Genomic DNA, 113,767 nt, shown 5'->3' with positions numbered 1-113,767 from the left:
GTGCTGGGCAGCATGTTGGTGGTGCCCCAGTTCAGCGGCGGGGTGAGCCCGACGTCGATCTGCTCGCCGCCGTCCAGCAGCGCGGTCACGGTCTTGGTGGTGAGCGGCTTCCCGGCGGCGGACAGCCGCTCGGACACCTGGCGGAAGACCTCGTAGGCGACCCAGGTGGTCTGCACCCCGGGGTCGGAGACGTCGACGTCCCGGCCGCCGGCGGAGTCACCGCGCACCACCGAGCGCAGCGCGTCCCAGATCTTGGCGGACTCCGGCGGGTACCAGCTGGTGACGTAGGCGCCGGCCAGCGGGCCGCTGTCGCCGCCGGTGGAGTCGACCACCGACTGCTGGACGCTGCCGATCACCGAGGCGATCCGGGTGTTCTTCGGGCCCAGCCGGCGGTAGGAGTCCAGCAGGTTGCCGGTCGGCTGGGCGCCGAGGGCGGAGGTGACGCAGTTCGCCGGCTCGTCCTTGCCGATCGCCTTGCGGGCGACCGGCGTGTAGTCGCTGGACTGCTCCGGCGCCTTGACGTCCAGCAGCTTGATCCCGGCCGGCTTGAGCGCGTTGGCCAGGTAGCCGAGCAGGGTGTCTCCGGCCGGGGTGTCCGGCCGGACCAGTGCGACGGCCTTGCAGCCGGCCTCCACCAGCTGCCGGCCGCTGCCGCCGATCAGGGCCGGCAGGCCACCGCCCACCGGGTAGGACAGCGGGCTGCTGAACTCGGGCTGGGAGAGCCCGTACCCGCCGATCAGCGGAATGCCGGCGCGCTCCAGGACGGGCATGAAGTTGTCCCCGTACTGGCTGTAGGAGCCGAGCACGGCGACCGCCTTGGCGTCCACCGCCTGCTGCGCGCAGGCCGTGGCACCGCCCGCGGTGTTGTGCTCGTTGCAGGTCAGGACGCGGATCGGGCGGCCGTTGAGACCGCCCTTGGCGTTGAGGTCCCGGCCGATGGCCTCGGCGAGGGCGGTCATGCCGGGCCGGTCGGCGGAGCCGGTGCCGGACGGGGCCCAGGTCATCACGGTCAGCTCGCCACCGCCGGTGGCGGCGTCGGCCGGTCCGCCGCACGCGGAGGCCGAGAAGAGGGTTGGGAGCAGCGCCACGGTGATGGCTGCTGCGGCGATCGGGCGGCGGCTGCGCCGTGCCGCGATCGGCTTCTGAGCCTGGGACGAGGCCCTTCGGCTGGTCATCGGTCTTCCCTCCCGGGGCGCTCCACAGCGCACCGGCACCAGCCAAGCCCGGGCGAAGCAAGCCGAGAGGGCCGAAAAGCGAACGGGTGGCAAACGACACCCGAACTCCGGGCAGGGACGCGTGTAGATCAGGAGGAGGAGCACGAACCGTCCGAGGAACGTACGATCGTTCTCCATGTCCGCCAGCACAGATTCTTCGTATCGGTCTTCCCGAAACCCTTCTCGTCCGGGCCACCGCTCCAGCACGATGGGCGGCATGCCGCTCAACGACCTGCCCTGGTGGCGCTGGCGAGCCCGACTGCGCTCGGCGTTGCACATGCTGTCCGACCCCGGGTTCCAGCAGGAGACCTGGCTCTCCGGCCGGGAGGGCTTCGGTGATGTGACCGACGCCGTCTACCGGCTGGTCGAGGACACCTGGCTGGACCGCTGGTCCGCCGAGAAGTACGTCGGCACGATCTTCCGGGACTCGGCCGAGGCCGCGGTGGTGGACGTCGCGGTGCTGCGGGTGGTCCGGATCCTGCACCAGGTCGGCGCGGACGCCCCGGCCTCCGCGTACCTGGGCCACCACGGCTGGCCTGAGGCGGTCCGGGCGGCCCGCGAGGCCCACGTCAAGCTGGCGGTCAACGACGGCGAGGACCCGGACGCCCCGCCGCGCTCGCTGGACGTGCTGCGCATCCTGACCTCCTCCTGACCTCCGCCCGATCCGCGCCGGGCCCGCCCGGCGCTGCTGCGTGCTGCCGCGCTCCGGTTCCCGGGCTCCCGCCGGTAGGGCCGGGCCGTCCCGCAGTACGGGCACCGGAACGGCCGCTGTCCAGGATGTGACACGCTGGACCACTCACCAACAGCACGACCTCAGGACGGATATCCCCACCGTGGAACAGCAGACGGCCAGCGCCCAGTACGTCCTCACGCTGTCCTGCCCCGACAAGCAGGGCATCGTCCACGCGGTCTCCAGCTACCTCTTCATGACCGGCTGCAACATCATCGACAGCCAGCAGTTCGGGGACGGGGACAGCGGACTGTTCTTCATGCGGGTGCACTTCTCCGCTCCGGAGCCGGTGACCGTGGACAAGCTGCGGGCCAGCTTCGCCGCGATCGGTGCCTCGTTCGGGATGGAGTGGCAGATCCACCCGTCCGAGGAGCGGATGCGGATCGTCCTGATGGTCAGCAAGTTCGGGCACTGCCTGAACGACCTGCTGTTCCGCACCCGGATCGGCGCGCTGCCGGTGGAGATCGCCGCGGTGGTCTCCAACCACACCGACTTCCGCGGCCTCACCGAGGGCTACGGCATTCCGTTCCACCACATCCCGGTCACCCGGGACAACAAGGCCGAGGCCGAGCAGCAGCTGCTGGACCTGGTGGCCAAGGAGAACGTCGAACTGGTCGTGCTGGCCCGCTACATGCAGGTGCTCTCGGACGGGCTCTGCACCGCGCTGTCCGGCAAGGTGATCAACATCCACCACTCCTTCCTGCCGAGCTTCAAGGGCGCCAAGCCCTACCACCAGGCCCACGCCCGGGGTGTGAAGCTGATCGGCGCAACCGCGCACTACGTCACCGCCGACCTCGACGAGGGCCCGATCATCGAGCAGGAGGTGGCCCGGGTGACCCACGACATCACCCCGGACCAGCTGGTCGCGCTCGGCCGGGACGTCGAGTGCCAGGCGCTGGCCCGCGCGGTGAAGTGGCACAGCGAGCACCGGGTGCTGCTCAACGGCACCCGTACGGTGGTCTTCGCCTAGCTCCGGTCGGCTCCGCCCCGGTCGGCTCCGCCCCGGTCGGTTCGCTCCGGTGGGTTCGCTCCGGCGGTTACGGGCGGGACAGCAGTGGTGCCGCCCGGAGCACCTCGCGGATCGCGACCCGGTCGCCGTGCTCGCCGACCGGCACCCGGTCGGGGTCGCGGTGCGCGGCCGCCAACTGGCAGAACTCCAGCCCGTCCAGGACCATCGAGGCCACCGGCTCGCCGGGCGGGCCGCACTCGGGACCGTCCAGCGGTATCAGCCACTCGCCGGCGGCCGGTCCGTCGATCACCAGCCGCACCTGCCGGCCGGGCCGGACCCGGCCGTCGGGCGACCCGCCCGAGGGAGCCCCGGCGAGCTCGGGCCGGGTGGCGCGCAAGCCCGCCAGCGCCGCCGGGAGCATCCGCACGGCCAGGTCGACCATCTGCCGCAGGTGCTGCGGCGCCGGCGGCGCGTACGGATAGGCGACCGCGCGGGCCACGTCCTCGCCGTGGACGTAGCACTCGAAGGCCCGGTCGACGAAGGCGTCGCGCAGCGGCACGGTGACGGGGCCGAAGTCCACCGGCGTATTGCCCTGCGGGGCCAACGCGGCGGTGCGGACCAGCTCGTGGCAGTGCCGCCGCCACCGGGCCCGGACCCGCTGCGGCGGCTGCCCGGCCTGCTCGGCGGTCAACCGGGCGGTGCGCTCGGTGATCCCGGCCCACGTCGGGCCGCTCTGCCGGGGCACCCGGGGGAACGCCGGAGCGGACTCCTGCGGCGGTACCCGGCGGTCGGCCGTCGGCGCGCCGACGCCCGGGACGGGGTCGGGCAGGCCGAGGGCGAGCGCCACGTAGCCGTCCACGGCGGCGAGGTGGCAGAGCACCTCGGCCGGGCGCAGGTACTCGGTGCCGCCGTGCCACGGGAGTTCGGCGACCTCCTGCCACTCCTCCGGGCCGAGGTCGCGCAGCAGCGCGTCGAGCTTGGCGGTCTCCGCGCTGTAGGGCACGCCCCAGGCGGGGACGGGCAGTTCGGCCGGGCGCCGGGCGAGGCACCAGTCGAGCACCTGCTGGCGCAGCGAGCCGGGCTGGTCGAGCGGTTCGTCTGCGGAGAGCCAACCGGCCGCGTCCCGCAGCCGGGCGGCCTCCTCGGCACAGGCCGGGCAGCCGCGCAGGTGCTGCTCCAGCTCGGCGGCCTCGGGGCGCGGACAGGCGCCCAGGGCCCAGGCGCCGAGCAGCGAGCGCAGGGCCTCGTGCTGCTCCTCGGTGATCGTCACGTGCCCCCGCCCCCGTTCCCGTGGCGCTGTCCGCCGTGCTGCTGTCCTTCGTGGAGCCGCCCGTCGTGGTGCGGGGCGTGCGGGGCGTCCTGCCGCGCTCCGCCGTCGCACCCGTCGTGCGGGCGGCGGTCGGGGCGGCCCGCCTGCCGCTTGTGGGCGTGCTCCTCGGCGAGTTCGGTGGCCAGCAGCTCCAGGCCGAGCCGCATCCGCTGCTTGGCGGTCTGCTCGCTGATCCCGAGCCGGCGGGCCGTCTCCTGGTAGGTGCGGCCGTCGTAGTACGACACCGCGATCGTCTCACGCAGGCTCTGCGGCAGGGACTCGACCACGTACTGGACGCGGGCGGCGGTGGCCACGGCCCGGATCTCCTCCTCGGCGGGCCCGGCGAGCACGCCCGCGCCGCCGCCGTCCGCGCGCTCGGTGCCGGGCGGGGCCTCGGCGGCGCGCCGGACCCGCAGGCGGTCGACCGCGCGGCTGTGCGTCAGGGCGCCGACCCAGGAGCGGAGCGAGCCCTGGGCGGGGTCGAACGCCTCGGGGTGCTCCCAGACGTGGGCGAATATCTCGCGGGTGAGCTGGGTGGCGGCGGCCTGGTCGGCGAGTATCCGCCCGGCCAGCCCGTGCACCATCGGCGCTAGCTGGTCGTACAGTTCGCCCAGGGCCGTCTCCTCGCCCCGGGCGAGGCGCCGCTGGAGCTGCTCGTCCCAGCGCGGGGCGCTGCCGGGGGTGGCCATCGGTAACCACCCTCCTGCCGTGGGGTTCGCTGCCGTACCCAACGGTATCCTGCGGCCTTCCGGGAGCGGGCGGATTCGGTGCGGAATGGAACGCGCAGTTTCGGATCGTCACATCGAGCGATCTGCCGACGATCCCGCTGTTCGAAGGCCGTTGGACATATGTCGCACGGGTGGTTCGCGAGTGGCGGGTGCTGCGTCCGAGGTGTCCGGCGGTAGGTTCGCCACTGCATGGCCGGCCGGTCGGCCCGGGCCGGACGATCGCCGGTGCGAGGCTCGCGAGAGTGAACGGGACAGTATGCACTGCCCTGTCCCCCGATCGCTGGAATATGCCCGAAGCGCTTGCTGCGGTCCGCCCGTCGAACCATCCTGAGGCGTATTCGTGTCGCAGCCGGAGCGCGACGGACGAGATGGCGCGGGCACGACGTACCGGGTGTGACGTACGGCGACCCGGCTGCGGCGGCCCGGCGGTGCCGGGACCAGCCGGCTGGACGATCCGGCCCGATCGAGACGATGGCCGAACTGCGAGTGCGGGTGGTGGAGCGGTGCAGGTTCTTCAGGTACAGCTTGCGGTGCAGGCGGACCCCGCCGAGGTCGGTAGGGCCCGCCGCTGGGTGCGCTCCCGGCTGCTCAACCACGGTGTGGATCCGGACGCGCCGATCGCCGAGACGGTCGTTCTGGTGGTCTCCGAGCTGGTGACCAACGCCGTGGTGCACACCGGCTGTCCGGCCGTCCTGAGGCTGTGCTTCCCGGTCGACGGCTCCCCGGTGCGTGACGGCTCCCTGGTTGGTGACGGCTCCCCGGTGCACGGCGGCCCGGCGGACGGTACGGGCTGCGGTGCCCTGCGCGAGGCGGCCGGTCTCGGCCCGCTCCGGGTCGAGGTCGCGGACGCCAGCCAGGCCGCCCCGGCCCCCCGGCACGCGGGCCCGGACGCCGAGGCCACCAACGGGCGCGGTCTGGAGCTGGTCGAGCTGCTCTGCGACCGCTGGGGCTGGTATCCGGACGGTTCGGGCAAGCGGGTCTGGTGCGAGATCGGCGCCGACGCCCGGCCGGTGGACCCGCTGACCGCCGTGGACTGGGCCGCACTGGCCCAGTGACGACCCGGCGATCATCGGGCCGAAACCTGACGCAACCATTCCGAATTTCGGACAACCCATTGACGTGACGTATCCGACTGATCACTCTTGGGAGCAGCTCTCCGTTGCGAGGGGACGCCGAGGGAACACCCGAACGCCACTGCGGTGCTGCTGTCCAGGGGGATCGTGTCAGCAGGGGGGCCGTGGTACGCCGATCGCGCGGTGGCTCCTTGGCGAGTGCGGTGAGCTGTGCGCGGGTTCAGGGCCCGTGCTTCACGATTGGATGGCGGCGGGCCGTGCCGTGCTCGGGGTGCGTGCGGCCTGCCGCCGTCCAATTCGTCCACCGCGAGGGGCCGGTTTCGGTCACTCGCCGGCTGAGCCGCCCACCGGCCCGACCGCCCGTCGGCGTGGCCGCTCCGCCGACCGGAAGGTGCGCCGGTACGCGCTCGGCGCGACGTCCAGGCGCCCGCGCAGCCGCAGCCGGAGCGAGGCCGCCGTGCCGAAGCCGGACTCCCGGGCGACCTGGTCGATCGTCATGTCCGTGCTCTCCAGCAACTGGCGGGCGCGCTCGGCGCGCTGCACCGTCAGCCACTGGCCCGGGCTGCTGCCCGTTTCCTCGCGGAACCGTCGGGTGAAGGTCCGCACGCTCATGCCCGCCCGGTCGGCGAGTCGACGCAGCGGGAGCGGTTGGTCCAGGTGTTCCAGGGCCCAGGCGCGGACGGCGGCGGCGCCGGGACCGGCGTCGAGGGCCGGGTGGGGGAGTTCCACGTACTGCTTCTGGCCGCCCTCGCGCCAGGGCGGCACCAGGCAGGTGCGGGCCACCGCGTTGGCCACCGCGCTGCCGTGGTCGCGGCGCACGATGTGCAGGCAGAGGTCGATGCCGGCCGCCACCCCGCCCGAGGTGAGCACGGTGCCGTCGTCGGTGAACAGGACGTCCGGATCGAGCCGGACCTTCGGGTACAGGGCGGCGAAGCGCTCGGTGTAGCGCCAGTGGGTGGTGGCCGGTCGGCCGTCCAGCAGCCCGGCGCCCGCCAGGACGAAGGAGCCGGTGCAGATCGACACCAGTCGGGCGCCGGGCCGGATCCGGGCCAGTGCGGCGGTCAGGGCGGGGGTGAGAACGGCGTCGACCTGTTTCGGGCCCGGGTCCGTGGAGGCCGGGATCACCACGGTGTCGGCCCATTCCAGGAGTTCGGGCCCGTGGTCGACGGCGATCCGGAAGTCCGTGCTGGTGGGGACAGGCCGGCCGTCCACGGTGCAGGTGGCCACCCGGTAGTACGGGACGCCGTCGGGATCCTTGGCCGACTCGAAGATCCGTGCGGGGATGCCCAGTTCGAAGGCGATCACCCCGTCGAGTGCCAGTACCGCGACCTTGTGCACCATCGTGCCCGCCCCTCCGCTCCCTACCGGTGCCGTCCGGCCCGTCGCCCGGCCCCGCTTCTCCGGTCGCCGATCAGCGTACGCCGGGCCGCTGGCCCGATCCTTGTGAAAGCTGGCAGTCAGGCCACTCGTGGTGGCTCGCGCCGTTCGGGAGACTCGGCCGGGTGAACGAACGCAACGCCCCCACACCGGGCCCCGTCCCCACACCGGGCCCCACCGCCACACTGGGCCCCACCCCCGCGCCGGGCTCCGCCCCGGTCGGTCTCCCGAGGCCGGGCAGGGCCGGTCGACCCCGGCCGCACTACGCCTGGGTGGTCGCCGGCGTCTCGTTGCTGGTGCTGCTCGGATCCGCCGGATTCCGCTCCGCGCCCAGCCTGATGATGGACGCGCTGCACAACGAGTTCGGCTGGTCGATGGGGACGATCTCCAGCGCCACCTCGGTCAACCTCGCCCTCTACGGCCTCACCGCGCCCTTCGCCGCCGCCCTGATGGACCGTTTCGGCGTCCGGCTGGTGGTGGTCTGCGCCCTGCTGACCATCTCGGTCGGCGCCGGCCTCACCATGCTGATGCGCGAGCCCTGGCAACTGGTGCTCTGCTGGGGGGTGTTGGTGGGCCTCGGCAGCGGCTCGATGGCCGGGGCCTTCGCCACCACCGTCACCGGCCGCTGGTTCCGCGCCCGTCAGGGTCTGGTCACCGGCGTGCTCACGGCAGCCGGCGCGGCCGGCAACCTGATCTTCCTGCCGGTCGGCGCCTGGCTGGTCGAGCAGCACGGCTGGCGCTCGGCGGTCGTCGTCGTCTCGCTGGCGGCCAGCGCCGTCGCCGTCCCGGTGCTGCTGCTGATGCGCGAGCGGCCCGCCGATCTCGGCCTGCTCCCGTACGGCGCGACCGAGGCTCCGCCCGCGCCGGTCACCGACGACCGGGCGCTGGTCCGCTCGCTGAGGGTGCTCCGCGAGGCGTCCCGCAGCCGCGCCTTCTGGCTGCTCGCGGCCTCCTTCGCGATCTGCGGCGCGACCACCAACGGTCTGGTCGGCACCCACTTCATCCCCGCCGCCCATGACCACGGGCTGCCCGTGACCACGGCGGCGAGCCTGCTGGCGCTGATCGGGATCTTCGACGTGGTCGGCACGATCGCCAGCGGCTGGTTCACCGACCGCTTCGACTCCCGGACGCTGCTGGTCGCCTACTACGCGCTGCGCGGGCTCTCGCTGCTGCTGCTGCCGCAGCTGTTCGCCGGCTCGCTGGAGCCGCCGATCCTGGCCTTCGTGATCTTCTACGGCCTGGACTGGGTGGCCACCGTGCCGCCGACCGTCGCGCTCTGCCGCCGGCACTTCGGCGACGACGCGCCGATCGTCTTCGGCTGGGTGCTGGCCTGCCACCAGATCGGAGCGGCCGCGGTGGCCGGGCTGGCCGGTCTCGCCCGGGACGCGCTCGGCACCTACGACCTCGCCTGGTACGCGGCCGGCGGGCTCTGCGCGGTCGCCGTCCTGCTCTGCCTGGCGTTGCGGGGGACGGCGCCGGTCCGGCCGGCCGCAGCACTCCCGCAATGAGCCTGTCGTGACCGGCGGCTAGGCTCGGCAGCCATGACGCTTGCCTTCACTCTCGATCCCGGGTCCGACCCCGACCTGCGCTCCGACATCGTCCGGCTCTGGACCGACGTCACCAACGCCGGCGGCGCGGTCGGCTTCGTGGCACCGGTGACGGAGGACGAGGTCTGGAAGACCGCGGACGCACAGTTCGGCGGCCTCGCGCCGGCCGGGCCGGACCGGCTGCTGATCGCCCACGAGCGCGAGAGTGGCCGGCTCGCCGCCCTGCTGTTCCTCGAATCCATGCGGTTCGGCCCGATGGACCACTGGCGGATGCTCAAGCGCGTCATGGTCCACCCCGACTTCCAGGGGCGCGGCTACGGCGCCGACCTGATGGCCGAGGCCGAGCGGGTCGCCCGGGCCTGGGGGCTGGAGGGGCTGCGACTGACCCTGCGCGGCGGCCTCGGCCTGGAGGCCTTCTACGGCCGCTGCGGCTACACCGAGGTCGGCCGGGTCCCGGCCGCGATCCGGGTGGCTCCCGGGGACGACCGCGACGACGTCACGATGTGGCTCGACCTGCGCTGACGACCAGCGCTGACGGCACGGGCTGACGACCAGCGCGGACGGCACGAGCTGACGGTACGGGCTGACGGCATGGCGGCGCGGGTTTCCGGCGCGGGTTCCCGGCGCGGGGGCGGGCGGGGACGGGCGACCCGTTCCCCGCGCGGTCCGTCGGGCATGCTTCACTGGGAGACCGGCCCAGACCCCGCGCAGAGAAGGATGTGTCCTCCGTGAGCAGCAATGTGAGCAACAAGTCCCACGCCACGCTCCGTTACACCTCCATGCGGGTCAGCATCTTCCTCGGCTGCCTGCTGGTCGCCCTGCTGCTGGGCCACTTCCAGGTCATCCCGGTCAAGGGGCAGTCCGGCGCGATCTTCCTGTTCCTGGTGGCCGCGGTGGTCTCGGCGCCGCTGAGCTACGTCCTGCTGAGCCGGCAGCGCGACGAGATGTCGGCCCAGATCTCCGGCAAGGTCGACGGGATCCGCAGCCGGACGGCCGAGCGGATCGCCAGCCAGAACGCCGAGGAGGACGCGGCCGACGACGCCGCGCGCGCCACCGCCCTGCAGGGCTGATCCGCGCCGCCGCCGTGCCCGCCCCCGATCCCGATCCGCCGGCCGAACCGCTGCCCGAGCCCGTGTCACCGCGGGGCGAGCACGTCAGCGGCACCTGGCCGCCCCCGGTCCGCAAGCCCACCGGGCGGGACGTGGCACGGCTCGCCGGGGTCTCGCAGGCCACCGTCTCGCTGGTGTTCTCCGGCTCCGAGGCCGGCCGCCGGGTCTCGGAGGCCACCCGTGCACGCGTCCGGGAGGCGGCCCGCAGCCTCGGCTACCGCCCACAGGCGGCCGGCCGGCAACTGCGCCTCGGTCGCAGCGGAATGATCCTGCTGGCCGTGCCGAACATCCTCGGCCCGTTCTTCGGCCGGGTGCTGGAGGGCGTCCACGAGGAGGCCGGCCGGCACGGCCTGGCCGTCGTGGTCAGCTCCGGCTGGGGGAGTGCCACCCTCGCCGACGCGGCCACCACCAGCCGGTTCGACGGCCTGCTGATCTGCTCCCCGGACGACAGTCAGCTCGGTGCACTGCCTGCCGACACCCCCGCCGTCTTCCTGGACGCCGACCCCGGCAGCGACCGGGCCCGCCCGACCGTCGAGCTGGACGTGGCCGGCGGCATGCGCGCCGCCGTCGAGCACCTGGCCGGGCTGGGCCACCGGCGGATCGGCCGGTTGCGCTCCACCCACTCCGCCTACACCTTCCGGGTCCGCCAGGCCGCGTTCGAGCAGGCCGCCGCAGCGTTCGGCCTGGAGGTGGTCGAGCTGGGCGTCAGCCTCAACGAGGGCCAGCCCGCCGCCCGCAGCGCCGCCCGCCGGCTGTTGGAGCGCCCCGACCGCCCGCACGCGGTGATCTGTGACGACGACGTGGTGGCCTCCGGGGTCTACCAGGCGGCCGCCGAACTGGGGCTGCGGGTGCCCGCGGACCTCTCGGTGGTCGGGATCGACAACATCCCGGTGGCCGAGTTGCTCACCCCGCCGCTCACGACCGTCGACCTCCCCGGCGAGGACCTGGGCCGCGCCGGGGTCGCGGCCCTCGCCGACCTGCTCCGCGGCGAGCCGGTCGTGCCGGTGGCGCCGCTGGCGACCTCGCTGGTGCTGCGCTCCTCGACCGCGGCCGGCACCTGAGCCGACGCTCCTCCGACATCGCCGTCGACGCCGACACCTCCTCCGACACCTGAGCCGATACCGCTGTCGACGCCTTGACCACCGGGAAGGGCCGTTCGGACTAGTTCGAACAGGTGAAATCCGGTCAGTACGTCTCCCGCTGCAGCAACAGGCGGATAAACGGACGATGAGATTTCGCCATGCGGACGCTCTGATCCAGATCTCCACGCCTGCCACGCCTGCCACGCCTGCCACGCCTGGCCGCCGCCCTCGGGCTGCTAGGCGGCACCCTGCTCACCGGCACCCTGGGCGCCCCGCCCGCCGAGGCCGCCGTCACCTTCACCAAGTCGGTCGACAAGGCCACCCCGGTACCGGGCGAGAACGTCACCTACACCCTGCGCCACACCTGCTCGGTGTCCGACTGCACCAACGGCCTGATCACCGAACTCGCCGCACCCGACGCACCCGACGCATCCGACCCCGAGCCACGGCGGCGAGCTGCCCGGCACCGGTGGCGGCGTCGGCGCCCTCGCGGGCATGCTCGGTGCGGCCGTCCTCGGCGCCGGCCTGCTGCTCGCCCTGATCGCCTGGGGAGGCCGCGGCCGCCACAGCTGATCGATGCCCGGGACGCCCTGACGGGTGACCTCGGTGAAGAAGTGACTGCGCCCGTCGGCCAGACCACCCGGTCCGACGGGCGCAGTCACGTCCTGGGGTGGGCTCAGCCCACCGGTACCGGCTGTGCCACCGGGGCCGCCGGCAGGGGCTGGAACCAGCGGCGGGCGCCGAAGAGCAGCAGCCCGCCCAGGGCGATCCCGCCGGCCGCGCAGAGCGCCACCGGGCGCAGCGAGCCCTCCGCGAGGTTGCCGGAGACGGCGTAGCCGAGCGAGTTGCCGGTCGCGAACAGCGTCACCAGCCAGGCGAACGCCTCGGTCACCGTGCCGACCGGTGCCAACTCGGCGACCAGCACGAACGCGGCCGCCAGCAGCGGCGCCAGCCCGAGCCCGGAGAGGAAGGCCAGCGCGGCCATCGGGTACGGGCCGGGCAACAGCACCAGCGGGAGGTAGGAGACGGCCATCCCGAGCGCCATTACCCAGGTGCGGGTCGCCGTGCTGCTGCGCCACCGCACCGCCCCGTACCCGAGCGCGCCGAGCAGTCCGCCCAGCGCGGCCAGCGCCAGCAGCGTTCCCGCGCCGCCCGGCAGGCCGCCCTCGTGCGCCTCCGCGTAGGCGATGAACAGGACGTTCTGGGCGCCGACCGCCCAGCCGGCGCCGGCCAGGCCGATCAGCAGCAGCACCAGGCCCGGGGAGCGGAGCGGGCCGAGCAGGCCGGCCGAGTGCGCGCGCGGCGGTGCCTGCCAGGCCCGGGCCGGTCCGGCGGTGGCCACCACCAGTGCCCCGGCCAGCCCCAGTCCGGCCGCCACCCAGAGCGCCGCGACCGGACTGAACACGCCCGCGATCCCGGCCACCGCGAGCGGGCCGGCCACGTAGAGGATCTGCTGCGAGGCGGAGTCGAAGGCGTACGCGGTGTCGAGCTGCTTCTCCTCGACGACATCCGGCCACAGTGAGCGCAGGCAGGGTTCGAGCGGCGGCATGGCCAGCCCGGCGATCGCGGCGCCGACCGGCGCGGCCAGCGCCGATCCCGGCGCGAGCGCCAGCAGCGCGTACCCGCCGCCCGCGACCACGGCGGAGGCGAGCAGGACCCGCGGCTGCCCGGTGCGGTCCACGATCCGGCCCAGCACCGGCCCGCCCACGGCGGCCGAGATCGCGTAGGCGGCGGTGGCCAGCCCGATCCGGCTGTACGGGGTGCCGGCCTCGCGCAGGGCCAGCGCGATCACCAGGGCGGTCATCCCGGCGGGCAGGCGGCCGAGCAGGGTGCCGAGGAGCAGGCGGCTGACGTGCGGGGCACGGAGCAGGGCGAGATAGCCCATGGACGGGTCTCCGGTTCTGGGCAGGGATGGGCGGGGGCTGCGTCCAAGTTATACGTATAACCGCCAAACGGTCAATCGGTTCGGGGGTGCGATCTGATGGCGCGTCAGCCTGGTTCGTGTCCGGATTTACCCTTGCGCGGTCCACATCTCAAACAAGTACTTTGAACATCTCAAACCTTTACTGCTAACGTATCGGCCATGACCACCTCAGGAGCAGCGCGGATGAACGGCTCGGGCTCGACGCCCACGGCCGCCCGCGCGTGCTGCCTGACGGGTGCCGTGGACAGCCCGCGCCGTTGTCGTGCCATGAGCTGTATCCAGGCGGCACGCCCCTGACGGGGCCGAGTCCTCCCCGTCCGGCCCACGCGCCGTGCCGCCTTCCTCGCCTCACCTCACCGTCAGCAACGCCCTCCCCGGAGCCGCACCGTCATGTCCACAGCGCCTGAGGCGACCTCGTCGCCGTCCCTGCTCGCCAGAGTCCGGAAGACCCCGTTCTGGGTCCAGATCGTCGCCGGCCTCGTGCTCGGTGTCGGCCTCGGCTACCTGGCCCGCGCGGCCGACATCTCCTGGCTGGCCACCACCTTGGAGACCATCGGCAAGATCTTCGTCCAGCTGCTGAAGCTGGCCGTCCCGCCGCTGGTCTTCACCGCGATCGTGGTGTCGGTCGCCAACCTGCGCAACGTCACCAACGCGGCCCGGCTGGCCGCCCGGACGCTGCTCTGGTTCCTGATCACCTCGCTGATCGCCGTCGCGATCGGCCTGGGCCTGGGCCTGCTGACCAACCCGGGCGAGGGCACCGACCTCAAGACCGAGGGCCTCAAGGCGCCGAAGTCCACCGGTAGCTGGATCGACTTCCTGACCGGCATCTTCCCGACCAACATCGTCACCGCGTTCACCGAGGTCGAGGTCCTGCAGATCGTCTTCCTGGCGGTCGTGACCGGTGCGGCGATCATCAAGCTGGGCAGCAGGGCCGAGCCCGTCCTCAAGCTCAGCGAGTCCGTCCTGGAACTCGTCCAGACCGCCCTCTGGTGGGTCATCCGGCTCTCCCCGCTCGGCACCCTCGGCCTGATCGGAAAGTCCGTCGCCAAGTACGGCTGGGACCTGCTGAAGCCCTTCGCCACGCTGACCATCGACGTCTACGTCGGCTGCGCGCTGGTGCTGTTCGTGGTCTACTCCCTGCTGCTGAAGTTCGTCGGCGGGCTCAACCCGCTGAACTTCTTCAAGGGCGCCTGGCCCGCCATCCAGCTGGCCTTCGTCTCCCGCTCCTCGGTCGGCACCCTGCCGGTCACCCGCCGCGTCACCGAGCGCCTCGGCGTCCCGAGCGAGTACGCCTCGTTCGCCGTACCCTTCGGCGCGACCACCAAGATGGACGGCTGCGCCGCGATCTACCCGTCGCTGGCCGCGATCTTCGTCGCCCAGGTCTACGGCATCGACCTCGGCATCAAGGACTACCTGCTGATCGCCTTCGTCTCGGTCATCGGCTCGGCCGCCACCGCGGGCCTCACCGGCGCGATCGTGATGCTGACCCTGACCCTCTCCACCCTGGGTCTGCCCCTGGAGGGTGTCGGCCTCCTCCTCGCGATCGACCCGATCCTCGACATGGTCCGCACCGCGACCAACGTCGCCGGTCAGGCCGTCGTGCCGATCCTGGTGGCGGCCCGCGAGAAGACCCTCGACCTGGTCGCCTACAACAACCCGCACGGTGACCTGTACGAGGACGCCCCCGCGGTCACCGTCCCGGCGCAGGCCACCGCGAAGGCCACCGCCGCGGCCTGACACACCGCTGCCTGACGACCGCGGACGACGGGCCCTCTCCCCACCTCGGGGAGAGGGCCCGTTTCCGTCGTTACGTCGTTACGTCGTTCCGGCGGCTCGGTGGATCGGTGGCTCGACGGATCGCGGTTGCTCGCGGCGGGTTCGTCGGCTGGACTGCTCGACGGGTTCGGGGTCGGGCATGCTGGTCGGGGAAGGGAGCCCCCTGCACTGCCCGAACTGCGGGGGCGAACTCGGCTCTATGAGCGGCTCGTTGCGTCGCCGGCCGGAGGTGATCTGGTTGCGCTGCCTCGCCTGACTGGACAGGCCGCCGCCGGAACATCGCGGACCCGGAGTTGCGGACACTCCATCGCCCCCAGGGGCGCGACGCGCTCTGCTCGTGGTGCGGGGACGACAACCACGTGTACGAGGACGCCGCCGAGTCGACCCACGGGAACGGGAAGCCGGGGCGGCTGGTCACCGACTTCCGTCTCGACTGCGGCCGGGCGGGCACCTGGTTCCGGGAGGACGGGGAAGCCGGCACGGCGTAGGAGCAGGGGTGGGCGAGTGCGTCCAAGGGCCAGGCCCCGTCGGGCCGGTGATCAGTACTTCGGTGCGTGCGGCGCTCGCGGGACTCTCCTCGCCGGCCCGGACCGGGGGCGAGCTGCCGACCGCGCCCTGAGCAGGCCGGAGGTGGCGGAAAGGCAGGGGGCCCGACAGATGGCCGGGCCCCCTTGGGTGTTGCTCTTGTGCTCATGATGACGGCCGCGAGGGTCGTCTGCGGACCCGAGGGGTCCCGAGCGATCAGGTCATCAGAGGATGATCAGATAGCGGTAACGTTCTCCGCCTGCGGGCCCTTCGGACCCTGGGTGACGTCGAAGCTGACCGCCTGGTTCTCCTCCAGCGAGCGGAAACCGTTCGCGTTGATGGCGGAGTAGTGGACGAAGACGTCGGGGCCGCCGCCCTCCTGGGCGATGAAGCCGAAGCCCTTCTCAGCGTTGAACCACTTGACGGTTCCCTGAGCCATGCCGTTCTCCTTGCGAGGGACGTATTGGGGGCCACACCGTGTGGCACCCGGTCCGCTGCGCTGATCGCCCTGCCTCCGGACGGGTCCGGAGTTTTTCGATAGTGCTGAAAAACTACAAAAAGCCTGCGGTTACATGCTCCGCAGGCTTCAAGTACTGCAAGGGGAATCAAACTGCAACTGAGGGCAACGCTAGCATGCGGCCGCTGTGACGACCAGAGGTGACTTACGGGCCGGACAGGGCGTGTCGCAAGGCCGGTGCGAGGCTTCCGGAACGGCGGGCATACCCTGCGGGGAGGCGCACGAACAGCAAGGGAGCGGCGCAGTGGCGGTACCGGATGCGGAAACGCAGGAACCCCAGGAGAACCCCCCGGTCAGGCCGCGGGTCGGGCATATTCAGTTCCTGAACTGCGTACCCCTCTACTGGGGACTGGCCAGGACGGGCAATCTCCTCGATCTGGACCTCACCAAGGACACTCCGGAGAAGCTCAGCGACCAGTTGGTCGGCGGCTCCCTGGACATCGGCCCGATCACCTGCGTCGAGTACCTGCGGCACGCGGACGAACTGCTGGTGCTGCCCGACATCGCGGTCGGCAGCGACGGCCCGGTGATGTCCTGCGTGATCGTCAGCAAGGTCCCGCTGGCCGAACTGGACGGACGCCGGGTCGCCCTCGGCTCCACCAGCCGGACGTCGGTGCGCTTGGCCCGGCTGCTGCTGGAGGAGCGCGAGGGCGTGCGGCCCGAGTACTTCAGCTGCCCGCCCGACCTGGACGCGATGCTCGCCGAGGCCGACGCCGCCGTGCTGATCGGCGACCCGGCCCTGCGGGCCTACCTGGGGCAGGCGGCCGCGCAGGGTCTGGCCGTGCACGACCTCGGAGCGATGTGGAAGGAGTGGACCGGGCTGCCGTTCGTCTTCGCCGTCTGGGCCGCCCGCCGCGACTTCGCCGAGCGCAGCCCCGAGCTGACCGCGGCGGTGCACCGGGCCTTCCTGGAGTCCCGTGACCTCTCGCTGGTGGAGGCCCGTGCGGTCGCCGAGCACGCGGCCCGCTGGGAGCAGTTCGACGCCGAGGTGCTGGAGCGCTACTTCAGCGAGGCGCTGGACTTCTCGCTCGGTGAGCGGCAGCTGGCAGGCATGGCCGAGTTCGCCGGCCGGGTCGCCCACGACAGCGGCTTCGCCCCGGACGTGATGGTCCGGCTGCTGGAGCCGGCGCCGGCGGTGGTCTGACCGCGGGTCTGTTCGACCACTCGTACGAAGAGGTGGCGGGGCTCGGGAAGGGACGGGCGGCACCCGGCGGGAGGGCCGCCGCTTGTCCCCTCCGGTACGGGTCGCGCTTGCCCCCCTCCCGCCCCGCGCGGCCCGGTAGCGTCAGCACGCGAGATCCGTGGCACCGGCGCCGCCCGAAGGCGGCGACGGCCGGGCGGCTGAGGGGAGCGTGCGGGATGCAGGCACTGGGGGCGGACGACCCGCGCCAGGTGGGCGGGTACCGGTTGCTGCGGCGGCTCGGCTCGGGAGGGATGGGCCGGGTCTACCTCGGCCGGACGGCCGGTGGCCGCACGGTGGCCGTCAAGCTGGTCCGCGGCGAGCTCGCGGAGGACGCCGAGTTCCGGGCGCGGTTCCGGCAGGAGGTCGAGGCCGCCCGCCGGGTCGGCGGAGCCTGGACGGCGCCCGTGCTGGACGCGGACACCGAGGGCGAGCACCCCTGGGTGGCCACCGGCTACGTCGCCGGCCCCGCGCTCGGCACCGCCGTCCGCGACTTCGGGCCGCTGCCCGAGCCGGCCGTCCGGACCCTCGGCGTCGGGCTCGCCGAGGCACTGGCCCATGTGCACGGCCTCGGGCTGGTGCACCGCGACGTCAAGCCGTCCAACGTCCTGCTGACGTTGGACGGGCCACGCCTGATCGACTTCGGCATCGCCCGCGCGCTGGACGCGACCAGCGGCTTCACCCGGTCCGGCTACGTGGTCGGCTCACCCGGCTTCATGTCGCCGGAGCAGGCGAACGGGCAGCCGGCCGGTCCGCCGAGCGACGTCTTCTCACTCGGCGCGGTGCTCGCCTTCGCGGCCACCGGGGTGCAGCCCTTCGGTGAGGGGGTGAGCGTGGCGGTGCTGCTCTACCGGGTGCTGCACGAGGAGCCGGACCTCTCCGGGCTCGCCGGGTCGCTGCGTCCGGTCGTGCTGGACTGCCTGGCCAAGGACCCGGCCGCCCGCCCGACCCCGTGGCAGCTCCGGGACCGGTTGGACGCGGACGGGGCGGGCACCGTCCGGCTGGGGCGTGGCGGTTGGCTGCCGCCCGCGCTGGCCTCGGGGGTCGGCCGCAGCGCCGTCGAACTGCTCGACCTGGAGGGCGAGGTGGACGCGGGGGGAGCCGGCGTCCCGCAGGGCCCTGCTTCGGGTGCGGGTGCTTCAGGTGCGGGTGCTTCGGAAGCGGGCGGTTGGGCGGCGGGTGCTTCGGGGGGCCGGGTGCCCACCGATCGTGTGCCGGTTGAGCGGGTGCCGCGGGACCGGACGCCGACCGAGGCGGGGGAGCGGGTGGCGGCGCGCCGGGCCCGGACCGGGGTGATGGTCGCGGTGACGGTCGCCCTGCTGCTCTCGGCCGGCGGCTACGGCCTCTACCGGGGGTTCCGGGGCGAGGCGACCCCGGAGTACACGCCCACCGCCGGGACGACCGTCTCCTCCTCGTTCAGCTGGTCGGTCACCACGTCCTCCACCACGTCCTCCACCACCACGTCCTCGTCCACCGCGCCGACCGCCAGCCCGGTGCCCCCACCGGGCACCGCCTCGGGACCGAGCGTCGTACCGGCCGGCTTCCTCGGCACCTGGCGCGGCGAGATGACCACCGACAAGGGGCTGCCCGCCGGTACCACCACACTGGTGATCGGCCCGGCCGCGATCGGACAGGAGAACACCACCAGCCGCAACGCCGTCACCGGGCTGATCTCCGTCAGCTGCGAGGGCGCCTGGACGCTGGACTCGGCCTCGGAGGGGAAGCTGGTGTTCACCTCCCGGCTGGTCCGCTCCTCGCTGCCGGGGGCGTGCAGCAGCGGCTCCAACGAGGAGACGCTCACTCTGCAGAAGGACGGCACCATCCGGTTCAGCTCCGCCGATCCGGCGGCCGGCAACCCGACCGGCACGATGCGGAAACCGGCCTGACGGCAGAGTGCGAAAGCGCTGGCGTAGGCTGGTTCGGCCGTACCAGGAAGCACTGAATCACGCAGCAGTACCCGAGAGAGAGAAGGCCGCCAGGTGTCCGAGCTCGCAGCGACCACCCTCGATGCGCCCAGCACCGACCTGCAGGCCGTGCTCGACCGGGCGGCCGGCGGGGGCCGGATCAGCCCGGAAGAGGCCCTGGAGCTGTACCGCTCGGCGCCGCTGCACGCGCTCGGCTCGGCGGCCGACGCGGTGCGCCGCCGCCGCTACGCCGGTACCGAGCACATCGCGACGTACATCATCGAGCGGAACATCAACTACACCAACGTCTGTGTGACGGCGTGCAAGTTCTGCGCGTTCTACGTGCCGCCGAAGAGCGACAAGGGCTGGTCCCGCGACCTCGACGAGATCCTGCGCCGCTGCGCGGAGACGGTCGAGCTGGGTGGCACCCAGATCATGTTCCAGGGCGGGCACCACCCGGACTACGGCGTGGAGTACTACGAGCGCGCCTTCTCGGCGATCAAGGCGGAGTTCCCGCAGCTGGTGATCCACTCGCTGGGCGCCTCCGAGGTCGACCACATGGCCCGTATTTCGGGAGTGTCGATCGAGGAGGCCATCACCCGGATCCACAAGGCGGGCCTGGACTCCTTCGCGGGCGCCGGCGCCGAGTTGCTGCCGGCGCGGCCGCGCAAGGCGATCGCCCCGCTCAAGGAGTCCGGCGAGCGCTGGCTGGAGATCATGGAGGCGGCACACGGCCTGGGCGTGGAGTCCACCTCCACCATGCTGATGGGCACCGGCGAGACCAACGCCGAGCGGATCGAGCACCTGCGGATGATCCGCGAGGTGCAGGACCGCACCGGCGGGTTCCGCGCCTTCATCCCGTACACGTACCAGCCGCAGAACAACCACCTCAAGGGCTCGACCCAGGCGACCGTCTTCGAGTACCTGCGGATGATCGCGATCGCCCGCCTCTTCCTCGACAACGTCGCCCACATCCAGGGCTCCTGGCTGACCACCGGCAAGGAGGCCGGCCAGTTGTCGCTGCACTACGGCGCGGACGACCTCGGCTCGGTCATGCTGGAGGAGAACGTGGTCTCGGCGGCCGGCGCCAAGCACCGGTCCAACCTGACCGAGCTGATCCACCTGATCCGGGCCGCCGACCGCGTCCCGGCGCAGCGCTCGACCACCTACGAGCACCTGCGGGTGCTGGACGACCCGGCCAACGACCCGGTCGACCCGCGGGTCGCCTCCCACATCGCCTCCACGGCGATCGCGGGCGGCACCGCGCACCCCGAGCTGAAGATCCTCGACAACGGCTGACGCGGGCGCCGCAGCGGCTGCCGGTGCTCCTCCACCGCTGCTTGACCGCGCCGGTTGCTCGTTCGCTGCTGTTCGGCCGCTCCTGCCTGGGTCGTCAGCCGCCGGGGCGACCGGACGACCCTGCCGTTCCCACCTGATCGGTGCCGACCCCGCCCTGGTGACCTCGCCATGCTGACGCTGCACCGGGCCGCCCTCGTGCTGCCCGACCCGGCCGACCCCACCGCCCCGTCCATCGCCGACGGGGCGGTGCTGGTGCAGGGCGAGCTGATCGCCGCCCTCGGCCCGTACGGGGAGCTGACCGCCGGCCACCCCCGGGCCCGGCTGCGGGACTGGGGCGATGCCCTGCTCACCCCCGGCCTGCGCAACCCGTACGGGCAGTGGCTGCTGGAGTACGCGTACCACCCGGACCCGCGCGAGGAGCTCGGGGACGCGCCGGTTCCCGGGGGCCTGGTGGGTCCTTCGGACCTGACGGACCTGACGGGGTCGGGGGGTCCGGTGGGCCCGGTGGGTCCGGTTGACGAGGCGCGTTGCGGTGCGAGTGCCCGGCGCGGGCTGCAACGGATGCTCGGCTTCGGGGTGACGGCGGTGGCCGGCCCGTTCGAGCGGGCGGCGGTGCGTACGGCGATGGCCCGGTCGGGGCTGACCGCGCTGCCCGGTTCGGACGGGCTCCCCGGCGTGGAGGGGCCGTTGGACCCGCTCGCCGTGCTGCCGCTCGCGGCGGCGGCGTGGGGGCGGCTGGCCGTCGGTGGGCGGGCCGACTTCGCCGTGTTCCGGCCCGGCGGTGCGCTCGGGTCCCGGACTCGGGCTGCCGGGGGCGAAGGGGCCTGGTTCGGCGTGGCGCCTGAGGCGGATGGCGTGGGGTCCGACGTGGGGGCCGGGACGGGTCCGCGGCCGGGGGGCTGTCTGGCGACCGTGCTGGCCGGGCGGTTGGTGTACCGCCGACGCTGAGCCCCGCCTACTCACGGGTAGCCTGACTCCCGTATGAAGCACGGGAGTTCCTTCGTGTGCCGCCGAACTGCACTGTTTGCCATATTGTCTGATTCACCCTTCGTCGTGACCTGAGGGCCCACCAGCGGATACGATCCCGGTCAGCTCAGTCCGTACCCTCACCACACCACCCGTCCCCACGGGTGGCGGGGCCCCGTCCCAGGCCCCGAAGGCTAGCCAGGACAGGAACCATGCGATCCGCGACCGTCCCCCCGCCGCGCTCCCCGCGGTTGGGCCGTGGTTGGTACCTCACCGCCGTGCTCAGCGCCGTGCTGGCCGTCGGCATGTGCCTGCTCGGTTGGCGTCAGGCCGAGCAGGCCGACCGGATCGGCGCGCACCCCGTGAGAGTGGACGGCGTCGTCACCCAGATGCCTACCGGCGGCGGCTCCTACAGCACCGTCAGCTACCGGGCCGCCGGTCAGCAGCACACGGCTGCGGCGCTGCCGCTGGCGGACGGCGCCAAGGTCGGTGACGCGGTCTGCCTGGAGCACGCCGCCGACGATCCCGGCGCGGTCCGGATCTGTGGTGCCACCTACCCGCAGCCGGTCGGCGTCGGGCTGGCACGGTTCAGCGTGCCGGTGGCCGTGCTGCTCTTCCTGATCTGCGTGCTGCGGATCCGCCGGCACCGTCGGGCTATCGCCGTTCGCGGCGGCAACGGGCGGTTCGCCACCACCGTCGCCCTGGCGACCGGCGCGCTGGCCGAAGGGATGCCCGCGATAACGCAGGGCAAGCGCTCGCGCCGGAAGCGGCGTTCGGGCGGGCGGCGCGGCCTGCACTGAGGTCGCGCGCCGCCCTGCGCGCCCCGACCCGGGCAGCCGCGATCGTGGACGTCGGAAGAGTGCCGGAGGGCCTGCGGAGAACCCGCGCCGGGCGGGCGGCGTGCCCCCTTGCCGAACCGGTCGGTGCCAGGGTGAACAATGGGGGCGTGACCCGAGCCTCTCTGGACAAGCAGCCGCACGAAGTCGCCGCCATGTTCGACGACGTCGCGGCCAAGTACGACCGCACCAACGACGTGCTCTCCCTCGGCCAGGCCCGCGCCTGGCGCCGGGCGGTGGCCGAGGCGGTGGCCGCCGGACCGGGCGACGTCGTGCTCGACCTCGGGGCCGGCACCGGTACCTCCTCGCTGCCCTTCGCCGAGGCGGGCGCCACGGTCGTCCCGTGCGACTTCTCGGTCGGCATGCTCGCGGAGGGCAAGCGCCGCCACCCCGAGCTGCCGCTCACCGCCGGGGACGCGACCAGGCTGCCGTTCGCCGACAACACCTTCGACTCGGTGACGATCTCCTTCGCGCTGCGCAACGTGCAGGACACCGACGCCGGACTGAGCGAGATGTTCCGCGTCACCAAGCCCGGCGGCAAGCTGGTGATCTGCGAGTTCTCGACGCCGACCTGGACGCCGTTCCGCACGGTCTACACCGAGTACCTGATGCGTGCGCTGCCGCCGGTAGCCACCGCCGTCAGCAGCAACCCGGATGCCTACGTCTACCTCGCCGAGTCCATCCGTGAGTGGCCGGACCAGCCCGCGCTGGCCGCCAAGCTGCAGGAGGCCGGCTGGTCCAAGGTCGCCTGGCGCAACCTCACCGGCGGGATCGTCGCCCTGCACCGGGCCTACAAGGTCTCGTAGCGCGTCGGTGGCCCGCGCGAGGACGGGGAGTGGGCCCAGGGCCGAAGTCGGCCCGGGGAGAGGGACCAGGGCCGAAGTCGGGCCGGGGAGTGGGGCCGACGCCGGGGATGGAACCGGGTCCGAGGCCGGGGCCCGCACCTGGATTCGGGGGTGCGTCGCAGGAGCCGCCCTCGGATTCGGGCCCGGGGGCGGCAACTAGACTGCCGGGGACAACGCCTCCGTCCCCCAGCCGTAGCTCCAGGAGAGTGCCCACCGTGTCCGAGACCGCAGCCGACCTGACGAAGCCGGACAGCCCCGTGGAGAGCACCGCGGACGTCATCGTGGTCGGTGCGGGCCCGGCCGGCGCCACCACCGCGTACTACCTCGCCCAGGCCGGCCTGGACGTACTGCTGTTGGAGAAGACCTCGTTCCCCCGCGAGAAGGTGTGCGGCGACGGCCTGACGCCCCGTGCCACCAAGCAGCTGGTCGACATGGGGATCGACGTGTCGCTCGAGAACGGCTGGCTGCACAACAAGGGCCTGCGGATCATCGGCGGAGGCGTCCGGCTGGAGCTGGACTGGCCGGAGCTGTCCGCGTTCCCCGACTACGGACTGGTCCGCAAGCGCGCTGACTTCGACGAGCTGCTCGCCCGTCAGGCGGAGAAGGCCGGCGCCCGGCTGTACGAGCGGTGCAACGTCAGCGGCCCGGTGCTGGACGACCGGACCGGGCGGATCGTCGGTGTCACCGCCCGGCTCGGTGACGAGAAGCGCGCGGTGACCTTCCGCGCCCCGCTGGTCGTCGCGGCCGACGGCAACTCCACCCGCCTTTCGCTGGCCATGGGCCTGCACCGCCGCGAGGACCGTCCGATGGGTGTCGCCTACCGGACGTACTTCACCTCCCCGCGCCATGACGACGACTACCTGGAGTCCTGGCTGGAGCTGTGGGACACCCGCGCCGGGGACCGCAAGCTGCTGCCCGGCTACGGCTGGATCTTCGGCATGGGCGACGGCACCTCCAACGTCGGTCTCGGCATCCTCAACTCCTCGCCCGCCTTCGGCGAGCTGGACTGGCGCGACGTGCTCAAGGCCTGGTGCGCCAGCATGCCGGCCGAGTGGGGCTACACCCCCGAGAACATGACCGACCCGATCCGCGGCGCCGCCCTGCCGATGGCCTTCAACCGGCAGCCGCACTACACCCGCGGCCTGCTGCTCGTCGGCGACGCCGGCGGCATGGTCAACCCGTTCAACGGTGAGGGCATCGCCTATGCGATGGAATCCGGCCAGATCGCCGCAGGCGTCATCGTCCAGGCCAACGCCCGGGTGACGGACGCCGGTCGCGAGCGGGCCCTCCAGGCCTACCCGCGCATTCTCAAGGACGTCTACGGGGGCTACTACACCCTCGGCCGCGCCTTCGTGAAGCTCATCGGCAACCCCAAGGTGATGCAGCTCGCCACCCAGCGCGGCCTGACCCACCCGATGCTGATGAAGTTCGTCCTCAAGATGCTCGCCAACCTGACGGACCCGCAGGGCGGCGATGCCATGGACCGCATCATCAACGGTCTGGCCCGCGTCGCCCCGAACGCCTGACGACAGCTCCCCGGCCCGGCGCCGCTCCTGCTTCCGGCGGGAGGGCCCGGGCCGTCCCGCGGGCCGTTACTGCTCCCGGCCGTTACTGCTCCGGGCGGTTACTGCTCCCGGCGGCTGGCGGTGGAGCGCTGCTCGACGTAGGCGAGGCGCTCGGCGAAGACCCGGCCGGCGTCCGGAGTGAGCGTGCGCAGGGCGACCAGGGCTGTGAAGACGACGTCGCAAAGCTCGTGCTGGACGTCCTCCCAGGTGTGGGTGACACCCTTGCGGGGGTTCTGGCCGGTGACGCCGACCACTGCGGCGCCCACCTCGCCCACCTCCTCCGAGAGTTTGAGAATGCGGAGCAGACGCTCCTCCTGCGGGGAGAGCACGCTCTCCCGGTCCAGCCAGGCGACCAACTGGTCGACGCTCTCCCAGATCCTGCTGTCCATCGGCGCTGCTCCCGTACGGCTTCGGTGACGTCGACCACCGTACGGGAGCGGGGCACGGGGCTCAGCGGGAGCTGATCTTCACGTTCCGGATGTTCACGGGGAGGGTCGGGAAGCCGTCGCCAGGGTTGTTCTGGTCGTCCTCGCCACCGGCGGCGATCTTCTGCAGGACGTCCAGCCCGGAGGTGACCCGGCCGAACGGGGTGTAGGCGGGCGACAGCTTGGTGTCCTTCCAGACGAAGAAGAACTGGCTGCCGTTGGTGTTCGGCCCGGCGTTGGCCATGGCCACGGTCCCGGCGGGGTAGGTGGCGCCGGAGAGGTTCTCGTCAGGGAATGAGTAGCCCGGGCCGCCGCTGCCGGTGCCGGTCGGGTCGCCGCACTGCAGGACGAAGATCCGCTGAGTGGTGAGCCGGTGGCAGTGGCTCCGGTCGAAGTAGTCGTGCTCAGCGAGGAAGCGGAACGAGAACGTGGTGCAGGGCGCCTCGGCGGTCAGGGCCTGGAAGGTGATCGCGCCCTGGCTGGTCTTCAAGGTCGCGCTGTACGGCTTGGCCGCCTTCTTGGAGTTGAAGACCGGGATGCCCTTGAAGTTGTCGGCGGGCACCGCCGGGGTGTACGTGCAGGTGGAGTCAGTGGGCGCGGCGGGTCCGGCCGACGCGGTCTCCGCGGCAGCGGTGCCGGTGGTCGCGGCTAGCAGGAGGACGCTGGCGGCGGCGGGCAACGCCCAGTGCTTGCGGTTCATGTGACGGGCCTTCCGGGGGATGGTGGACGGCTGGATTGTCATGGCGACATCATCCACGTCCGGGTAGAGATCCGGTAGACGCCGGGGGCGAGAGGTGGGCGGTGTGCGGCAGTGGCGGGTGTCGTGCGGGGGTTCGAGCCCTGTGGCTCGGGTCCAGGCCGTGGCGGGTGACGGGCATCGGCGGTGTGGTTGGGCGTTCAGTCTTCGGCAGGTGTGATGAACAGGCCGGCACGGGCGGCCAGGGCGGCGGCGTCGGCGGCCTGCTCGGCGGTACGGGCGTCCAGGGGTTCGCCGGTGACGAAGAGGCGGTAGTAGAGCGGGGCCGTCGCCGCCCGGACCACCTCGGCGCCGTCCGTTCCTTCGGGCAGCTCACCCCGTTCGACGGCCCGTGCGGCCACCGTGGCGGCCTGGCGGTGGCGCGCCGTAAAGAAGACCCGCAGGGCGGTGGCGCCGATGTCGGAGCGTTGGGCGGCGGCGATCAGTGCGGTCGGGGTCGGGCCCAGTTCGGGGTCGGTGAAGACGGCGTACACCTCGCGGGTGATCTCACGCAGGTCGGCGGCGAGGTCGCCGGTGTCGGGGAGCGGCCAGGGCTGATCGGCGGAGGCGGTGAGCGCGTCCGCGACCAGCCCGTTCACCCCGCCCCAGCGGCGGTACAGGGTGGCCTTGTGGACGCCCGAGCGGGCCGCGACCGCCTCGACGGTCAGTCCCTCGTAGGCCTTCTCGGTCACCTCGGCGAGCGTCGCGGCCACCACGTCCGCACGCACCCGGGCGCTGCGTCCACCGGGGCGGGGTGTGGGCGTTCGAGACTCGCTCACGGTCGACTCCATTCGCCTCGGCGTGCGGCAGTCGCAGCACCATGCCAACCCCGATGTTAATGCGACACAAGTCGCCTTTTGGCACCCGGGTGAGGTGGCCGAAGCTGAAAGCCGTTGATCGCGGGCGGTTCGGTGCGCGAGGATTGCGGGCCTTGGTGCAGGCCCTTCGAGAAGGCCTGCGATGCTCCGAGATCCGTCCGATGTCGTACGGGATTCTCCTCGTCGGTTCCGTTCGCTTCGGAGAGGTCCTGCCCATGCGCACGTCGTCGTCCTTCCTTCGTGATGTACCGGTGCTGTTGGTGGCAGTGGTGTGGGGGTCGAGCTTTCTCGCGGTCCAGCAGGTCGCCGAGCCGGAGACGGTAGTGGCGATGCTGGTGCTGCGGTTCGGTCTGGTGCTGCCGCTACTGGGGGTGCTCGCATGGCGGGCACTGCGGGGGCTGAGCAGGGCCGAGTGGCTGGGCGGGGCCCTGCTGGGGTTGGTGCTCGGTGGGGTCTTTCTGCTGGAGACGTACGGTGCGGTGCACACCTCCGCGACCAATGCCGGCCTGATCATCAGCCTCACGATGGTGTTCACTCCGCTCGCTGAGAGCGCGCTCACCCGAACCCCGCTGCCACGGGCGTTTCTTGCGGCGGCCGGTCTGGCGGTGGTGGGTGTCGCTCTGCTCACCGGCGGCGGGCTGAAGGCGCCGACGGTTGGCGATCTGTTGGTGCTCGGTGCCGCCGTGGTGCGGACCGTGCACGTGCTCGCCATGGCCCGCGTCCGGGCGATTGAGGAGACCGACACGCTGGCCCTCACCTGGGTCCAACTCGCGACCGCCACGGTGGTGTTCGCCGTCGTCGCGCCGATCGCCGGGCCGCTGCCGTGGACGGTCGCGGCCTCGTACGGGCCCACCGAGTGGGCTTGGTTGTTGCATCTGACACTGCTCTGCACGCTGTTCGCCTTCTTCGTTCAGATGTGGGCCGTCCGCGCCACCTCGCCGTCCCGGGTCAGCCTGCTGCTCGGCACCGAGCCGCTCTGGGCCGCCGTCTTCGGGATCACCCTCGCCGGCAACCACTTGGGTCCGCTCGCCCTTCTCGGAGGTGCTCTCGTCCTGCTCGCCACCGAATGGGGGCGCCGCAGCGCCGTCGGGAAGGGACGGGACGAACAGCTGGCGGCGGAGCTGGACGTGGAGGTGGAGGTGGAGGCGGCTCCGGCCTGACCGTGCGCGGCCGTCATCGGCGCCCCAGGGTGCGGCGGGCGTAGGCAACGGTGACGACGGCGACCAGCGGACCCCAGGCGACCAACGGGAGGTAGCAGAGGGTCATGATCAGACCTGCGGTGCCGTGGGGGGCTTCCGGGCTGCTCATCGCGGATGCCCAGCCGCCGAACAGGGAAGACATGCCGACCCAGGTGAGAGCAGCGGATCCGAGGGCGGCCGGGACGATCGCGGCGATCGGATGGACGGTGCGGCCGCCGATCAGGGGGACCCAGCGGGGCACCACCTCGCCCCAGGGGCGGACCAGGCCGAGGGTGAGGAAGGCCACCGCTTCGGCCAGACCGCTCAGCAGTACGACGTAGACGGTGCCCCAGCCCGGGATGTAGCGGTCGGTCGTCGCGGCGAGCTCGCCACTGAAGCCGACCGGAACTCCCAGCCCGAGGGCGACCCGCCAGAGACCGGACGGCACGGTGGTCCAGACGGTGGCCCTGGCGGCAAGGTCGGCCCAGCGGGGTACGCCGGGTACGGCGCCGCGTCGGCCGCGGGCTGTTCCGGCGGCCGGCGTGGCGGCCGCGGGGGCACCGAGGCCGGTGGGGTGCGTGGGCACTGCGGCGGTGGCGGTCGCGGTGTCGGTCATGACGGTGAACTCCCTTCGCGGTCGGCCCCGGTGGCCGATCCGATGGGTCAAGCCTGGCGGCCGGACGGAGGCGGCAACAGATGCCGATCGGGCTGTTCCGGCTGCTCAGAAGGCATGCGGAATGTGCCGATCGGCACAGGCGGCAAGCGTCGGCGGTCCATAAGCTGATCGTCGAGAGGAGGCGATGATGAGTCAGATCCTGGCGGTGGTGGTTCCCGTCGCTGTGCTGCTCGGCTGGGCGGCGCGGAACAGGTGCGGGGTTGCCGTCGTGGCCGGTGCGGCCGGGGCGGGTTCGGTAGGGGTCACGGTGGGCGTCTGGGGCGCCGGCCGCTGGGCCGAGTCGGACCGGTGGTGCGGGCTGGTCGGCTTGCTCGAACTCGCCTCGCTGCTCGTCCTGTTGGTATCGACGCTGCGGGCCGAGGGCGGACGACGGTCCGCGCTGGTGACCTGGACGATCGCAGGTGCCGTGGCACTCCAGCCGTCCCGATTTCTGGGGATCGTCGGGCCCGAAGACGCGTTGACGCTCTTCGGCTTCGGTTCGGTGTTCTCGGTGCCCGCAGTGCTGATGGGGTTGTACCTGCGCGGGCTGGACGACACCCGCCGCCGCTCGGTGGCTGTCGCACGTCGCACTCAGCGGCTCGAACTGGCTCATGATCTGCACGACTTCGTCGCGCACGACGTCAGCGGCATGGTCGCTCAGGCGCAGGCGGGTATGGTGCTGGCCGCCTCGGATCCGGCCAGAGCGGTGGCCCTGTTCGAGCGGATAGAGCGGGCCGGGCAGCAGGCGCTGGCCTCGCTCGACCGGACCGTCCACCTGCTGCGCAGTGAGGAGACGGAGATGCCGGAGCGTGGTCCGCAGCCGGGCCTGGCCGAGCTCGAAGAGCTGACCGATCGGTTCGCGGAGTCCGGTGGCGTCACCGTGCGGTTGGATGCCTCTGTCGACCAGCCCGGGGTGCCCAGGGAGGTGGCGGCAACGGCATACCGGGTCGTGGTGGAGGCGTTGACCAACGTGCGCCGGCACGCGCCCGCCGCGTCCGTCGTCGACGTCCGGGTGCGGCGCGAGGGGCGATGGCTGAAGGTCGCGGTCCAGGACGACGGTGGTGCTCCGCAGCAGTCCGGTACGCGCTTCGGCGAGGCCTTCCGCGGGGGCAGTGGACTTGCCGGGCTGGCAGCCCGGGTGGAGGCGCTGGGCGGAGCGCTCGCCTCGGGGCGGGAAGGCTCCGACGGCTGGCTGGTCACCGCGACGATGCCGTTGGAGGGGCGATGAGTATCCGGGTTCTTCTCGCGGACGACGACGAGGCGATCCGCAGTGCGTATCGGATCATTCTGGACGCCCAGCCCGACATCGAGGTGGTGGGTGAGGCCGAGGACGGCGAGGCGGCGGTGGAGCAGGCCGACCGGTTGCGGCCGGACGTGATCCTTGCGGACATCAGGATGCCGAGGCTGGACGGACTGGAGCTGACCCAGCGGTTGGGCGAGAAGTACCGGGTCGTCGTGGTGACGACCTTCGACCTTGACGAGTACGTGCACGCGGCGATCCGCGCCGGGGCGGCCGGCTTCTTGCTGAAGCGGTCCGGACCGGCCCTGCTCGCCGAGGCGGTGCGGGCAGCGGTCGCTGGGGACGCGTTGATCAGCCCACAGGTCACCGTGCGTCTCCTACGTCAGCTGTCGCAGCAGGATCACGGGCCGTATCAGGCGCAGCCAGTGCGACAGGCGGCGCGTCGGGCGCAGTGGTCACAGCGGTCACAGGAGCAGGGGAGGAAGGACGGAGCAGCGAACCAGGAGGCGCAGGGCAGCAGGGAGCGCCCCGGCCCGGCGTTCGTCGAGGAACTCACCGCCAGGGAAAAGGAGATCGCCCAGCTTGTCGCCGGCGGATCGACCAATGCGGAGATCGGATCGCAGCTGTTCATCACCGCCGGGACGGTGAAGAACCACCTGGCCACGATCCAGCGCAAGATCGGCGCCCGCAACCGCGTCGGTGTCGCGGCCTGGGTGTGGGAGAGCGGTTACTGAACCACGCGGTCCCGGGGTGAGCGCCTGATCCGGGTGGCACCAGGCCGGGCCGCCCCCCAACCGGTGGCCCCAACCGGCGGCCCAGCCACCCCGGCCCAGCGGCCCCCACCAACAACAGCCGCCCCAGCCAGACCGGGTGCTCGCTCCACCGCCTCCACCGCGACCCACGGCGGGCCCCGAACCCACCTCCGAGCACAGCCCGCGAAGGCGGCCGCGGAGGCGGCCCGGATCGGAGCCCCGAGGGCGCCCCTGAGCCGCTCCCCGAAACCGCCCCTCGAAGCCCAACAGGGCCAGCGTGTGGCGCGCCGCGAGAACGGACGCTCGCGCGCTTGTGAACGAAGGGTCAAGCGGACGTTCGGAGGGCCGCCACCCCTGCGGGTGAGGCGCTATAACACGTCAACATGACGCTCGGAAATTTGCCCTGAGCGGCCCATGGTTGATATAGGAGCGACGCCCTGACCTGCCGCTTCGCAGATGAATGCGACTTATTGTGACCATTTGACTGCTTTGCGTTGACAGCTCCGGGCATGTTCACTTCCATCACCATTCCGGGGGTGGCGTAGATCACAAAGATCGCTGTGAACTGCGTGTCGCAGATCACAAGCCGACGGGCATAGGATGCGCTCGTTCCAGGCTTTGTGAACTGCCTCACATGGGGTGGATCTCGGGAACTGGAACGCGGGTCCACCACAGCGTGACCCGTCGGTTCCGATCTGCAGTCAAGGACGACTGGACGGAGGGAGCGGGGGCTATGAATGCCTACGCGCCGATCCTCGTACTCGGTGCCATCGCGGCGGCGTTCGCGGTCGGCTCCGTCGTGATGGCCTCACTGACCGGCCCCAAGCGCTACAACCGGGCCAAGTTGGAGGCGTACGAGTGCGGCATCGAGCCGACCCCGCAGCCCGTGGGCGGCGGTCGGTTCCCGATCAAGTACTACCTGACGGCGATGCTCTTCATCGTCTTCGACATCGAGATCGTCTTCCTTTATCCGTGGGCGGTGAGCTTCGACGCCCTGGGGATCTTCGGGCTGGTCGAGATGCTCCTGTTCATCGCCACCGTCTTCGTTGCGTACGCCTACGTCTGGCGCCGCGGCGGCCTGGAGTGGGACTGAGTGCGGGGCGGCCGCTGACTTTGTGAACGGGCGGACAAGCCCGGACGGGTGCAGAGGCCCGAACCAGCGCACGGACCAGAGGACTTGAGCGCACCGAGGGTATTGAGAGGGATCTGATGGGAATCGAGGAGAAGCTGCCGAGCGGCTTTCTGCTCACGAGTGTGGAGACGGCCGCGGGCTGGGTGCGCAAGGCGTCGCTCTTCCCGGCCACCTTCGGACTCGCCTGCTGCGCGATCGAGATGATGACCACCGGGGCTGGCCGCTACGACCTGGCCCGGTTCGGGATGGAGGTCTTCCGGGGCTCCCCCCGGCAGGCCGATCTGATGATCGTGGCAGGTCGGGTGAGCCAGAAGATGGCGCCGGTCCTGCGCCAGGTGTACGACCAGATGGCGAACCCGAAGTGGGTCATCTCGATGGGGGTCTGCGCCTCCTCGGGCGGGATGTTCAACAACTACGCCATCGTGCAGGGCGTCGACCACATCGTCCCGGTGGACATCTACCTTCCCGGGTGTCCGCCCCGCCCGGAGATGCTGATGGACGCCATCCTGAAGCTGCACGACAAGATCCAGCACGAGCCGCTGGGCGCGAACCGGCGCCGGGCCGAGGAGTTGGGCGAGGCACTGGCCCTGCAGGCCACCCCGGTGAGTGAGATGCGGGGGCAGCTGCGATGAACGACCAGGTACCCGAGACCCGCCGCGACCAGGAGCAGCCACGCCGGGAGATCCCCGTGGAGGTGGTCGGCCGGCGCCAGGGCATGTTCGGCGCCCAGGGTAGTGGCGACACCTCCGGCTTCGGCGGGCTCGACGCCCCGATCGCCCTGCCGTCTGCCACCGAACGCCCGTACGGCGGCTGGTTCGACGAGGTCGCGGACGAGTTGGAGGGCGCGCTGGAGGAGCAGGGCCTGGAACCGGTGGACGTGATCGAGAAGACCGTCGTCGACCGCGCCGAGCTCACCTTCCACATCGCCCGTGAACACCTGCTCAAGACCGTGCGCATCCTGCGTGACGACCCCGCGCTCCGCTTCGAGCTCTGTCTCGGTGTGAGCGGAGTGCACTACCCGGGCGACCAGGGCCGTGAGCTGCACGCGGTCTACCACCTGCGCTCGATCACCCACGGTCGGCTGATCAGGGTGGAGGTCACCGCGCCGGACGCCGACCCGCGCATCCCGTCGGTGGTCAGCGTCTACCCGACCAACGACTGGCACGAGCGCGAGACCTACGACTTCTTCGGTCTGGTCTTCGAGGGCCACCCAGCCCTCACCCGGATCATGATGCCGGACGACTGGCTGGGCCACCCGCAGCGCAAGGACTACCCGCTCGGCGGCATCCCCGTCGAGTACAAGGGCGCTCAGATCCCGGCACCCGACCAGCGGAGGTCGTACAGCTGATGAGTACTCAGTACTACGAAGAGGCGGCGGCCGGCGAGGCCGCAGCGGCCGGAGCCCGGGAGACCACCGAGGGCCGCGTCTTCACCGTCACCGGGGGCGACTGGGGCGAGGTGGTCGAAGCCGTCGGCCGGGCCGACGACGAGCGCATCATCGTCAACATGGGGCCCCAGCACCCGTCCACCCACGGTGTGCTGCGGTTGATCCTGGAGATCGACGGCGAGACGGTGAAGCAGGCCCGCTGCGGGATCGGCTACCTCCACACCGGCATCGAGAAGAACATGGAGTTCCGCAGCTGGGTCCAGGGGACCACCTTCGTGACCCGGATGGATTACCTGACTCCGCTGTTCAACGAGACCGCCTACTGCCTCGCGGTCGAGAAGCTGCTCGGCATCACCGACGACATCCCCGACCGGGCCAACGTCATCCGCGTCATGATGATGGAGCTCAACCGGGTCTCCTCGCACCTGGTCTGCCTGGCCACCGGTGGCATGGAGATCGGCGGAATCACGCTGATGACCTACGGGTTCCGTGACCGTGAGACGGTCCTGGACGTCTTCGAGCTGGTCACCGGCCTGCGGATGAACCACGCGTACGTCCGCCCCGGCGGCCTGGCCCAGGACCTCCCGCCCGGTGCGGTCGACCAGATCCACGAGGCGGTGAAGACCCTCCGCTCCCGGATGCACGAGTACGACAAACTCGCCACCGGCAACCCGGTGTTCAAGGCGCGCCTGGTCGATGTCGGCTTCCTCGACCTGCCCGGCTGCCTGGCCCTCGGGGCCACCGGTCCGGTCCTGCGCTCCACCGGCCTGCCGCACGACCTGCGGAAGACCGATCCGTACTGCGGCTACGAGGACTACGACTTCGAGGTCGCGATCGCCGACAGTGCCGACTCCTACGGTCGCTTCCTGATCCGCTTGGAGGAGATGAAGCAGTCGCTGCGGATCGTCGAGCAGTGCCTGGAGCGGCTCCGCCCCGGCCCGGTCATGGTGGCCGACAAGAAGATCGCCTGGCCCGCCCAACTGGCCGTCGGCCCGGACGGCATGGGTAACTCGCTCGACCACATCCGCAAGATCATGGGTACCTCGATGGAGGCCCTGATCCACCACTTCAAGCTGGTCACCGAGGGTTTCCGGGTCCCGGTCGGCCAGGCGTACGCGGCGGTCGAGTCGCCCAAGGGCGAGCTGGGCGTGCACGTGGTCAGCGACGGCGGGACGCGCCCGTACCGGGTTCACTTCCGGGATCCGTCGTTCACCAATCTGCAGTCGATGGCGGCGATGTGCGAGGGCGGCCAGGTCGCCGACGTGATCGTCGCGGTGGCCGGGCTCGACCCGGTGATGGGAGGCGTGGACCGGTGACAGACGTCCAGTTGGGGATGCCGGCGCTGCCGGCCAAGCCGTACCCCGAGGAGGTGCACGCCCGTCTGGTCGACGACGCGAAGGAGCTGATCGGGCGCTATCCGGTGGCCCGCTCCGCGCTGCTTCCGCTGCTGCACCTGGTGCAGGCGGAGGAGGGCTTCGTCAGCCCGACCGGCATCCGGTTCTGCGCCGAGCAGTTGGACCTCACCACCGCCGAGGTCACCGCCGTCGCCACCTTCTACACCATGTACCGGCGGCGGCCGGCCGGGAAGTACCACGTCGGAGTCTGCACCAACACCCTCTGCGCCGTGCTCGGGGGCGACCAGATCTTCGACGAGCTCCAGCAGCACCTCGGGATCAAGAACAACGAGACCACCGAGGACGGCGAGATCTCGATCGAGCACATCGAGTGCAACGCCGCCTGCGACTACGCCCCCGTCGTGATGGTCAACTGGGAGTTCTTCGACGACCAGACCCCGGAGAGCGCCAGGCGGCTGGTCGACGACCTGCGGGCGGGCCGGGAGGTCCACCCCACCCGCGGCGCCCGGCTCTGCAGCTTCAAGGAGTCCGCCCGCATCCTGGCCGGCTTCCCCGACGAGCGCCCCGGCGCCGTCGACGAGTCCGGTGCCGGCGGCGCACCCTCGCTGGCAGGCCTGCGGCTGGCCAAGGGCGAGGCCCTGCCCGGCACCGGTGGCACCCGGGTCGTCTCGCCCCGTCACGAAGGGACCGAAGCGTGATGACCTCCGCCGAGCCGGCCGAGAAGCTGCTCACCCCCGTGCTCTCCGCCTCCTGGGACGACAACCGCCCCTGGACGCTGGCCACCTACCGCCGCCACGCCGGCTACGAGGGCTTGAAGGCGGCCCTCGCGATGCCCCCGGACGACGTGATCGCGCTGGTCAAGGACTCCGGTCTGCGCGGCCGTGGCGGAGCCGGCTTCCCCACCGGGATGAAGTGGCAGTTCATCCCGCAGAACGACGGCAAGCCGCACTACCTGGTGGTGAACGCGGACGAGTCCGAGCCGGGCACCTGCAAGGACATCCCGCTGCTGTTCGCCAACCCGCACGCGCTGATCGAGGGCATGATCATCGCCTCCTACGCGATCCGCTGCGACCACGCGTTCATCTACCTGCGGGGCGAGGTCGTCCCGGTGCTGCGCCGCCTCCAGGCCGCCGTCGCCGAGGCCTACCGGGCCGGGCTGCTCGGCAAGAACATCCTGGACTCCGGCACCGATCTCGACATCACCGTGCACGCCGGCGCCGGCGCCTACATCTGCGGTGAGGAGACCGCCCTGCTGGACTCGCTGGAGGGGCGCCGCGGCCAGCCCCGGCTGCGCCCGCCGTTCCCGGCGATCGCCGGCCTCTACGCCTGCCCCACGGTGGTCAACAACGTCGAGTCGATCGCCTCGGTGCCGCCGATCCTGGCCCGTGGCAAGGAGTGGTTCAAGGGCCTGGGCACGGAGAAGTCCCCCGGCTTCACGCTCTACTCGCTCTCCGGTCACGTCACCAACCCCGGCCAGTACGAGGCCCCGCTCGGTGTCACGCTGCGCCAGTTGCTGGACATCAGCGGTGGTGTCCGGGCCGGGCACCGGCTCAAGTTCTGGACGCCGGGCGGTTCCTCCACCCCGATGTTCACCGACGAGCACCTCGACGTCCCGCTCGACTACGAGGGCGTCGGCGCGGCCGGTTCGATGCTCGGCACCAAGGCTCTGCAGATCTTCGACGAGACCACCTGCGTGGTCCGGGCCGTCACCCGCTGGACGGAGTTCTACGCCCACGAGTCCTGCGGCAAGTGCACGCCCTGCCGCGAGGGGACGTACTGGCTCGTCCAGTTGCTCAAGCGGATCGAGGCCGGCGAGGGAGTCGACGGCGACCTGGAGAAGCTGCTCGACATCGCCGACAACATCAACGGCAAGTCCTTCTGCGCCCTGGGTGACGGCGCGGCCAGCCCGATCGTCTCCTCGCTCCAGCACTTCCGGGCCGAATACGAGCAGCACCTTGCCGAGCGCCGCTGCCCGTTCGACCCGGCCGCCTCCACCGTCTGGGCCGACGGCCCCCGCCCCGGCCACCAGTCCGCCACCGAAAGGGAGGTGCACGCGTGACGATCACAGAACCAGCCACCTCCAAGGCCGCGGTCGACCTGGTCACGCTCACCATCGACGGCGTCGAAGTGCAGGTCCCCAAGGGGACGTTGGTGATCCGGGCCGCCGAGCAGATCGGCACCCAGATCCCGCGCTTCTGCGACCACCCGCTGCTCGACCCGGCCGGCGCCTGCCGGCAGTGCATCGTCGAGATCGAGGGCCAGCGCAAGCCCGTCGCCTCGTGCACGATCCCGGTCGCCGAGGGCATGGTGGTCCGGACGCAGGTCAGCTCGCCGGTCGCCGAGAAGGCCCAGCGCGGCGTGATGGAACTGCTGCTGATCAACCACCCGCTGGACTGTCCGGTCTGCGACAAGGGCGGCGAGTGCCCGCTGCAGAACCAGGCGATGTCCACCGGGGACACCGACTCCCGCTTCGAGGGGATGAAGCGGACCTACGAGAAGCCGGTGCCGATCAGCACCCAGGTGCTGCTGGACCGCGAGCGCTGCGTGCTCTGCGCCCGCTGCACCCGCTTCTCGCAGCAGATCGCCGGGGACCCGTTCATCGACCTGGTCGAGCGCGGCGCCCTCCAGCAGGTCGGCACCGGCCAGGGCGACGACTTCGAGTCGTACTTCTCCGGCAACACCATCCAGATCTGCCCGGTCGGCGCGCTCACCTCGGCGGCTTATCGTTTCCGCTCCCGCCCGTTCGACCTGGTCTCCTCGCCGAGCGTCTGCGAGCACTGCTCCTCCGGCTGCGCGCAGCGCACCGACCACCGGCGCGGCAAGGTGCTGCGTCGCCTCGCGGGTGAGGACCCGGCGGTCAACGAGGAGTGGAACTGCGACAAGGGCCGGTTCGCCTTCCGCTACGCGCAGCAGCGCGACCGGCTCGCCACCCCGCTGGTCCGCGACTCCGCGACGGGTGAACTCGTCGCCGCCTCCTGGCCGGAGGCGCTGGCCCGGGCCGCCGAGGGGCTGCGCGGCGCCCGCGCCGGCGTGCTCACCGGCGGCCGCGTCACCGTCGAGGACGCCTACGCCTACGCCAAGTTCGCCCGGGTGGTGTTCGGCACCAACGACGTGGACTTCCGGGCCCGCCCGCACAGCGGCGAGGAGGCGGACTTCCTGGCCGCCGCCGTCGCCGGCCGCGGCACCGATCTGGACGGCGTCGGCGTCGACTACGAGGCACTGGAGGGCGCCCCGGCCGTGCTGCTCGCGGGCTTCGAGCCCGAGGAGGAGTCGCCGATCGTCTTCCTGCGGCTGCGCAAGGCCACCCGGGCGAGCGGCCTCAAGGTGTTCTCGATCGCCGCCTACGGCTCCCGGGGCCTGGCCAAGTTGCGCGGTGCACTGCTGCCCGCGGCCCCCGGTACCGAGGTCGAATGGCTCTCCGCCCTCGCCGCCGACGAGCCGCTGAACGACGATGCCGGCCGCGCCGCCGAACTGCTCCGCACACCCGGTGCCGTCATCCTGGCCGGTGAGCGGCTGGCCGCCGCTCCCGGTGCGCTGACCGCCGCGCTGCGGCTCGCGCACGCCACCGGTGCCCGGCTCGCCTGGATCCCGCGCCGGGCCGGCGAGCGCGGCGCCGTCGAGGCGGGCGCGCTGCCCGGGCTGTTGCCCGGCGGCCGTCCGGTCACCGCCCCGGCCGCCCGGGCCGAGGCCGCCGCTGCCTGGGGAGTGGCCGAACTCCCGGCCCGGCTCGGCCGGGACACCGACCAGATCCTCGCGGCCGCCGCCCACGGCGACCTGGACGCGCTGCTGGTCGGCGGCGTCGACCCGGACGACCTGCCGGATCCGGCGCTCGCCGAGGAGGCACTGTCCGCCGTGCCGTTCGTGGTGTCGCTGGAGCTGCGCCCGTCCGCCGTCACCGCGCGGGCCGACGTGGTGCTGCCGGTCGCCGCGGTGGCCGAGAAGGCCGGGACCTTCCTGGACTGGGAGGGCCGGGTGCGGATGTTCGAGCCCGCGCTCAAGCCCGACCAGCAGATGAGCCGGCACCTGTACCCGGACGTCCGGGTGCTGAACATGCTGGCGGCCGCGCTCGGTCACCGGCTCGGCCTGCCCGACGTCCGGGCCGCCCGGCTGGAGCTGGACCGGTTCGAGCCGTGGACCGGCGACCACCCGGCCGCACCCGCCGCGCACCCCGCGCTCCTGCCCAGGCCGGCCACCGGCCAGGCGGTGCTCGCAGGGTGGCGCCAGCTACTGGACAACGGCTCGCTCCAGCAGGGCGATCCGCACCTGGCCGGCACCCGGCACCCGGCTGTCGCCAGGATCTCACCGGCCACCGCCGAGGAGATCGGGGCCACCGCGGTGCCTGCCGCGACCGCCTCCGGGGCTCCCGCCGCAGCGCTCGTCCCGGCCCTGCGGCTGACCGGCCCGGCCGGGTCGCTCACCCTGCCGCTGGAGATCACCAAGGACATCCCGGACCGGACGGTCTGGATCCCGCTCAACTCCACCCCGGGCGGCGCCTACCGCACCCTGGGCACCACCGTGGGCCACCTGGTGACGATCGCCGCCGACACCGTCGCCGTCGACACGACCGCCGCCGGGACCGGCGCGGAGCGCGCCGCCGGAGAAGGCACCGTCGCAGCCGCCGCAGTCGCCCCGGCCGCCGCCCCGACCGCCGAAGGGGAGGACCGATGAACCTCGCCGCATACGAGACCCTGGGTTTCTTCGGCCGCGACCCCTGGTGGCTGGTCCTGCTCAAGGCCGTCTTCTGCTTCGTGTTCCTGGTCGGCACCGTGCTGATCTCGATCGTCTGGGAGCGCAAGGTGGTGGCCTGGATGCAGCTGCGCATCGGGCCCAACCGGAACGGCCCGTGGGGCATGCTGCAGTCCCTCGCGGACGGCGTGAAGCTGGCGCTCAAGGAAGACCTGGTGGTCAAGGGCGCCGACAAGGTGGTCTACATCCTGGCCCCGATCGTCTGTGCCATCCCCGCTTTCATGGCCTTCGCGGTGATCCCCTTCGGCCCGGCCGGCGACGAGGTGTCGATCTTCGGCACCCGGACCCCGTTGCAGCTGACGGACTTCCCGGTGGCGCTGCTGTACATCCTGGCCACCGCCTCGGTCGGGATCTACGGCATCGTGCTGGCCGGCTGGTCGTCAGGTTCGACCTATCCGCTGCTCGGCGGGTTGCGCTCCTCGGCGCAGATGATCAGCTACGAGATCGCGATGGGCCTGTCCTTCGCGGCGGTGTTCATCTACTCGGGCTCGATGTCCACCTCGGAGATCGTCGCCTCGCAGCAGCCGACCTGGTTCGCGGTGCTGCTGCCGGTCTCCTTCATCGTCTACATCATCGCCATGGTCGGCGAGACCAACCGGGCGCCGTTCGACCTCCCGGAGGCCGAGGGCGAGCTGGTCGGCGGCTTCAACACCGAGTACTCCTCGCTGAAGTTCGCGATGTTCATGCTGGCCGAGTACGTCAACATGGTCACCGTCTCGGCCGTCGCCTCCACGCTCTTCCTGGGCGGCTGGCGGGCCCCCTGGCCGGTCTCCACCTTCTGGGAGGGGGCCAACCACGGCTGGTGGCCGATGCTCTGGATCACGCTGAAGATCCAGTTGCTGATCTTCTTCTTCATCTGGCTGCGCGGCACCCTGCCCCGGCTGCGCTACGACCAGTTCATGAAGCTCGGCTGGAAGGTCCTGATCCCGGTCTCGCTGGTCTGGCTGGTCATGGTGGCCAGCGTCCGGGCCCTGCGGAACGAGGGCTACGACTTCGGCGAGGTGGTGCTGTACATCGGTGCGCCGGCCGGCGCGATCCTGCTGCTGGCCCTGCTGCGGGACGCCCTGAAGCGCAAGCCCGAACCGGCCGGGCCGGAAGCCGAAGGCGCGCCACCCGGCGATGAGTTCGACCCGATGGCCGGCGGCTACCCGGTACCTCCGCTGCCCGGTCAGCAGCTCCCGCCGGTCCCGCGCCGGCCCAGCCGCGCCCCGAAGCAACTCCAGGACGCCCTCAACGGGGCCGACCATTCCGAAGGGAGCTGACCGAGATGTCGTCCGACCAGAACGACAGGACCGACAAGCCGTCCGTGCTCGGGCCGGCCGCCGGCTTCGGCGTGACCTTCAAGGCCATGTTCAAGAAGCGGATCACCGAGCAGTACCCGGAGCTGAAGAAGCCCACGGCTCCGCGCTTCCACGGCCGCCACCAGCTGAACCGGCACCCGGACGGACTGGAGAAGTGCGTCGGCTGCGAGCTCTGCGCCTGGGCCTGCCCGGCCGATGCGATCTACGTGGAGGGCGCCGACAACCAGGAGGAGGAGCGTTACTCGCCGGGTGAGCGGTACGGGGCGGTCTACCAGATCAACTACGCGCGCTGCATCCTCTGCGGCCTCTGCGTCGAAGCCTGCCCGACCCGCGCGCTCACCATGACCAACGAGTACGAACTCGCGGACTCCTCGCGCAAGGACCTCATCTTCACCAAGGACCAGCTGCTGGTCGGCCTCTCCGAAGGCATGGTCGACACGCCGCACTCGATCTTCCCGGGCGCCGACGAGGGCGCCTACTACCGGGGCGAGATCACTGCGGCGGCGCCCGGGACGGTCCAGCAGGAGCGCACCGATCGGGAGAAGGAGGCCCAGCAGTGACCGCCCTGAACCTCGCCGAGCACGGCTCGGCGCTCGCCGCCACCGGGACGACCTCGACCGGCGAGGCCGTTCAGTTCTGGGTGCTCGCGGTGATCGCCGTCGGCGGAGCGCTCGGCATGCTGCTGATGCGGAAGGCCGTGCACAGCGCGCTCTGCCTCGCCGCGACCATGCTCGCCCTGGCGGTCTGTTACATGGCCCAGGGCGCGGTCTTCCTGGGCGTGGTGCAGATCGTCGTCTACACCGGCGCCATCATGATGCTGTTCCTGTTCGTGGTGATGCTGGTCGGCGTCACCAGTGCGGACTCGCTGAAGGAGCAGCTGAAGGGCCAGCGGTTCGCCGCCGTCCTCTGCGGGATCGGTTTCGGCGTGCTGCTGATCGCCGGCATCGCGAACGCCAGGCTGGACACCTTCACCGGCCTCGCCGAGGCCAACGCCGAGGGCAACGTCCAGGGCCTGGCCCGGCTGATCTTCACCAAGTACGTCTGGGCCTTCGAGGTCACCGGCGCGCTGCTGATCACCGCCGCGATCGGCGCCATGGTGCTGACCCACCGTGAGCACGTGAAGGCGCCGAAGACGCAGCGGGAGCTCGCCGCCCAGCGGGTCAAGGACAACATCCAGCTGCCGCCGCTGCCCGCGCCCGGGGTCTACGCCCGGCACAACGCGGTCGACATCCCGGCCCTGCTGCCGGACGGCACCATCGCCGAGGACTCGGTGATGGAGACCCTGCGCGAGCGCGGCCAGATCCGCGACGTCAGCCAGGAGATGCTGCGGCGGATGGCTGAGCTGGAAGCCTCCACCGCCGACTGGCTGGGCCGTCCGCCGTCCGCGCGCCCGCCGGTCGCCGGCCCGCGCAAGGCGCTGGAGCCGGTGCCGAACGACCGGCCGGCACCGGCCGGCCACGACGAGGAGGGCGCGGAGTGAATCCGGTCAACTACCTCTATCTCTCCGCACTGTTGTTCACCATCGGCGCCTCCGGCGTGCTGATCCGGCGGAACGCGATCGTGCTGTTCATGTGCGTGGAGCTGATGCTCAACGCCTCGAACCTGGCACTCGTCACGTTCTCCCGGCTGCACGGCAATCTGGACGGCCAGATCATCGCGTTCTTCACCATGGTGGTCGCGGCGGCCGAGGTCGTGGTCGGCCTCGCCATCATCGTGTCCATCTTCCGGACCAGGCACTCGGCTTCGGTCGATGACAGCAACCTGATGAAGCTGTAGGCGGAGGGCCTTCGGTGAACTCTCTCATTCCGCTGCTCGTGGCGGCTCCGCTGGCCGGTGCCGTCCTGCTGCTCCTCGGTGGCCGCCGCTTCGACCGGTTCGGCCACTGGCTGGCCACCGGGCTGGCCGCGCTCTCGTTCGGCTTCGGGCTCACGCTGTTCTCGGACCTGCTGGGCCGCGAGGCCGACGAGCGCTCGATCACCGAGCACCTGTACAGCTGGATCCCGGTGAACGGGTTCCAGGCCGACATCTCTTTCCAACTCGACCAGCTGTCGATCACCTTCGTCCTGCTGATCACCGGCGTGGGCACGCTGATCCACCTCTACTCGGTGGGCTACATGGCGCACGACGAGCGTCGGCGCCGCTTCTTCGCGTACCTGAACCTCTTCCTGGCGGCCATGCTGCTGCTGGTGCTCGCCGACAACTACCTGCTGCTGTACGTCGGCTGGGAGGGCGTGGGCCTCGCCTCGTACCTGCTGATCGGCTTCTGGCAGCACAAGCCGAGCGCCGCGACGGCCGCCAAGAAGGCGTTCATCGTCAACCGGGTCGGCGACATGGGCCTCTCCATCGCCATCATGCTGATGTTCGTGGAGTTCGGCTCCTTCGCCTTCGGGCCGATCCTCGGCGACGAGGGGACGGTCGGCGCGGCCGGTCAGGCCAGTGAGGGCAAGCTGACCGCCATCGGCCTGATGCTGCTGCTGGCGGCCTGCGGCAAGTCCGCCCAGGTGCCGCTGCAGTCCTGGCTCGGGGACGCCATGGAGGGCCCGACCCCGGTCTCGGCCCTGATCCACGCGGCCACCATGGTGACCGCCGGCGTCTACCTGATCACCCGCTCCGGGGCCATCTTCAACCTCGCGCCGGACGCCCAGACCGCCGTGGTGGTGGTCGGCGCGGTCACCCTGCTGTTCGGGGCGATCGTCGGTTGCGCCAAGGACGACATCAAGAAGGCGCTGGCCGGCTCCACCATGTCGCAGATCGGCTACATGATCCTGGCGGCGGGCCTCGGTCCGATCGGCTACGCCTTCGCGATCATGCACCTGGTGACCCACGGCTTCTTCAAGGCCGGGCTCTTCCTCGGCGCCGGTTCGGTCATGCACGGCATGAACGACGAGGTGAACATGCGTCACTACGGCGGCCTGCGCAAGTACATGCCGATCACGTTCGTCACCTTCGGCCTCGGCTACCTGGCCATCATCGGGTTCCCCGGCCTGTCCGGCTTCTTCTCCAAGGACAAGATCATCGAAGCGGCCTTCGCCAAGGGCGGCACGGAGGGCTGGATCCTCGGCCTCTGCACCCTGGTCGGCGCCGCGATCACCGCGTTCTACATGACCCGGGTGATGATCCTGACCTTCTTCGGCGAGAAGCGCTGGCAGCCGGACGCGGACGGCAACGACCCGCACCCGCACGAGTCGCCGAGCACCATGACCATTCCGATGATCATGCTCGCCTTCGGCTCGGTCTTCGCCGGTGGGCTCTTCGTCCTGAACAACTCCTTCGTCACCTGGCTGGAGCCGGTCACCGGTCACTCGGAGGGGAACTCGCCGCTCAGCCCGCTGGTGGTCACCCTGCTCACCATGGTCTGCATGCTGGCCGGCGTCGCGCTCTCGTACCTGATGTACGGCCGCTCCGCCGTCCCCGTGGTGCCGCCGGTCGGCTCCCCGCTCACCCGGGCCGCCCGCCGGGACCTCCTCCAGGACGACTTCAACCACGCCGTCCTGGTCCGCCCCGGCTCGGCGCTCACCGCGGCGCTGGTCTACTTCGACAGCCGCGGCCTGGACGGCTTCGTCAACGGTCTGGCCGCCACCATCGGCGGGATCTCCAGCCGGCTGCGGCGGATCCAGAACGGCTACGTCCGCTCGTACGCGCTCTCCATGTTCGGCGGCACGCTGGTGCTGGTCGCCACGACTCTCCTGATGAGGTCCGTCTGATGGATAGGGATTACACAGACCGTCGGGGAGGCGCGGCATGAGTGCCCTGCTGACCGCCACCTGCGCCGTCCCGGCGGCCGGCGCGGTGCTCACCGCCGCGCTGCCCGCCGGGACGACCGGGCCCCGGCGGCGGACCACCAAGGTCGTCGCCCTGGGCGTCTCGGCCGTCACCCTGGCCCTGGCGGCCACCGCGGTCGCCCGGTTCGATCCTGACGGCGCCCGCTACCAGCTGACCGAGTCCTACAGCTGGATCCGCTCCTTCGGCATCACCTTCTCGCTCGGCGTGGACGGCATCGGAGCCGTGCTGGCCCTGCTCACCGCCGTCCTCGTGCCGATCGTGATGCTGGCCTCATGGCAGGATGCCGATCCGCCCTCCTTGCCCGCCATCGGGCAGGAGGGGCCCAACTCCTTGCCCGCCATCGGGCCGGAGGGGCCCATCTCCTTGCCCGCCCGCGGGGAGGAGGCGCCCACCTCCGCGCCCGCCGACGGGCGGGGCGGGGCCGCCGCACCGGGCGGGACGTTCGAGAACAGGCGTCGCACCCAGGGCTTCTTCGCCCTGATCCTGGCGGTGGAGGCGATGGTGATCGTCTCCTTCTACGCCACCGACGTCTTCCTCTTCTACGTGTTCTTCGAAGCCATGCTGATCCCGATGTACTTCCTCATCGGCGGCTTCGGCGACAAGGCGGGCGGCCCCGAGTCGGCCCGTCAGCGGTCCTACGCCGCGGTGAAGTTCCTGCTCTACAACCTGCTCGGCGGTCTGGTCATGCTGGCCGCCGTGATCGGGCTGTACGTGATCGCGCAGGACCAGGGGTTCGGCACCTTCGACCTCCGGACGCTGACCACCGCCATCGCCGACGGTCAGCTGGTGCTCAGCGGTACCGCCGAGAAGGCGCTGTTCCTCGGCTTCTTCTTCGCCTTCGCCGTGAAGGCGCCGCTCTGGCCGCTGCACACCTGGCTGCCCAACGCGATGGGCGAGTCCACCGCCGGAACGGCCGTGCTGATCACCGCGGTGGTCGACAAGGTCGGCACCTTCGCGATGCTCCGCTTCTGTCTCGGGCTCTTTCCGGACGCCTCGAAGACCTTCGCCCCGGCGATCATGGTGCTCTCGGTGATCGGGATCATCTACGGCGCGCTGCTGGCCATCGGTCAGAAGGACATCAAGCGACTGGTCGCGTACGCCTCCATCTCGCACTTCGGCTTCATCATCATGGGCATCTTCGCGCTGACCAGCCAGGGTCAGAGCGGGGCCACCCTCTACATGGTCAACCACGGCATCTCCACCGCCGCGTGGATGCTGGTGGCCGGCTTCCTGATCTCCCGCCGCGGCTCGCGCCTGATCGCCGACTACGGCGGGGTGCAGAAGGTCGCCCCGGTCCTCGCCGGGACGTTCCTGATCGGTGGCCTGGCCACGCTGTCGTTGCCCGGTTTGGCGCCCTTCGTCAGCGAGTTCCTGGTGCTGGTCGGCACGTTCACCCGGTACCCGGCGATCGGCATCGTCGCCACCTTCGGCATCGTGCTCGCCGCGCTCTACGCGCTGCTGCTCTACCAGCGCACCATGACCGGCCCGGTCAAGGCCGAGGTGCGGGACATGCCCGACCTCAAGGCGCGCGAACTCGCCGTCGTCGCACCGTTGGTGGCCCTGACCATCCTGCTCGGTGTCTACCCGAAGCCGCTCACCGACATCGTCAACCCGTCGGTGGACGCGACACTCTCGCAGGTCCATGAGACCGACCCGGCGCCGGCCCACCCGGTCGCCGCCACCTCAGGAGGTGAGCACAAGTGAGCACCACCGGTTGGCTCGCCGCCGCCGGCGGCAACACGTCGAGCATCCCGGCGCCGCACGTCGAGTACGGCCAGCTCTCCCCGATGCTGGTGGTGTTCGGCGCCGCCGTGACCGGCATTCTGCTGGAGGCCTTCCTGCCCCGCCGTCACCGGCACTGGGCGCAGGTCTCGGTGGCCCTGCTCGGCCTGGTCGGCGCGTTCACCGCCGTGGTGGTGCTCGCCGCCCAGGGGTACGGCTCCACCAAGGTCGACCTGCTCGCCATGGGTTCGGTCGCGCTCGACGGCCCCGCGCTGTTCCTGCAGGGCGTGATCCTGCTGGCCTCCGTGGTCGCCGTGCTCACCTACGCGGAGCGGAAGCTGGAGCCCAAGGCGGGGGGAGAGCCGGCCGACGCGTTCGCCGCGCAGGCTGCCGCCACGCCCGGCGGTGAGCAGGAGCGTGCCGCGATCCGGGCCGGCTTCGCCACCAGCGAGGTCTTCCCGCTCACCATGTTCGCGGTCGGCGGCATGCTGCTCTTCCCTGCCGCCAACGACCTGCTGACCATGTTCGTGGCGTTGGAGGTCTTCTCCCTCCCGCTCTACCTGCTCTGTGCGCTGGCCCGGCGACGCCGGCTGCTCTCCCAGGAGGCGGCGGTCAAGTACTTCCTGCTCGGCGCCTTCGCCTCGGCGTTCTTCCTGTTCGGCACCGCGCTGCTGTACGGGTACGCGGGCAGTGTCCGGCTCGGCGAGATCTCGGACGTCATCTCCGGCAAGGCCCTGGCCACCCCGGCGCTGCTCTCCACCACCCAGAACGACGCCCTGCTCCTGGTGGGTCTGGCGCTCCTCGGGGTCGGTCTGCTATTCAAGGTCGGCGCGGTGCCCTTCCACTCCTGGACCCCGGACGTCTACCAGGGCGCCCCGACCCCGGTCACCGGGTTCATGGCGGCGGCGACCAAGGTGGCCGCCTTCGGCGCCATGCTGCGGCTGTTCTACGTGGCCTTCCCCGGTCTGCGGATGGACTGGCGGCCGGTGATGTGGGGCGTGGCGATCCTGACCATGGTGGTCGGCGCGATCCTGGCCGTCACCCAGCAGGACGTGAAGCGGCTCCTCGCCTACTCCTCCATCGCGCACGCCGGGTTCATCCTCACCGGCGTGATCGCCACTAGCAAGCAGGGGCTCGGCTCCGTGCTGTTCTACCTGCTGGCCTACTCCTTCGTGACGCTCGGCGCCTTCGCCGTGGTCACCCTGGTGCGCGACTCCAAGGGCGAGGCCACCCACCTGTCCAGCTGGGCGGGGCTGGGCCGGAGGTCCCCGCTGGTCGCGGCGGTCTTCGCGCTCTTCCTGCTGGCATTCGCCGGCATCCCGCTCACTTCGGGCTTCACCGGGAAGTTCGCGGTCTTCCAGGCCGCGGCGGCCGGCGGTGCGACCCCGCTGGTGATCGTGGGTGTGCTCAGCTCGGCGGTGGCCGCGTTCTTCTACATCAGGGTCATCGTGCTGATGTTCTTCTCGGACCCCCAGCCCGGCGGCCCGACCGTGGCCATCCCGAGCGCCTTCACGGCCACCGCGATCGGTATCGGCGTCGTGGTCACCATCGGCCTCGGGGTGCTGCCGCAGTACTTCCTGGACCTGGCGTCGAAGGCCTCGCTCTTCGTGCGCTGAGTTCCGCCGTCCGGGCGCGGCCCGGTCGCGCGGGCTCCGCTTCACCGCTTTGCCGCTTCACCGCTGTATCGACTCACCGCCGTACTGCTCCGGCATTCGCTCCACCGTCCGGGCATGGCTCCACCGCTCCACCGTCCGGGCCGCGCGCTTTCGTCCGCGCGGCCCGGACGTGTCGTCTCCGGATCGCTCCCACCAGCGAGTCCGGCCCGATCATGACAGGATCCGCACGCCCGTGCAGTGATCCACTCGCGACCGGATACCCTGCCTGTATGGCCAGCGGCGGCACTCAGGGACCAGGCCGCTAGATCGACCAGGGACAGAGGAGTGGTCTTCGTGACCGTCGTGGGACCCTTTGGGCTCAGCGTGCAGGACCGCGATCTGACCCGCGATGTCCAGTCCGGGATGGACGCGGTGGAGATCGCGCTCACCGAGGCCGTGAAGAGTGACGTCCCGTTCATCACCGTGACCGCCAGCCACCTGATGGAGGCCGGTGGCAAGCGCTTCCGTCCCCTGCTGGTGATGCTCGCCGCGCAGTTCGGTGACACCAACGCGCCGGGCGTGGTCCCGGCTGCCGTGGTGGTCGAGCTGACCCACCTCGCGACGCTCTATCACGACGACGTCATGGACGATGCCCCCGTGCGCCGCGGCGCCCCCAGTGCCAACTCGCGCTGGGACAACTCGGTCGCCATCCTCACCGGCGACTTCCTCTTCTCGCGTGCCTCCCAGGTGCTCGCCGACCTCGGCCCGGAGGCCGTCCGGCTGCAGGCCGACGCGTTCGAGCGGCTGGTCACCGGCCAGATCCTGGAGACCGCCGGCCCCGGCCCGGAGGACGACCCGCTCCGCCACTACCTCGACGTGCTGGCCGGCAAGACCGGCTCTCTGATCGCCGTCTCCTGCCGGATCGGCGCCCTCATGGCCGGCGCCGAGCCGTGGGTGACCGACATCCTCAGCGCCTTCGGCGAGCGGATCGGCATCGCCTTCCAGCTGGCCGACGACGTGCTCGACATCGCCAGCGACGGCCACGAGTCGGGCAAGACCCCCGGTACCGACCTGCGCGAGGGCGTGCCCACCCTGCCCACCCTGCTGCTCCGGCAGATGCCGGTGGACGAGTCCGACCCGGCCGACCTGCGGCTGCGCGAGCTGCTCGACAGCGACCTGAGCGACGACGAGCCGCATGCCGAGGCGCTGCGCCTGCTGCGCCGCCACCCGGCGCTGGAGCACGCCCGCCGGGAGACCCTGCGGCATGCCGAGGAGGCCCGCGCGCTGCTCGACCCGCTGCCGGACGGCGCGGCCAAGGCGGCCCTTCAGGGCCTGTGCGACGCGGTGGCCATCCGCACCATGTGACCGGCCCGCACGGGAGTGCCGTCAGGGAGCGCCGCCCGGCGGTGTTCCGATGGCGAGCCGACCGGTGGAGCGGGTTGGTGGAGCGGACCGGTGGCCGTGCGGTTGCCCTGCGGTGACTGGACGACGGCCGGGTGACGGCGGTCCGGAGCCCGTCGCGGTTCCGCAGCCGACGGCCGGGGGGACTTGCCGCCCGGCGGTCCGGGGCGTCCGCGGATAGGGAAGACTGACACTCGTCGCATCACCCGTCAGTACCGCCCACAGCGCCGCCAACCCGGAAGGCCACCATGCTTCGCGTCGTCATCGCCGAGGACTCCGTCCTGCTTCGGGAGGGTCTGACCAGGCTGCTGACCGATCGCGGTCTGGAGGTCGTGGCGGCTGTCGGCGACGGCGAGGCCTTGCTGAAGGCCGTCCACGACCTGGCGGCCGCCGGCTCCCTGCCCGATGTGGTCGTCGCCGACGTGCGGATGCCTCCGACCCACACCGACGAGGGCGTCCGCGCCTGCGTCACGCTGCGCGGCCTCTACCCCGCGGTCGGTGTCCTGGTGCTGTCGCAGTACGTGGAGGAGCGCTACGCGTCCGAGCTGCTGGCAGGCTCCACTCGGGGCGTGGGGTACCTGCTGAAGGACCGGGTCGCCGAGGTCCGTGAGTTCGTCGACGCCGTGGTCCGGGTCGCGGAGGGCGGCACCGCGCTGGATCCCGAGGTCGTCCAGCAGCTGCTCAGCCGCAGCCGCAAGAGTGACGTACTGGCCGGACTGACCCCCCGCGAGCGGGAGGTGCTGGGGCTGATGGCGGAGGGCCGGACCAACGCCGCGGTGGCCAAGCAGCTGGTGGTCTCGGACGGCGCGGTGGAGAAGCACGTCAGCAACATCTTCCTCAAGCTGGGCCTGGCCCAGAGCCCTGAGGACCACCGCCGGGTGCTCGCGGTGCTCACCTACCTGAACTCGTGAACCCGTAGCGGGTCGAGGCCGGGCCCGGCACAGGTCGACGCCGGACCCGCCGCGGGCCGGCGGCAGGCGTACGCGGGGTGCGCGCACCCTGCCGTGCGCCCGAACGGGCCTGTTCCCGCCCGGCGCGGCCCGGTCACGCACCGTCGCGCTCTGGCATCCGATGGTGATTTTCCGCCGCATCGGGTAGTTCCGTCCAAGGCAACCCTTACCCGCATAGGATGCGAGTGGTGCACCAGGCGGACGGGGCACACGGCTCACGCCCGCGGCTGGTGCCCACGAGGAGGTCCGCGGCAGTGACCAGTCAGGTCGATCAGTCAGAAGCGGTGGACGGCCCGGACGGCGACGGGGGTCGTTCCGAGCCCGGCGGGGGTCGCTCCGGCCCCGCCGTGCCGGCCGGTCCGCAGCCCAGGCGTGCCAAGCCGATCCGCAGATTGGACCGGGTGATCATCCGATTTGCCGGAGATTCCGGCGATGGTATGCAGCTCACCGGTGACCGCTTCACCTCGGAGACGGCGTCCTTCGGCAACGACCTCTCCACTCTGCCCAACTTCCCGGCCGAGATCCGTGCCCCCGCCGGAACGCTCCCGGGTGTCTCGTCCTTCCAGCTCCACTTCGCCGACCACGACATCCTCACCCCCGGTGACGCGCCGAACGTCCTGGTGGCGATGAACCCGGCCGCTCTGAAGGCCAATGTGCCGGACCTGCCGCGCGGCGCGGAGATCATCGTCAATACCGACGAGTTCACCAAGCGCGCGCTGGCCAAGGTCGGCTACCCGGCCGACCCGCTGGCCGACGGCTCACTGGAGGCCTACCACCTGCACAAGGTGCCGCTGACCACGCTGACCCTGGAAGCGCTCAAGGACAGCGGGCTGGCCCGCAAGGACGCCGAGCGCGCCAAGAACATGTTCGCGCTGGGCCTGCTGTCCTGGATGTACCACCGGCCCACCCACGGCACCGAGTCCTTCCTGCGCAGCAAGTTCGCCAAGAAGCCACTGATCGCCGAGGCCAACATCAACGCCTTCCGGGCGGGCTGGAACTTCGGCGAGACCACCGAGTCCTTCGCGGTCTCCTACGAGGTGCCGCCGGCCAAGCTGCCGCCCGGCCGCTACCGCAACATCTCCGGCAACCTGGCGCTGTCGTACGGCCTGATCGCCGCCGCCGAGCGCTCCGGGCTGCCGCTCTACCTCGGCTCCTACCCGATCACCCCCGCCTCGGACATCCTGCACGAGCTGAGCAAGCACAAGAACTTCCACGTGCGCACCTTCCAGGCGGAGGACGAGATCGCCGGGATCGGCGCGGCGCTCGGCGCCGCCTTCGGCGGTGCGCTCGGCGTGACCACGACCTCCGGTCCGGGCGTGGCGCTGAAGAGCGAGACCATCGGCCTGGCCGTCTCGCTCGAACTGCCGCTGCTGGTGGTCGACATCCAGCGCGGCGGCCCGTCCACCGGTCTGCCGACCAAGACCGAGCAGGCGGACCTCTTGCAGGCGATGTTCGGCCGCAACGGCGAGGCGCCGGTGCCGATCGTCGCCCCGGCGACCCCGGCCGAGTGCTTCGACGCGGCCCTGGAGGCGGCCCGGATCGCGGTTACCTACCGAACCCCGGTGTTCCTGCTGTCGGACGGCTACCTGGCGAACGGCTCCGAGCCCTGGCGGATCCCCGAGGTCGGCGAACTGCCCGAGATCACAACGGACTTCGCGACCGGCCCGAACCGCGAGGACGGGGCGTTCTGGCCCTACCAGCGCGACCCGCAGACGCTGGCCCGCCCCTGGGCGGTTCCGGGCACACCGGGTCTGGAGCACCGCGTCGGAGGGATCGAGAAGCAGGATGGCACGGGGAACATCTCCTACGACCCGGCCAACCACGACTTCATGGTCCGCACCCGCCAGGCGAAGGTGGACGGCATCGCCGTCCCCGCGCTGGAGGTCGACGACCCGGACGGTGTGGCGCGCGTCCTGGTGCTCGGCTGGGGTTCGACGTACGGGCCGATCACCGCGGCCGTGCGCCGGCTCCGTGCCGACGGCGGGCACATCGCCCAGGCGCACCTGCGGAATGTGAATCCCTTCCCGGCCAACCTGGGCGCGGTGCTCAAGAGTTACGACAAGGTGATCGTGCCCGAGATGAACCTCGGGCAGCTGGCGCTGCTGCTGCGCGCCAAGTATCTGGTGGATGCGCAGTCCTACAACCAGGTGCGTGGACTGCCTTTCAAGGCGGCCCAGTTGGCGGACGTGCTGTGGGCGGCGATCGGCAGCCTGGACGAGTCGGCGGGCGGTCCGGCGAGTGGTTCGGCGGACGAGGAGGACAACCGATGAGTGAGCAGTTCCCCTCCCTGAAGCTGGTGCCCAAGGCCGACGCGCCGCAGAGCGCCAAGGAGTTCAAGACCGACCAGGAGGTGCGCTGGTGTCCCGGGTGCGGGGACTACGCGATCCTGGCGGCCGTGCAGTCCTTCATGCCGGAGCTGGGGATCAAGCGGGAGAACACCGTCTTCGTCTCCGGTATCGGATGTTCCTCGCGTTTCCCGTACTACATGAATACCTATGGCGTGCACTCGATCCACGGTCGCGCACCGGCCATCGCCACCGGGTTGGCCTCCTCCCGGCAGGACCTGAGCGTCTGGGTCGTGACGGGTGACGGCGACGCCCTGTCGATCGGTGGCAACCACCTGATCCACGCGCTGCGGCGGAACGTCAATCTGAAGATCCTGCTGTTCAACAATCGGATCTACGGTCTCACCAAGGGCCAGTACTCGCCGACCAGCGAGGTGGGCAAGATCACCAAGTCCACGCCGATGGGCTCGTTGGATGCGCCGTTCAACCCGCTCTCGCTGGCCATCGGAGCGGAGGCCTCGTTCGTCGCCAGGACCATCGACTCCGACCGTCAGCACCTCCAGTCCGTGCTGCGGGCGGCGGCGGAGCACGAGGGCACGGCGCTGGTGGAGATCTACCAGAACTGCAACATCTTCAATGACGGAGCCTTCGAGATCCTGAAGGAGGCGGGCACCCGCGACGAGGCCCTGATCCGGCTGGAGCACGGGCAGCCGATCCGCTTCGGTGCCGACCGTTCGCAGGGCGTCTTCCGCGCCGCCGACGGCGAGTTGTACGTCGACGGTGTCACCGTCGACAACGAGGCCTCGGTGGTCGTCCACGATGCCCATGCCGCCGGCCCTGCGGCAGCGTTCGCGCTCTCGCGGATCGCCGACGCCGACACGCTTCACCACACCCCGATCGGCGTGCTGCGCAGTGTCCGACGTCCGGTGTACGACGAGCTGATGGCAACTCAACTGGCGGCGGCGACGGCGCAGCACGGCCCGGGGGATCTCGGCGCACTGCTGGCGGGCAGTGACACCTGGACCGTGGACTGACCCGGCCCAACGGCAGGAGCGACGGCGCCCCCGGCCGAGCCGGGGGCGCCGTTTCGTCGTCACTGCTCGTTCCCGCCCGTTGGTGCTCTGTCGCTTCCCGCGTGCTGCCTGTCGCCGCCTGCAGCTCTGCTACTGCTGGGCCCACTCGACCAGCTGGACGACCACCCCGTTCGGGTCGGTGACCTGGAAGAGCGTCTCGCCCCAGGGCTCCTCGCGCAGTGGCATGGTGATCGTGACGCCCTCGCTCCGGAGTCGCGCCTCCTCGCCGGCCACGTCGGTGACGACGAAGGCCAGGATCAGCCCGGCGGCGCGCTGGTCCCGGACGTCCTCGGGCAGCACCTCGATGCCGCGCCGCAGGTAGATGACATTCATCCCGGCGTCTTCGCGGCCGAGTGAGACGAAGCCGTCGGCCGCCATCTGCTCGACGAATCCGAAGTGCTTCCGCAGGAAGTCGGCGGAGGCGGTGACGTCCTCGACGGTGAGCGAAACAGCGGAACCGGTGATCTGCATCAGGGAGTGCCCTCTCGTCGACTCTTATTCCGTACGCAGTACACTGTACAACGTACAGAGTATTGTGCCAGGGCTGTTTCCGGTCATGTCGATGGCTGGAAGCCGTCGAGTGGCGTTGAGGCTGCGGGCTGCGGAGCCCGTGGGGCCGTGGGACCGCGCGGCCGCGAGCCTGCCGAGCGCTCCGGCCGGACGTCGGGAGGTCTCAGTCGAGTCCGGGCAGGGGGTCCTGGTCGACCTCGTGGCGGGGGACGTGCTCGGCGGGGTCGCGGCACTCCGGGCCGAGTCGGAGGATGCGGGACTCGGGGTCGTGGAGCGGCCGGTGACAGCGGCGGCAGGTGACCCGGGGGCGGACCGCCTCCGCTGCGGCGGTGCCGGGGAGGGGTTCGGGGGCGGTGCTGGTCATGGGGCAGAGGGTAGTCGGGCGGGTGGCGTGAAAGGATCGACCCATGCCCAGCGACCGCACCAGCGCAGGAGATCCGGCGCGTACCCTCGCCCTGCTCTGGGGGCTGACGGCGGAGGAGAAGCCGGGCCGGCGCGGGCCCAGGCAGGCGCGGTCCACGGCCGAGATCGCCGCGGCGGCGATCTCGCTCGCGGACGCCGAGGGTGTGGACGCCGTGACGATGCGGCGGGTCGCCCAGGAGCTCGGGCTCTCGCCGATGGCGCTCTACACCTACGTCCCCGGCAAGGCCGAGTTGCTCGACCTGATGCTGGACACCGTCTACGCGACGATGCCGCGCAGTGTCCCCGTCGACGAGGGCTGGCGGGCCAGGGTCGCCGCGGTCGCCGACGACAATCGCGCGCTCTACGGCGCCCACCCGTGGGTGGCGAGCGTCTCAACCAGCCGTCCGCCGTTGGGGCCGGGGCTGATGGCCAAGTACGAATATGAGTTGCGCGCCCTGGAGGGCACCGGCCTGCCGGATGTGGAGCTGGACGCCGCGCTGACCCATCTGCTGGGCTTCGTCCAGACCTGCGCCCGGATGGGTGCCGACGGGCGCGCCGCGCAGCAGGACAGTGCGATGACCGACGAGCAGTGGTGGTCTGCCAATGCGGACCTGCTGGCCCGGGTTTTCGACGCCGAGCGGTACCCGGTCGCCGCCCGGGTCGGTGCGGCGGCCGGCGAGGTGCACGGCGGCGCGTACAGCGCGGATCACGCGTACGCCTTCGGTCTGGCCAGGGTGCTGGACGGGTTCGCGGCGCTGATCGGGGAGAACGCGCGCTGACAGGGCGGCGAATCTGTAGACCGGTCGATCTGTTTTGGGAGCCCTAAGTAGACCGGTCTGCACATTTGACCGCCCTGGGGACGGCTCTGCAGGTCGGCCGGTCTCTGTAGACCGGTCGGCATATACCGACCGACCGACATATGTAGACCGACCGACATAAAAAGCGACGATCGCCCGGCCTCCCCGTTCAGTGCGTGCGAGCGTCGTATCCGGCGCGGGCCGACAGGACGGCGGGGACGCGGGCCTCGGACCAGTGCGCGAGGGCCGCCACCAACTCGGCGGCCTCCCGGCCGAGCGGGGTGAGGCTGTAGTCGACCCGGGGCGGGATCACCGGGTAGGCCTCGCGCAGGACGAAGCCATCGCGCTCCAGGGTCTGCAGGGTCTGCGCGAGCATCTTCTCGCTCACCCCCGAGACCCGGCGGCGCAGCTCGCTGAAGCGGTAGCCGCGTTCGTTGAGCGCCGCCAGAACGAGGACCCCCCAGCGGCTGGTGACGTGCTCCAGTACGCCGCGGGAGGGGCACATGCGGTCGTAGACGTCCGGCGGGGGCAGTTCACCGAGGGGCGCGGCCGGAGGGAGCGTGGGCGCGGTGGCTTCGCCATTGGTCATTACCTGCATGTCAGTACCCTACTTTGAAGTGCGTACTTTCGATAGGTTAGTGCCATCCCTAGGGTGAGTGTCGAAGCGAAGTTCGACGGGCAACGGCCCGATCCGACCCAGGGAGCAACAACATGTACGTCGTCACCGGTGCCACTGGACAGCTCGGCCGGCTGGTCGTCGAGGGTCTCTTGGCCAAGGTCCCCGCCGGAGAGGTCGCGGTCGCCGTGCGCTCTGCCGAGAAGGCCGCCGACCTCGCCGCCCGCGGCGTGACCGTCCATGTGGTCGACTACGACCGGCCGGAGAGCCTGGCCGGTGCTTTCGCGGCCGGTGACCGGGTGCTGCTGATCTCGGGCAGCGAGGTCGGCCGCCGGATCCCGCAGCACACCGCGGCGATCGAGGCGGCGCGCGCCGCCGGGGTCGCGCTGCTCGCGTACACCAGTGCGCCCGGTGCGGCCACCTTCCGGCTGGCGGACGAGCACAAGGCCACCGAGGCGGCGATCCGCGAGTCCGGCCTGCCCTTCTCCTTCCTCCGCAACGGCTGGTACACCGAGAACTACCTGGGAGACGCGGCCGGCACGGTGGCGCGCGGCGTAGTGGTCGGCAGCGCCGGGCAGGGCCGGGTGGCCAGTGCCCCGCGCCGGGACTACGCCGACGCGGCGGTCGCGGTGCTGGTGGGCGACGGGGATGGGGACGGGCACGAGTCCACGGTGTACGAGCTCAGCGGCGACGTCGCGTGGAGCCTGCCGGAGCTGGCCGCCGAGCTGGCGCAGGCCTCGGGCAAGCCCGTCGAGCACCGCGAGGTGACCCCGGCCGAGCACCGCGCGGTCCTGGTCGGCGCCGGTCTGCCGGAAGCTTTCGCCGAGGTCCTGGTGGACGTTGACGCCGGCATCGCGCGCGGCGAGCTGGCCGGTACCCCGGGCGACCTGGCCGGGCTGATCGGCCGTCCGACCGTCCCGCTGGCGGAGAGCGTGCGTACGGCGCTCGGCGCCTGAAACCCCGGGGCGCTCGGGGAGAGCCCGTCGGGGGCCTGTCGGGAGAACCCGTCCGGGGGCTCTGTCGGGAGAGTCAGCCGGGGTCGCTACAGGGACACCCGTCGGGGCCGCTGCAGGGGCGCCCGTCGTGAGCGTCCGTGGAAAGGGCTACCGGAGTGACTGCCCGATCGGCCGGCCATCTCATGTCATGAGCAAAAACCTCATACGGAGATGACAGCCCGCCCCCGCGCCCGCTACCGTCGGCTCGACATACGTGCGCGCGGAGGGCAGGTCGTCCATGGCAGAGACAGCTCAGCAGGAGGCTGGCCGGGGCCTTTGGTACGGACTGGCCGCCTACGGGATATGGGGGCTCTTCCCACTGTTCTGGCCGCTGCTGGAGCCTGGCGCCGCCGACGACATCCTGGCCAACCGGATGGTCTGGTCGCTGGTCGCGGTCGTACTGCTGCTGCTCGCACAGCGGCACTGGAACTGGATACGCCCGCTGCTGCGCCAGCCCCGTCGGCTTGCCATGCTGGGCGGGGCCGCCGTCGTGATCTCGGTCAACTGGGGCGTCTACATCTGGGCGGTCAACGCCGGCCACGTCGTCGAGACCAGCCTCGGCTACTTCATCAACCCGCTGGTCACCATCGCCTTCGGGGTGCTGGTGCTCAAGGAGCGGCTCCGGGTGGCTCAGTGGGCGGCTGTCGGCATCGGCGCCCTCGCGGTGGCGGTGCTGGCCGTCGGCTACGGGCGGCTGCCCTGGATCGCGCTGACCCTGGCGTTCTCCTTCGCCACCTACGGGCTGCTCAAGAAGAAGGTCGGGCTGAGCGGGCTGGAGAGCCTGGCCGCCGAGAGCGCCTTCATGTTCCCGTTCGCCCTGGGCTACCTGGTCTACCTGGAGGTCTCCGGTCGCGGCACCTTCGGGCACACCGTGGCCGGTTCGTATGGCTGGGGCCACTCGGGGCTGCTGATGCTCAGCGGGGTGATCACCGCGGTCCCGCTGCTCTGCTTCGGTGCGGCGGCCGTGCGGGTGCCGCTCAGCGTGCTCGGAATGCTGCAGTACCTGGCGCCGGTGTTCCAGTTCCTGATCGGTGTCGCGGTCTTCCACGAGTCCATGCCGCCCGCCCGCTGGGCCGGCTTCTCCCTGGTCTGGGCCGCGCTGGCGGTACTGAGCTGGGACGCGCTGCGCCGGGTGCACGCCGACCGGGTGACGCGGGCGGCCGCGCCGGCCCGGAGAGGCGCCGGCACCCCGGGCTCCGACACCCCCGGAGCCGAGCCCACCCCGGCACCGGCGGCCACCCGCTGACCCGGGCAGCCGGGCAGCCGGGCAGCCGGCCACCCGCTGACCCGGACAGCCGGACAGCCGGACAGCCGGACAGCCGGACAGCCGGGCCGCCGGGCCGCCCGGGACGAGCCCGGGCGCTGCCCCCATCCGCGGGCCCGGGCCCGCTACGCGGTGATGTCCCGGCTGGTGAAGCGGGACCACGCGGCCGCGCCGAAGACGGCGACGTACGCGGCCTGCAACCCGAGGTTGTCCAGGACGCCGTCCCAGTACATCGGTTCGCGCAGCAAGTCCCCGAAGGTCAGCCAGTGATGGGTGAAGAGGAACGGCTGGATCGCGTGCAGCTGGGGGAAGCTGTCGAGGATCTGGACGGTGATCACCAGGCCGACGGTGGCGGCCATCGCCGCGATGCCACTGCCCGTGAGCGTCGAGATGAAGAGTCCGATCGCGACCAGCCCGGCCAGCGAGGCGGCCACCACCATCGCGACCAGTACCGCCCGTAGCAGTGCCGGTCCGAGGCCGATCGTCTCCCCGGAGATCAGCGTGACCTCGCCGAGTGGGAACAGCGCGGCGCCGGTGGCGAGTGCCGCCAGTGCGACCGTCGCGGTCGCCGCCAGGCAGAACGCCAGACCGGCCGTGAACTTGGCGGCCAGCAGCCTGGTCCGCCCGGCGGGCGCGACCAGCAGATAGCGCAGGGTGCCGCCGGCCGCTTCACCGGCCACCGAGTCGCCGGCGACCACACCGACCGTCATCGGCAGGAAGATCGGCAGGGCCACGGCGAGTGCGGTGAAGACCAGGAAGAGGCCGTTCTGCGTCACCTGCGCGATGAAAGCGGGGCCCTCGCCGCCGCGCGGACCGTCGGTCTCGATCCGGACCACCACGCCGATCAGGACCGGCAGCACCGCCAGGATCCCCAGCAGCACCATCGTCCGCACCCGGCGGAAGGTCAGCAGCAGCTCGCTGCGGAACAGTGCCAGGAACCCGGCGGCCGTCTGCGGCCGCCGTCCGCCCGCCCGAGCCGCCGTCGCCCCCGAGGCGCGCAGCTCGCCCACCGCAACCGGCTCGCCGACCGCACCCACCGCGCCGACTGCACCCACCGTACCCACCGCGCCCAGCTCGCTCGGCGCGCCCGCTGTCTTCAGCATCTCCGGTGCGCCCGGAGCCTCAGCCCGCGACATCGAAGCCCTCCCCGGTCAGCGCCACGAAGGCGTCCTCCAACGTGCCCCGCTCCACTCCGAAGCCGCGCACCCGTACTCCGGCCGTGACCAGTGCCGCACAGAGCTCCGGCAGGCTGTCGTCGGCCAGCGCACCCAGCTCGCCGTCCACCCGGTCCTCGCCCACCAGCGGGTCGCGGACCCCGTGCGCCGTCAGTACCTCGGAGGCCCGGGTCACGTCGGGGGTGCGGACCACCAGTCGGCCCTGGGCCCGGGCGGCCAGTTCGGCGACGGTGCCCTGCACCACCAGCCGGCCGCGCGACATCACCGCGGCGTGCGTGCAGACCTGCTCGATCTCGTCCAGCAGGTGAGAGGAGAGGAAGACCGTCGTGCCCTCGGCCGCGACCTCCCGGATCAGTGCCCGGATCTCCCGCATGCCCTGCGGGTCGAGGCCGTTGGTGGGCTCGTCCAGGACCAGCAGCTCGCGCGGCTGGAGCAGGGCCGAGGCCAGGCCGAGTCGCTGCTTCATGCCCAGCGAGTACGCGCGGGCCTTCTTTCCGGCTGCGGCGGTCAGGCCCACCCGGTCCAGAGCTTCGGTGACCCGCTGTCGACGGGTGCGCGGGTCGGCGGTCGGATCGGCCGCGTCGAACCGGGCCAGGTTGTCCCGGCCGGAGAGGAAGCCGTACAGCGCCGGGCCCTCGATCAGTGCGCCGACCCGTGGCAGCACCGTGGCGACGGACTGCGGCATCGACGCGCCGAGCACGGTGGCCACGCCCGCGGTGGGCGCGATCAGGCCCATCAGCATCCGGATGGTGGTGGTCTTGCCGGAGCCGTTGGGCCCGAGGAAGCCGAAGACCGAGCCCCGTGGGACGGCCAGGTCCAGTCCGTCCACGGCGAGTTGACCGCCGCGGAAGCGCTTGGTCAGGCCCTGAGTCCTGATCACGTCATCGGTCGAGACCACGCCCGAGAGGCCGGTGCGACCGGCGAGACCGGCGAGACCGGAGACACCGAGGGCACCGACCGCAGGAGCAGCGGGAACAACAGGAACAGCGGGAACGGGAGGAACGGCAGGAACGGCCGTGGAGGCCGGGTGCGCCGCGGCGCCCCGGCCCCCGGCCGGCTCCGTAACGTCCCCCGTCACGGGAGCCCGGGTCACTTACTTCACCCCGGCCGCACTCTGCAGCACCGGCAGCGTCACCGCGCCCGCGAAGACCCGTCCGTCATCGGTGACCAGCACGTTCAGCACCTTGGAGCTGATCAGCGAGCCACCCGCGACCGGCTTGCCGAGCGCCTTCGCCAGCGCCAGCGGGCTCTGCAGCGCGGCCGGGCCGCCCTTGCCGTGCCGGCCCCGCCCGCCGTCGCCCGGTACCGCGGGGCCGTCGGTGGGCAGCTTGGCGCTCAGCACCGCCGTCCATCCCTCGCCGATCACGTTCAGACCCTCGACGGAGCCCGCCGCGTCCTTCGCGACCTGCTCCGACGGGGCCGCCGCCGGGCCGCCCTCGGCCTTGCGCTCCGTCACCTTGGCGCCCTTGGGCACCGCGAAGTCGAAGGTCTTGGCGGCCGGCTTCGCGAACGACACCTCGGTGAAGTGGACGTCCAGCACGGTGCCCCCGTCGGCGCCCTTGACCACGACCGCGAGCGGCACGCCGTTGTCGGCGGCCACCGCGATCCGCACCTCCCCGATGGTCGAGCCGGACTGGGTGGGCCTCACGCTGAGCCGGTACGCCTTCTGCCCGGCCACGTTCGCCGTGCCGTCCACGGTGACGGCCGTGGTGCCCGCGCCCGCCGCCAGGAACTGTCGTGCGGCCTCCTGCGGGGTGGTCGGCACTCCGGTCAGCGGGGCCTTGCCGGGGTGGCCCTGGGGCCGGGCGCCCTGCGGGCCGGTCAGGTGGAGCGCCTCGTTGGTGGAGCTGTCCCAAGCCCAGGCCTGGTCGCCGTTGTGGATCAGCTCGTACCCGGCCAGGTTCTCGATCAGGCCGATCCGCTGGCGGTCCGGGCCGTCCACGGCGACCCGCAGGGTGTGCTCGCCGTCGAGCAGCCCGGCCAGCTTGGCCTCCGGCGCGGCGGCGGACGACGTACCGGACTCGGAGCCCGCGCCGCCCGGACCCGAACCAGAGCCCGATGCCGAGCCCGAGCCGACCGCGCCGCCGATCCCGCCACCGGCCGCGAGCAGCTGGCTCGGCACCCCGAGGTCGGCGGAGACCGAGACGGTGCCGGACAGCGTCTGCGCCTGCGAGCCGAGCGCCTTCGCCACGAGCTGCTCCGCCGTCAGCGTCGGAAGGTCGGGCGGGGAGTCGTCGGCGAGCGCCGGCACCAGGCCCACTCCCGCGGCGATCACCGCCGCGACCGCCACCGGTACCGCTACCCGTACCGCGGTGCGCCGCCCCGAGCGGTGGGGCACCCCACTGTCCCGGTGTCGTTCAGTCGTCGTGTCGTCCGTCATAGCGTCCAACCCCTCCGTAACCGTGACCGACTGCCTGTCTGTTCCATTACAAGGCCCGGAGGCGCCCGGGTCATCGCTCTGGAGGGCCAGATCGGGGTCGCCCTACCGGCGCAGGCGACCCTGATACGGCCTCAGGGTCGCCTCCTCCGGACGTACCGGAACTGGCGTAGGGTCGCGCCATGGACGCAACCTTCCCCCCGACTGCGAACGCGATGCGGCGCGCTCTGCGCCGTGCCCGGGACGGCGTCGCGCTGGACGCGACCGAGGCAGCGGTGCTGCTCCAGGCCAGAGGCGCGGACCTGTCGGACCTCTGTGCGAGTGCCGCCCGGGTGCGCGACGCCGGCCTCGCGGCGGCGGGGCGGCCGGGCGTCATCACGTACTCCCGGAGCGTCTTCATCCCGCTCACCCGGCTCTGCCGCGACAAGTGCCACTACTGCACCTTCGCGACCGTCCCCGGCAAGCTGCGCCGGGCCGCGCAGGGCACCGCGGCGGCGCTCCCCGGGCGGAGCCACGGGATGTTCATGTCGCCGGACGAGGTGCTGGAGGTGGCCCGGCGCGGTGCCGAACTGGGCTGCAAGGAAGCCCTGATCACGCTCGGGGACAAGCCCGAGGACCGCTGGCCCGAGGCCCGCGAGTGGCTGGACGCGCACGGCTACGACGACACCATCGCCTACGTCAGGGCGATGTCCATCCGCATCCTGGAGGAGACCGGCCTGCTGCCGCACCTCAACCCCGGGGTGCTGAGCTGGACGGACTTCCAGCGGCTCAAGCCGGTCTCGGCCTCCATGGGCATGATGCTGGAGACCACCGCGACCCGGCTCTGGAGCGAACCGGGCGGCCCGCACTACGGTTCGCCCGACAAGGAGCCGGCCGTCCGGCTCCGGGTCCTGGAGGACGCCGGGCGCAGCTCGGTGCCGTTCACCAGCGGGCTGCTGATCGGTATCGGCGAGACGTACGAGGAGCGCGCGGAGTCGTTGTTCGCGCTGCGCCGGATCTCCCGGGCCTACCACGGCATCCAGGAGCTGATCCTGCAGAACTTCCGCGCCAAGCCGGACACGGCGATGCGCGGGATGCCGGACGCGGAGCTGGACGAGCTGGTCGCCACCGTCGCCGTGGCCCGGCACATCATGGGTCCGGCCGCCTGCCTCCAGGCGCCGCCGAACCTGGTGGACGGCGAGTACGAGCGGCTCATCGGCGCGGGGATCGACGACTGGGGCGGGGTCTCGCCGCTGACGCCCGACCACGTGAACCCCGAGCGTCCGTGGCCGCAGATCGACCGGCTCGCGGAGCACTCGGCGGCGGCCGGGTTCGAGCTGCGCGAGCGGCTGGCCGTCTACCCCGAGTACGTCCGGCACGGCGAGCCCTGGCTGGACCCGCGGGTGCTGCCGCACGTCCGGGCGCTGTCCGACCCGGGGACCGGTCTGGCCCGCCCGGACGCGGTGGTCCAGGGCCACCCCTGGCAGGAGCCGGAGGACCTGCCCGCCTCGTACGGGCGGACGGACCTGCACGCCACCATCGACACCGAGGGCCGCACCGGCGACCGCCGGGCCGACTTCGAGGACGTGTACGGGGACTGGCAGGTGCTGCGCGAGCAGGTGCTCGCCAAGGGTGCCCCCGAGCGGCTGGCCGGCGATCTGCGCGGGGCGCTGGCGGTTGCCGCCGACGACCCCACGCGGCTGACGGACGACCAGGCGCTGGCGCTGTTCCACGCGGACGGCCCGGCGCTGGACGCGCTCTGCCGGATCGCCGACGACGTGCGCCGCGCCGCGGTGGGCGAGGACGTCACCTACTGCGTCACCCGGAACATCAACTTCACCAACGTCTGCTACACCGGCTGCCGCTTCTGCGCCTTCGCCCAGCGTCGCACCGACGCGGACGCCTACACGCTCTCCCTGGAGCAGGTGGCCGACCGGGCCGCGCAGGCCTGGGAGGTCGGTGCCACCGAAGTCTGCATGCAGGGCGGCATCCACCCGGACCTGCCCGGCACCGCCTACTTCGACATCGCGCGCGCGGTGAAGGAGCGGGTGCCCGGCATCCACGTGCACGCCTTCTCGCCGATGGAGGTGGTCAACGGCGCGACCCGGACCGGTCTCTCCATCCGCGACTGGCTCCAGCAGGCCAAGGCGTCGGGTCTGGACACCATCCCGGGCACGGCCGCCGAGATCCTGGACGACGACGTCCGCTGGGTGCTCACCAAGGGCAAGCTGCCCGCCGCGACCTGGGTGGAGGTCGTCACCACCGCGCACGAGCTGGGCATCCGCTCCTCGTCCACGATGATGTACGGGCACGTGGACACCCCGGCCCACTGGCTGGGGCACCTGCGACTGCTGGCCGAGATCCAGCAGCGCACGGGCGGGTTCACCGAGTTCGTGACGCTGCCGTTCATCCACACCAACGCCCCGGTCTACCTGGCCGGAATCGCCCGGCCCGGGCCGACCGCGCGGGACAACCGGGCGGTGGTCGCGATGGCACGCCTGCTGCTGCACCCGCACATTCCCAACATCCAGACCAGCTGGGTGAAGCTGGGGGCCGAGGGTGCGGCGGAGATGCTCCGCTCGGGCGCCAACGACCTGGGCGGCACGCTGATGGAGGAGACCATCTCGCGGATGGCCGGTTCGGCCTACGGGAGTTACAAGTCGGTCCGGGACCTCCGGGCGATCGCCGAAGCGGCGGGGCGCCCGCACCGGCAGCGCACCACCACCTACGACGAGGTGCCCGCCGAGCGCCTGGCCGCGGCGCTGGCCTCGGACGGCCACCTGCCGGAGCTGCTGCCGGTCCTGGACTGACGGGTGCTGGACTGAGGGTGCTGGTCCGGCCACCGGTCCTGGACCGCCCACCGGGCCTGTTGAAGTGCTGGTGTTCGAGGGAATCGCTCGACTTGTTCGGCCATTCGAATACAGTGCGAGGGCGCGCGACCCGGCCGTGCGTCGCGCGCCCAGATTCCCGGACGAAAGGCACCCCGTCGTGATGCCACTGTGGTCACGAGCCCAGCAGCAGGACTTCCGCAGCCGGGTGCGGGGCTGTCTGCTCGGCGGTGCGATCGGCGACGCGCTCGGTGCGGGCATCGAGTTCGAGTCGCTGGAGAAGATCCGTGCGACGCACGGTCCGCACGGTGTGACCGGCTACGTCCCCGCCTACGGGCGGCTCGGGGCGGTCACCGACGACACCCAGATGGTGCTCTTCACGGTCGACGGACTGATCCGCGCCCACATCCGGCGGGACACCGGCAGCTGGCACCCGCCCACCGACCTCCACCTCGCCTATCTGCGCTGGGCCGCCACCCAGCGGGACTGGGGCCCGGACGAGCGCCGGGCCGACCTCGGCTGGCTCGGCCGCGAGGAGTGGCTGTACGCCCAGCGCGCCCCCGGCCAGGCCTGCCTGTCCGGCCTCTCCGGCCCGGAGGCGGACCGCCTCGGCACCCTGGAGGTGCCCAAGAACCCGCACTCCAAGGGCTGCGGCACGGTGATGCGGGCGGCTCCGTTCGGGCTGCTCACCACCTGGGAGCCGAGCCTGGTGTTCCAGCTGGCCGTGGAGTGCTCGGTGCTGACGCACGGCCACCCCACCGGCTATCTCTCGGCCGGTGCGCTGGCGGTGATCGTCCAGACGGTGGCCCGCGGCGGCACCCTGGAGGAGGGCGTCCACCTGGCATTGGCCCTGCTCTCCGAGCGTCCGGCGCACGAGGAGACCACGGCGGCGCTGCGGGCGGCGTTGGACGCGGTGCGGGCCGGGGAGCCGTCGGCCGAGCGGGTCGAGGCACTGGGGGAGGGCTGGGTCGCGGAGGAGGCGCTGGCGATCGGGGTGTACTGCGCGCTGGTTGCCCACGACGTGCGCTCGGGCCTGCTGCTGGCGGTGAACCACTCGGGGGACAGCGACTCCACCGGCGCGATATGCGGCAATCTGCTCGGGGTGTTGCACGGGGACAGCGCGCTGCCGCCCGGCCTGGTGGCCGCACTGGAGGGGCGCGGCGCCCTGCTCGAACTGGCCGACGACTTCGTCCTGGAGCTGATGCACGGGCCGGAGCTGCACGGCCAGGACACCCCGGAGGGCGCCGCCTGGGCGGCCCGCTACCCGGTGCTGCGCTGACGGGTCCGCCGGCCCGGTCCGGTCCGGGCGGCCACGGCTCTCCGTTCGGTGGCCCCGTCGGCCCTCCGTTCGGTGCCCGGACACGTAGGTGCCCGTAGCGGCGCCCGCGGCCCCGGGGGGAGGGCGGCGGACACCGCTACGGGCAACTGCGCCGAGAACGGTGCGACGGCTCAGAAGCCGCCGAACACCCCTGCTCCGGCATCGATGGCGAACGCCTTCCAGGCCTCGGCCGAGAAGTTCAGCTGCGGGCCTTGCGGGTCCTTGGAATCCCGTACCGCGACGGCGTCCGCAACCGGCGTGGCGATCTCCACACAGGCGCCGTTGCCGCCGCTGTGGGTGCTCTTCCGCCAGGTCGTCCCGTTCTCGAAGGTGGTGCTCATGCGTGGTATCCCTCTTCAATCGTGGCTATCAGTGACCGGCTCTCGGCCACCCCGAGCGCCGCTGCCCGCAGGTGGTCGTAGAGACTGGTATAGCGGCGCACGTCGGCGTCCTTCTCCAGGTAGAGATCGCTCGTCACCCCTTCGAAGTAGACAACCGTCGAATCGGCTGACTCGGGGAACTCCAGCAGGGAGAATGTCCCGGTCATGCCGGGGTGGGCGCCGTGGGAGAACGGGATCACCTGGATCGTGATGTTCGGGCGCTGGCTCAGTTCCAGCATGTGCTTCAGCTGATCGGCCATCACCGACCGGTTGCCGACCTCGCGGCGCAGGACCGCCTCGTCTATGACGGTCCAGAGACTGCCCAGCTGATTCTCGCCGTTGACGCGGTCCTGGCGCTTCATCCGGACCTGCACCCGCCGCTGGACGGAGAGCGCGTCCGTGTCCGGCTGGGTGCCCTCGACCACGGCCTGGGCATACAGCTCGGTCTGCAGCAGCCCGGGGACGAAAGAGGACTCGTAGGCGCGGATCGAGGAGGCCTCGGCCTCCAGACCGATGTAGACGCTGTACGGGGTCGGCATGTCGTTGAAGTCGTGCCACCACCCGCGCTGGCGGGACTCCCGGGCCATCTCCATCAGGCTGGCCCGCATGGACTCGTCGGTCACGTTGTAGACATCGCAGAGGTCGCGCACGTCGCGCTGGCTGATGCTGCGGCGCCCGTTCTCCAGCCGGCTGATCTTCGACTGGGAGACCATCAGCCGGCCGGCCACCTCCTCCGCCGTCATGGCCAGGCCCTCGCGCAGCTTGCGGAGTTCGGAGCCCAGGCGCCTGCGGCGCACGGTGGGATTGATGTTCGCGGACACGTCGACCTCCGGCCGGACCTCTGGTGATCGTTGGAACGGCAGTCCTCGGAACACAGTGGAAATTGGGACCAACCCCCCTGACTTGGAGCAGCATGTCACCTTGGATCAGGTCGGCGCCGGGGAATCACAGGAGCGCAGTAGAACACATCGTCGGAAAAGCGCTTCGGCGAGACAGCGGGCGTCCCCGAGTGGTAAGGCGGCGATGCGGCTCGATCCGGTAGTGCTGCGATGGCGGTGCAGTGGGTCGTACGGGTGCGTCGGGCGCCCGTACATGTGCTGGTGGCACGTGCTCGGGCAGACCCGGTCAGGGCTCCGCGGAGCCCTGACCGGGTCTGCGGGGACGGCGGAGGGGCGGCCGTCCGGCGACTTCCGTCGCGGGCGACCGCCCCTTCTTCCTGCTGGTTGCTCACCGCCGGGTGGCGGCGCGAGCGGTGCGGCGTGCGCCGTCCCGTACGCTGCCCCGGCTCGGCGGGGCCCGGGCGGTGCCCCGGCCGCGCCCGGGAACCCGGCGCGGTGCAGCTGCGCGGTTGGTGCAGTGCAGTGCAGTGGAATGCGGTTGGTGCTGTCGGAAGGTGCGGCCGTGCGGAGGGTGCTGTCGTGCGGCCGTCGGCGGTGCCCGGCCTGTGGCGGGTCGGTGTCAGCGGACGCCGACGCGGGGCGCCGCGATCCGGCCGCCGCTCCCGCTGCGACCCGCCGCACGCGGGCCGGGCCGGTCCGCGCCGGCCGGAGCGCCGCCACCGCTCTGGGGTGAACGATTCTGCTGCGTCGGCAGGCCGTTCTGCACGTCCAACACGGCGTGCGCGACCATCCCGCCCAGCGGGTCGTAACGGATCAGGTCGCGCAGCCGTGACCGCGAGGACCGTCCCTCGTTACCCGGGTACAGATGCTTGCCCAGGCCCACCGAATGAGCCAGGGCGGCCAGGGCGGCGGTCCGCGGGTCCGGCGGTACGCCGGTGCGGATCGCGGTGTCCAGCCGCTGCTTGATCGCGGCGTTGGTGCAGTCGTCGGACGCCTGGTAACGCGTCGTCGGCAACACGCCGCACATCTGGCCCGGCACGGCCGTGACCATGCCGCACCGCTCCAGGTGCGCCAGATAGGTCTGCCTGAGCCCCAGTCGGGGCCCGCCGATCCAGTGCGCCGCGCGAACCGGACTGCCGCGTCGGCGCAGCAGTTCGAGTGCGTGGTCCAGGGTCGGGTCGCCTGTCGGCCGTGGTAGCACCACGGCGATCCGATCGCCCTCCGGGACGATCCGTCCGGCCAGGGACAGCTCGACGAGCTGGGCCCCGGCGAGTCCGAGGTCGAGGGTCTGCGGCTGCGCCGTGGTACCCGTGGTCGGGTCCAAAGCGAGCAGCAAGAGTTCCTCGGGAACAGTTCTGCGGCTCTTGCCCATCCAAGCCTCCCCGCGTGGATGAATGACAGCGTGACGCCTCTCACACGGGCTTGTCGAGTACGCCTCCGAATCGTGACCTTGCGGAGGCGGTGGGGAACCGGCGAAGGCGGGCCCGGCGTCTGACCGGTGAACAGACCGCAGTGCGGCCGTGCGGCGGCAATACGCGCCGGTCGGGCGGGGTGTGGGCGGCCGGAACGGTCGCCGGTGGCGGAGACTGTACAGGTACACGGGGCGGGGCGTCGGCTTCCCGAAATCGGGTCTGCCGATGCCCCGCCGGGCGTTGAGGAGGCTGGGTTACGTGGGCGAGTCCCCCGACAGGGTGCTGCGGGACGGCGAGCGGAGGCAGGGGCGGGGCGAGGAACGGGGCGGTTCCGTCACCGATGCCGCTGCGACGACGGCGGCCGCGGAACCGGCCGGGCCGCAGGACGCCGACGCCGCTGCGCCGGACGCCGAGGCCGGCGCCGACGCGCCCGGGGGCCCTGCGGGCGCCTCGGAGGCCGGTGCCGACGCCGCCTCGGACGCCGCTCCCGGGCCGACCACTGCTTCCGCCGAGCCTGCCGCTGCGGATGCCGATGCCGATGCTGACGCCGATGCCGCCGGTGCGACGGCAGCGGCCGCAGGCGGTGCCAGGGCGGGATCCACCGTCCAGCTCCGCGTCCGGGATGTGGACACCAGGACCACCATGCTCCGCCTCCCCGTGGACAACGCGACCACTGCGCTGCGACTGCCCGAGGAACTCCGCTCCCCGGCGGACGCGGCCGTCGGGCAGGGCAATCCCGTGGTGGAGCCGTCGGCCGATGCCCCCACCGGAACGCCCGAGCGCCCGACCGGCCCCGACCCACGTCTCGCCATGCGGACGGGCGTCGCGGGCTCCGGGAAGCCCACGGCCGAGCCTGCGGCGCCTGCCGAACCCACCAAGCCTGCCGAACCCACCAAGCCTGTAGAGCCCGCCGAGCCGGCCGAGCCCGTCGAGGAGCCGAAGGGCACCGCGGGACCGAGCAGCCCCGAGCCGCCCAAGGCTCCTGGGGCGCCCAAGACTCCCGAGCCGTCGAAGGCTCCCGAGCCGTCGAAGCCGGCGCAGCCCACGGACGGGGCCGGGCAGCCCGGGCCGGCCGAGAAGCTGGAGAAGCCCCGGACCCTGCGGTCACCCGGCTCGGGCACCGTGCCCGAGCCGGTTCCCGAGCCGCACCCGGAGCCCCGGCCCGTCCCCGAACCGGAGCCGGCGCCCGAACCGGAGCCGGCGCCGGCCCCGAAACCGGCCCCGAAGCCGGCGCCCACGCCGGCTCCCGAGCCGCTCCCCACCCCCGACCCTCGGCCGCTGCCGCCCACGCCGCCGCTGCCGAGGCCCGAGCCGCTGCCCTCCCCCGAGCCGCTGCCCGCCCCCGAGCAGGCGCCCGCTCCGGAGACGACGGCCGAGGCGATGCAGGTGCTGGCGGCGCTCAACGCGCGCCCCGTCTCCCCGCTGCGCCGCGCGCTCAAGCGGATCACCATCTGGACGGTCTTCCTGGCCGTCGTCCTCGGCGCGGTGGTGGCCGCCCAGCTGCTCCGCCCGCTGCCGGACGCCCGGGTGAAGCTGACCGCCCCGGGCAGCTTCAGCTTCGGCGGCGACCCGCTCGACCTGGCCTGGCCGGCCAAGGGCCAGTCGGCCGCCGAGGTGGTCGGTGTCGGCAGCCTCGGCAGCTCCGGCCCGGAGACACCGGCCTCGATCGCCAGTGTCACCAAGGTCATGAACGCCTACCTGATCCTCCAGTCGCACCCGCTCAAGAAGGGGGAGGGCGGCCCGAAGATCACCGTCGACAAGCAGGCCGCCCAGGAGTCCGGCAACGTCGATGAGTCCAGGGTCACCCTCACCGAGGGCCAGCAGCTCACCCAGTACGAGGCGCTGGAGCTGCTGATGCTGCCGTCGGCCAACAACGTGGCCCGGCTGCTGGCCCGCTGGGACGCCGGTTCGGAGGACGCGTTCGTCAAGAAGATGAACGACACCGCCGCCAAGTTCGGCATGGCCAACACCACCTACACCGACCCGGCCGGCTTCAGCCCGGACACCAAGAGCACCGCCAAGGACCAGCTGAAGCTGGCCGAGCAGGTGATGCAGGACGCGATCTTCCGGCAGATCGTCTCGACCCCGGACACCACCTTCAACAACCAGAAGATCTCCAACACCAACACCCTGATCTCCCCGAAGAACGGCATCATCGGCGTCAAGACCGGCTCCAGCACTCCGGCCGGCGGCTGCCTGATGTGGGCCGCGTACAAGGAGATCGGTGGGGTGAAGCGACTCATCCTCGGCGTCACCCTGGGCCAGCCGGCGACCACCGCCGAGCCCAGCATCCTCAAGGTGGTCCAGAACGTCAGCGCCAAGCAGATCCAGGCCGCCCAGAACGGGCTGACCGGTCAGACCCTCGCGAAGCAGGGCGACGTCGTCGGCCGGATCGACGACGGGCTCGGCGGCACCGTCCCGGTCGTCGCCGCCAAGGAGCTCACCGCTGCCGGCTTCCCCGGCATCAGCGGGACCCTCACCCTGGACCCGGCGAAGATCGGTCACACGGCCACGGCCGGCACCCAGGTAGGCGTGCTGAGCGTGGGCGCGGGCGACAACAAGGTCGAGGTCCCGGTAGTCCTCCAGGCCGATCTGGCTCCGCCGTCCATCCTGTCCAGGCTGACCCGGATGCTCTGACCCGCACGTCCGCCCCGCGCGCGGAACCCTGAGCAACCCATCGGCGGGGGAACCGGTCACCGGTTCCCCCGCCGATGCGCGTCAGCCGGCCCGGGAGCCGGTCGCACCCTCCCCGTCCGTGCCGTTCCCGTCCTCGTCCGCCCCGCCCGCCTCCTCCCTGCTGAGCCGGGCACCGCCCCAGACGCCCGGCTCGGTACGGGAACCCAGCCAGTGCGCGACCGTCTCCTCCTCCGACACCACCCGGCCCAGCGCGATCGCCAGCGTCAGCCCGGTGAACATCACGATCAGCCAGGAGAGACCGGTGAAGACCACCCCGTACGGCCCGAACTGCGTCACGCTGTGCCCCATCGCGTGCGGCAGGTAGATCCGCGAGGCGATCGCCAGCCCCGTCACCACCGCCCCGCAGAGCAGCGCCCCCGGCAGCAGCGGCAGCCAGCGCACCCGGCCGACCAGCAGCAGGTGCTGCGTCCACCACCAGAGCGCCGTGGCGTTGAGGAAGGTCAGCGGCACCCCCAGCCAGGCGCCCAGACCGAAGCCGTCCCGTACCGGCGTCTGGAACACCAGGCAGACCAGCCACACCGCCAGCCAGACCAGCCAGCGCCAGGCCGCCACCCGCGACCCCGACTTGGGCAGCTCCCAGCAACGTTCGCAGACCCGTTGCATCGCCCGGCTCAGCGCCGTCGCCGAGACCACCGTCACCAGCGCGCCGACCGCGCCGATGGTGGTCTCCTGGTCATGGCTGGTCTGCAGCACCTGCTGCACCGACTGCTGCGCCGCGCCCTCCAGCCCCAGTTCCTTGCGCAGCGAGCGCACCAGGCCCTCCCGGATCGCGGCCGGGGTGAACACCGCCACCACGAAGAGCGCGGGCAGCGCGCTCAGGAACGCCTGGGCGGCCAGCCGGGTCGCGCAGTCCAGGAGGTTCACCCGCAGCACCTGGCCGAGCGCCCGGCCCACCAGCGGTACGTGCTCGGGCAACTCGCGCGCGAGTCGGCCCAGCTCTGCCGACCGCTCCTTCAGCCGGGCCACCCGCCCGGCCGGGTGCTCGCTCACAGGCGTCCTCCTGGGGCATCTCCCGACCGTGGACAGGTGGGCTGCCGGAGGCGCCCTGTCACCGTGTTCCATGGTCACCCGCCCGCCGGACGGCCGCATCCGGGCGGACCGCTGCCGCCGTGGCGTGGATCGGGCGCACGGCCGGGCGCTGCCGGACCGGGTAAGCCGCCGACCCGGCTCAGCCGGTGGTGCCGTCCAGCAGGGCGAGCGTCACCCCGCCGAGCGGCGTCACCCGGTCGGGCGGGCCGTACCTGGCCCGGAGAGCCTGCGCCTGTTCCGGGGGCATGGCGGTCAGCGGCTCGGCGGTGTCCCCCAGGACGAGCAGCCAGGCCCGCTGCCCCTGTCCCAGGCACGCGACCAGCTGCGGACAGGTGGTCGGGAAGAGGTCCTGCGCCTCGACGGCGCTGCGCTCGACGAAGACCGGGTACGGTCGGACGGCATCGGGCAGGTAGAAGGAGACACCCTGCTCGACCATCGCCCAGCTCTGGTCGCCGAGCGGGGTCGCCAGCCCGTCCCCGGGCCGGTACCCGGCCGTGATCAGATCGGCCGCCGCCCGGTACGGCTCGCGGGAGAGGGAGTGCGCGCCCGGGTGCCGCACGGAGGACTGCTTGGGCAGCGCGACCAGGGCGGGCACCGCGATCAGCCCGACGGCCAGCAGCGCGCCCGCGGCCCGCACCTGCCGTGGCGTCCGGCTGCGCCGCGCGGCCGCCGCGACCGTCGTGTAGACCGCCTGCACCCCGCCGCCGGCCAGCGCCGCCCAGGCCGGCACCGTGAAGAGCAGGTACCGGTCGACGAAGTACGAGGTGCTGCCGCGCGACACCAGCCAGACGCCGACCACCGGCAGCACCGCGAGCAGCAGCAGTTGGAGCGAGGGCAGCCGGCGCCCGGGCAGTACCAGCGCGAGCAGGCCCAGCAGGACGAAGGTGTGGAACACGCCGGCCGAGCCGAACAGCGGCTCCCCGAAGTGCCGCAGCTGGTAGAAGGTCGGCGTGCCGATCCAGCCCAGCTGGCGCCCGGACTGCCGGCTGCCCAGCAGCACCACCGGGAGCACCGGCAGTGCCGCGACCAGCACGGCCAGTGGGTACTGCCAGAGCAGTCGCCGCTCCACGGCTCCGCGGGTCCGCCACAGGTGCAGCAGCACCACGGCCAGCTGTCCGGCCAGCGTCGCGAACGAGATCAGATGGCCGACGCCCGCCACCGCCATCGCCATGCAGTACGGAGCCCAGCGCCGCAGCCCCGGTCGTTCCAGCGCGCGCAGCAGCAACCAGGTGGCCGCCGCGACCGCGCAGGTCACCAGGGCGTACGAGCGGGCCTCCTGCGCGTACCGCGAGACCAGCGGCACCGCGGTGAACAGCAGCCCGCCGCCGACCGCCGCCACCCGGCCGCCGAACAACCGCTGCGCGGTGAGCGCCACGAACGCGGCCGCGCCGGCCATCGCCAGCACGGAGGGCAGTCGCAGCGCGATCGCGGAATCGCCGAACACCGAGGTCCAGACGTGCATCAGCAGGTAGTACGCGCCGTTGCTGGCGTCGATGTGGCCGAGCAATCCGAGCAGATCGCCGAGCGAGCGGGTGGCCACCGTCCAGGTCGCCACCTCGTCCCGCCACAGCTCGGGCGTTCCGAGCCGGTAGCCGCCGACGCAGAGCATCGCCAGCGCCGGCCAGAGCCACACCTGTCCCAGGGCCCGGAAGGCCGGGTGCCGCCGGCCGGCTGATGTCATGGTGAAGCGCCTCGTCCTTGCGGTGATGCGTTGTTGCAGGCGTGCCGGGGCCGGCGCGGATGCCAACGCGCCACGCCGGAACGCCGGTTCGCTCCAGGCTACTGGAGCAGGATGTGACGCCCCGTCGCCGGGCACCATCGGCATCCTTCCCATGATCCCACCTACTCGTGCACCATTCGCACGCGGACTCCCCACGGCTCGCGGCCGCGCCACCGCCGGCCCCGTCCCGGTCGACGGCTCCACCCGACCCACGGCCCGACCCGGCGTGGCCACGTCCCGATCCGCTAGGCTGTCAGCGGTCGGCCGGTGCTCCTCGCACCACGCGCGCCGCCCGACCGCGAACGACCCCGCCTCAGTAGCTCAGGGGATAGAGCACGGCTCTCCTAAAGCCGGTGTCGCAGGTTCGAATCCTGCCTGGGGCACAACGAACGCGCAGCCCGCAGGCCCTCCATCCATCCGGGTGGAGGGCCTGCGGCGTTGCCGCGCACTCCACCGGGCGGCCGGGGCGCGGTTCCCGGTGCGTCGGCCGTCGTCGCGGGCTCTCGTGCGGGGGCCGCTGCGGCCCCCCGTGATCGGACCTGAGGCCGGCAAAGGCCGCGACCGCGTGAAGCCGCATCCCGCCGATGGGGGCGACCTGCTGTCCGCCCTCTGCTCGATCATGCTCCTGACGGCACGTCACGGCCGGTCGGGCCGGGTTGACCGAGGAGCGACCCCGTCCGCTCGGCCCCTGTGGAGGTCGGCGGCCGCAGCACGTCGGTGATCGCGGCCGACCCGGCGCGCGCGGGCGGCGTGGCGGGCCGCCGTGGTCGGGAGTTCCCGTGGTCGGGGGCGCACGGTCGGTCGCCCCCGACCTGGGGTGTGCTCAACCGAGGGCGTGTCGGCCGCGTGAGGTGGTGGGCGGCCGGATGGCGAGGTCGGCGAGCAGGCTCTCGGCCTTGCGGGTCGCGCGCAGCACCTCGGGGTCGAGGTCGACGACGACCAGTTCGCGCCGGTCCGGGCCGGCCTCGGCCAGGAGGCGGCCGTCGGGGGACCAGACGGCGCTGGCGCCGCAGGTCTGCCAGTTCCCGGTGGCGCCGATGTGGTTGGCCAGCACCGTGTAGACGGTGTTGTCGAGCGCGCGGGCCGGGAACCAGGTGCGCGACTCGTGGTGGCCGTGGCCCACGCTGAACAGGGCGCCGACCAGGTAGGCGTGGCAGCCGTCGAGGGCGGCCGCGCGGGCGTGCTCGGGGAAGCCGGAGTCGTAGCAGATGCCCAGGCCGAGCCGCCAGCCGTCGAGTTGAAGGGTGCAACCGGTGTCGCCGGGACGGTAGGTGTCCCGTTCGCTCTTGAAGAGGTACTGCTTGTCGTACCGGGTGACGACGGTGCCGTCCGGGCCGAAGACCAGGGCGGAGATCCGAAGTTCGCCGTCGGCGTCCCGCACGGCCGCGCCGACGACGGCGGCGGTGCCGCTCTCCCGGCAGGCGTCGGCGATCGGCCCGAGCCGGGGATCGCCGGGCTGGACGGCGTACTTGAGGGGGTCGGTCCGGATCAGCTCGGGTTCGTAGCCGGACAGGAACTTCTCGGCGAAGAGCACCAGGCGGGCCCCGGCCGAGGCGGCCTCGCGGATCAGTTCGGCGACGGTCGCGACGTTGGCGGGGATGTCCCCGGCCACGGCCTGGGCCTGGGCCGCGGCGATCCTCAGCGGTCGGTCCGGGTGGTCGGGAGAGGCGGCGGGGCGGTCGGGCGTCGAAGGAAGCGGCATGGCGGCCAGGCTAGGGGGTGCCTGGTGGACCTGAAGGGGCCGGGGCCGCGGTTTTGGCCCTCCCGGGCGTCGAGGTGCTCCGGCCGGCCCTCTCGGCGTCTCGCGTCAGTGGACCGCGTCGTCCGGGCGGTCGCCGGCCTCTTCGAAGGCCGGGTCGTACAGTGCCGCGGTGACCGGGACGACCGGGGAGGCCAGGACGCGCTGGACCCTCGGCCTGGTCCGCCAGTTGACCCGTCGGATGTCCCGGGCCAGCGCGCCGGGCCGGCGCAGTTCGACGGCGACGGTGACCGCACCCAGGACGACCCCGGCGGCCAGCCAGCCGCCCAGTACGTCGCTCGGCCAGTGGACACCGAGGGCGATCCTGGTCCAGCCGACCGTCAGCACCGTCAGCGCGGCGACCGAACAGGCGGCGATCCGTCCGCCGCGTGAGGTCCGGTGCCAGACCAGCCCGACCAGGACGGCGCAGGTGATCGCGGAGGCCATCGCGTGTCCGGAGGGGAAGGCCGGGCCGCCGGCGTGCGCGACCGGGTCGGTGAAGTGCGGCCGCGGGCGGTCGAAGGAGAGCTTCAGTGCCCACAGGAGGCCCCAGCCGACCAGGGTCTGTGCCGCTGTCCAGCAGGCCAGCACCCGTGCTCCGATCAGCCAGAGCCAGACCGCGGCCACGCCGAGCAGCGCACGCATGGTGATCGTGCCGCCGATGTCGGAGAGCATCTGCACCGAGGCGACCCAGACTCTTCGGCCCCGGGCGTCGCTGTGCATGCTGTCGATCCACCCCTGGTCCAGGCCGGCGAGCGGAGACCAGGCGGTCTGCACCAGGGTGGCCAGGGCGGCGAACAGCGCGGCACAGCCCGCCGCGAGCGCCGTGTGCCGGAGCAGATGGCGACTACGCGGGGTGAGGGAGGGCGAGCTGTTGGTCAGGTACATGGCTGACACCTTCCCAGTGCGTTGTGCTGATCGGACGCCGGGCCGATAGCGATTTGGCATCTTTTGTGCGGAGAACCTGCGTGCGCCGGGGCGCGAGCGCGGGCGGCTTCGACGTGCGGGTGGGCCGGGGGGTGCCGATCGGGCCGGGCGACTCGGGAACGCGGGCGGCTGTCGGCGGGTTCAGAAGAGTGAAGAGTGTGCAAAGAGGTGGGCCGGCGGCTCCGCGAGGGCGGGCGTGGCCCCCTTCAAGTGTCGCCCGGTGTCGGCGGTCGCTCCGGATCGGTCGCCCGGCCGACACCTGTGGTGCCGCAGTGGTCACCCTCCGTCCAGGATCGCGGTGAAATCCGGCAGGATACTGCATCGCTGGAAGAATCTGAGCGACTTGGGAATGTTGTCCGGAATCTGTTCGTTGGATCGTTACGTGTGAGCCCCTCGGGGCCCGCATTCTTGCCCTCTCGGGGGCAGGCAGGCAGAGCTCGGCAATACCAGCAAAGGGAGCAAGCATGGCCACCCGTGCCGTCGTTCGCGACAGGGCCGACCGGACTCGCGCGGCCCGCCCGACCAACCTTGAGGCCGACCGTGACCTGGTCGGCATGTACCTCGACGAGATCGCCAGGACGCCCCTGCTCGATGCCGCCGAGGAGGTCGAGCTCTCGCTGCGGATCGAGGCAGGCGTGTACGCCCGGCACCTGCTGGACGAGGCGGAGCTCCCCAAGGGCGTCAAGCGCGAGGAGCTGGAGGCGATAGCCGAGGACGCCGAGCGTGCCAAGGACGTCTTCATCCGCTCCAATCTCCGGCTCGTGGTCGCCGTCGCTCGGCGTTACCCGCGCAGCGGTCTCCCTCTGCTGGACCTCATCCAGGAGGGCAACGCCGGCCTGGTGCGTGCGGTCGAGAAGTTCGACTACGCCAAGGGCTTCAAGTTCTCCACCTATGCCACCTGGTGGATCCGGCAGGCGATCACCCGGTCCATCGCCGACCAGTCGCGCACCATCCGGCTGCCCGTCCACCTGGTCGAGGAGCTGGGCCGGATCCGGCGGGTCCAGCGCGAGAAGTCCAAGGAACTGGGCCGCGAGCCCGAGCCGGCCGAGATCGCAGCCGAGCTGGACACCACCGAGGCGCGGATCAAGGACGTGCTGGACTGGGCGCGTGACCCGGTGAGCCTCAACATGTCGGTCGACGACGAGGGCGAGACCCAGTTCGGCGACCTGGTCGAGGACACCGGGGCGACGTCCCCGGAGGACGCCGTCATGGTCATGCTCCGCCGCGAGGAGCTGGACGGCCTGATCGGGCGCCTGGACGACCGGACGGCCTCGATCATCCGGTCGCGGTACGGGATGGAGGACGGCCGCGAGCGGACGCTCACCGAGGTCGGCAAGCAGCACGGGCTGACGCGTGAGCGGATCCGCCAGATCGAGAAGCATGCGTTGGCCGAGCTGAAGCGGATCGCCGACCACGCGGGCTTCGAGGCCGCCTGACGCCTCCCGGCCGTGGGTCGATCACCACGGCGTCGCCGGTGACGGTGGTGGCGGCCACTGCCGCGGGCCCCAGTGCGGACTCTCCGCACCGGGGCCCAGGCGCGTTCCCGGGTGGACGGGCGGCACCGGGGCGGGAAGCTTCTAGGCTTGAGGAGTGGACGACGTGCGAGACGGAGGCGGGCCGGTGAGCGAGCAGCAGCCCGGGCAGGACAGTACGGATGGGCAGGACAGGGCGGACGCTGCGGAGGCCGTGACGACGGCGGGCGACGCCAAGGCAGCGAGGGGCGGTACCGAGGCGGCGGCGAAGGCCCGGCTGGTCTTCCGGGACCCGCTGGACCAGCAGTCCCGCGACGACACCGACGCGGGCTGGGGCGGGCGCCCGGGAGCGGGGGAGGGCGGTGTACGGGGACTGGACTGGTACCTGAGCCAGCGCCCGCCGCACCACGGCGACTGACGGGGACGGCGCTCAGCGCTGCTGCACGACCAGCGCGTCGCGGATTTCGGTGAGCAGGAGGACCTCCTTGGCCTCGGCGTCCGACTGAATCTCGGCGAGGCTCTTGCGCCTGGCGGCGTACCTTGTCATCGGCAAGATCAGGCAGAAGTAGACGACGGCCGCGGTGATCACGAACTGCAGGAGGGCGCTCAGCACCGAGCCCCACAGGATGAGGATGCCGGTCGTGACCTCGCCGGTCGCGCTCACCTCGCAGGGGCCCTTGAGGCAGGAGCTGTAGGACGAGAGGTCCTTGGCCCCGAAGGCGCCGACGATCGGGTTGATCACGCCCTTGACGAAGGCGTTGATGACGGCGGTGAAGGCCGCGCCGATGACGACGGCGACGGCGAGTTCGACCACATTGCCACGCAGCAGGAATTGCTTGAAGCCTTTCATGCCGCGTGAACGACGAAGTCGTTGTCCCGTTACGGGTGATCTTCGATGCTGCCTGATTGACAACCCGTCCGGCCCACCGACGCGGCGCCCGGCGGGGACAGGCCCGCCCGCGTGGGCCCGAAGGCCAGCACGGCCGCCAGCACGAGCAGGAGCAGGGCGGGCGCGGCGACCCGGTGCCGGACGGCCCGACGGAGCCGGTGGAGGCGGCCGCCGCCACGCCGGATCGGCGGGAACGAGGGCACCTCCTGCCGCGGTGGGACGGCCGGAGCGGGGAGCGGCAGCGGGAACGGCAGGGGGAGGCTCGTGGTCGACATGGGCACCGCCGGTGGTCGCAGGGGGCCGGCCCGAGAAGCGGTCCGGCTCTTCGACGCACACTCTGGGCGGCTCGCGAGTTCGGCGAAAGCCCTTTCCCCAGGCCTGTGGACAACTCGGCCCTGTGGACAACTTCGTACGCCCGTACGGGGCAATCGGCCTGCGCTCGGCTGACGGCCGCACCCGGTGGACGCCCCGCCGCGGTGCGCAGGCACCCCGAGCAGCGCCGGCCCCCAAGCGGTCAGACCGTCGCAGGTCGCCAGCCGCCGGCCGCCGCGAGCGCCGGGCCCCACCCGTGCCCGGGCAGGCGGAAGGCCCGTGGTCCGCGCGGTGGCGCGGGCCCACGGGCCTTCCGAAGTCTGGACTCAGCCGGCGGGCTTCGCCGCCGGAGCCGGGCTCGCCGCGGGGGCCGAGCCGCCCGAGGACGAGGCCGCAGACGAGGACGAGCTCGAGGAGGCCGAGCCCGAGGCCGGTGCCGAGGAACCGGTGCCCACCGAGCTGCTGGACGACGAACGGCTGTCGGTCCGGTAGAAGCCGGAACCCTTGAAGACCACACCCACGGCCGAGAAGACCTTGCGGAGTCGTCCCTGGCAGTTGGGGCACGTGGTCAGCGCCTCGTCGGTGAACTTCTGCACCGCCTCCAGGCCGTTGCCGCACTCGGTGCACTGGTACTGGTACGTGGGCACTTGTCTTCCTCCTGGCACTCTCGCCTGATGAGTGCTAACGATGGTCAATGATGCGGCATTCCGCTGGATCAGTCCAGCGACTCGAATGTGAGATGAGTCGGGGGCGCGCCGAAGTGTCCGTTCCCGCCCCGGGCCCGCACCCCGGCGGGGCACTGGCCGGACCAGCAGCCCCCCGGCACCGAGCCGAACCCGAACCCGAACCCGAACCCACCCGGCACCGCGCCCCCGCGCCTCAGCCCTTGACCGCCCCGACCAGTTGCGGCGCCGCACCCCGCTCGCCGGCGGACGCGACCACCGTGCTCGGCGTACCCGGCGCCACCAGCAGGTGCCGCAGCGCGACCAGCGCGACCAGGCCCAGTCCGGCACCGGCCATCGGCACCAGGAACCCGGCCGAGGGCCCGTGCCCGTCGATCAGCCGCCCGGCCACCGTGGACCCGGCCGCCAGGCCCAGCCCGATGGCACCGGTCAGCCAGGTGAAGGCCTCGGTCTTGGCGCCGGCCGCGACCAGCGTCTCGACCAGGGTGTAGCCGGTGATCAGCGTCGGCGCGATGGCCAGACCGCAGACCAGCCCGGCGACGGACAGCGCGACCAGGTTGGGCATCGCCCAGAGCGTCGAGCAGCCCAGGACCAGCAGCGCGTAGCTGGCGAGCATCCGGTGCCGGGCGGCTCGCCGCCAGGCGACCATGCCGTACAGCACGCCGGCCAGCATCGAGCCGCCGGCGAAGATCCCGTACACGGTGCCGCTGGCCCCGGGCTGGCCGACCGACTCGGTGAAGGCGGTCACCGAGACCTGCATCGCGCCGAAGACGGTGCCGACGCCCAGGAACGCGCCGGCCAGCAGCCGGACGCCGGGGGAGGCGAGCGCGGAGACGCGGCGGACGCCGGGCTGGTGCGGGTGCCTGGCCGGGGCGGTGCGCCGCTGGGCGGCGAAGGCGAGCCCGCCGGCCACGGTCAGCGCGGCCTCGGCGATCAGCCCGGCGGAGGGGTTGAGCGAGGTGGCGATGACGCCGGCGAGAACCGGGCCGATCACGAAGGTGAACTCGTCCGTCACCGACTCGAAGGCGAACGCGGTGTTCAGCTTCGCGGCTGAGACGGCGGGAGCCTCCGTGCTCTCCGTGGTGAGCTTGGCGACCCAGCGGGAGCGGACCATCGCGCCGACCTGCGGCACGCTGGCGCCGGCCGGGGCGGCGGCGAGGAAGAGGGACCAGACCGGGGCGTGGCCCAGGGCCAGTGCGATCAGCGCGCCGACCGAGACCGCGTGCACGATCACGCTCGGGACGAGTACGGCGGCCTGGCCGTAGCGGTCGGCCAGCCGGCCGGTCTGCGGCCCGACGAAGGCCTGGGCGACGGCCGAGACCGCCGCGACGCTGCCGGCCGTGCCGTACGAGCCGTGGGTGTCCAGGACCAGCAGGACGATGCCCAGGCTGAGCATCGCGTACGGGAGCCGCGCGGCGAAGGCGGGGGCGAGGAACGTCCAGGCCCCGGGGGTGCGCAGCAGTGCGCCGTATCCGACGCGGGCGGGTGCGCCCCGGTCGGTGGCGGCCTCGGTGCCCGGCCCGGTGTCGGGGTGGGTGGCCGTGGCCAGGGCAGCGCGGGTGTCCGCGGTGTTGTCGACCGTTCGGCGGGCCGTCACGGTCGGTCCTTCCTGCTGCCTGGTAGCGCGGAAGGGGCATGGGGTGGCCCCGACGGCGCCGAGAGTCGTCCTCTCGCGCGTCGACCGGGGTAGTTACCGGGCCGGCTCGGCGTGGTTGCCGAGATCAGGGCCGCGGCCGCCGAGCGGTCGCGCCAACTCTGCTTCAGACAGATGCTGGGGTGTCTCAATCGTCATGCGTATACGCGCGTAGATGGCGCGCTTTCTCCACAATACAGAGGACATCCCCATCTGTCCCGCCGATGGCGGGTGAACCTGGGTGAAGCGCCCGTGGTCACCTGCCGTACAGCCAGCCTGCGAGCTTGCCGCCCTTGTCCACGGCCCGCAGCCGCCGCTCTGCGGCCTCGCTCACCTCGTCCGTCGTGACGACCAGCAGCTCGTCCCCGCCGCGCAGCACGGTGGCCTTGTCCGGGACGAAGCTGCTCCCGTCCCGGACCACCAGGGTCACCGCCGCGCCGGCGGGCAGCCGCAGTTCGCCGATCTCCACGCCGGACATCCTGGAGGTCGGCGACAGGGCCACCGACAGCAGGTGCCCGTGCAGCTTCTCCAGGGGGGCGGACTCGATGCCGAGGTCCTGGCCCATCGAGCCCTCGGAGACCCTCAGCCACTTGGCGACCCAGGGCAGGGTCGGGCCCTGGAGCAGGGTGAAGACCACGACCAGGATGAAGACGATGTTGAAGACGTCCTGGGCCATCGGCGCGTTCGACACCATCGGGATGGTGGCCAGCACGATCGGCACCGCCCCGCGCAGCCCGGCCCAGCTGAGCAGTGCCTGTTCGCGGCCGGGAAGCTTGAAGGGCGTGAGCGTGAGCACCACCGACAGCGGTCTGGCCAGGAAGACCAGCACGGCGCCGATCACCAGCGCGGGCACCACGGCCGAGCCCATGGTCTCAGGCGTGCAGAGCAGGCCGAGCAGCACGAACATGCCGATCTGCCCGATCCAGGCCAGGCCGTCGGCGAAGCCGCGGACCGCCGGGCCGTGCGGCAGTTTGGCGTTCCCCAGGATGACCGCGCTGATGTAGACGGCGAGGAAGCCGGAGCCGTGCAGCAGCGCGCCGCCGGCGTAGGCGAGCACGGTGAGCGCGAGGACGGCGATCGGGTAGAGGCCGGAGGACGGCAGTGCGACGTGCTTGATCCCGAACGCGCCGAGCCTGCCGACCGTGTAGCCGACCGCCGCGCCGATCGCCAGCTCCGCGATGATCGTGCCGATCAGGACGTACCAGGAGTCCAGCTCGCCGGTGGTGGCGAAGGCGACGACCAGGATGACCACGGGTGCGTCGTTGAAGCCGGACTCGGCCTCCAGCAGTCCGGTCAGCCGGTGCGGCAGCGGCACCATCCGCAGGACGGAGAAGACGGCAGCCGCATCGGTCGAGGAGACGATCGCCCCGAGCAGCATGGAGGTCCGCCAGTCCAGGCCGACCAGCCAGTGCGCGCCGGCGGCGGTCACGAAGACGCTTATCCCGACGCCGACCGTGGCGAGCACGGTGGCCGCCGGCATCACGGGTCTGACCTCGCGCCAGCTCGTCTTGAGGCCGCCCTCGGCCAGGATGACGACCAGTGCGGCGTAGCCGATCACCTGGGTCAGCGCGGCGTTGTTGAAGGCGAAGCCGAGGCCGTTCTGGCCGAGTGCGACGCCGATGCCGAGGTAGATCAACAGGCTGGGCAGCCCGGACCGGGTCGAGAAGCGCACGGCGACCACCGCGACCAGCAGGATCACGGAGAACTCGAGGAGCAGCTGGTTCAGGTGGTCGACATTCACGCAGGGGCACCTCGGGCAGGCTGGGGGCGGGCGGGGTGTCTGGCGGCGGTGAGGCCGGAGGGAGCCGACCGGCCAGGGAGATTGCTCCCCTAGCGGATCGTTACTCAGTCTAACATTTTGCCATATCTTTAGTTTCGCTGCTCACATGGGCCCCTCCCTACCCTTCGCTGACCTCGTCCGATCCCACCGTGAGCGTCCCCCGTGCACGCCCGCCAGGCGAGTCGGCCTAATGTGGTGCCCTGTCATGGCCGAGTGCCCTGGACATGCCCGCCCGCCCCCCAGTCGAGGACCGCAAGGACCCAGATGCCCCGCTCGAAGAAGTTCCGGCGCGCCCGTCTGATCGTGATCGTGCTGGTCGTGCTGCTGGTGGCCGGCGCCGGCTACGGCGGCTACCGGGGGGTGGCCGCGGTCCGCGCGTCCTTCCCGGAGGTCGACGGCAGCGTCAAGGTGGCGGGCCTGAGCGCGCCGGTCGACGTGAAGCGGGATGCCAACGGCATCCCCCAGCTCTACGCGGACACCTCGGAGGACCTCTTCCGCGCCCAGGGATACGTCCAGGCCCAGGACCGGTTCTGGGAGATGGACGTCCGACGGCACATCACCGCGGGCCGGCTCTCCGAGATGTTCGGCGACAGCCAGGTCGAGACCGACTCCTTCATCCGCACCATGGGCTGGCGTGACGTGGCGCAGAAGGAGTTCGACTCCCAGCTGTCGCCCGAGACCAAGAAGTACCTGCAGGCCTACGCCGAGGGCGTCAACGCCTGGCTGGGCGAGCACCCCGGCGGCGCGAGCGCCTCGCTGGAGTACGCGCTGCTCGGGGTCGCGAACGGCGACTACAAGCCCGAGCAGTGGACCCCGGTCGACTCGGTGTCCTGGCTGAAGGCGATGGCCTGGAACCTCTCCGGGAACCTCCAGGAGGAGATCGACCGCTCGCTGCTCGCCCAGGACTTCAGCCCGGAGAAGATCGCCGAGCTGTACCCGGAGTACCCGTACGCGCGCAACGGCACGATCGTGAAGACCGGCACCGTGGCCGGCGAGACCTACCGCCCGGCGGACGGCTCCGCGCCGCCGGCGGGCGCCGCCGGCGGCACCGGCGCGGCCACCGCCCAGGGCGCGGCCGCGACCAAGGCGATGCTCAAGGACGTCACCGACCGGATCGACGCGATGCCGCAGCTGCTCGGCCGACAGGGCCAGGGCATCGGCTCCAACTCCTGGGTGGTCGCCGGCACGCACACCACCACCGGCAAGCCGCTGCTGGCCAACGACCCGCACCTCGGCCCCGGTCTGCCCTCCGTCTGGTACCAGATGGGCCTGCACTGCCGGACCGTCTCGGCCGCCTGCCAGTACGACGTCTCGGGCTTCACCTTCGCCGGCATGCCGGGCGTGATGATCGGCCACAACAAGGACATCGCCTGGGGCTTCACCAACCTCGGCGCCGACGTCACCGACCTCTACCTGGAGAAGGTCACCGGCCCGGACACCTACCTGGTGGACGGCAAGGAGGTGAAGTTCAACCTGCGCAAGGAGACCATCAAGGTGGCCGGCGGCGAGGACCGCACCATCACCGTCCGCACCACGCAGACCGGCGCGCCGCTGATCTCCGACCAGAGCACCGAGCAGCAGAACGTCGGCAAGTACGCCCCGAACGGCACCTCCGCCCCGGACCGCTCGACCACCGGCTACGGCGTCGCCCTGCAGTGGACGGCGCTCGACCCGGGCAAGACCATGGACGCGGTCTTCACGCTGGACCGCGCCAAGGGCTGGGACGACTTCCGGGCCGCCGCCAAGGACTTCGCCGTCCCCGCCCAGAACCTGATCTACGCCGACGCCAAGAACATCGGCTACCAGGCCCCCGGCACCATCCCGGTGCGCGGCAAGGGCGGCGACGGCAGCTACCCGGCCCCCGGCTGGGACTCGGCCTACCAGTGGAAGGGCTCCATCCCCTTCACCGCCCTGCCGTACAGCTTCAACCCGGCCGTCGGCTACATCGTCACCGCCAACCAGGCCGTGGTCGACCCGTCGTACAAGTACCTGCTGACCAAGGACTGGGAGTACGGCACCCGGGCCAAGGAGATCACCGAGCAGATCGACGCCAAGCTCAAGAACAACGGCAAGATCTCGCCGGACGACATGCAGGGGATGCAGCTCGACAACACCAGCGTCCTCGCCAGGACCCTGGTCCCGTTGCTGCTCAAGGTGCAGATCGACGACCCGTACGTCCGCGAGGCGCAGGACCTGCTGAAGGACTGGAACTACCACCAGGACGCCGACTCGGCAGCGGCCGCCTACTACAACGGCGTCTGGCGCCAGGTGCTCAGCCTCTCCTTCGGCCAGAAGTTCCCGGCCGATCTGCGCGCGGAGGACAACTGCCTGCTGGTCCGCCGGCAGACCGATCCGACCAAGCCGGACAGCAGCACCCAGATCGTCACCGAGTGCGGCACCCGTGACCCGGGCAAGGCCCAGCCGGACGGCGGCGACCGCTGGACCGAGGTGGTGCGCCAGCAGCTGGAGAAGCCCGACAGCGGCTGGTGGACGTACATCGACTCGCAGCACCACGAGCAGAAGGGCCTCGACAACCTGCTCGCCGAGGCAATGAAGAATGCCCGTCAGGACCTCACCGCGCTGCTCAGCAAGGACGTCTCCACCTGGAGCTGGGGCCGTCTGCACAAGCTGACGCTGCGCGAACAGACCATGGGCAGCGACGACTCCTCGCTCGCCTCCGGCGCCGTCCAGCGGCTGCTCAACCGCGGCCCGTACCGCCTCTCCGGCGGCTCGGGGGCGGTCGACGCGGCGGGCTGGAACGCGGCGGCCGGCTACGAGGTGGACTGGATCCCGTCGATGCGGATGGTCGTCGACCTGAGCGACTTCGACGCGTCGCGCTGGATCAACGTCGGCGGCGCCTCCGGTCACGCGTTCCACCCCAACTACAACGACCAGACCGACCTGTGGCTCAAGGGCAAGCTGCTGACCTGGTCCTATTCGCCCGACGCGGTCGAGAAGTCGGCCAAGAACAAGCTGGTGCTGACCACCGGCTGACCGGGCCCGGTCCGTACGGCGGCCCCGCTCCCCGGATTCCGGGGCGCGGGGCCGCCGCCGTCACGGCGGGCCGTGCTCACCGCGGTGGCCGGCCCAGCCGGTGCAGCCCGGACGGGGTGAGGGCGACGTCCACCGGCAGGTCGTGCGGCTCGGCCGGCACGCTCTCCAGCAGCTCGTGCTCGTAGAGCAGCACCGCCAGCAGCGGGCGCGCCCCGGCCCGTCCGAGCCGGGCCAGCACCCGGTCGTACGAGCCGCCGCCGCGGCCCAGCCGCAGTCCGCGCCGGTCCACCGCCAGGCCGGGCAGCAGGACCAGCGACGCCGTCGTCACGGCCTCCGGTCCGAGTCGCCCGCCGACCGGCTCCAGCAGCCCGCGCCCGGCCGGTGCCAGCGCCTGCGGCCCCTGGTACGCGGCCCAGTCCAGGTCGTTGTCGGCCAGCAGGACCGGCAGCAGGACCCGGACGCCGCGTGCCAGCAGGGCGTCCAGCAGCGGGCGAGTGCCCGGCTCGGCGCCGACCGACACGTACGCGGCCACCGTGGCGCCCGGCGCGGCCAGCTCCCCGGCGTGCCCGGCCAGCGCGTGCGCCGCCTGCTCCCGCTCCTGCGCCGCCAGCGCACGCCGTTCGGCCAGCAGCCGTGTCCTCAGCGCGCTCTTCTCGTTGTGCATGGGATCCTCCACAGCTCTGTGCCCGTGACGCCCAGAGCCTGACATGCGGAAGGCGCCCCGATGTCGACCCCGCTACTGGTCCAGGCCCTGGCCGCGCTGAGCGCACCCGCGCTGGCCGGTGCCGCCGTGCTCGGGCTCCGACTGCGCCGGGCCGACGGCGCCGCCGCCGACCGCGAGGCTCGGCTGCGAGAGCAGGTCGGCGAGCTGGAGGCCCGCTGCGCCGAGCTGGAGCGCACCGCCTCCTGCGACCCGGTCACCGGGGTCTGGAACTACCGCCACCTGCAGCTCACCCTGGACCGGGAGATCGAGCGCGCCCGCCGTGCCGAGCAGGCCGACCAGCAGGAGGGCCCCCACCCACTGGCCGTCCTGCTGCTGGACATCACCGGCTTCGACGCGGTCATCGCCGAGCACGGCCGGGCCCGGGCCAACGCGATACTGCGCGACCTCGCCCAGCGGCTCGGCATGGAGATCCGCCGCTCCGACACCCTCGGGCGGTACAGCGGCGAGGAGTTCCTGGTGGTGCTGCCGGACACCGGCGCCGAGGGCGCGGCCCACGTCGCCGAACGGCTGGTCTGGTCGGTCCGCCGCCACCTGCTGCTGGACTGGTCCTCCGGCCCGCGCGAGGGCCGCCGTGCGAACGGCAACGGACTGACCGCCGCCGCGGGCCTCGCCGTGCTGCCCACCGACGGCACCCACGCCGCCGTCCTGCTCCGGGCCGCCGACCGGGCCCTGACCGAGGCCCGCGCGGCCGGCGGGGACTGCTGGCGCGCAGCCGCCTCCTCCCGGCCACTCGACGGCTCCGATGCCGAGCGTGACCGTTCGGAAAAGCCGGGTAGTCTGTCGCCCTGTGCCGGGGAGGACCCCCTCACCTCACCCGGCATTTCCCCTTTGCCTGCCACCATGGCCGGGCCCAGCGACGTGCTGTCATAGCCGGTCAACCGCGCTCGGCCGGGCGAAAACATGCCTTAGTAAGGTAAACGCATGACGACGATCAGCTCCCGAATTCCGGTTACCAAGGCCGTGGTCCCCGCGGCCGGACTGGGCACGCGCTTCCTCCCGGCCACCAAGGCCACTCCGAAGGAGATGCTGCCCGTTGTCGACAAGCCGGCGATCCAGTACGTCGTCGAGGAGGCGGCCTCCGCCGGGCTGTCCGACATACTGATGGTCACCGGCCGTAACAAGCGCGCTCTCGAGGACCACTTCGACCGCGCCTACGAGCTGGAGGAGCTGCTCGCCCGCAAGGGGGACCAGGACCGGCTGCGCCGGGTGCGCGAGTCCGTCGAGCTGGCCAACATGCACTACGTCCGCCAGGGCGACCCGAAGGGCCTCGGCCACGCCGTCTCGGTCGCCGAGCAGCACGTCGCCGGCCAGCCCTTCGCCGTTCTCCTCGGTGACGACCTGATCGACCCGCGCGACCCGCTGCTCGCCCGCATGATCGAGGTCCAGCAGGAGCTCGGCGGCTCGGTCGTCGCGCTGATGGAGGTCGACCCCGCCCAGATCCACCTGTACGGCTGCGCGGCCGTCAAGGCCAACGGCTTCGGCGAGGACGTCTTCCAGGTGACCGACCTGGTCGAGAAGCCCGAGACCGCCGACGCCCCGTCGAACTACGCCGTCATCGGCCGCTACGTGCTCGACCCCTCGGTCTTCGACGTGCTGCGCGAGACCCCGCCCGGCCGCGGCGGCGAGATCCAGCTCACCGACGCCCTGCGCGAGCTGACCACCCGCGACGCGGAGAGCGGCGGCCAGGTGCACGGCGTGCTCTTCAAGGGCCGCCGCTACGACACGGGTGACCGCGCGGACTACCTGCGCGCTATCGTCCGACTGGCCTCCGAGCGCGAGGACCTGGGCCCGGAGTTCCGTTCCTGGCTCCGTGAGTTCGTCGCCTCCGAGCTGCAGGACTGACCACCGACAGAGAGCGAGAGCGCCGATGACCGGGTCCACGGAGAGCAGCCCCACCCCCGCCGCAGCCTGCTGCGACGGATCCGCGGACCCGGCACCGGCCGCTCGCCCGGCGCGCCTGTGGAGCGTCGACGAGCACCTCGCCGACGTGCTGGCAGCCGTCGGCCCGCTGCCCGCGATCGAGCTCCAGCTGCTCGACGCCCAGGGCTGCCGGCTCGACGAGGACGTGTTCGCCGACGGCGACCTGCCGCCCTTCGACAACAGCTCGATGGACGGCTACGCCGTCCGCACCGCCGACACCACCGGGGCCACCGCCGAGTACCCCTCGGTGCTCTCGGTGGTCGGTGACATCGCCGCCGGCGCCGCCGAACTGCCCAGGGTCGGCCCCGGCCAGGCCGCCCGGATCATGACCGGCGCCCCCGTGCCGCCCGGCGCCCAGGCCGTCGCGCCGGTCGAGTGGACCGACGGCGGCAGCGGTACCGGCCTGGCCGCCGACGCGATGGACGCCGCGGTCGAGGACGAGGAGGTCCGGGTGCTGCGCCCGGTCGCCGAGGGCGCCCACGTCCGCCGCCGCGGCAGCGACGTCACCGCCGGCGACCGGGTCCTGGAGGCCGGCACCCGGCTCGGCCCGACCCAGCTCGGCCTGCTCGCCGCGATCGGTCGGGCCACCGTGAAGGTCCGCCCCCGTCCGCGCGTGGTGGTGCTCTCCACCGGCAGCGAGCTGGTCCAGCCCGGCGAGCCGGTCGGCCCCGGGCAGATCGCCGACTCCAACAGCTTCACCCTCACCGCCGCCGCCCTGGACGCCGGTGCCATCGCCTACCGCGTCGGCGGGGTGCCGGACGACGCGGCGCGGCTGCGTGCCGTCCTGGAGGACCAGCTCGGCCGCGCCGACCTGATCGTCACCAGCGGCGGCGTCAGCGTCGGCGCGTACGACGTGGTCAAGGAGGTCTTCGAGTCCTACGGCGGAGCCGCCACCGTCGACTTCCGCCGGCTGCGGATGCAGCCCGGCAAGCCGCAGGGCTTCGGCCGGATCGGCGCCGGGGCCGGCGTCCCGCTGCTGGCACTGCCCGGCAACCCGGTCAGCGCCTACATCTCCTTCGAGCTCTTCGTCCGCCCGGTGATCCGCACCATGCTCGGCGCCGCCGACGTCCACCGCCCGGTGGTCCGGGCGCTCTGCCCGGTGGCGCTGCGTTCACCCGCCGGGCGCCGGCAGTTCCTGCGCGGCCGGTACACGGCGGCCGACGGCGTGGCGGAGCCGGTCGGTGGCGCGGGCTCGCACCTGGTCGGCGCGCTGGCCAGGGCGGACTGCCTGATCACCGTGCCGGAGGACGTCACCGAACTCCCCGCCGGCAGCGAGGTGGACGTCGTCCTGCTGGGCGGCTGAGCGGCGCCGGCGACCGGCCGTCTCGCTCCCTGACACGGCCCGTCCCACGCCCTGGCCGGAGCGAGGAGTACGGTAGCGCGGTATTCGATCTGCGCGCCCCCTGGAGCCACCCGTGACCACCTCACCCCCCGGCGACCGCCTCACCCATGTCGACGACCAGGGCGCGGCCCGGATGGTCGACGTCTCCGAGAAGGCCACCACCGCGCGCACCGCGGTCGCGGCCGGCCGGGTCCGGGTCGCCCCCCGGGTGGTCGAGCTGCTGCGGGGCGAGGGCGTGCCGAAGGGCGACGCCCTCGCCGTCGCCAGGATCGCCGGGATCATGGGGGCCAAGAAGACCCCGGACCTGATCCCGCTCTGCCACCCGATCGCGGTCTCCGGGGTGAAGGTCGAGCTCGCCGTCACCGACGACGCGGTCGAGATCACGGCCACCGTGAAGACCGCCGACCGTACCGGTGTCGAGATGGAGGCGCTCACCGCCGTCGCGGTGGCCGGCCTCACCGTGATCGACATGGTCAAGGCCGTCGACAAGGGCGCCACCATCGAGTCCGTCCGGGTGCTCAGCAAGACCGGTGGCAAGAGCGGCGACTGGTTCGCTGCGGGGAGCCCGGCATGAGGGCGCCGGTCATGAGGGCGCTGGCCGTCACCGTCTCCAACCGGGCCTCGGCCGGTGTCTACCCGGACCGCGGCGGCCCGCTGCTGGTGGCCGGCCTGAGCGCGATGGGTTTCACGGTCGACGGCCCCCGGGTGGTGCCGGACGGCGAACCGGTCGAGGCGGCCCTGCGCGAGGCCGTCGCGGCCGGCTACGACGTGGTGCTCACCACCGGCGGCACCGGCATCTCCCCGATGGACCTCACGCCCGAGATGACCGCCCGGGTGATCGACCGGCAGGTCCCCGGCATCGCCGAGGCCATCAGGGCGTACGGCCGCGAGAAGGTCCCGACCTCCGCGCTCTCCCGCGGGCTGGCCGGCCTCGCCGGACGTACCCTGATCGTCAACCTGCCGGGCTCGACCGGCGGCGTCAAGGACGGCCTGGCCGTCCTGGAGCCGCTGCTCGCGCACGCCGTCGACCAGCTCGGCGGCGGGGACCACCCCCGGCCCGACGCACCTGCTTCCGGGAGAGCGCACTGAACGCCGGCTGGCCGGTAGAACTCCACGAGGGGGACGTCGCGCTGCGCCCGATCCGGGGCCGCGACCAGCGGGAGTGGCAGGAGGTCAGCCGCCGCAACCGGGACTGGCTGCGGCGCTGGGAGGCCACCGTGCCGCCCGGCCCGGCCGGCCGCGGCGCCGGCCCGCGCCCGACCTACCGGCAGATGGTCCGCTTCCTGCGCAGCGAGGCCTCGGCCGGGCGGATGCTGCCCTTCGTCGTGCTGCACCAGGGCAAGCTGGTCGGCCAGCTGACCGTCGGCGGGATCACCTGGGGCTCGATGTGTTCGGCCAACGTCGGCTACTGGATCGACGAGGCGGTGGCCGGCCGGGGCATCATGCCGGCGGCCGTGGCGCTGTCGGTGGACCACTGTTTCGCCACCCTGGGCCTGCACCGGATCGAGGTCTGCATCCGGCCGGAGAACGGGCCGAGCCGCCGGGTGGTGGAAAAGCTCGGCTTCCGCTCGGAGGGAATGCGGCCGCGCTATCTGCACATCGACGGCGACTGGCGCGACCACCTCGTGTACGCCCTGACCGCCGAAGAGGTTCCCGAGGGGATGCTGAAGCGCTGGCGGACGCTCAGTTCCGCCCGGCGTCCGCATAATTGAATATATGTTCGAAAGAAATATCGATATGGCATCGGCCCGGCGACGGACGGGCACAAATACCGGCAAAATAGTCGGAGAATCAGCTTGATCACACGACACGCCGTGCCAAATTGCTGCCAGGCCTTCCCCGGCGCCCGTACGGTGTGAAACGTGAGCAGTAGCGGCCTTATCTACGCCGTCATCGTAGGGGCCTGGGCCGCCTATCTGGTGCCGATGTGGCTCCGCAGGCAGGACGAGCTCAACGAGGCGCGCCCGACGGAACGCTTCAGCACCGCCATCCGCCTGCTGGCCGGGCGTTCGGCGCTGGAGCGGCGGGCGTCCCGGGCCCTGGGCGACGAACCGCGTGACGACGAGCAGAGCAACGACGACGGCCCTCCCGTACGGGACGAGGCCGCCTCGGGCGACCCCGAGGGTGAGGCTGACGGCGAGGCCGCGGCGGAGCCGCAGCCGGCACCGGAGCCGCGGTCGGAGCGGCAGCAGGAGGTGGAGGCGGAGCCCGACCGGCCCGCCGTCCGTGCCCCGGAGCGTCCGGCCGGGGTGCGGGGCGGGATCGAGCCCCGGGCGCGGCTGCTGGCCCGGCGGCGCCGGATGGTCACCGTCCTCTTCCTGGCCTTCGCCCTCGGCGCGGTCGCGGCGGCGGTGTCCGGCCTGGCCTTCCTCTGGGTCCCGGCCGTGCCGGCGACCCTCCTCACCCTCTACATCGGCCACCTGCGCAAGCTGGAGCGCCTGCGGTACGAGGTGAAGATCGACCGCGCCCGGGCCGCCCAGGCCGCCGAGCGGCTGCGCCAGCGCGAGCAGCGGCGGGCCGAGGCCCGCCCGGCCGAGGAGGCGCCGCCGCAGGCCCCCGCCGCCGCGGAGCCGGTCGGCCGCGGCCGACCGCACCTGCGACTCGCCACCGACCGCGACCGGGCTCCGGCGCCGGCCCGCCCGGGGTCCGCCTCGGCGCTGGCGGAGGCGACCGAGCACGAGGAGTGGGTCGACGGCATGCGCGAGCGCGGTGCGGCCGGCCCGGACTCCTGGGAGCCCGTCCCCGTCCCGCTGCCGACCTATGTCACGGCTCCGGTGGCGCCCCGCGTCAGCCGGGGTCTCGACCTGTCGGCCCCCGGCACCTGGACCGCCGGGCGCCCGGCAGAGGCCAGGATGGGGGAGGCCCGCCCGGGGGAGGCGCGCAACACCCCGCTCTTCGACCAGGACGCCGAGCCCTCCGCCGCCGCCGAGTCCCGCCCGCGCGCCGCCAACGAGTGACCGGCCGGGGCGCTGCGGCGTCCCCGGCCGGCCGGTGCTCCCGGGGTGGTCACGAGCCCCCTCGGAAAGGTGCTAAAGTTTCTTCTCGTTGGGGCTGTGGCGCAGTCCGGTAGCGCACCTCGTTCGCATCGAGGGGGTCAGGGGTTCGAATCCCCTCAGCTCCACCCAACAGGAAGTCCCGCCCGATCGATCAGATCGGGCGGGACTTCTGCGTTGTGCCGGAAGGTGCGCGGACCGGGGGTCAGCGGGCCGCGGCGGGGCGGTGGTTGGGTCTGTGACGATGATCACCTGACCACCAGTACGGTGCACGGGGCGTGGTGCACGCAGTAGTGGGTGACGGTGCCGAGGGCGGCGCCGGGCGGCGCGGCGCGGCCACGGCTGCCGAGGACGAGCGCGCTGGCTCCCTCGGCGGCGCCGGTCAGCGCGGGGCCGGGGGCTCCGGCCTTGAGGTGGCGCCGGACGACGGATGCTCCAGTGGGGGAGAGCGCGGCGGCGAGGGTCTCGTCGAGGATCCGGGCGGCGTGCCGCTCGGGGCCGAAGCCGTCCAGGGCTGGCGGCACGAGGCCGTGCTCGCCCAGCAGACAGGGGAACTCCCAGACGGTCACCGCCTCCAGCGGGCCCCCGGTGAGCTCGGCCAGCCGGGCGGCCCAGCGGACGGCGGCGAGGGAGAGCGGGGAGCCGTCCACGCCGACCACGATCCTGCCGTCCGGCTGCCGGGTCATGGTTCGAGCCTAGGGCCTGTGGTCGGACGTCCGCCTGCGGGGCGAGGCCGAGGCACGGGCCGCACCGCGGGGCGGCGGGACGGCCGAGGGCCGGCCGGAGCTGCTCCGGCCGGCCCTCGGGAGGGTGTCGGGTTCGGTCAGGGCTGGCCCGAGCCCGCGTACGGGCCCGGCTGCGGGGCCCCGGCCTGCGGCGGGACGGAGCCGTAGCGGGCCGGCCGGCGGCCGCGCGGGTGGCGGGTGAGCGTGTAGCCCGCGACGCCGGCCAGGGCCGCCAGCGCGCCACCGGCCAGGGTCCAGAACCAGCGGCCGTTCCAGCCGGAGAACCAGCCGGTGTACCAGTGGTCCTCGGGCTCCTCGGGTGCGGCCGCCTTGGCGGTCGCGGCGCCGCCGCCCACGGGCGGGACCAGCGGGGCCTTGAGCTCCCCGCCCTCCGGCTGGGCGTTGTCGGCGTCGCCCTTGGCGCTGAGGTGCAGCTGGACGGAGGCGGCGAGGCCCAGATCCGGCTGCGGGGCGTCGGCGAGCGAGAGCCGGACGTAGTAGGTGCCGGGCAGCGGGTCCCCGGACCAGGGCTCGGCCCAGGAGCGGATCTCCCGCAGGGTGCAGCTCAGCGCGAGCGAGGCGGCGGACTGGTCGGCGGTGGCGTTCTGCGTGCCGGCGGTGCAGGACTGGCGGCGGCGCAGCCCGTCGAACACCTCGACGCTCCAGGTCTGCGGGCCCTGCCGGTCGGCGGCGGGGGCCAGGCCGACGGTCAGGGCGACCGTCGGGGTCTGGCCCTCGGAGGCCCCGAACGCCCAGTACAGGTAGTCGCCGGTGGAGGCCGCGACCTTGGCGTCCTGGCCGGGGGCCAGGTTGATCGCGGTCAGGAAGGACGTCCCGGCCTTGGTGGCCGGGGCGGGCTTCCCGCTCGCGCTGGCCGAGGGGGACGGCGAGGCGGCGGAGGCGGCCGGGGCCGCGAGCGCCAGGGCGGGGAGCAGGGCGAGTGCGGCGAGTGCGCCGCGGAGGGTGCTGCGATTCGTCGAGGTACGCATGGTCAGTTCTCCCGCCAGACAGCGATCCGCCAGCGTGCGATCCAGCCGAACAGCAGGCCGGTCAGCAGGCCGGCCAGGGTGAGCACCAGCAGCAGGATCCAGCCGCGGCCCAGACCCATCGCCGGACCGTCCGGGGCGGGCGAGGCGGCGGACAGGTCGACCGTCAGCTCCAGCGGCAGGCCGGGCTCGGCCTGGACACCGGGCTGGGCGGCCAGGGAGTTGCTGACGACCAGGCAGACGGTGGTCTCCGGCTTGCCGCTCGGCGAGGCGGACGGCGTCGCGGACGCGTAGCCCTTGGAGTCGTCGGTGGACCAGCGCAGGCCGGTGGAGATCACGTCGGTCCGGCCGCTGCCGGCATCGGTGCCGCGGACCAGCTCCTGGCCGGTGGCGCTGGTCGCCTGGAGCAGGACGCCGTAGTCACGGGCGACGCCGCGGTCCAGCGCGACGCTGACCGAGGCGCGCAGCTCCTGCCCGGCCTTGACCGGGACGCGGTAGACGCGGTGCTCGGAGAACTTCTCCCGGTCGCTGTAGACGCCGGGGGCGAGGACGGGCGCGCTCTCGCACTTGTCGGTGCCCGTGGTCTTGACCGGTGCGACGGTGTAGGTGTCGTTGGAGCGGTCGACCAGCTGCTTCACCTTGTCGGTGAGCTGCTCCTGGGTGCGGACGTCGGTGTAGGTGCCGCCGGTGGCGTTGGCGATGCAGAGCAGCTGCTGGCGGGTCTTGTCGTCGTGGGCCAGGCCGAGGGTGTCGACCACCAGGTGGATGCCCTGGGCGGCGAGTTCGCGGGCCACGTCGCACGGGTCCGGCGGGGCGCAGGAGTCCTCGCCGTCGGTGATCAGCACCACCCTGCGGGTGGTCTCGCCCTTGCCGAGGTCCTGCGCGGCGCCGCGCAGGGCCAGACCGATCGGGGTCCAGCCGGTCGGGCGCAGGGTGGCGACCGCGGTCTTGGCCTCGACCTTGTTGGTCTTGCCGACCGGGAAGAGCTGCTTGGTGTCCAGGCAGCCCTGGTTCTTGTCGTCGCCGGGGTAGTTGGCGCCGAGGGTGCGGATGCCGAAGTCGGTCTCCGGGGGAAGGGCGTCGATCACCTCGTTCAGGGACTGCTGGGCCACCGCGATGCGGCTCTTGCCCTGGATGTCGGTGGCTCGCATGGAGCCGCTGACGTCCAGGACGAGGTCGACCCGGGGGGCTTCCTTGCCGGTGGCGCCGGCTGATGGTTCGTCGGCATGGGCGGGCAGGCCGCTGAGCAGCGCGCCGCCTGTTATCGCCAGGGCGGCCAGCAGGCTGCCGAGCCTGGCCTTCGGGCGTCGTCCGGTAGTCACCCGCCGATCCTAGGGATCATCAGTTCGCCGTGGCCAACGCGGTCCGGTGCGCGGGCCGCCGGGCTCCGGCGCTAACTTCCGGGCGCCGGTGGGAGATCGGGTGTCGGACGTCCGGGCGTGCGCCGCCCGGGGTCGGTCGGACGCCGGGCGGGCGGCCGGCGCCGGGCGTGGCGGCGGGCCCGGACGGTGGCGCGGCGGCGGGCCCGGGCGGTGGCGGGGGGCCGGTTCGGCAATACGGGACACACCGGATGGAAGAGCAAATACATCTGGATAGTGCTCGTTAGGGTGACGAACTGGGGCACGGGTGCCGCCGTGCCGGCGCCCGCACCCGGTCGTACGTCCGACACAGTGGAAGGAGCAGCACGTGAGCAACCTCTTCGCGATCGCCTACCCGGATCTGGCCACCGCCCAGGCGGTGCGCAACGAAGCGGTCGGACTGCAGACGCAGAAGCTGATCGACCTGGAGGACGCGGTCGTCGTGGAACGCCGCGACGACGGCAGGATCAAGCTGCACCAGCAGGTCAGCACCACGGGTGCCGGGGCCGCCTCGGGAGCGCTCTGGGGCGGTGTCATCGGCCTGCTGTTCTTCATGCCGATCCTCGGCGCGGCGGTCGGCGGTGCCGCCGGCGCCGCGGTGGGCGCCTCCACCGACATCGGGGTGGACGACGACTTCATGCGCGAGGTCGCCCAGCACCTCCAGCCGGGCACCGCCGCGGTTTTCCTGCTGGTCCGCAGGGCCACCGCCGACAAGGTCGTCCCGGCGCTGGCCCGCCACGGCGGCCGGATCATCCAGACCTCGCTCTCCGCCTCGGCGGAGGCCGAACTCAGGGCCACCGTCGAGGCGTCCCGGGTGCAGCCCGCCCCGGCCGCCGCCTGACCCCACCCCGCCGGACCGGCCGCTCAGGTCGGGACGGACGGGCCCGTTCGCCCGTCCGTCCCGCTCGCCGTCCCGGCGCCGGCCCACCACCGCAGCAGGACACCCAGGACGGTCCGTGGCGACACCCTCCGCCGTGACGAGAACCGCCGGCCGGCCCCGCCGGACGGTGCGGACCCGGCGCAGCACCGAACTCGCGCTGGTCCTGGCCGCCGTGCTGATCGCCGTCTTCGGCTATGCCGAGGTCGGCGTCAACGTCGACGGCACGGTACCCGCCGACGCGGGCGAGTACGGCGCCGCACTCGGCGTGCTCGCGCTGCTGGCCCACGCCGTGGTGCGCTGGAAGGCGCCCTACGCCGATCCGCTGCCGCTGCCGATCGGCGTGCTGCTCAACGGGATCGGACTGGTCGTCATCTACCGTCTGGACCGGGCCACCCCGGGCGGCGGCGCGGCCCCCGCCCAACTGCTATGGTCCACCCTCGGGGTGGCGCTGTTCATCGCGGTCGTGGTGCTGCTGCGGGACCACAAGCGGTTGCAGCGCTACGCGTACATCGGCGCACTGGTGGCGCTGGTGCTGCTGGTGCTGCCGATCTTCTTCCCGCCGGTGTACGGCTCACGGATCTGGATCACCGTCGGGCCGCTCTCCTTCCAGCCGGGCGAGTTCGCCAAGATCCTGCTGGCGGTCTTCTTCGCCGCCTACCTGGCGGTGCACCGGGACGCGCTGGCGCTGACCGGCCGCCGGGTGCTCGGGTTCCAGCTGCCGCGCGGCCGGGTCCTGGGGCCGGTGCTGCTGATCTGGGCGGCCTTCGTCGGCGTCCTCGTCCTGGAGACCGACCTCGGTACCTCGCTGCTCTTCTTCGGCCTCTTCGTGGTCATGCTCTACGTGGCCACCGCGCGCAGCGGCTGGATCGCGATCGGGCTGTTCCTGGCGGCCGTGGCGGCGGCCGGGGTCGGCTGGCTCTCGCCGCACGTGCACAGCCGGGTCGACGACTGGCTGGACCCGCTCGGCTCGATCGCCGAGGGCCGGGGTGCCAACCAGATCGCCCAGTCGCTGTTCGCCTTCGCCTGGGGCGGGGAGCTGGGCACCGGCCTCGGCAACGGGCACTCCGTGCTGATCGGGTTCGCCGCCAAGTCCGACTTCATCCTCGCGACCATCGGCGAGGAGCTGGGCCTGGCCGGGCTGATCGCGCTGTTCCTGCTGTACGCGCTGCTGGTCGCCCGGGGTTTTCGCACCGGCATCGCGTTGCGCGACCCCTTCGGCCGGCTGCTCGCGATCGGGCTGGCGTCGATCGTCGGCCTCCAGGTCTTCGTGGTGGCCGGCGGGGTGCTCGACCTCATCCCGCTGACCGGGATGACCCTCCCGTTCGTCGCCCAGGGCGGCTCCTCGGTGGTCACCAACTGGATCATCGTCGCGCTGCTGGTGAGGATGAGCGACATCGCCCGCCGCCCGTCCGCCGGGGAGGCCTGATGGCACCCGGTCGCCTCCGGGGCAACGGGCCGCAGGGCCGGCCGGGGATCTCCGTCACCGGCCGCCGGGCGGGCACCTTCTGCCTGCTGCTGACCGTGGCGCTCTGCGTCCAGGCCACCAGGGTGCAGGTGTTCCGGGCCGACGAACTGGACCACAACCCGGCCAACCAGCGGCTCACCGTCGAGCGGTACTCCCAGCCGCGCGGCGACATCCTGGTCGGCGCCGACAGCGTCACCGGTTCCGAGCCCACCGGCGGCCGGTACGACTACAAGCGCACCTACACCGACGGCCCGCTGTACGCCGCCGTCACCGGGTACGCCTCGCAGGCGTACGGCAACACCCAGCTGGAGGGAACGGAGGACGACCTGCTCTCCGGCACTGACAGCCGGCTGGCGAGCTGGGCGGTCTGGGACGCCGTCGCCCGCCGGCAGAACCCCGGCGGGGACGTCCACACGACCATCGACCGGGCGGCCCAGGAGGCCGCGATGCGCGGACTGGGCGGACAGCAGGGCGCCGTCGCCGCGATCGAGCCGGCCACCGGCCGGATCCTGGCGCTGGCCAGCACCCCCTCGTACGACCCGGGGAGCTTCGCCGGCTCGTCCGCGGCCGACCAGGCGGCCTGGAACCGGCTGCAGGCCGACACCGACCAGCCGATGCTCAACCGGGCGCTGCGCCAGACCTACCCGCCCGGCTCGACCTTCAAGGTGGTCACCGCGGCGGCCGCGCTGCAGAACGGCGTCGTCACCGACCCCGGCGCGCCGACCGGCGCGCCCCACCCGTACGTCCTGCCGGGCACCACCACGCCGCTGGTCAACGACACCTCGGCGTGCGACGAGCCCGGGCAGTCGCTGGACACCGCGATGGTCAACAGCTGCAACAGCGTCATGGGCTACCTCGGCGTGCAGGTCGGGCTCGACGAGATGGTGGAGATGGCCGAGAGCTTCGGCTTCAACGACCCGAAGCTGGACATCCCGGTCCGGCCGGCCCGCTCCACCTTCGACACCCGGATGAACCAGTCCCAGCTCGCGCTCTCCTCGATCGGCCAGTTCGACACCGCGGCCACCCCGCTGGTGATGGCGATGGTCGCGGCCGGGGTCGCCAACAACGGCACCGTGATGCGTCCACAGCTTGTGGACAAGCTGACCAAGCAGGACGGCAGCACCGTGCAGCTGATGCGCCCCACCGCGTACCGGCAGGCGATGAGCCCGGGGGTGGCCGGGCAGGTGCAGCGGCTGATGACCGACGTGGTGGAGAACGGCACCGGGCGCAACGCCCGGATCGGCGGTGCGGTGGTGGGCGGGAAGACCGGCACCGCCCAGCACGGGGTGGACAACGCCGGGACGCCGTACGCCTGGTTCATCTCCTGGGCCAAGCCGGCCGGTTCCGACGCGGTGCCCCCGGTGGCCGTCGCGGTGGTGATCGCCGACAGCGATGCCACCGACGTCACCGGCGGCGCGCTGGCGGCGCCGATCGCCCGCTCGGTGATGCGGGCCGTCCTGGGCGGCTGAGCGGGCGGATCGGGGTGCCGGTGCCGGGGAAGCCTCTGACCTGCGGCTTAGTCGTTCAGTTGAAGATCCGCCGGTTGCGAAGTGTCCGGTTTGTGTACATCAATGCGACGATTCGTACAATGCGCGCTGTGCGACTGTTCGTTTGCGACACTGGTGCTTTCGCGGGGTACTGTCCCATCTTTGTTCGGTTGGTCCCCGATGGCACCCCGCGGCGCGTCGAGTGACCGGCCGCTAGGACACCCTCCCTCGCCTAGAAGGATCCTCGTTTTGGCCAGCAACACCCTCGGCGCGCGCCTGTTGCGGCGCAAGCCCGTCTCGACCCTGATCGCCGAGAGCGAGGGCCGCGACGGCCTTCCCGCCGGTGCGCCCGAGGAGGGCGGACGCTCCGGCATCCACCTGCGCCGCTCGATCGGCCTCTGGCAGCTGTCCTCGATCGGCATCGGCGCCACCATCGGCACCGGCATCTTCTTCGTGCTCAGCACCGCCGTGCCGTCGGCCGGTCCGGCCGTCATCCTGTCCTTCGTGATCGCCGCGGTCACCGCGGGCCTCACCGCGCTCTGCTACGCCGAGATGGCCTCCGCGATCCCGGTCTCCGGCTCCTCGTACTCCTACGCCTACGCCACCCTCGGTGAGGGCGTCGCGTTCGCGGTCGGCATCTGCCTGCTGATGGAGTACGGCGTCTCGGCCTCCGCGATCGCGGTGAGCTGGGCCGAGTACCTGAACAAGTTCTTCGACCTCGCCTTCGGTTTCAAGATCCCGGAGGCGATCTCCGGTGCACCCGACGCCACCCACTGGTTCAACCTGCCGGCGCTGCTCCTGGTCGCGATGGTCTGCACCCTGCTGATCCGCGGCGTCAGCGAGTCGGTGAAGGTCAACGCGGCGATGGTGGGCATCAAGATCCTCATCCTGATGCTCTTCATCGGCGTCGGCCTGACCGGCTTCCACTCCGGCAACCTGACCCCGTTCATGCCGCTGGGCATCGGCGGCGTCCAGGTGGCGGCCTCCAGCATCTTCTTCTCGTTCATCGGCCTGGACGCCGTGTCCACCGCCGGCGAGGAGGTCAAGAACCCGCGCCGAACCCTGCCGCTGGCGATCATCATCTCGCTGGTCGTGGTCACCCTGCTCTACATCCTGGTGGCGCTGGCCGGCATCGGCGCCCAGCCCTGGGAGAAGTTCGACGGCCAGGAGGCCGGCCTCGCCCAGATCCTGCAGGACATCACCGGCCAGAGCTGGCCCGCGATCGTCTTCGCGATCGGCGCGATCATCTCGATCTTCAGCATCACCCTCGTGGTGATCTACGGCCAGACCCGCATCCTGTACTCGATGGGCCGCGACGGCATGCTGCCCAAGCGCTTCGCCCAGCTGTCGCCGCGCACCGGCACCCCGGTCTGGAACACCATCGTGGTGGGCATCGGCGTCGGCGCGCTGGCCGCCTTCATCCCGCTGAACGTCCTGGCCGACATCACCAGCCTGGGCACCCTGATCGCCTTCTCGGTGGTCGCGGTCGGCGTGATCATCCTGCGCCGCACCCAGCCCGACCTGCCGCGCGGCTTCAAGGTGCCCGGCTACCCGGTCGTCCCGCTGATCAGCGTCGGCTTCTGCGTCTACCTGATCACCGGCCTGCACGCCGACACCTTCCGGGCCGGCGCGATCGCCCTGACGCTCGCCGTGGTCGTGTACTTCGGCTACAGCATGAAGCACTCCAAGCTGGAGCGGTCGGCGCAGCCCGTCGCCGCGGACCCGGCCGACACCCCGGCCGGCTGAGATTCGCGTACCGAGCACCCGCGGACGGGGCAGCCGGAGGGTGATCGCACCCCGGCGGCCCCGTCCGTGCGACCGCAGACTCGCTCACCGGACATGGCGACAGGGCGTGGCCCCCGCCCATAACCTTCCACCATGGTGAGCACCCGCACGCCCGGCTACTCCCGCCCGCGCGGCCGCTTCACCGGCCGTGGCGGCACGCCGGCCCCGCCCGCAGAGGCCGCGTCGGCGACCGGACGCGGTCGTCCGCGCGGGACGCGGCCACCCCGTCCGTTCCCCCGTCAGCGTGGTGACGGGGAGACGGGCACCCCGCCCGATCGGCTGAATCCGGCCCGGCTCGCGTCGCTGCGTCGCGTCCAGTTCTTCGGCTGCCTGGTGGCGGCCGGCTGGGCGGCGGCCTTCCCGCTCGTGTCGGACCTGCCCAACCAGCGACTGTGGGGGACCGTCGCGGCTCCCGCGTACGCCCTGGCCGGGCTGCTCTGCCTGATCCTGCCGCGCCGCTGGGCGGCCCGCGCGGCCGCCGGGGTCGCCGTGCTGGGCGCGGTCCTGGTGCCGCTGGCGCTGCTGGCGCTGCAGGGCCGCCACCAGTCCGAGGTGATGGTGGTCGAGCGATCGGCGCACCTGCTGCTCACCACCGGCAGCCCGTACCTGCCGCACCCGGTCGTGGTCACCGACTACAACCCGTACCTGCCGGCGATGACGCTGTTCGGGATGCCGCGCGCCCTGGTGGGCAACGGCAACCCGGTGGCGCAGGTGGTGGGGGACGCCCGGATCTGGTTCGCGCTGACCTTCCTGGCGTGCCTGCTGGCCAGCTGGCGGCTGCTGCGGCCGTCCCGGGACCGGGCCCCGGTGCTGCCGATGGCCGTGCTCACCGCCTCGCCGCTGATCGCGCTGGCCCTGGTGGTCGGCGGGGTGGACCTGCCGCTGATCGGCGTCTGCTGCCTGGCCATGGCCCTCGCCGAACGGGACCGCACCATCGCGGCCGGGCTGGTCCTCGCGCTGGCCTGCACGCTGAAGTGGACGGCCTGGCCGGCGCTGCCGGTGGCCGTCCTGCTGCTGTGGCGGCTCTACGGGCGGCGTCCGGCGGCCCGGGCCGGACTGACCGCGCTCGGCGCGGGCCTGCTGGTGATCCTGCCCTCGGCGCTGGTCCGGGCGGACGCGTTGCGCGAACAGGTGGTGCGGTTCCCGCTGGGGCTGACCGCGATCCAGACGCCGGCCGGCAGCCCGCTGCCCGGCAAGGTGCTGGCCGGCTTCGGGCCGACCGGGCACACCGTGTCGCTGGCGCTGATGACGGTGGGCGGGCTGGGGGTGGCGATCTGGCTGCTGGCCCGGCCGCCGGTCTCCGCGATCGCCGCCGCCGACCTGCTGGCGGCGGGGCTGACGATCGCGTTCATGCTGGCGCCGGCCGGGCGCTTCGGCTACCTGGCGCTGCCCGTGGTGCTGGTGATCTGGCCCCGGCTGGCGGCCCGGCGGTGGAGCGGGCGCCGGCCCGTCCCGGCCAGCTGTCTGCTGGCCCGGCCGGAGCCGGCCCTGCCCCGGGGCTGACCGCGGGGCAGGGCCGTCCGGGCGTCAGCGGTTGCCGGCCGCCTTGATGACGGCGGCGACGGCGGGGCCGGCCGCGTCGGCGCCGTGGCCGCCGGCCTGGACCTCGGCGGCGACGGCGATGTTGCCCCGGTAGGCGGTGAACCAGCTGTTGGTGGTGTCCACCCCGGCGACCTCGGCCGAGCCGGTCTTGGCACCCGCGTTGTCCGAGATGCCGGCCATCGCGCCCTTGGCCGTGCCGTCCTTGGCGGTCGCGGCCATCATGGCCTTCAGCTTGCCGACGGCGTCGGGCGAGAGGTTCCGGGCGGCCTTCTGCTGCGGCAGGTCGGCGACCAGGATCGGCTGCTTGAACTCACCGCTCTGCACCGTGGCGGTGATCGAGGCGATGGCCAGCGGGTTCATCTGGACCTTGCCCTGGCCGATGGACTGCATGGCCTGCTCGTCCTTGTTGGCGCCCGGGTCCGGCACCCGGCCGTCGACGTTGGGCAGGCCGGTCTTCCACTCCAGGCCGATGCCGAACACCTCCTTGGCGGTGGTGCCGAGCGTGCCCGGCTTCAGGCTGGCCAGACCCTGGTCGATGAAGGCGGTGTTGCAGGAGATCATGAAGTCCTGCTGGAGCGTGTTGTTCGGGTAGGCGTCCGGGAACGAGTTCGGGATCGCCTTCGGGTTGCTGCTCTTCACCGGGCAGGCGACCGGGGTGTCCGGGTTGACGCCGGCCTCCAGCAGGGCCGCCGAGGTGACGATCTTCATCGTCGAGCCCGGGGCCAGCAGGCCGACGAAGGCCCGGTTCTGACCGGTGGCCGGGGCGTTGGCGAAGGCCAGCACCTGACCGGTGCTCGGTTCGATGGCCACGATCGAGCCCTGCTTGCCGCCGAGATCGGCCATCGCCTTCTCGGCGGCGGCCTGCACGGTGTTGTCGATGGTCACCTTGAACGGCTTGGCCGGCTTCGGCTCGACGATGGTGAACAGCTTGTCGGTGGTGCCCTTGCCGGCCGCGTCGGTGATCACCACGCCGCTTCCCGCGTCGCTCTGGTCCTTGGTCGGGTCGGCCTGGAGGATCTTGCGGGCGTTGTCCTGGAGGGTGGAGATCAGCGCCGGCGTGATCGAGGCGCCCTGCAGCGGCTTGTTGTTGCGGTCGACCACGTTGGACGGCGGGGCGAAGACCGGCTGGGTGGAGATCACCTCGCCCGCGCCCAGGTGCGGGTGGAGCACCGACGGCGCCCAGTGCACGGCCGGGGTGTTGTCGCTCATCTTCACGACGCCGAGGAAGCCGTTGTAGTCCCAGACCCGGTTGGTGCCCTCGAACTCGGCGCGGGCCTTGAAGCCCATCAGCACACCTGAGGGGGCGGCCGGGGCGGTGGCCGAGGGGGACTCGGTGCCGGCCGCGGACGGCGTCGCGGAGCCGGTGGCGGCGGTCGAGGGCTTGGCGGCGGTCGGCGCGGGGGTGCCGGTGGCGGAGGCGAAGGCGGCCGGGGTGGCCGGACCGGCCGGGGCGAGGGTCAGCGCACTGGGCTTGACCTGGTCCCGGAAGGCGGTCAGTGCGGCGGTCGCGGCCGCCGGGTCGTCGGTCAGCCCGGCCGCCTTGGCGAGGTCACCGGCGGCCCAGGCCTCCAGGAAGTCCTTGGCTCCGGCCGCGGCCTGCTCTGCGCTGGGGGGTTCGGCGACCACCGTGCGGGCCTTCTTGCCCTCGGGAGCGTCGGAGTCACTCGATCCGACGAGGCTGTACGCGCCGTACCCGCCGCCCGCGAGCACGGCGACGGACACGCCGGTGATGATGCCGATCTTGGCGCCTCTGCGCATGGTGCTGTCCCCCAAGGGTCTGGCGACTGGCCGCAGCCGGAGGTGGCCGGATACGCGTTCGGTGCCCAGCCTAGGCAGCCGAGCTCCGTGCGCCGACGAAACGCCCGGGTCTTGTGACGGATCTGGTACGTGTCGCGCACCACGTCCGCACGGTTCCCACCCCCGGTTCCCGTCAGATCCAGCTGTTGAACCACATCCGCTTGCGCCAGTCGTCCATCGGAATCGTCTGCCCTGTGTACAGGGGGTAGAAGAAGAGAAAGTTCCACACGATCAGCAGGATCAGCAGGCCGGCCGCCGCGGAACCGATGATCCGGCGGTCACGGGACGCCCCGGGCGGCCCGATCAGGGCGCCGACCAGCATGGTCACGGCGAGCACCAGGAACGGCACGAAGGCCACCGCGTAGAACAGGAAGATGGTCCGCGTCTGGTAGGCGAACCAGGGCAGGTAGCCGGCGGCCAGGCCGCAGAGCACCGCGCCGGCCCGCCAGTCGCGCCGGGCGACCCAGCGCCACAGGCAGTACACGAGCGCCACCACGCCGGCCCACCAGAGCAGCGGGGTGCCGATGCCCAGCACCTCGCGGGCGCAGTCGCTCACGGTGCAGCCGGCCTGGCCCTGCTTCGGCGACTCGTAGAAGAAGGAGACCGGGCGGCCGACCACCAGCCAGCTCCACGGGTTCGACTGGTACGTGTGCGGGTCACTCAGGTGGGTGTGGAAGTCGTACACCGTGGAGTGGTAGTGCCAGAGCGCGCGCAGGCCCTCCGGGATCCACGGGAACGCGGTGTCCCGGCCGACCGCCCAGTCCCGGCCGTAGCCGCCCCGGCCGGGCACGGTACTGCTGGCGAACCAGCCCCACCACGAGGTCACGTACACCACGACGGAGACCACGACGATCGAGACGAAGGCCGGCACCACGTCCCGGACCAGCGTCCACAGGTAGGGGCGGTCCGCGCCGGCCAGGCGGCGCGAGCCGGCGTCCCAGAGCACCGTCAGGACGCCGAAGGCGGCCGCCACGTACAGGCCGCTCCACTTGGTCGCGCAGGTCAGGCCGACGCAGACGCCGGCCGCGATCCGGTACGGGCGCCAGCCCAGGTTCAGCCGCCGGGCCGCGACGCCGTCCGCCACGCCGCCCAGGCGCGCGGCGATCCGGGCCCGGGTGCGGTCGCGGTCCAGCAGCAGGAAGCCGAACGCGGCGAGGATCCAGAACATCACCACCAGGTCCAGCAGTGCGGCCCGGCTGAGCACGAAGTGCAGGCCGTCGACGGCGAGCAGCAGCCCGGCCACGCAGCCCAGCAGGGTCGAGCGGAACAGCCGGCGGGCGATCCGGGCCACCATCAGGATCGACAGCGTGCCGAGCAGGGCCACCGCGAACCGCCAGCCGAAGGGGTTTATCCCGAACAACTGCTCGCCCGCACCGATGATCCACTTGCCGACCGGCGGGTGCACGACGTAGCTCGGGTCCGGCCGGTACGGCACCGTCGAGCCCGCCATGATCTGCTCGTTGGCGCCCTCCGGCCAGCTGATCTCGTAGCCGCCGTGCCAGAGCGCGTAGGCGTCCTTGGCGTAGTACGTCTCGTCGAAGATGATCGCGTGCGGCTCGCCGAGGTTCGTGAACCGGAGCAGCCCGCCGAACAGGGCCACCGCGAGCGGGCCCAACCAGCCCGCCCAGCGGCAGAGCCAGGACCACAGCGGCGCCGGCACGGCTGCCCCGAGCCGCAGCAGCAGCGGCGAGGGCGCGACGCGGGCCGGCGTCACGCCCGGGCCGTCGGGCATCGGCGGCACCAGGCGCTCGGCGAGCGTGGCCTTCGGCGGCGGCGTGTAGCCGTGCCGGGCCAGGCGGTGCGGCCAGGACGGGCGCGCCGGCCGGTCCGGGCCGGGCGCGCGCGGGGCGGGGACGGCGGGGGACGCCTGGTCCGTCAGGACCGGCACGCCGACGCCACCCTGCGCGGTGTGGTCTGTACCAGTGGGCGTCTGCGCCGCCGTGTCGCCGTTCATCCGCCACATCGTAGGGGCGGTTCGTTCGAGGAGGACGGCTCCCTCCGAAGCTGCCCGAATCGTCACCAAAAACACCGGAGGCCCGGTTACTGGAAGGATGGGGCACGTGACAGGAGTACTCGTTCTCGCAGGCACACCCATCGGCGACGTCTCGGACGCCCCGCCCCGGCTGCTCACGGAGCTGGCCGCGGCGGACGTGATCGCGGCCGAGGACACCCGGCGGCTGCGCCGGCTCACCCAGGCGCTCGGGGTGACCCCGACCGGGCGGGTGCTCTCCTACTTCGAGGGCAACGAGGTCGGCCGCACCCCCGAACTGGTCGAGGCGCTGCTGGGCGGCGCCCGGGTGCTGCTGGTGACGGACGCCGGGATGCCCTCGGTCTCCGACCCCGGCTACCGGCTGGTGGCCGCCGCGGTGGCCGCCGACGTCAAGGTCACCGCGGTGCCCGGGCCGTCCGCGGTGCTCACCGCGCTGGCGCTGTCCGGCCTGCCGGTGGACCGCTTCACCTTCGAGGGCTTCCTGCCGCGCAAGACCGGGGACCGGGCCCGACAGCTGGCCTCGGTCGCCGCCGAGCCCCGCACCATGGTCTTCTTCGAGGCGCCGCACCGGATCGCCGAGACGCTGGCCGCGATGGCCGAGGCGTTCGGCGCGGACCGCCCGGCGGCGGTCTGCCGCGAGCTGACCAAGACGTACGAGGAGGTCAAGCGGGGCCCGCTCGGCGAGTTGGCGCAGTGGGCCGCCGAGGGCGTCCGGGGCGAGATCACCGTGGTGGTCGCCGGTGCCCCGCCGGCCGCGCCGCAGGAGCTGACCCCGGCCGAGCTGGCCCGCCTGGTGGCCGTCCGGGAGGAGGCCGGCGAGCGGCGCAAGGAGGCCATCGCGGCGGTCGCGGCGGAACTCGCCCGGCCCAAGCGGGAGGTGTTCGACGCGGTGGTCGCGGCCAAGAACACGGGGCCCGGCAAGGCCTGAACCCGCAGGTGCCGGGGGTGGCGGTGGCGCGTACCTTGGAGGGAAGGCCCCGGTAAACGCCCGGTGAGCTGAAGCTTTGGCCGCGGTTTCCGGTCAGGACCCACCCTTTCGTATAGGGATTCCCAATCCGCGTCCAAGTCTTCACAAGACGGGCATCGGCCGGGGCGTTCCGGGCATTTCCTCGGATGGAAAGACCCAGCCGGGCGAGCGTCCGGCGGGCGCTGGGAGACGGCTATGAGCGAGATGATCGGTAGCCCCCGCAGTGGCAGTGCGCTGAGCGCCCCCGGCCTGACCGGCCGGCCGCAGCCTCCCGTCGAGACCGTTCGGGAGGCCTACTCCTTCGCCTGCCTGAGCTGTGGGTACGGCTGGGAGCAGGCGTACGACATCGAGCACCACGTGGCCCGGGACGGGCACGTCGTGTTCGAGTACCACGCCAACGGTGTCCGGGTGCCGTCCCCGCTGCTCAAGCCGACCTGCCCGGGGTGCGGCGGTCACACCGTCCGGATCATGCGCGAGGGCCGGGTGGCCGTCGCCGACAGATCCGTGCAGCACGCGCCCGGCTACTCGGCGCACGCCGAGCCGGCCGGGCCCCTGCCGGTGGCCGCGCCCGCCGCGCCGCGCGGACGCCTGGGCCGGCTCTGGGCGCGCCTGACGGGCTGAGCGGCCGGTCGGGGGCCCGGAGGGCCGGGCGCTTCGAGGGCCGGGTTCCGCTTCGAGGCCCCGGGAGGCCGGGCGCTTCGAGGTCCCGGGGTCCCGCTCCGAGGGCGCCGGCGCTCCGGCGGACCGGGGGCCGCCCGCCGGGTCACCGGTCGAGGGCCGCCCCCGCACCCGATTAAGCTTGCCGACCATGGCGGCCACTGCAGAACACAGCACCACCGGGGACGCGACCCCGGCGTACTACGTCACCACCCCGATCTACTACGTCAACGATCGCCCGCACCTGGGCCACGCCTACACCACCGTGGCGGGCGACGTGCTGACCCGCTGGCACCGCCAGCGCGGCGAGAACGTGTGGTACCTGACCGGCACCGACGAGCACGGTCAGAAGATCCTGCGGACGGCCGAGGCCAACGGCGTCAGTCCGCAGGAGTGGTGCGACAAGCTGGTCGAGGAGGCGTGGAAGCCGCTCTGGCAGCACCTGGAGATCGCCAACGACGACTTCATCCGCACCACCCAGGAGCGGCACACCGACCGGGTGCAGGAGTTCGTCCAGGACCTCTACGACAAGGGCGAGATCTACAAGGGCGGCTACTCCGGCCCGTACTGCGTCGGCTGCGAGGAGTACAAGCTCCCGGCCGAGCTGCTGGACGGCGCCACCGAGGGCGAGAAGCTCTGCGCGGTGCACAAGCGGCCGGTCGAGTGGCTGGAGGAGGAGAACTACTTCTTCCGTCTCTCCGCCTACGGTCCGAAGCTGCTGGAGTTCTACGCCGCGAACCCGGACTTCATCCAGCCCGCCACGGCCCGCAACGAGGTGCTGCGCTTCGTCGAGCAGGACCTGAAGGACCTCTCGATCTCCCGCTCCACCTTCAACTGGGGCGTGCCGCTGCCCTGGGACGAGAAGCACGTCCTGTACGTCTGGGTGGACGCGCTGCAGAACTACATCACCGCGGCCGGTTACGGCACCGACCCGGAGCGTTTCGCCGAGCTGTGGCCGGCCTCCGTGCACCTGGTGGGCAAGGACATCCTGCGGTTCCACGCGGTGATCTGGCCGGCCATGCTGATGGCCGCCGGACTGCCGCTGCCCAAGCGGGTCGTCGCCAACGGCTGGCTGATGGTCGGCGGCGAGAAGATGTCCAAGTCCAACCTGACCGGCATCGCCCCGCAGGACCTCACCTCGCACTTCGGCGTGGACGCCTACCGCTACTACTTCCTGCGGGCCATCCCGTTCGGCACCGACGGTTCGTTCTCCTGGGAGGACTTCACCGCCCGGTACACCTCCGAGCTGGCCAACGACTTCGGCAACCTGGCCTCCCGGGTGGCGGCCATGGTCGGCAAGTACTTCGACGGGGTGCTGCCGGCCTCGGAGGCCCACGGCGCGGCCGAGCAGGCCGTCGCGGACGGGCTGACGGCGGCGGTCGCGACCGCCGACCGCAAGATCGGCGAGGAGCTGGACTTCGCCGGCGGCCTCGCGGCGATCTTCGAGTTCGTCAAGCAGGTCAACGGCTACCTCACCGAACAGGAGCCCTGGAAGGTCGCCAAGGACGACTCGCAGGAGGGCCGGGCCCGCCTGGCGACCATCCTCTACACCGCCGCCGAGGCGCTGCGGGCCACCGCCGTCCTGCTCAACCCGGTGATGCCGGCCACCGCCGAGAAGCTCTGGGTCTCGCTCGGCGCCGAGGCCGCCGGGCTCGGCGCGCTGTCCGCGCAGACCGTCGCCACCGCGGCGGACTGGGGCCGGCTGCCCGTCGGGGCCACCGTCACCAAGGGCGAGATCCTGTTCCCCCGTCTCGAAGAGAAGCCCGCCGCCTGATGGTCAAGAAGGACGAGGACCGGTCGACGCCGCCGCCACTGCCCGCCCCGCTGGCGGTGGCGGTCGCCGACTCGCACACCCACCTGGACATGCAGTCCGGCACCCCCGCCGAGGGGCTGGCGCGCGCCGCCTCCGTCGGCGTGACCACCGTCGTCCAGGTGGGCTGCGACGTGCCCGGCTCGCGCTGGGCCGCCGACCTGGCGGCCGAGTTCGAGCAGGTGCACGCGGCCGTCGCCCTGCACCCCAACGAGGCGCCCCGGATCCACCTCGGCGACCCGGACGGCTGGTCCGGGCAGGAGCGTCCGGCCGGCGGGCAGGCCGCCCTCGACGCCGCCCTCGCCGAGATCGACGCGCTCGCCGCGCTGCCGCAGGTCCGCGCCGTCGGTGAGACCGGCCTCGACTACTTCCGCACCGGCCCCGAGGGCGTCGAGATCCAGAAGGAGTCGTTCCGCCGCCACATCGAGATGGCCAAGCGGCACGGCAAGGCGCTGGTCATCCACGACCGGGACGCCCACGAGGACGTCATCGCAGTGCTGCTGGCGGAGGGCGCCCCCGAGCGGACCGTCTTCCACTGCTACTCCGGCGACGCCGCGATGGCGAAGGTCTGCGCCGAGCACGGCTGGTACCTCTCCTTCGCCGGCCCGGTCACCTTCAAGGCCAACCAGCCGCTGCGGGACGCGCTCGCGGCCACCCCGCTCGACCGCGTCCTGGTCGAGACCGACGCGCCCTTCCTCACCCCGCACCCCTACCGGGGCCGCCCCAACGCGCCGTACCTGATCCCGGTCACCGTCCGCTCGATGGCGCAGACCCTGGGGCTGCACGAGGACGAGCTGGCGACGGCCATCGCGGCGAACACGGCGCGGGCGTTCGGGTACTGAGCCGGTCGAACAGACCTCGGGTCACGCCGAAACGATTCGGCACTCCCGTCGGACTGCGGTGCCGGCCGGCACGAGTGCGGTGAGGGAGGCGGCCCTGACCGCCGAGCCGGTCGACTGGAGGCTTGCGCCGTCCCAGGGCTGGACGTACGAGCAGGTCGAGGACTTGGACCTGCCGTTCGATGCGAAGGGTGCCGGTGCCGGGTGGCGGCACGCTGCTCGGAGCGTGCCGTCAGCTGACCCTGGAGAGGAAACCCTCCACCGCTGCCGTGAACGCCTGTGGGTCGTCCAGCCACGGGTAGTGGCCGGCGCCCGGCTGGACGGCGAGCTTCGCCTCGGGGAAGAGCGACGCGGCGTCGGCGGCGGACTCGGCGGTGGGCCACAGGTCCACCTCGCCCACGAGGAGCAGCACCGGGCAGGGCAGGGCGCCGAGGCGGAGCCGGAGTTCCTCGGTGTCGGGGGTGTAGTCCTTGTAGTAGTGCTCGCTGACGGGGAGCGCCCGCTGGGCGGGGTCGGCGGCGGCGTGGGCGCGGGCGGCGTCGTCCCAGCGGCCGTACATCAGCGGCTCGAAGGCGAAGCGGTACGGCGCGGCCTCGGCAAAGGTGCTCGCGGTCGTCATGTGCCGGTGCGCCGCCACGGCCTCGGTGTGCCAGGGTTCGGCCGCGCGGGAGGCGATCACCTTCTCCACACCCGTGTCGGAGGGCAGTCCGACGGCGGAGAAGGAGGGGGTGACCAGGGTCAGGCTGGCCAGGCGGTCGGGGTGGGCGGCGGCGTAGAGCATGGCCAGGCTGCCGCCGGCGGAGTGGCCGAGCAGGTCGACGCGCTCCAGGCCGAGGTGGCGGCGAAGCGCCTCGACGTCGGCCACCAGACGGTCGACCCGGTAGGTGGCCGGGTCGGCGGGCGTCGCGGAGGCGCCGGTGCCGCGGGTGTCGGGCAGGATCAGGGTGCGGTGGGCGGACAGGCCGCCGAGGTCGCCGAGGTATTCGGCGGCGCGGCCGGGGCCGCCTGGGAGGCAGAGCAGCGGCGGGCCGTCGCCGAGGGTGCGAAAGGCGAGAGTGGTTCCGTCGTACGAGGTGATGAACTCCATGGCGGGCAGTCTGTGGGGTGGTGACCGGGGCCGACTACCGTTCAGTCACGGCTAAACGATCAGAGGGTGGGGCGGGCGTGGCGGTGGAGATCCGGCTCTCGGTGGCCGAGGTGGCGCGGGTGCGGCTCGCGGTGTCGCCGCTGGCCGAGACGGTGCTCGGGGTACGGGCAGCGCTCGGCGTCGGCGGGCACGAGGTGCACCGGCCGTGGGTACGCGAGGCACGCCGGGTGTTGGCAGAGGAGTCGGAGCTGCCGTTGCTGCGGACACTGCTCGAAGGCTGCCTGCCGTCGTTCCTGTTCCCGGTGCCGGAGGAGCGCCTGCCGGCGTTCGACACCGAGCTGGCGGGTCTGCGGGCGGCGAACCCGGCGTACGTCACGGCGGAGTGCGCTGCCGCGCTGGGTGGCCGGGCCGGGGAACTGCCGAGCCCGGCAGTGCTGTTGGAACGAGTCGCCGATGCGCTGGCGCGCTGCCACGTCCGGCTGGTGGCCCCGCACTGGGGGCGGATGCGCGCGGTGCTGGAGGCGGACCTGGGTCGGCGGGCGGTGGCGCTGGTGGACGGTGGGGTGGAGGGGCTCTTCGCGCAGCTGCACACCGATGTGGTGTGGCGGGAGGGCGAGTTGGTCGTGCACGGGCGCCGCCGTTCGGGGTCGGCGTGGACGGTCGAGGCAGGCCGGCACGGGCTGGTGCTGATGCCGTCCGTCTTCGGCTGGCCCGACGTCATCGTCGACTACTCCCCGCGCGCAGCCGCCTCCATCCGCTACCCGGCCTCCGGGGTCGGGCTGCTCTGGGAGCAACCCCGGCCGAGCTCCGCCGGCCTCGCCGCCGTCCTCGGCCGCACCCGCGCCGCCCTGCTCGCCGAACTCGGCGAACCGCTGAGCACCCCCGACCTCGCCGCCCGCTTGGGCGTCACGCCCGGCGCCGTCTCCCAGCACCTCGGCGCGCTGCGCGGCGCCGGGCTGGTGACGACCTCCCGCACGGGCCGTACGGCCGTGCACCTGCGCACCCCCACGGGCACGGCGCTCACGGCCCAGCCGTTGGGCTGACCCGAGCCGGGCGGCCCCCCGCTCCCTCGAAACCGACCGCATCGTGCTCGCGGGAAGGGCGTCCACCTGCCCGGCGCGCAGTACGAAGGAGTGCTGCGGACCTCGGTGCCCCACCCCGTGGAGATCGACCTCGCGGCGGTCGTCGAACCGTGAGCACCCGCCCCGCCCGTATCCTTGCGGGGTGAGCACCACCGACCCCACCTCCGACACCCATCTGCTCGGCGCCTCCGACATCAGGGAGCTGGCGGCCACCCTCGGGGTGAAGCCGACCAAGCAGCGCGGGCAGAACTTCGTCATCGACGGCAACACCGTGCGCCGCATCGTCCGGGCCGCCGAGGTGACGAGCGAGGACGCGGTGGTCGAGGTCGGCCCCGGGCTCGGCTCGCTCACCCTGGCACTGCTCGACGTCGCCGCGCACGTCACCGCCGTCGAGATCGACCCACTGCTCGCCGCGCACCTGCCCACCACGGTCGCCGCCCGGCTGCCCGCCCGCGCCGAGGCCTTCGACCTGGTGCTCAGCGACGCGATGGAGGTCACCGAGCTCCCCGGCCCGCCGCCCACCGCGCTGGTCGCCAACCTGCCGTACAACGTGGCCGTCCCCGTCCTGCTGCACAT

General features: G+C 72.3%; 99 protein-coding genes and 2 tRNA genes (2 of these 101 running past the window's edge). 66 read left to right on the top strand and 35 right to left on the bottom strand.

All coding sequences use genetic code 11. From position 1 onward, the window contains the following. Positions 1–1,175: the 5' portion of an ABC transporter substrate-binding protein gene (locus AB0J08_RS00980; RefSeq protein WP_360624709.1), read on the bottom strand. The gene continues 127 nt to the left of window position 1, outside the view; the window shows 1,175 of its 1,302 coding nt (coding positions 1–1,175); it begins with the start codon at positions 1,173–1,175; the stop codon falls past the left edge of the window. Between the two features lie 256 nt (positions 1,176–1,431). On the opposite strand from AB0J08_RS00980, the gene AB0J08_RS00975 reads away from it, so the two are divergent. Together AB0J08_RS00975 and purU are read left to right on the top strand one after the other, a co-directional pair. Then, a complete protein-coding gene (locus tag AB0J08_RS00975) occupies positions 1,432–1,866 on the top strand; it encodes a hypothetical protein (RefSeq protein WP_360624705.1) in 435 nt (144 codons plus the stop codon). 172 nt (positions 1,867–2,038) lie between these two features. Continuing rightward, positions 2,039–2,914: a formyltetrahydrofolate deformylase gene (gene purU, locus AB0J08_RS00970; protein WP_360625155.1), complete on the top strand. Its 876-nt coding sequence runs from the start codon at positions 2,039–2,041 to the stop codon at positions 2,912–2,914. A 67-nt stretch (positions 2,915–2,981) separates the two neighbouring features. Here purU and AB0J08_RS00965 read toward each other — a convergent pair whose 3' ends face one another. Together AB0J08_RS00965 and AB0J08_RS00960 are read right to left on the bottom strand one after the other, a co-directional pair. Continuing rightward, positions 2,982–4,163 (bottom strand): zf-HC2 domain-containing protein, encoded by a 1,182-nt coding sequence (locus AB0J08_RS00965; RefSeq protein WP_360624702.1) that lies wholly within the window; start codon positions 4,161–4,163, stop codon positions 2,982–2,984. Next, positions 4,160–4,891: a sigma-70 family RNA polymerase sigma factor gene (locus tag AB0J08_RS00960; RefSeq protein ID WP_360624699.1), complete on the bottom strand. Its 732-nt coding sequence runs from the start codon at positions 4,889–4,891 to the stop codon at positions 4,160–4,162. Before AB0J08_RS00960 ends, AB0J08_RS00965 begins: the two co-directional genes overlap by 4 nt. A 542-nt stretch (positions 4,892–5,433) precedes the next feature. Here AB0J08_RS00960 and AB0J08_RS00955 point away from each other — a divergent pair. Further along, positions 5,434–5,985: an ATP-binding protein gene (locus tag AB0J08_RS00955; RefSeq protein ID WP_360624696.1), complete on the top strand. Its 552-nt coding sequence runs from the start codon at positions 5,434–5,436 to the stop codon at positions 5,983–5,985. A gap of 342 nt (positions 5,986–6,327) precedes the next feature. On the opposite strand, the gene AB0J08_RS00950 is transcribed toward AB0J08_RS00955, so the two are convergent. Continuing rightward, positions 6,328–7,344, bottom strand: a complete 1,017-nt coding sequence (locus AB0J08_RS00950) for a helix-turn-helix domain-containing protein (protein ID WP_360624693.1) — start codon at positions 7,342–7,344, stop codon at positions 6,328–6,330. Positions 7,345–7,505: 161 nt separating this feature from the next. Between AB0J08_RS00950 and AB0J08_RS00945 the strand changes: the two genes are divergently transcribed. The 4 genes from AB0J08_RS00945 (at position 7,506) to AB0J08_RS00930 (ending at position 11,097) form a co-directional block, all read left to right on the top strand. After that, on the top strand, positions 7,506–8,888 hold the full coding sequence (locus tag AB0J08_RS00945; protein WP_360624690.1) for an MFS transporter: 1,383 nt from the start codon (positions 7,506–7,508) through the stop codon (positions 8,886–8,888). A gap of 33 nt (positions 8,889–8,921) precedes the next feature. Beyond that, positions 8,922–9,449 (top strand): GNAT family N-acetyltransferase, encoded by a 528-nt coding sequence (locus tag AB0J08_RS00940; RefSeq protein WP_360624686.1) that lies wholly within the window; start codon positions 8,922–8,924, stop codon positions 9,447–9,449. Between the two features lie 206 nt (positions 9,450–9,655). Next, entirely contained in the window at positions 9,656–9,997 is a 342-nt protein-coding gene (locus AB0J08_RS00935; RefSeq protein ID WP_360624683.1) for a DUF4229 domain-containing protein, read from the top strand. Positions 9,998–10,011: 14 nt separating this feature from the next. Beyond that, positions 10,012–11,097 carry a LacI family DNA-binding transcriptional regulator gene (locus tag AB0J08_RS00930; protein ID WP_360624680.1) on the top strand — a complete coding sequence of 362 codons (1,086 nt, stop codon included), beginning with the start codon at positions 10,012–10,014 and terminating at the stop codon, positions 11,095–11,097. A 697-nt stretch (positions 11,098–11,794) separates the two neighbouring features. On the opposite strand, the gene AB0J08_RS00925 is transcribed toward AB0J08_RS00930, so the two are convergent. Further along, a complete protein-coding gene (locus AB0J08_RS00925) occupies positions 11,795–13,003 on the bottom strand; it encodes an MFS transporter (RefSeq protein WP_360624677.1) in 1,209 nt (402 codons plus the stop codon). Between the two features lie 429 nt (positions 13,004–13,432). Here AB0J08_RS00925 and AB0J08_RS00920 point away from each other — a divergent pair, with 429 nt between their 5' ends. Next, a complete protein-coding gene (locus AB0J08_RS00920) occupies positions 13,433–14,779 on the top strand; it encodes a dicarboxylate/amino acid:cation symporter (protein ID WP_360624674.1) in 1,347 nt (448 codons plus the stop codon). A gap of 332 nt (positions 14,780–15,111) precedes the next feature. Beyond that, positions 15,112–15,306, top strand: a complete 195-nt coding sequence (locus tag AB0J08_RS00915) for a hypothetical protein (RefSeq protein WP_360624671.1) — start codon at positions 15,112–15,114, stop codon at positions 15,304–15,306. A gap of 272 nt (positions 15,307–15,578) precedes the next feature. On the opposite strand, the gene AB0J08_RS00910 is transcribed toward AB0J08_RS00915, so the two are convergent. Then, entirely contained in the window at positions 15,579–15,782 is a 204-nt protein-coding gene (locus AB0J08_RS00910; RefSeq protein WP_057227626.1) for a cold-shock protein, read from the bottom strand. Positions 15,783–16,104: 322 nt separating this feature from the next. Here AB0J08_RS00910 and AB0J08_RS00905 point away from each other — a divergent pair, with 322 nt between their 5' ends. From AB0J08_RS00905 to AB0J08_RS00875, 7 genes are all read left to right on the top strand, one after another. Next, entirely contained in the window at positions 16,105–17,004 is a 900-nt protein-coding gene (locus tag AB0J08_RS00905) for a menaquinone biosynthesis protein (RefSeq protein WP_360624668.1), read from the top strand. Between the two features lie 215 nt (positions 17,005–17,219). After that, positions 17,220–18,926 carry a serine/threonine-protein kinase gene (locus AB0J08_RS00900; RefSeq protein WP_360624664.1) on the top strand — a complete coding sequence of 569 codons (1,707 nt, stop codon included), beginning with the start codon at positions 17,220–17,222 and terminating at the stop codon, positions 18,924–18,926. A gap of 93 nt (positions 18,927–19,019) precedes the next feature. Then, entirely contained in the window at positions 19,020–20,243 is a 1,224-nt protein-coding gene (mqnC, locus tag AB0J08_RS00895) for a cyclic dehypoxanthinyl futalosine synthase (RefSeq protein WP_360624661.1), read from the top strand. 168 nt (positions 20,244–20,411) lie between these two features. Beyond that, entirely contained in the window at positions 20,412–21,191 is a 780-nt protein-coding gene (locus AB0J08_RS00890) for a hypothetical protein (protein WP_360624656.1), read from the top strand. 230 nt (positions 21,192–21,421) lie between these two features. Continuing rightward, positions 21,422–22,009 carry a hypothetical protein gene (locus AB0J08_RS00885; protein ID WP_360624653.1) on the top strand — a complete coding sequence of 196 codons (588 nt, stop codon included), beginning with the start codon at positions 21,422–21,424 and terminating at the stop codon, positions 22,007–22,009. 146 nt (positions 22,010–22,155) lie between these two features. Further along, positions 22,156–22,851: a demethylmenaquinone methyltransferase gene (locus AB0J08_RS00880; protein WP_360624650.1), complete on the top strand. Its 696-nt coding sequence runs from the start codon at positions 22,156–22,158 to the stop codon at positions 22,849–22,851. A 275-nt stretch (positions 22,852–23,126) separates the two neighbouring features. Then, the gene (locus tag AB0J08_RS00875; protein ID WP_360625152.1) at positions 23,127–24,416 is read left to right on the top strand and encodes a geranylgeranyl reductase family protein; all 1,290 of its coding nucleotides are present in this window, start codon (positions 23,127–23,129) and stop codon (positions 24,414–24,416) included. A 98-nt stretch (positions 24,417–24,514) separates the two neighbouring features. Here the strand turns inward: AB0J08_RS00875 and AB0J08_RS00870 are convergent, their stop codons facing one another. The 3 genes from AB0J08_RS00870 to AB0J08_RS00860 all read right to left on the bottom strand — a co-directional run bounded on the left by AB0J08_RS00870 (position 24,515) and on the right by AB0J08_RS00860 (position 26,395). Next, complete coding sequence (locus AB0J08_RS00870) at positions 24,515–24,844, bottom strand: MazG-like family protein (RefSeq protein ID WP_360624647.1); 330 nt, start codon at positions 24,842–24,844, stop codon at positions 24,515–24,517. 61 nt (positions 24,845–24,905) lie between these two features. Beyond that, complete coding sequence (locus tag AB0J08_RS00865) at positions 24,906–25,622, bottom strand: peptidylprolyl isomerase (RefSeq protein ID WP_360624644.1); 717 nt, start codon at positions 25,620–25,622, stop codon at positions 24,906–24,908. Positions 25,623–25,777: 155 nt separating this feature from the next. After that, the gene (locus AB0J08_RS00860; RefSeq protein WP_360624641.1) at positions 25,778–26,395 is read right to left on the bottom strand and encodes a TetR-like C-terminal domain-containing protein; all 618 of its coding nucleotides are present in this window, start codon (positions 26,393–26,395) and stop codon (positions 25,778–25,780) included. Between the two features lie 254 nt (positions 26,396–26,649). Here AB0J08_RS00860 and AB0J08_RS00855 point away from each other — a divergent pair, with 254 nt between their 5' ends. Then, entirely contained in the window at positions 26,650–27,594 is a 945-nt protein-coding gene (locus AB0J08_RS00855; protein ID WP_360624638.1) for a DMT family transporter, read from the top strand. A 13-nt stretch (positions 27,595–27,607) separates the two neighbouring features. Here the strand turns inward: AB0J08_RS00855 and AB0J08_RS00850 are convergent, their stop codons facing one another. Beyond that, positions 27,608–28,228, bottom strand: a complete 621-nt coding sequence (locus AB0J08_RS00850; RefSeq protein ID WP_360624635.1) for a hypothetical protein — start codon at positions 28,226–28,228, stop codon at positions 27,608–27,610. Positions 28,229–28,412: 184 nt separating this feature from the next. Here AB0J08_RS00850 and AB0J08_RS00845 point away from each other — a divergent pair, with 184 nt between their 5' ends. The 20 genes from AB0J08_RS00845 (at position 28,413) to AB0J08_RS00750 (ending at position 52,950) form a co-directional block, all read left to right on the top strand. Next, positions 28,413–29,495 (top strand): histidine kinase, encoded by a 1,083-nt coding sequence (locus AB0J08_RS00845; RefSeq protein ID WP_360624632.1) that lies wholly within the window; start codon positions 28,413–28,415, stop codon positions 29,493–29,495. After that, on the top strand, positions 29,492–30,241 hold the full coding sequence (locus tag AB0J08_RS00840) for a response regulator transcription factor (protein WP_360624629.1): 750 nt from the start codon (positions 29,492–29,494) through the stop codon (positions 30,239–30,241). Before AB0J08_RS00845 ends, AB0J08_RS00840 begins: the two co-directional genes overlap by 4 nt. A 751-nt stretch (positions 30,242–30,992) precedes the next feature. Next, positions 30,993–31,352 (top strand): NADH-quinone oxidoreductase subunit A, encoded by a 360-nt coding sequence (locus AB0J08_RS00835; RefSeq protein ID WP_014137597.1) that lies wholly within the window; start codon positions 30,993–30,995, stop codon positions 31,350–31,352. A gap of 116 nt (positions 31,353–31,468) precedes the next feature. Next, positions 31,469–32,023, top strand: coding sequence for an NADH-quinone oxidoreductase subunit B family protein (locus AB0J08_RS00830; protein WP_360624626.1), 555 nt, complete (start codon positions 31,469–31,471; stop codon positions 32,021–32,023). Next, positions 32,020–32,739 carry an NADH-quinone oxidoreductase subunit C gene (locus AB0J08_RS00825; RefSeq protein WP_360624623.1) on the top strand — a complete coding sequence of 240 codons (720 nt, stop codon included), beginning with the start codon at positions 32,020–32,022 and terminating at the stop codon, positions 32,737–32,739. Before AB0J08_RS00830 ends, AB0J08_RS00825 begins: the two co-directional genes overlap by 4 nt. Continuing rightward, on the top strand, positions 32,739–34,094 hold the full coding sequence (locus AB0J08_RS00820) for an NADH-quinone oxidoreductase subunit D (RefSeq protein WP_360624620.1): 1,356 nt from the start codon (positions 32,739–32,741) through the stop codon (positions 34,092–34,094). The genes AB0J08_RS00825 and AB0J08_RS00820 overlap by 1 nt, the downstream gene beginning before the upstream one ends. Further along, complete coding sequence (gene nuoE / locus AB0J08_RS00815; protein ID WP_360624617.1) at positions 34,091–34,831, top strand: NADH-quinone oxidoreductase subunit NuoE; 741 nt, start codon at positions 34,091–34,093, stop codon at positions 34,829–34,831. Before AB0J08_RS00820 ends, nuoE begins: the two co-directional genes overlap by 4 nt. After that, positions 34,831–36,192, top strand: a complete 1,362-nt coding sequence (gene nuoF, locus AB0J08_RS00810; RefSeq protein ID WP_360624614.1) for an NADH-quinone oxidoreductase subunit NuoF — start codon at positions 34,831–34,833, stop codon at positions 36,190–36,192. Before nuoE ends, nuoF begins: the two co-directional genes overlap by 1 nt. Further along, the gene (locus tag AB0J08_RS00805) at positions 36,189–38,801 is read left to right on the top strand and encodes an NADH-quinone oxidoreductase subunit G (RefSeq protein ID WP_360624611.1); all 2,613 of its coding nucleotides are present in this window, start codon (positions 36,189–36,191) and stop codon (positions 38,799–38,801) included. Before nuoF ends, AB0J08_RS00805 begins: the two co-directional genes overlap by 4 nt. After that, positions 38,798–40,141, top strand: a complete 1,344-nt coding sequence (gene nuoH, locus AB0J08_RS00800; protein WP_360624608.1) for an NADH-quinone oxidoreductase subunit NuoH — start codon at positions 38,798–38,800, stop codon at positions 40,139–40,141. Before AB0J08_RS00805 ends, nuoH begins: the two co-directional genes overlap by 4 nt. A 5-nt stretch (positions 40,142–40,146) precedes the next feature. Next, complete coding sequence (nuoI, locus tag AB0J08_RS00795; protein WP_360624605.1) at positions 40,147–40,740, top strand: NADH-quinone oxidoreductase subunit NuoI; 594 nt, start codon at positions 40,147–40,149, stop codon at positions 40,738–40,740. Beyond that, the gene (locus AB0J08_RS00790; protein ID WP_360624602.1) at positions 40,737–41,660 is read left to right on the top strand and encodes an NADH-quinone oxidoreductase subunit J; all 924 of its coding nucleotides are present in this window, start codon (positions 40,737–40,739) and stop codon (positions 41,658–41,660) included. The genes nuoI and AB0J08_RS00790 overlap by 4 nt, the downstream gene beginning before the upstream one ends. Beyond that, positions 41,657–41,956, top strand: a complete 300-nt coding sequence (gene nuoK, locus AB0J08_RS00785) for an NADH-quinone oxidoreductase subunit NuoK (protein ID WP_209412994.1) — start codon at positions 41,657–41,659, stop codon at positions 41,954–41,956. The genes AB0J08_RS00790 and nuoK overlap by 4 nt, the downstream gene beginning before the upstream one ends. Before the next feature lie 14 nt (positions 41,957–41,970). Then, positions 41,971–43,884 (top strand): NADH-quinone oxidoreductase subunit L, encoded by a 1,914-nt coding sequence (gene nuoL, locus AB0J08_RS00780; RefSeq protein ID WP_360624599.1) that lies wholly within the window; start codon positions 41,971–41,973, stop codon positions 43,882–43,884. 37 nt (positions 43,885–43,921) lie between these two features. Continuing rightward, positions 43,922–45,667, top strand: a complete 1,746-nt coding sequence (locus AB0J08_RS00775; RefSeq protein ID WP_360624596.1) for an NADH-quinone oxidoreductase subunit M — start codon at positions 43,922–43,924, stop codon at positions 45,665–45,667. Next, the gene (gene nuoN / locus AB0J08_RS00770) at positions 45,664–47,301 is read left to right on the top strand and encodes an NADH-quinone oxidoreductase subunit NuoN (RefSeq protein ID WP_360624593.1); all 1,638 of its coding nucleotides are present in this window, start codon (positions 45,664–45,666) and stop codon (positions 47,299–47,301) included. Before AB0J08_RS00775 ends, nuoN begins: the two co-directional genes overlap by 4 nt. A 333-nt stretch (positions 47,302–47,634) precedes the next feature. Continuing rightward, positions 47,635–48,645 (top strand): polyprenyl synthetase family protein, encoded by a 1,011-nt coding sequence (locus tag AB0J08_RS00765; protein ID WP_360624590.1) that lies wholly within the window; start codon positions 47,635–47,637, stop codon positions 48,643–48,645. A 284-nt stretch (positions 48,646–48,929) separates the two neighbouring features. Next, positions 48,930–49,592 carry a response regulator transcription factor gene (locus AB0J08_RS00760; protein ID WP_360624587.1) on the top strand — a complete coding sequence of 221 codons (663 nt, stop codon included), beginning with the start codon at positions 48,930–48,932 and terminating at the stop codon, positions 49,590–49,592. Between the two features lie 269 nt (positions 49,593–49,861). Further along, the gene (locus AB0J08_RS00755; protein ID WP_360624583.1) at positions 49,862–51,901 is read left to right on the top strand and encodes a 2-oxoacid:acceptor oxidoreductase subunit alpha; all 2,040 of its coding nucleotides are present in this window, start codon (positions 49,862–49,864) and stop codon (positions 51,899–51,901) included. Next, positions 51,898–52,950, top strand: a complete 1,053-nt coding sequence (locus AB0J08_RS00750) for a 2-oxoacid:ferredoxin oxidoreductase subunit beta (protein WP_360624580.1) — start codon at positions 51,898–51,900, stop codon at positions 52,948–52,950. Before AB0J08_RS00755 ends, AB0J08_RS00750 begins: the two co-directional genes overlap by 4 nt. A gap of 129 nt (positions 52,951–53,079) precedes the next feature. Here AB0J08_RS00750 and AB0J08_RS00745 read toward each other — a convergent pair whose 3' ends face one another. Both AB0J08_RS00745 and AB0J08_RS00740 read right to left on the bottom strand, forming a co-directional pair. After that, the gene (locus AB0J08_RS00745) at positions 53,080–53,460 is read right to left on the bottom strand and encodes a VOC family protein (RefSeq protein ID WP_360624577.1); all 381 of its coding nucleotides are present in this window, start codon (positions 53,458–53,460) and stop codon (positions 53,080–53,082) included. A gap of 202 nt (positions 53,461–53,662) precedes the next feature. Continuing rightward, positions 53,663–53,863: a DUF6011 domain-containing protein gene (locus AB0J08_RS00740; RefSeq protein ID WP_360624574.1), complete on the bottom strand. Its 201-nt coding sequence runs from the start codon at positions 53,861–53,863 to the stop codon at positions 53,663–53,665. Between the two features lie 43 nt (positions 53,864–53,906). Between AB0J08_RS00740 and AB0J08_RS00735 the strand changes: the two genes are divergently transcribed. Beyond that, positions 53,907–54,680 (top strand): TetR/AcrR family transcriptional regulator, encoded by a 774-nt coding sequence (locus AB0J08_RS00735; RefSeq protein WP_360624571.1) that lies wholly within the window; start codon positions 53,907–53,909, stop codon positions 54,678–54,680. Between the two features lie 187 nt (positions 54,681–54,867). Here AB0J08_RS00735 and AB0J08_RS00730 read toward each other — a convergent pair whose 3' ends face one another. Next, on the bottom strand, positions 54,868–55,203 hold the full coding sequence (locus AB0J08_RS00730) for a helix-turn-helix domain-containing protein (RefSeq protein WP_360625149.1): 336 nt from the start codon (positions 55,201–55,203) through the stop codon (positions 54,868–54,870). A 206-nt stretch (positions 55,204–55,409) separates the two neighbouring features. Between AB0J08_RS00730 and AB0J08_RS00725 the strand changes: the two genes are divergently transcribed. Next, positions 55,410–56,270 (top strand): SDR family oxidoreductase, encoded by an 861-nt coding sequence (locus AB0J08_RS00725; RefSeq protein ID WP_360624568.1) that lies wholly within the window; start codon positions 55,410–55,412, stop codon positions 56,268–56,270. A gap of 277 nt (positions 56,271–56,547) precedes the next feature. Beyond that, positions 56,548–57,555: an EamA family transporter RarD gene (rarD, locus tag AB0J08_RS00720; RefSeq protein ID WP_360624565.1), complete on the top strand. Its 1,008-nt coding sequence runs from the start codon at positions 56,548–56,550 to the stop codon at positions 57,553–57,555. 143 nt (positions 57,556–57,698) lie between these two features. On the opposite strand, the gene AB0J08_RS00715 is transcribed toward rarD, so the two are convergent. The 3 genes from AB0J08_RS00715 to AB0J08_RS00705 all read right to left on the bottom strand — a co-directional run bounded on the left by AB0J08_RS00715 (position 57,699) and on the right by AB0J08_RS00705 (position 61,086). Further along, positions 57,699–58,676: an ABC transporter permease gene (locus AB0J08_RS00715; protein WP_360624562.1), complete on the bottom strand. Its 978-nt coding sequence runs from the start codon at positions 58,674–58,676 to the stop codon at positions 57,699–57,701. Positions 58,677–58,695: 19 nt separating this feature from the next. Continuing rightward, positions 58,696–59,646, bottom strand: a complete 951-nt coding sequence (locus tag AB0J08_RS00710) for an ABC transporter ATP-binding protein (RefSeq protein WP_360624559.1) — start codon at positions 59,644–59,646, stop codon at positions 58,696–58,698. A 195-nt stretch (positions 59,647–59,841) separates the two neighbouring features. Beyond that, the gene (locus tag AB0J08_RS00705) at positions 59,842–61,086 is read right to left on the bottom strand and encodes a DUF2092 domain-containing protein (RefSeq protein ID WP_360624556.1); all 1,245 of its coding nucleotides are present in this window, start codon (positions 61,084–61,086) and stop codon (positions 59,842–59,844) included. 221 nt (positions 61,087–61,307) lie between these two features. On the opposite strand from AB0J08_RS00705, the gene AB0J08_RS00700 reads away from it, so the two are divergent. Both AB0J08_RS00700 and AB0J08_RS00695 read left to right on the top strand, forming a co-directional pair. After that, the gene (locus tag AB0J08_RS00700; RefSeq protein WP_360624553.1) at positions 61,308–63,914 is read left to right on the top strand and encodes a bifunctional FO biosynthesis protein CofGH; all 2,607 of its coding nucleotides are present in this window, start codon (positions 61,308–61,310) and stop codon (positions 63,912–63,914) included. Positions 63,915–64,095: 181 nt separating this feature from the next. Next, a complete protein-coding gene (locus tag AB0J08_RS00695) occupies positions 64,096–65,211 on the top strand; it encodes an ADP-ribosylglycohydrolase family protein (protein WP_360624550.1) in 1,116 nt (371 codons plus the stop codon). Positions 65,212–65,381: 170 nt separating this feature from the next. Here AB0J08_RS00695 and AB0J08_RS00690 read toward each other — a convergent pair whose 3' ends face one another. From AB0J08_RS00690 to AB0J08_RS00680, 3 genes are all read right to left on the bottom strand, one after another. After that, on the bottom strand, positions 65,382–65,591 hold the full coding sequence (locus tag AB0J08_RS00690; RefSeq protein ID WP_360624547.1) for a DUF397 domain-containing protein: 210 nt from the start codon (positions 65,589–65,591) through the stop codon (positions 65,382–65,384). Then, a complete protein-coding gene (locus AB0J08_RS00685; RefSeq protein ID WP_360624544.1) occupies positions 65,588–66,451 on the bottom strand; it encodes a helix-turn-helix transcriptional regulator in 864 nt (287 codons plus the stop codon). The genes AB0J08_RS00690 and AB0J08_RS00685 overlap by 4 nt, the downstream gene beginning before the upstream one ends. Before the next feature lie 637 nt (positions 66,452–67,088). After that, on the bottom strand, positions 67,089–67,841 hold the full coding sequence (locus AB0J08_RS00680) for a GPP34 family phosphoprotein (protein ID WP_360624541.1): 753 nt from the start codon (positions 67,839–67,841) through the stop codon (positions 67,089–67,091). A gap of 298 nt (positions 67,842–68,139) precedes the next feature. Between AB0J08_RS00680 and AB0J08_RS00675 the strand changes: the two genes are divergently transcribed. Beyond that, a complete protein-coding gene (locus tag AB0J08_RS00675; RefSeq protein WP_360624538.1) occupies positions 68,140–70,518 on the top strand; it encodes a D-alanyl-D-alanine carboxypeptidase in 2,379 nt (792 codons plus the stop codon). A gap of 81 nt (positions 70,519–70,599) precedes the next feature. On the opposite strand, the gene AB0J08_RS00670 is transcribed toward AB0J08_RS00675, so the two are convergent. Both AB0J08_RS00670 and AB0J08_RS00665 read right to left on the bottom strand, forming a co-directional pair. After that, positions 70,600–71,568 carry a YhjD/YihY/BrkB family envelope integrity protein gene (locus AB0J08_RS00670; protein WP_360624535.1) on the bottom strand — a complete coding sequence of 323 codons (969 nt, stop codon included), beginning with the start codon at positions 71,566–71,568 and terminating at the stop codon, positions 70,600–70,602. 178 nt (positions 71,569–71,746) lie between these two features. Then, entirely contained in the window at positions 71,747–73,288 is a 1,542-nt protein-coding gene (locus AB0J08_RS00665) for a glycosyltransferase family 39 protein (RefSeq protein WP_360624532.1), read from the bottom strand. A 349-nt stretch (positions 73,289–73,637) separates the two neighbouring features. Between AB0J08_RS00665 and AB0J08_RS00660 the strand changes: the two genes are divergently transcribed. Next, a tRNA-Arg gene (locus AB0J08_RS00660) sits at positions 73,638–73,710 on the top strand. A 440-nt stretch (positions 73,711–74,150) separates the two neighbouring features. Here AB0J08_RS00660 and AB0J08_RS00655 read toward each other — a convergent pair. Both AB0J08_RS00655 and AB0J08_RS00650 read right to left on the bottom strand, forming a co-directional pair. Next, positions 74,151–75,029: a carbon-nitrogen hydrolase family protein gene (locus AB0J08_RS00655; protein WP_360624529.1), complete on the bottom strand. Its 879-nt coding sequence runs from the start codon at positions 75,027–75,029 to the stop codon at positions 74,151–74,153. A gap of 105 nt (positions 75,030–75,134) precedes the next feature. Beyond that, on the bottom strand, positions 75,135–75,953 hold the full coding sequence (locus AB0J08_RS00650; protein ID WP_360624525.1) for a phosphatase PAP2 family protein: 819 nt from the start codon (positions 75,951–75,953) through the stop codon (positions 75,135–75,137). A gap of 503 nt (positions 75,954–76,456) precedes the next feature. Here AB0J08_RS00650 and AB0J08_RS00645 point away from each other — a divergent pair. Continuing rightward, positions 76,457–77,428, top strand: a complete 972-nt coding sequence (locus AB0J08_RS00645) for a sigma-70 family RNA polymerase sigma factor (RefSeq protein WP_360624522.1) — start codon at positions 76,457–76,459, stop codon at positions 77,426–77,428. Between the two features lie 184 nt (positions 77,429–77,612). Further along, the gene (locus AB0J08_RS00640; protein WP_360624519.1) at positions 77,613–77,882 is read left to right on the top strand and encodes a hypothetical protein; all 270 of its coding nucleotides are present in this window, start codon (positions 77,613–77,615) and stop codon (positions 77,880–77,882) included. 12 nt (positions 77,883–77,894) lie between these two features. On the opposite strand, the gene mscL is transcribed toward AB0J08_RS00640, so the two are convergent. The 5 genes from mscL to AB0J08_RS00615 form a co-directional block, all read right to left on the bottom strand. Continuing rightward, a complete protein-coding gene (gene mscL / locus AB0J08_RS00635) occupies positions 77,895–78,314 on the bottom strand; it encodes a large conductance mechanosensitive channel protein MscL (protein ID WP_360624516.1) in 420 nt (139 codons plus the stop codon). Between the two features lie 29 nt (positions 78,315–78,343). Continuing rightward, a complete protein-coding gene (locus AB0J08_RS00630; protein WP_360624513.1) occupies positions 78,344–78,628 on the bottom strand; it encodes a hypothetical protein in 285 nt (94 codons plus the stop codon). Positions 78,629–78,991: 363 nt separating this feature from the next. Beyond that, complete coding sequence (locus tag AB0J08_RS00625) at positions 78,992–79,312, bottom strand: FmdB family zinc ribbon protein (RefSeq protein ID WP_360624510.1); 321 nt, start codon at positions 79,310–79,312, stop codon at positions 78,992–78,994. Positions 79,313–79,544: 232 nt separating this feature from the next. Continuing rightward, positions 79,545–80,810: an MFS transporter gene (locus AB0J08_RS00620; protein WP_360625146.1), complete on the bottom strand. Its 1,266-nt coding sequence runs from the start codon at positions 80,808–80,810 to the stop codon at positions 79,545–79,547. A gap of 427 nt (positions 80,811–81,237) precedes the next feature. Continuing rightward, entirely contained in the window at positions 81,238–82,722 is a 1,485-nt protein-coding gene (locus AB0J08_RS00615; protein ID WP_360624507.1) for a potassium/proton antiporter, read from the bottom strand. 303 nt (positions 82,723–83,025) lie between these two features. Between AB0J08_RS00615 and AB0J08_RS00610 the strand changes: the two genes are divergently transcribed. Then, complete coding sequence (locus tag AB0J08_RS00610; protein ID WP_360624504.1) at positions 83,026–85,755, top strand: penicillin acylase family protein; 2,730 nt, start codon at positions 83,026–83,028, stop codon at positions 85,753–85,755. Between the two features lie 76 nt (positions 85,756–85,831). Here the strand turns inward: AB0J08_RS00610 and AB0J08_RS00605 are convergent, their stop codons facing one another. Continuing rightward, complete coding sequence (locus tag AB0J08_RS00605; protein WP_360624501.1) at positions 85,832–86,419, bottom strand: 5-formyltetrahydrofolate cyclo-ligase; 588 nt, start codon at positions 86,417–86,419, stop codon at positions 85,832–85,834. A 60-nt stretch (positions 86,420–86,479) separates the two neighbouring features. Here AB0J08_RS00605 and AB0J08_RS00600 point away from each other — a divergent pair, with 60 nt between their 5' ends. From AB0J08_RS00600 to AB0J08_RS00565, 8 genes are all read left to right on the top strand, one after another. Then, positions 86,480–87,349 (top strand): GGDEF domain-containing protein, encoded by an 870-nt coding sequence (locus AB0J08_RS00600; protein WP_360624498.1) that lies wholly within the window; start codon positions 86,480–86,482, stop codon positions 87,347–87,349. Positions 87,350–87,400: 51 nt separating this feature from the next. After that, complete coding sequence (gene galU, locus AB0J08_RS00595) at positions 87,401–88,321, top strand: UTP--glucose-1-phosphate uridylyltransferase GalU (RefSeq protein WP_360624495.1); 921 nt, start codon at positions 87,401–87,403, stop codon at positions 88,319–88,321. A gap of 25 nt (positions 88,322–88,346) precedes the next feature. Further along, entirely contained in the window at positions 88,347–89,702 is a 1,356-nt protein-coding gene (glp, locus tag AB0J08_RS00590) for a gephyrin-like molybdotransferase Glp (protein WP_360624492.1), read from the top strand. Positions 89,703–89,814: 112 nt separating this feature from the next. Next, positions 89,815–90,315: a cyclic pyranopterin monophosphate synthase MoaC gene (gene moaC / locus AB0J08_RS00585; RefSeq protein WP_360624488.1), complete on the top strand. Its 501-nt coding sequence runs from the start codon at positions 89,815–89,817 to the stop codon at positions 90,313–90,315. After that, the gene (locus tag AB0J08_RS00580) at positions 90,312–90,830 is read left to right on the top strand and encodes a MogA/MoaB family molybdenum cofactor biosynthesis protein (protein WP_360624485.1); all 519 of its coding nucleotides are present in this window, start codon (positions 90,312–90,314) and stop codon (positions 90,828–90,830) included. Before moaC ends, AB0J08_RS00580 begins: the two co-directional genes overlap by 4 nt. Continuing rightward, positions 90,827–91,453 (top strand): GNAT family protein, encoded by a 627-nt coding sequence (locus tag AB0J08_RS00575; protein ID WP_360625143.1) that lies wholly within the window; start codon positions 90,827–90,829, stop codon positions 91,451–91,453. The genes AB0J08_RS00580 and AB0J08_RS00575 overlap by 4 nt, the downstream gene beginning before the upstream one ends. A 150-nt stretch (positions 91,454–91,603) precedes the next feature. Continuing rightward, positions 91,604–92,698, top strand: coding sequence for a gephyrin-like molybdotransferase receptor GlpR (gene glpR, locus AB0J08_RS00570; RefSeq protein ID WP_360624481.1), 1,095 nt, complete (start codon positions 91,604–91,606; stop codon positions 92,696–92,698). 90 nt (positions 92,699–92,788) lie between these two features. Continuing rightward, positions 92,789–92,862: transfer RNA gene (locus AB0J08_RS00565), tRNA-Ala, on the top strand. A gap of 120 nt (positions 92,863–92,982) precedes the next feature. On the opposite strand, the gene AB0J08_RS00560 is transcribed toward AB0J08_RS00565, so the two are convergent. The 3 genes from AB0J08_RS00560 to AB0J08_RS00550 form a co-directional block, all read right to left on the bottom strand. Continuing rightward, positions 92,983–93,420: a universal stress protein gene (locus AB0J08_RS00560; protein ID WP_360624478.1), complete on the bottom strand. Its 438-nt coding sequence runs from the start codon at positions 93,418–93,420 to the stop codon at positions 92,983–92,985. A 137-nt stretch (positions 93,421–93,557) separates the two neighbouring features. After that, entirely contained in the window at positions 93,558–94,448 is an 891-nt protein-coding gene (locus AB0J08_RS00555) for a peptidase (RefSeq protein ID WP_360624475.1), read from the bottom strand. A 2-nt stretch (positions 94,449–94,450) separates the two neighbouring features. Further along, positions 94,451–95,767, bottom strand: coding sequence for a VWA domain-containing protein (locus tag AB0J08_RS00550; protein WP_360624472.1), 1,317 nt, complete (start codon positions 95,765–95,767; stop codon positions 94,451–94,453). A gap of 364 nt (positions 95,768–96,131) precedes the next feature. On the opposite strand from AB0J08_RS00550, the gene AB0J08_RS00545 reads away from it, so the two are divergent. The 5 genes from AB0J08_RS00545 (at position 96,132) to AB0J08_RS00525 (ending at position 102,923) form a co-directional block, all read left to right on the top strand. Beyond that, positions 96,132–96,644, top strand: coding sequence for a DUF1269 domain-containing protein (locus AB0J08_RS00545; protein ID WP_360624469.1), 513 nt, complete (start codon positions 96,132–96,134; stop codon positions 96,642–96,644). A gap of 133 nt (positions 96,645–96,777) precedes the next feature. Beyond that, positions 96,778–98,109 (top strand): FtsW/RodA/SpoVE family cell cycle protein, encoded by a 1,332-nt coding sequence (locus AB0J08_RS00540; protein WP_360624466.1) that lies wholly within the window; start codon positions 96,778–96,780, stop codon positions 98,107–98,109. Continuing rightward, positions 98,109–99,617: a penicillin-binding transpeptidase domain-containing protein gene (locus AB0J08_RS00535; RefSeq protein ID WP_360624463.1), complete on the top strand. Its 1,509-nt coding sequence runs from the start codon at positions 98,109–98,111 to the stop codon at positions 99,615–99,617. The genes AB0J08_RS00540 and AB0J08_RS00535 overlap by 1 nt, the downstream gene beginning before the upstream one ends. Before the next feature lie 267 nt (positions 99,618–99,884). After that, positions 99,885–101,381 carry an amino acid permease gene (locus AB0J08_RS00530; protein WP_360624460.1) on the top strand — a complete coding sequence of 499 codons (1,497 nt, stop codon included), beginning with the start codon at positions 99,885–99,887 and terminating at the stop codon, positions 101,379–101,381. Between the two features lie 132 nt (positions 101,382–101,513). Beyond that, positions 101,514–102,923 carry a glycosyltransferase 87 family protein gene (locus tag AB0J08_RS00525; RefSeq protein WP_360624457.1) on the top strand — a complete coding sequence of 470 codons (1,410 nt, stop codon included), beginning with the start codon at positions 101,514–101,516 and terminating at the stop codon, positions 102,921–102,923. Positions 102,924–102,947: 24 nt separating this feature from the next. On the opposite strand, the gene AB0J08_RS00520 is transcribed toward AB0J08_RS00525, so the two are convergent. Continuing rightward, positions 102,948–104,720 (bottom strand): penicillin-binding transpeptidase domain-containing protein, encoded by a 1,773-nt coding sequence (locus AB0J08_RS00520; RefSeq protein WP_360624454.1) that lies wholly within the window; start codon positions 104,718–104,720, stop codon positions 102,948–102,950. A 172-nt stretch (positions 104,721–104,892) separates the two neighbouring features. Then, positions 104,893–106,713, bottom strand: coding sequence for a phospholipid carrier-dependent glycosyltransferase (locus AB0J08_RS00515; RefSeq protein WP_360624451.1), 1,821 nt, complete (start codon positions 106,711–106,713; stop codon positions 104,893–104,895). 106 nt (positions 106,714–106,819) lie between these two features. Between AB0J08_RS00515 and rsmI the strand changes: the two genes are divergently transcribed. The 4 genes from rsmI (at position 106,820) to AB0J08_RS00495 (ending at position 111,025) form a co-directional block, all read left to right on the top strand. Continuing rightward, positions 106,820–107,677 carry a 16S rRNA (cytidine(1402)-2'-O)-methyltransferase gene (gene rsmI / locus AB0J08_RS00510; RefSeq protein ID WP_360624448.1) on the top strand — a complete coding sequence of 286 codons (858 nt, stop codon included), beginning with the start codon at positions 106,820–106,822 and terminating at the stop codon, positions 107,675–107,677. 243 nt (positions 107,678–107,920) lie between these two features. Beyond that, on the top strand, positions 107,921–108,337 hold the full coding sequence (locus AB0J08_RS00505) for a hypothetical protein (protein ID WP_360625140.1): 417 nt from the start codon (positions 107,921–107,923) through the stop codon (positions 108,335–108,337). 187 nt (positions 108,338–108,524) lie between these two features. Beyond that, positions 108,525–110,147, top strand: coding sequence for a methionine--tRNA ligase (gene metG, locus AB0J08_RS00500; RefSeq protein ID WP_360624445.1), 1,623 nt, complete (start codon positions 108,525–108,527; stop codon positions 110,145–110,147). Next, the gene (locus AB0J08_RS00495) at positions 110,147–111,025 is read left to right on the top strand and encodes a TatD family hydrolase (RefSeq protein ID WP_360624442.1); all 879 of its coding nucleotides are present in this window, start codon (positions 110,147–110,149) and stop codon (positions 111,023–111,025) included. Before metG ends, AB0J08_RS00495 begins: the two co-directional genes overlap by 1 nt. Before the next feature lie 229 nt (positions 111,026–111,254). Here the strand turns inward: AB0J08_RS00495 and AB0J08_RS00490 are convergent, their stop codons facing one another. Continuing rightward, positions 111,255–112,109 carry an alpha/beta hydrolase gene (locus tag AB0J08_RS00490; RefSeq protein WP_360624439.1) on the bottom strand — a complete coding sequence of 285 codons (855 nt, stop codon included), beginning with the start codon at positions 112,107–112,109 and terminating at the stop codon, positions 111,255–111,257. Positions 112,110–112,186: 77 nt separating this feature from the next. Here AB0J08_RS00490 and AB0J08_RS00485 point away from each other — a divergent pair, with 77 nt between their 5' ends. Both AB0J08_RS00485 and rsmA read left to right on the top strand, forming a co-directional pair. Next, complete coding sequence (locus tag AB0J08_RS00485) at positions 112,187–113,152, top strand: DUF5937 family protein (protein ID WP_360624436.1); 966 nt, start codon at positions 112,187–112,189, stop codon at positions 113,150–113,152. 181 nt (positions 113,153–113,333) lie between these two features. Beyond that, positions 113,334–113,767 carry the 5' portion of a 16S rRNA (adenine(1518)-N(6)/adenine(1519)-N(6))-dimethyltransferase RsmA gene (rsmA, locus tag AB0J08_RS00480; protein ID WP_360624433.1) on the top strand. 451 nt of this gene lie beyond the right edge of the window, so 434 of the gene's 885 nt are visible here — the first part of the coding sequence; it begins with the start codon at positions 113,334–113,336; the stop codon falls past the right edge of the window.

Origin of the sequence: Kitasatospora sp. NPDC050463 (assembly GCF_040655255.1) — a bacterium.
In the GTDB taxonomy this organism is placed as follows: domain Bacteria; phylum Actinomycetota; class Actinomycetes; order Streptomycetales; family Streptomycetaceae; genus Kitasatospora.
Note: the sequence above shows the minus strand (reverse complement) of the source record. Positions and strands in the feature narration are given on the sequence as shown.

Excerpts from the sequence above, each read along its gene's own strand:
- AB0J08_RS00975 (WP_360624705.1), top strand. The coding sequence starts at position 1,432 with ATGCCGCTCAACGACCTGCCCTGGTGGCGCTGGCGAGCCCGACTGCGC.
- AB0J08_RS00960 (WP_360624699.1), bottom strand. The coding sequence starts at position 4,891 with ATGGCCACCCCCGGCAGCGCCCCGCGCTGGGACGAGCAGCTCCAGCGG.
- AB0J08_RS00950 (WP_360624693.1), bottom strand. The coding sequence starts at position 7,344 with ATGGTGCACAAGGTCGCGGTACTGGCACTCGACGGGGTGATCGCCTTC.
- AB0J08_RS00940 (WP_360624686.1), top strand. The coding sequence starts at position 8,922 with ATGACGCTTGCCTTCACTCTCGATCCCGGGTCCGACCCCGACCTGCGC.
- AB0J08_RS00925 (WP_360624677.1), bottom strand. The coding sequence starts at position 13,003 with ATGGGCTATCTCGCCCTGCTCCGTGCCCCGCACGTCAGCCGCCTGCTC.
- AB0J08_RS00920 (WP_360624674.1), top strand. The coding sequence starts at position 13,433 with ATGTCCACAGCGCCTGAGGCGACCTCGTCGCCGTCCCTGCTCGCCAGA.
- AB0J08_RS00910 (WP_057227626.1), bottom strand. The coding sequence starts at position 15,782 with ATGGCTCAGGGAACCGTCAAGTGGTTCAACGCTGAGAAGGGCTTCGGC.
- AB0J08_RS00900 (WP_360624664.1), top strand. The coding sequence starts at position 17,220 with ATGCAGGCACTGGGGGCGGACGACCCGCGCCAGGTGGGCGGGTACCGG.
- AB0J08_RS00890 (WP_360624656.1), top strand. The coding sequence starts at position 20,412 with ATGCTGACGCTGCACCGGGCCGCCCTCGTGCTGCCCGACCCGGCCGAC.
- AB0J08_RS00885 (WP_360624653.1), top strand. The coding sequence starts at position 21,422 with ATGCGATCCGCGACCGTCCCCCCGCCGCGCTCCCCGCGGTTGGGCCGT.
- AB0J08_RS00870 (WP_360624647.1), bottom strand. The coding sequence starts at position 24,844 with ATGGACAGCAGGATCTGGGAGAGCGTCGACCAGTTGGTCGCCTGGCTG.
- AB0J08_RS00865 (WP_360624644.1), bottom strand. The coding sequence starts at position 25,622 with ATGACAATCCAGCCGTCCACCATCCCCCGGAAGGCCCGTCACATGAAC.
- AB0J08_RS00855 (WP_360624638.1), top strand. The coding sequence starts at position 26,650 with ATGCGCACGTCGTCGTCCTTCCTTCGTGATGTACCGGTGCTGTTGGTG.
- AB0J08_RS00850 (WP_360624635.1), bottom strand. The coding sequence starts at position 28,228 with ATGACCGACACCGCGACCGCCACCGCCGCAGTGCCCACGCACCCCACC.
- AB0J08_RS00845 (WP_360624632.1), top strand. The coding sequence starts at position 28,413 with ATGATGAGTCAGATCCTGGCGGTGGTGGTTCCCGTCGCTGTGCTGCTC.
- AB0J08_RS00840 (WP_360624629.1), top strand. The coding sequence starts at position 29,492 with ATGAGTATCCGGGTTCTTCTCGCGGACGACGACGAGGCGATCCGCAGT.
- AB0J08_RS00835 (WP_014137597.1), top strand. The coding sequence starts at position 30,993 with ATGAATGCCTACGCGCCGATCCTCGTACTCGGTGCCATCGCGGCGGCG.
- AB0J08_RS00830 (WP_360624626.1), top strand. The coding sequence starts at position 31,469 with ATGGGAATCGAGGAGAAGCTGCCGAGCGGCTTTCTGCTCACGAGTGTG.
- AB0J08_RS00825 (WP_360624623.1), top strand. The coding sequence starts at position 32,020 with ATGAACGACCAGGTACCCGAGACCCGCCGCGACCAGGAGCAGCCACGC.
- AB0J08_RS00820 (WP_360624620.1), top strand. The coding sequence starts at position 32,739 with ATGAGTACTCAGTACTACGAAGAGGCGGCGGCCGGCGAGGCCGCAGCG.
- nuoF (WP_360624614.1), top strand. The coding sequence starts at position 34,831 with ATGACCTCCGCCGAGCCGGCCGAGAAGCTGCTCACCCCCGTGCTCTCC.
- nuoH (WP_360624608.1), top strand. The coding sequence starts at position 38,798 with ATGAACCTCGCCGCATACGAGACCCTGGGTTTCTTCGGCCGCGACCCC.
- nuoI (WP_360624605.1), top strand. The coding sequence starts at position 40,147 with ATGTCGTCCGACCAGAACGACAGGACCGACAAGCCGTCCGTGCTCGGG.
- AB0J08_RS00775 (WP_360624596.1), top strand. The coding sequence starts at position 43,922 with ATGAGTGCCCTGCTGACCGCCACCTGCGCCGTCCCGGCGGCCGGCGCG.
- AB0J08_RS00760 (WP_360624587.1), top strand. The coding sequence starts at position 48,930 with ATGCTTCGCGTCGTCATCGCCGAGGACTCCGTCCTGCTTCGGGAGGGT.
- AB0J08_RS00750 (WP_360624580.1), top strand. The coding sequence starts at position 51,898 with ATGAGTGAGCAGTTCCCCTCCCTGAAGCTGGTGCCCAAGGCCGACGCG.
- AB0J08_RS00745 (WP_360624577.1), bottom strand. The coding sequence starts at position 53,460 with ATGCAGATCACCGGTTCCGCTGTTTCGCTCACCGTCGAGGACGTCACC.
- AB0J08_RS00740 (WP_360624574.1), bottom strand. The coding sequence starts at position 53,863 with ATGACCAGCACCGCCCCCGAACCCCTCCCCGGCACCGCCGCAGCGGAG.
- AB0J08_RS00735 (WP_360624571.1), top strand. The coding sequence starts at position 53,907 with ATGCCCAGCGACCGCACCAGCGCAGGAGATCCGGCGCGTACCCTCGCC.
- AB0J08_RS00730 (WP_360625149.1), bottom strand. The coding sequence starts at position 55,203 with ATGTGCCCCTCCCGCGGCGTACTGGAGCACGTCACCAGCCGCTGGGGG.
- AB0J08_RS00725 (WP_360624568.1), top strand. The coding sequence starts at position 55,410 with ATGTACGTCGTCACCGGTGCCACTGGACAGCTCGGCCGGCTGGTCGTC.
- rarD (WP_360624565.1), top strand. The coding sequence starts at position 56,548 with ATGGCAGAGACAGCTCAGCAGGAGGCTGGCCGGGGCCTTTGGTACGGA.
- AB0J08_RS00715 (WP_360624562.1), bottom strand. The coding sequence starts at position 58,676 with ATGCTGAAGACAGCGGGCGCGCCGAGCGAGCTGGGCGCGGTGGGTACG.
- AB0J08_RS00700 (WP_360624553.1), top strand. The coding sequence starts at position 61,308 with ATGGACGCAACCTTCCCCCCGACTGCGAACGCGATGCGGCGCGCTCTG.
- AB0J08_RS00695 (WP_360624550.1), top strand. The coding sequence starts at position 64,096 with ATGCCACTGTGGTCACGAGCCCAGCAGCAGGACTTCCGCAGCCGGGTG.
- AB0J08_RS00690 (WP_360624547.1), bottom strand. The coding sequence starts at position 65,591 with ATGAGCACCACCTTCGAGAACGGGACGACCTGGCGGAAGAGCACCCAC.
- AB0J08_RS00680 (WP_360624541.1), bottom strand. The coding sequence starts at position 67,841 with ATGGGCAAGAGCCGCAGAACTGTTCCCGAGGAACTCTTGCTGCTCGCT.
- AB0J08_RS00665 (WP_360624532.1), bottom strand. The coding sequence starts at position 73,288 with ATGACATCAGCCGGCCGGCGGCACCCGGCCTTCCGGGCCCTGGGACAG.
- AB0J08_RS00655 (WP_360624529.1), bottom strand. The coding sequence starts at position 75,029 with ATGCCGCTTCCTTCGACGCCCGACCGCCCCGCCGCCTCTCCCGACCAC.
- AB0J08_RS00650 (WP_360624525.1), bottom strand. The coding sequence starts at position 75,953 with ATGTACCTGACCAACAGCTCGCCCTCCCTCACCCCGCGTAGTCGCCAT.
- AB0J08_RS00645 (WP_360624522.1), top strand. The coding sequence starts at position 76,457 with ATGGCCACCCGTGCCGTCGTTCGCGACAGGGCCGACCGGACTCGCGCG.
- mscL (WP_360624516.1), bottom strand. The coding sequence starts at position 78,314 with ATGAAAGGCTTCAAGCAATTCCTGCTGCGTGGCAATGTGGTCGAACTC.
- AB0J08_RS00630 (WP_360624513.1), bottom strand. The coding sequence starts at position 78,628 with ATGTCGACCACGAGCCTCCCCCTGCCGTTCCCGCTGCCGCTCCCCGCT.
- AB0J08_RS00610 (WP_360624504.1), top strand. The coding sequence starts at position 83,026 with ATGCCCCGCTCGAAGAAGTTCCGGCGCGCCCGTCTGATCGTGATCGTG.
- AB0J08_RS00605 (WP_360624501.1), bottom strand. The coding sequence starts at position 86,419 with ATGCACAACGAGAAGAGCGCGCTGAGGACACGGCTGCTGGCCGAACGG.
- AB0J08_RS00600 (WP_360624498.1), top strand. The coding sequence starts at position 86,480 with ATGTCGACCCCGCTACTGGTCCAGGCCCTGGCCGCGCTGAGCGCACCC.
- galU (WP_360624495.1), top strand. The coding sequence starts at position 87,401 with ATGACGACGATCAGCTCCCGAATTCCGGTTACCAAGGCCGTGGTCCCC.
- glp (WP_360624492.1), top strand. The coding sequence starts at position 88,347 with ATGACCGGGTCCACGGAGAGCAGCCCCACCCCCGCCGCAGCCTGCTGC.
- AB0J08_RS00580 (WP_360624485.1), top strand. The coding sequence starts at position 90,312 with ATGAGGGCGCCGGTCATGAGGGCGCTGGCCGTCACCGTCTCCAACCGG.
- AB0J08_RS00560 (WP_360624478.1), bottom strand. The coding sequence starts at position 93,420 with ATGACCCGGCAGCCGGACGGCAGGATCGTGGTCGGCGTGGACGGCTCC.
- AB0J08_RS00555 (WP_360624475.1), bottom strand. The coding sequence starts at position 94,448 with ATGCGTACCTCGACGAATCGCAGCACCCTCCGCGGCGCACTCGCCGCA.
- AB0J08_RS00535 (WP_360624463.1), top strand. The coding sequence starts at position 98,109 with ATGGCACCCGGTCGCCTCCGGGGCAACGGGCCGCAGGGCCGGCCGGGG.
- AB0J08_RS00525 (WP_360624457.1), top strand. The coding sequence starts at position 101,514 with ATGGTGAGCACCCGCACGCCCGGCTACTCCCGCCCGCGCGGCCGCTTC.
- AB0J08_RS00520 (WP_360624454.1), bottom strand. The coding sequence starts at position 104,720 with ATGCGCAGAGGCGCCAAGATCGGCATCATCACCGGCGTGTCCGTCGCC.
- AB0J08_RS00515 (WP_360624451.1), bottom strand. The coding sequence starts at position 106,713 with ATGAACGGCGACACGGCGGCGCAGACGCCCACTGGTACAGACCACACC.
- AB0J08_RS00505 (WP_360625140.1), top strand. The coding sequence starts at position 107,921 with ATGATCGGTAGCCCCCGCAGTGGCAGTGCGCTGAGCGCCCCCGGCCTG.
- metG (WP_360624445.1), top strand. The coding sequence starts at position 108,525 with ATGGCGGCCACTGCAGAACACAGCACCACCGGGGACGCGACCCCGGCG.
- AB0J08_RS00495 (WP_360624442.1), top strand. The coding sequence starts at position 110,147 with ATGGTCAAGAAGGACGAGGACCGGTCGACGCCGCCGCCACTGCCCGCC.
- AB0J08_RS00490 (WP_360624439.1), bottom strand. The coding sequence starts at position 112,109 with ATGGAGTTCATCACCTCGTACGACGGAACCACTCTCGCCTTTCGCACC.